The sequence below is a fragment of the Micromonospora sp. NPDC006766 genome (assembly GCF_040636055.1).
Lineage (GTDB): Bacteria > Actinomycetota > Actinomycetes > Mycobacteriales > Micromonosporaceae > Micromonospora.
Window position 1 is genome coordinate 1 of sequence record NZ_JBEYIX010000007.1, and the last position, 110,044, is coordinate 110,044.

The following is a 110,044-nucleotide window of genomic DNA, read 5'->3' on the forward strand; positions in this document are numbered from 1 at the left end:
TAACAAGGGGCCCCCCTCCTTGTTAACGCCGGGCGTTAACAAGGGGCCCCTCCTTGCACTTAACGGCCCTGGTTGGCGACCGCGGCGGCGGCCTCCTTGGCGGCTTCCGGGTCGAGGTACGTCCCGCCGAGGGTCTGCGGCCGCAGGTCGCGATCGAGGTCGTAACGCAGCGGGATGCCGGTCGGGATGTTCAGCTTGGCGATCGCCTCGTCGGAGATCTGGTCGAGGTGCTTGACCAGAGCGCGCAGCGAGTTGCCGTGCGCTGCCACCAGCACCGTCCGGCCGGCCAGGATGTCCGGCACGATCGAGTCGTACCAGTAGGGCAGCATCCGCTCGACGACGTCCTTGAGGCACTCGGTACGCGGCATCAGCTCGGTCGGCAGCAGCGCGTACCGGGGGTCACCGACCTGGGACCACTCGTCGTTGTCGTCGATCGGCGGCGGTGGCGTGTCGTACGACCGGCGCCAGAGCATGAACTGCTCCTCGCCGTACTCCTCCAGGGTCTGCTTCTTGTTCTTGCCCTGGAGCGCGCCGTAGTGCCGCTCGTTGAGCCGCCACGACCGGCGCACCGCGATCCAGTGCCGGTCGGCGGCGTCGAGCGCCAACTCGGCGGTACGGATCGCCCGGCGCAGCACGCTCGTGTGCACCACGTCCGGCAACAGGTTGTGCTCGCGGAGCAGCTCACCACCGCGCCGCGCCTCGCTCTCTCCCTTGGCGGTCAGGTCGACGTCGACCCAGCCGGTGAAGAGGTTCTTGGCGTTCCAGTCGCTCTCGCCGTGCCGCAGCAGGACCAGCGTCCCGACGGTAGGCCCCTCGCTCGCAGTCATGCCGATCATCCTGCCGTACCCGACGGTCGGACACGCGGGGACCGGTGGTGACGACCACCACGTGGAAAACCTGCTGACCGGCGTTCCGGAACGGGACTAGGTTGTAAGGCGCTATAAAGACATTGGTCATTACCGAACGGGGGCGTCGGGATGCGGACGGTACGGGGCTGGCTCCGGGACACCACGGGTGGGCTACCGAAAGCCTTCTGGTACCTCTGGACCGGCACCCTGATCAACCGGCTCGGCTCGTTCGTCCTGGTCTTCCTGGCCATCTATCTCACCCAGGCCCGCGGCTTCTCGGCCTCGCAGGCCGGCCTGGTGATCGGAATGTGGGGCGTCGGCGGCGCGATCGGCACCACGATCGGCGGCACCCTGACCGACCGGTGGGGACGGCGGCCCACCCTGCTCACCGCGCATCTCGGCGCGGCCACCATGATGGTCGCGCTCGGCCTGGCCCGGCCGCTCTGGGCGGTCGCGCTGGGCGCCCTGCTGCTGGGCGGGTTCGCGGAGATGGCCCGACCGGCGTTCGGTGCCATGATCATCGACGTGGTGCCGGAAAAGGACCGGCTGCGCGCCTTCACGCTGAACTACTGGGCGATCAACCTCGGCTTCGCCTGCGCCGCGGTGCTCGCCGGCGCCGCCGCCCAGGCCGGCTACCTGCTGCTCTTCCTGGTCGACGCGGCGACCACCCTGGTCACCGCGCTGGTCATCTTCACTCGCGTCCGGGAGACCCGGTCGACCGGCCCAGCCGTCAAGGGCACCGCTCCCGCCGGCACCCTGCGGATCATCCTGCGCGACCGGGTCTTCCTGGGCTTCGTGGCGCTCAACCTGTTCGGCGCACTGGTCTTCCTGCAGCACATCTCCATGCTGCCGATCGCGATGGGCGACGCCGGCCTGAGCCCCGCCACGTACGGCTCGGTGATCGCGCTCAACGGGGTGCTGATCGTGGTCGGGCAACTCTTCGTACCCCGCCTGATCAAGGGCCGGAGCCGGTCGCACGTGCTGGCCCTCGCCGCGCTGGTGATGGGCGCCGGCTTCGGGCTGACCGCGTTCGCCGGCGCGGCCTGGTTCTACGGGCTGACCGTGCTGATCTGGACGGTCGGCGAGATGCTCAATTCGCCGTCCAACGCCACCCTCATCGCCGAACTCTCTCCCGCCGCGCTCCGTGGCCGCTATCAGGGCGTCTTCTCGCTCTCGTGGCAGTTGGCCGGGGCAGCCGCCCCGATCCTCGGCGGCCTGGTCCGGGAGCACGCCGGCAACACCGCACTCTGGCTCGGCTGCGCCGCGATCGGCGGCGCGATGGCGGTCGCGCACCTGATCTCCGGCCCGGCTCGGGAGCGGCGCGCCGCCCAGCTCCGAGCCCCTGCGACGCCGGTCCGGCCGGTCACCGTGGCCCGCACGCCGGCCCCGCGGGTGGCCGAGCCCGCCGGCACCGCCTCCTAGCGGTACGCCCTGCCCGGGGTTGATCGACTCGGGGTACGGCAACATGTGGCATCGTCCGATGGTTTTGACCCCGACATGCCGCACACCGACCGACGCGGCGGACCTTCAGGAGGACCGGGTGCACGGCCTGCGGCGCTGGTGGGACGACACAGCCGGCGGGCTGCCCGCCACCTTCTGGTACCTCTGGTCCGGGCTGCTGATCAACCGGGCCGGCGCCTTCGCGATGCTGTTCCTCTCGCTCTACCTGACCGCCGCACGCGGTGCCTCCGCCTCCCTCGCCGGCCTGGTGGTCGGGGCGTACGGGGCGGGCGGGGCGGTCGGAACGCTGCTCGGTGGGGTGCTGGCCGACCGGTGGGGCCGGCGGGCGACCCTGCTCGCCGCGCACCTCGGCGCGGCCGGGCTGATGGCGGGGCTGGCGGCCAGCCGGCACCTGGCGGTGATCGCCGCGCTGGCCGCGCTGGTCGGGGTGGTGCACTCGATGCCCAGTCCGGCGTTCGTCGCGGCGATCGTCGACGTGGTGCCCGAGGCGCGCCGCTCGCGCGCCTTCAACCTCCAGTTCTGGGCCTTCAACCTCGGCATGGCGGTGGCGTCGCTGCTGGCCGGCGTGCTGGCCGAGGCCAGCTTCGTCGCGCTCTTCCTGGTCGACGCCGCGGCGACCCTGGCCGCCGCGGCCGTCATCGCGCTGAAGGTTCCGGAGACGCTTCCCCACGCCGCCCGGGCGTCCGCCACCGGCGCCACCCCCATCGGCCCGGGTCGGCCCGGCCGGTTCCGGCGGCCCGGTCTGCACACCGCGCTGACCGACCGCACGTTCCTCGTCTTCGTCGGGCTGACCTTCCTGCTGGCCGTGCTGACCATGCAGACCTCGACGATCATGCCGCTGGCGATGCGGGCGGACGGCCTGCGTCCCTCGGCGTACGGGCTGGTGGTGGCGCTCGGCGGCGCATTGATCGTGGCCGGGCAGCTCTTCGTGCCACGGCTGATCGAGCCGTACCGCAAGTCGCGCGTCCTCGCGGTCTCCACCGGGCTGATGGCGCTCGGCTTCGGCATCCTGACCGTCGCCGACCACCTGCCGCTCTATCTCGGCGCAGCGGTGGTCTGGACGGTCGGCCAGATGCTCGCCGCACCACCGAACGCGCAGATCAACGCGGACCTGGCGCCGCCGGAACTACGGGCCCGCTACCAGTCGGTCTTCTACCTCACCTTCCCGGCGGCGTCCTTCGTGGCACCGGCGTTGGGCGGGCTGAGCCTCCAGCACCTGGGCGACCGGCACTGGCTCGTCGTCGGCGGGCTGGGTGTGGTCGCGGCGGTCGGTCACCTGCTCACAGGGCCGTCTCGGGAACGCCGGGTCGCCGCCCTACGAGCGTCGCGACAGGAAGCGGAACCGGTACGCGGCTGAGCGGATACGCCGAGCGCCCACCCCGACCCCCGTCGTGATGGGCGCTCCGTACACCCGGCGGCGGCGGGCGACACTCACCCCCGTAAGCGTCGCCCGCTCGCGCCGCCGGTTCCTCGGATGGCACCGTCCCCCAACGGTGTGCCCCATCCGATCCCTCGCGCCTCGCTTGCGCGGATCTGATCGATCCGCCGCTCCCCCGAACGATTACAAGCGGGGCGCGGTGCAATAAAGTTAGTTCGCCCGGATTCTGGATTCAACTCGGGCCGCTGTCTTGCCCGTCACAGCCCCGGGCCGGAAATCCGCCGTCCGGCTTCCGGGCATCTCCGGTGGCCAACAGCGTTTTCCCGCCGGCCATTCCCCTAAACCTCAGGCGTCCTCCCGGTCGGGTGACTCCGTTCGGAAGAAGTTGCTCTGCCGGCCGTCCCGGAGCTGCTCCTGGTAGATCAGGTTCAGCCGCCGTGAGTCAAACGTCCGGAACCAGTCCTCCCAGCTGATCTCCCGAATCCGGCTGCTCTCCCGCCACCCCGGGATGTTGAACGTCAACACCCCGGGCCGTCCCTCGCGCTCAGTGCCGGCGATGGTGGCCGGCCTGGCACCCCGGGCCCGTGCCCAGCGCTGAATCACGTCGTGGTTGGCAGTCACCAGGCTCCGACCAGGGCGTTCCGGACGATCCTCAAGCGAGGTGATCTGCTGGGACGACCGCACCGAGCGGGCCGAGGTACGGCCGGTCCGGACCGGCGTCGCCACCGTCCTCCTCGCGGATGCCACCCGCCCACCCACGCCGGCTGCCGCCGCCGTACCGCGCGGCGCCGCCCGCTTCGCGGGGGCCGCCTTCGTCGCGGCGAGCGCCCTCTTGGCCACGGCCTTCGCCGCAGGCGCCTTCTTCGCCGCAGGCGCCTTCTTCGCCACAGGCGCCTTCTTCGCCACAGGCGCCTTCTTCGCCGCAGGCGCCTTCTTCGCCGCAGACACCGTCTTCGCCCGCGCACCGGTGGCCTTCGCGGCGGGTGCCGCCTTGCCCGCGGCCTTCTTCGCCGGGGCCTTCTGGGCGACCGCCTTCTTCGTGGCGGCGCGACCGGCCGGCCCGGTTGCCTTACGTGCCGCGCCGCCGCCACGGCTCTCCGCGCGAAGGGTCTTCGTCAGCGTCTTCACCAGCTCCGGCTTGCGCAGTGCGGAGATACCGGTGACCCCGCGCCGGCGGAGCTGGCTACGGAGGTCGTCGACCCGCATCCGGGAGATCTCGGATTCGGAGACGCCCGGCGTGCCCGGGGTCCGGTTGCCGGTTTGCGGTCTGGTCCTCGTCGCAGTCGTGCCGCGACCTGAGCTGCTGCGCTGAGCCATGGGACACGCTCCTCGACAGTCCGTCCTCGGCCCGCGGTGGGTCCCAACATGCCGCACCGCGCGGTGCGGCATACCCGTCAGGACGGGTCCGAACCGCCGGAGCCCGACGCAGTGCCGGTCGACGGCGCGAATAGGTGGGCAAAGGCGGCCAGGTTGGCCGTCGACTCTCCGCGCTTGACCCGCCACTCCCACTCCCGCCGGATGGCGGTGCCGAAGCCGATCTCCAGCATGCGGTCGAAGGACTCGTCGGCGTAGGTCAGCACGGCGCCGAGGAGGCGATCCAACTCGGCCTCGTCCACTCCGGCCAGGTTGACCCGTCCGGTCAGGTAGACGTCGCCGACGGTGTCGATGGAGAAGGACACGGCGTACATCCGGGCGTTGCGCTGGAGCAGCCAGGCCCAGAGTTCCTCGCGGCGCTCGTCCGGCTGGCGCATCACGAACGCCTCGATCCGCAACGCATGCTCGCCGACGATCAGGTTGCAGATCGTCTTGAGCTTGTGCGTCCCCGGCAGGGTGACCGCGTACGACGCCTCGCCGGTGGACTCCCACGCCAGCTCACGCTCGGCGCAGAACGCCTCGATCAGCGCGGCGACCTCACTCCTGCGGCTCATCGCACCCACTCTACGGCTGCCGGCCCGACCGGCCCCCGGCGCGACAGGTCACCCCGACCCGCCCCGGCGACAGGTCACCAGGAGCAGGACAGGGCGGAATCGGCGGCGAGCCGGTCGCGGTGCTCGGCGATCGCCTCGCCGTAGACGGTGAGCAGCCCGGAGACGGTGCGGTGCCAGGAGAAGTTGCGGGCGTGCTGCTCCGCACCCCGGGCCAGGCTGGCTCGGCGCAGCCGGTCAGGCAGCAACCGGGCCAGCGTACGGGCCCAGTCGACCGGGTCGTGGCCGTCGATGAGCACACCGCTGATCCCGTCGCGTACGGCGGTGACCAGGCCACCCACGGCGGCGGCGACGACGGGCGTGCCGCACGCCTGGGCCTCCAGCGCGACCAGCCCGAACGACTCGTTGTAGGACGGCACCGCGACCAGGTCGGCGGCCCGGTAGAGGGCGGGCAGGTCCTCGCCGGTCTGCGGCGGCAGGAAGCGCACCCGGTCGGCGACGCCGAGCGAGCCGGCCAGCTCGATCAGGGCGGTGGGACGGTCGAGGCCGCTGCCGCTGGGGCCGCCGCAGATCACCACGGTCAGCTCGTCGGCCAGCGCGGGATCCCCCTCGCGCAGCGCGGCCACCGCCCGGATCAGCACGTCCGGGGCCTTGAGCGGCTGGATCCGGCCGACGAAGGCCACCACGTACCCCCGGGTGGGCAGCCCGAGCCGGCGGCGGGCGGCACGCACGGCGGACTCGCGGTCGCCCGGCGCCGGACGGAACCGGTCCAGGTCGACGCCGGGTTCCACCACGGCCACCCGGGCGGGGTCGGCGTCGTACCGGCCGATCAGGTCACGGGCCTCGACGCGAGTGTTGGCGACCAGCCGCTCGGCCTCGGCGACCACCTGCTCCTCGCCGATGACCCGGGCCTTCGGCTCGGGCCGGTCCCCGGCGGCGAGCTGGGCGTTCTTGACCTTCGCGAGAGTGTGCGCGGTGTGCACCAGCGGCACGCCCCAGCGCTCCTTGGCCAGCCAGCCGACCTGACCGGACAGCCAGTAGTGCGAGTGGATCAGGTCGTAGTGGCCCGGCGGGCGGGCCGCCTCGGCGCGCAGCACGCCGGCGGTGAAGGCGCAGAGCTGGCCGGGCAGTTCCTCCTTGGTCAGCCCTTCGAGGGGGCCGGCGGTGACGTGCCGGACGTGCACGCCGGGCGCCATCTCGACCTCCGGCGGCAGGTCGCCGGAGGTGGCCCGGGTGAAGATTTCCACCTCGACGTCGGCTTCGGCCAGCCGCCGGGCGACCTCCAGGATGTAGACGTTCATACCGCCCGCGTCGCCCGTGCCGGGCTGGTGCAGCGGCGAGGTGTGCACCGAGACGGTGGCGATTCGGCGCGGCCGTGGCCACGGCAGGGCACCCCGCTGACGACCGACACCGGTGTGCATTTCCGCCACGTCCGCTCCCTCTGTCACGGTTGCTGCCGTCCCGCACGACCGGCGCTTCTCGGACAACCTCCGCGCCGGATGCCATCTTCCCGATCGGGGTTCGAAAATGCGTACCGGCCGGTCCGGGGCGTGACGGACCTCATCGCGGCGCTGGCGCGGGGGCGGGGGAGAATGACCGGATGACCTCCGTCGCCATCGTCACCGGGGCGTCCAGCGGAATCGGTGCGGCCACCGCCCGCCGGCTGGCCGCCGAGGGTTTCCACGTGCTCGCCGCCGCCCGGCGTACCGACCGGCTGGCCGGCCTGGTGGCCGAGATCGAGGCCGCCGGCGGCACGGCCACCGCGGTGGGATGCGACGTCACCTCCGACGAGTCGGTCGCCGGCCTGGCGACGGCGGTTGCCGCCGCGCCCGGCCCGGTCACCCTGCTGGTCAACAACGCCGGCGGGGCGCGCGGCCTGGACCCGGTCGAGTCCGGTGACGTCGGTGACTGGCAGTGGATGTACGACGTGAACGTGCTCGGCACGCTCCGGGTCACCAAGGCGGTGCTGCCCGCGCTGGAGGCGTCCGGCGCCGGCACCATCGTGATCGTCAGCTCCACCGCCGGCCACGTCGTCTACGAGGGCGGGGGTGGTTACACCGCCGCCAAGCACGCGCAGACCGCGATCGCCGGCACGCTCCGGCTGGAGCTCTGCGGCCGGCCGGTCCGGGTGATCGAGGTCGACCCCGGGATGGTGCAGACCGAGGAGTTCGGCCTGGTCCGTTTCGACGGCGACGCGGAACGGGCCGCGGCGGTCTACGCGGGGGTGGCCGAGCCGCTGGTCGCCGACGACGTCGCCGATTGCATCGCCTGGTGCGCCACCCGCCCGCACCACGTGAACGTCGACCAGCTGGTGGTTCGCCCGCTGGCCCAGGCCGCCCAGCACAAGGTGCACCGGGCGAGCTGAGGTGAAGCCGCAGGGCGTCGTCACCCGGGGGACGACGAATCCCAACCGGCTCCGGCGGGTGGACAACTGGATCGTCGAGACCTGCGGCGACGCGCTGCGCACGGCGGCCGACCCGCTGGTCGTCGACCTGGGCTACGGTGCCACCCCGGTGACCGCCGTAGAGCTGCGGGCCCGCCTCGCGGCCGGGGTCCGCGCGGACGTCCGGGTGGTCGGCCTGGAGATCGATCCGGTACGCGTGGCCGCCGCCCAGCCCGCCGCCGCTCCGCCCGGGTTGACCTTCGCCCGGGGTGGTTTCGAACTGGCCGGGCTCCGACCCGCCCTGGTCCGGGCGTTCAACGTGCTGCGACAGTACGACGAGGGCGAGGTGGCCGGCGCTTGGCGTACGGTCACCGGCCGGCTGGCTCCGGGCGGGCTGTTGGTCGAGGGGACCTGCGACGAGCTGGGCCGGCTCGGTAGCTGGGTGCTGCTCGACGCGGGCGGCCCGCGCACGCTGACCCTGGCCGCGAAGCTGACCACCCTGGAGCGGCCGGCTCAGCTGGCCGAGCGGCTGCCGAAGGCGCTGATCCACCGCAACGTCCCGGGCGAGCGGATCCACGACCTGATCGGTGCCCTGGACGACGCCTGGCAGGCCGCCGCCGGCTACGCACCCTTCGGCCCCCGCCAGCGCTGGCTACACGCGGTCCAAGCCGTCCGCGCAGCAGGCTGGCCCATAGCTGCCAACCCCCGCCACTGGCGCCAGGGCACCCTAACCCTCCCCTACCCCGCAGTAGCCCCCACCTGACCCCACCCGTCCACGCGGGCGAAGGCTCGGGTCAGATGGTGCAGTTGATGAGGACGGGTTCGGGGTGGAGGGTTACGGCGAAGCGGTCCTCGACGGCGTCGCGGATCTGCCGGGCCAGGGCTATCAAAGCCGCCGTGGGGGCGGTGCCGCTGCGGTTGGTGAGGGCGAGGGTGTGCTTGCTGGAGATGGCCACCCCGTCCGGGCCCACATGCCCCTTGCCGAAGCCCGCCTTGTCGATCAGCCAGGCGGCGCTGACCTTGACCACGTCTCCGGCGCCCAGCCAGGAGGGCGGCTCGCCCAGGTCGGCGGCGCGCTCCCGGAGCAACTCGTACGCCTCGCGCTCCAGCACTGGATTGGTGAAGAACGAACCCACCGACCAGGTGTCCGGGTCGGCCGGGTCGAGCACCATGCCCTTGCCGGCGCGCAGCCGCAGCACGGTGGCCCGGGCGTCGACCAGCGGCACCCGGTCGCCCACCTCGACGCCGAGCGCCCGGGCTAGCTCGGCGTAGCGCACCGGGGTCGACAGCGGGGAGCGGGCCAGCCGGAAATCGACCGAGAGCACCACCCAGCGGTCGCTGTACTTGAAGATGCTGCCCCGGTACGCGAACCCGCAGTCAGCCGCAGCGAGCCGCACGATCTCGCCGTGGGTACGGTCGTACGCCTCGACGGCCATGATCGTCTCGGCCACCTCCTGGCCGTACGCGCCGACGTTCTGGATCGGTGTGGCACCGGCCGAGCCGGGCACGCCGGAGAGGCACTCCAGCCCCGACCAGCCCCGCTCGATCGTGGCGGCGACCAGGTCGTCCCAGCGCTCGCCGGCCTCGACCCGCACGGTGACCGTGTCGGGGTCCTCGGCGACCACCCGGAACCCCCGGGAACGGATCAGGACGACCGTGCCGGGAAAGCCCTGGTCGCCGATCACCACGTTGCTACCGCCAGCCAGGATGAGAACCCCTTCATCCCGCGCTTCCGCTTCCTGTACTTTTTGTACGATTTCTTCGGCGTTGGTGGCCGTCTCGAGCCGGGCGGCGGGGCCACCGAGGCGGAGCGTGGTGTAGCGGGCCAGGGTGGCCGGACCGGCCTGGAAGGCTTCGGTCGTCGGTTCGGCGTAGACGTCTGACACGCCTTTCACCCTAGGCTGAGGGGTAGCCGCGGCACTCACTGGTGGCCCGGTCACCCCCGGGAGGATTGCGATGGGCAGACTGCACGTCACGAAGGACTTCTGGATCGGCGCGCTGCGGACCGAGGGCCCCGCCTTCGCCGCCGCAGTGTCGGAGGCACCCCCGGAGACACCCGTGCTCTCCTGTCCCGGCTGGACGGTCTCCAACCTCACCCACCATCTCGCCAGGGCCTACGTCTGGACCCGCACGGTCCTGGCCGCCGGGACGACCAGCCGGCCGGAGCGACACGACCCCGAGCCACCGGCCGGCCTGACCCCGGTCGAGTGGTACCGCCGGGAGTACGACCAACTCGTGGCGGCCTTCGAAGCGGTGGACCCGGAAGCGCCGGCCTGGAACTTCGCCCCACAGCCGAAGAAGGCCGGTTTCTGGCCGCGTCGGATGGCGCTGGAAACCGCGGTGCACCGCTGGGACGCCCAGCTCGCGATCGGTGCCGGCGAGCCGGTCGAGGCCAAGCTCGCGGCCGACGGGGTGAGCGAGGCCCTCGACACCTGGCTGCCGGCCGGGAGGCGGATCCACTCCGGCCAGTGGCACGGCGTGGTGCAGTTGACCGCGACCGATGCCGCCCAGGAGTGGTACCTGCGGCTGCGCGGCGAGGGGGTGGCTCTGCTGGACACCGCGACCATCCTCGACCACGACGACCACCGGGCCCGGGCACAGGTCACCGGGACCGCCAGCGACCTGCTGCTGTCCCTGATGGGCCGGATCAGCTTCGACGCCCTCGGCGTGGCCGGCGACCGCCAACTCCTCGACGGCCTGCGGGTGGGGTAAGGAGGGGCCCCCTGTTAACGCCTCGCGTGGTACAGGGGCCCCTTATTAACACGTCGCCGGACGGGCGGGTCAGCAACTAGGGTCGGCTGATGATCAACACCCTGATCCGCCCCGCCCGTCCCGAGGACGCGCCCGCCGTCGTGGCGCTCCGCGCGGTTGTCCACCCGTACCTGGTACGCGGGGTCGAGTCGACCCGCCGCATGATCGCCGAGCCCCCGCCAGGGGAGGACTGGACCGCCTGGGTGGCCGAACTCGACGGGCAGGTGGTCGGCTGGGCGTCGGCGTACCGGAACAGCCAGACCTCGGAGCCGGGCATGGGGGAGGTCTCCACCCTGCAGGTGCACCCGGCGCACCGGGGCCGGGGGGTCGGCACCGCGCTCCTGGACGCCGCGCTCGGCCACCTGCGCGGCATCGGCGCTCGGCGGGTGCTCACCTGGGCCCAGCCCGGGTCCCTGCCGTTCGCCCGCCAGCACGGGTTCACGCCCAGCCGGGAGATGCGCTATTCCGCGCTCGACCTACGGCCCACCCCGTCGATGCCGGAGCTGCCGCCGGGCGTACGGCTGCTGCCGGCCGCCGAGGTGGACCCGCGCCAGATCCACCGGGTGGACGCCGAGTCGTCGCTGGACGAACCGGGCGACGTCCCGACGGACGCCATGGGCTACGACATCTGGTGTTACGAGGTCTGGCACAACCTGGGGCTGGACCGGAACGCCAGCACGGTGGCCGAGGTGGACGGCACGCCGGTGGCGGTCAGCCTGGTCATCAGGGACGGCGACCGGATGTGGTCGGGATACACCGGCACCGTGCCGGCGCATCGCGGGCGCGGGCTGGCCCGACTGGCGAAGCAGGCCGCGCTGCACCGGGCCGCCGAGTCGGGGGTACGAATCGCGTACACCTCGAACGACGAGGCGAACGCGCCGATGCTGGCGGTCAACGCCCGGCTCGGCTACCGGCCGGTGGCCGCCCAGTGGTCCTGCCTGCGCGAGCTCAACTGAGCCCAGCCGCGACCCGCTCGGCGACCGCGTACGTGTCTGCGCCGAAGAGGACCAGCCGGGCCTCGGTGACGTGCCTCGGGATGGCCGCGTTCAACGCCGTCAGCGCCTGGCGTACCGCGTCCTCGATCGGCCAGCCGTAGACGCCGGCGGAGATCAGCGGGAAGGCGACGCTCGTGGCGGCCAGCACGTCAGCGACCTGGAGGCTCTTGGCGTAGCAGTCGCGCAGCAGCACCGACCGGTCCTCGCGCGCGGAGAAGACCGGGCCGACGGTGTGCACCACCCAGCGGGCCGGCAGGTTGCCGCCGGTGGTGGCCACCGCCTGGCCGGTCGGCAGGCCATCCGGATAGCGGGAGGCGCGCAACGCCCGACACTCCTCGAGGATGGCCGGTCCGCCCTTGCGGTGGATCGCGCCGTCCACTCCCCCGCCGCCGAGCAGCGAAGAGTTGGCGGCGTTGACGATCGCATCGACGCGCTGGGCGGTGATGTCCCCTTCGACCAGCGTGAGCTCCACGTCAGATCTCCTCGACGGGCTGGCCGAGCGACCGGCGGGCCAGCAGGGTTGCCCCGGCGACGGCGGCCGGCATGACCAGCACCGCGCCGAGTGGGATCAGGAAACAGACGAAGACGGCCACCCCGAAGCCGAGGGTGGTCGGCCGGTCGACCCGCAGTAGCGCCCGGCGTTCCGCCAACCCCATGCCGCGCCGGTAGAAGGGCGCACCGACCAGCTCCACGGCGAGGAACCAGCCGCCCACCGCCGCACCGATCACCGGGACGACCGTCTGCCCGACCACCGGGATGAAGCCGGCCGCGAAGAGGGGTACGCCGAGCAGCGCGGAAACGGCCACCAGCCGCAGCGAGTCGGCGAGGCTGCGTCGCAGCGAGGCCCAGAACGGCACCTCCACCGCGCCCGGGGTGCCGCCGAGCCGGTCCTCGACCCGCTCGGAGATCGCCTCGTAGAACGGGTCGCCGATGACCAGGGTGACCGCGGTGAAGGTGAGCACCCCGAGCAGCCCACCCAGCCCCAGGAGCGCCAGCCCGGCGATCGCCCGGACCAGGCCCCGCCAGGTCGCCGGCCAGTCGTCGGCGAACGGGGTGACCAGCGCGGCAAGGTCGTCCACGACGTACGCGAGGGCGACGAAGGCGCCGACGAAGAGGGCGCCGGAGATCAGCGCCGGCACGACGCCGAGCAGCATCAGGCCGGGGCTGCGCACGTAGAGACCGATTCCGCGCAGGAGCAGCCCGGCACCGGAGAAGAACCGACCGACCGCCCCGGTCACCGGACGCGCGATGCTGGTCACGTCCACGACTGAGCAGCCTAGTACGACCGGGGCCTACCCGCCTCCGACGGGCGGTGACCGGGCACGGGGGCAGGATGGACGGGTGCGGGCGTCCAGGCTGATCTCGGTGGTGCTGCTGCTCCAGTCGCGGGGCACGATGACCGCGGCCGAGCTGGCCCGCGAGCTGGAGGTCTCGGAGCGGACCGTCTACCGGGACGTGCTGGCGCTCTCCGCCGCCGGGGTGCCGGTGTACGCCGACCGGGGCCGGGCCGGCGGCTACCGCCTGCTCGGCGGCTACCGGACCCGGCTGACCGGGCTGACCCGGGACGAGGCGGAGGCGCTCTTCCTGGCCGGGCTGCCCGGGCCGGCCGGCGACATGGGGCTCGCCGACGCGGTGGCCGCCGCCGAGCTGAAGGTGCTCGCCGCGCTTCCGCCGAGCCTGCGGGACGCGCCGGCCCGGACCGGGCAGCGGTTCCACCTCGACGTGCCGGGCTGGTTCCGCGACGCCACTCCACCACCGTGGCTGGCCGAGCTGGCCCGGGCGGTCTGGCGGGACCGGGTGGTGGAGCTGCGCTACCGCCGGGGCGAGCGGGAGGTGACCCGCTCCGTCGCGCCGTACGGGCTGGTGCTGAAGAGCGGCGTCTGGTATCTGGTCGGCCGGGTCGGCGACGGGTACCGCACGTACCGGGTGGACCGGGTGGTCGGCGTCGAGGTGGGCGAGGAGACCTTCGACCGGGACGAGGGCTTCGACCTGGGGGCGTACTGGCGCCGGCAGGCCGAGGCGTTCCTGCGGGAGCTGCTGCGGGCCGAGGTCACCGTCCGGCTCAGCGCCGCCGGCCTGCGCGCTCTCCGGCACGTGGCGGAGGCCGCCTTCGCGTACGAGGAGGCGGTGGCCAGGGCGGGCGAGCCCGACGGGCAGGGCTGGGTGGTGACCCGCCTGCCCGTCGAGTCCGTCCCGGTGGCGTACGACGTGCTGCTCCGGCTGGGACCGGAGGTGGAGGTGCTCGACCCGCCGGAGCTACGGGACCGCTTCACCGAGGCGGCCCGCCGCTCGGCCGCGCTCTACGCCGAGGCGTCGGCGGGGGCGGACGGGCCGGCGGGGGGTCAGCGGTAGCCGGTGACGTCGGCCGGCTTGCCGGCGTCCTGCACCTCGACGACGTAGCGCCAGGCATCCGGCCGGCTCCCGTCGAGATCGGTGAAGCCGTACACCTTGGCCAGCTCGCCGCTGGAGACGGACCGTCCGTGCCACCGGGCCCGGTCCGGATCGGCCGCCAGCGCGGCGACCGCGCGCCCGACGAACGCGGGCGATTCCGAGATGGCGAAGTGTGGCTCCTTCGCCAGCGCGTCGCGCCAGTTTTCCTCGGTGACGCCGAAGAGCTCCAGCATCAGCTCCGACCGCAGCCAGCCGGGGGTGAGCGCCACCGCCGTGCAGCCGTGCGGCGCCAGCTCGTGCGCCTGCGTGAAGGCGAGCCGGTTCACCGACACCTTGGCCAGGTCGTAGAAGACCGAGAGCCGGTACGTGGTGTCGTTGTAGTCCTTGGTGCCGTCGCCGATCTCGACGACCAGGCCGCCCGGGTTGCGGATCAGCAGCGGCAACGCGAAGTGGCTGGTGATGATGTGGGTGTCCACAGCCAGCCGGAGCGTGCGGAAGCCGGCGTCGAGCGGCTGCTCCCAGACCGGCTTCTCCCAGGTGATCAGCGGGTCGGCACCCCAGATGTCGTTGACCAGCACGTCGAGGCGGCCCTGCTCGGCGTCGATCCGCCCGACCAGGCGGCGTACCTGGTCGGGGTCGAGGTGGTCGACCGGGACGGCGATGCCGGTGCCACCGGCCGCGGTGACCAGCTCGGCGGTCTCCTCGATGGTCTCCGGCCGGTCCATCTCGGACCGGCGCTCCCGGGTGCTCCGGCCGGTGGTGTAGACGGTGGCCCCGGCGGCGCCGAGCTGGACGGCGATCTGCCGGCCGGCGCCCCGGGTCGCCCCGGCGACGAGCGCGATCTTCCCTGTCAACGGTTGCGTCATGCGGACGACGATGGCACCGATACCTGACAGCCGAAGTCCGGTTTTCCGGCCGATCGGGATCCGCCATCATGGCCGCATGCACCTGCTGCTCTCCGGGATCGTCGGCTCGGTCGCCTACGGGCTGGCCGGCCCCGGTTCGGACGTGGACCGGATCGGGGTCTTCGCGGCGCAGACGATCGCGTTCCACGGCCTGCACCCGCCCCGGGAGTCGGTGGTCACCACCAACCCGGACGTGACCTTTCACGAGGCCGGGAAATACTGCCGCCTCGCGCTGAGCGGCAACCCCACCGCCACCGAGCTGATGTGGCTGCCGGACGACTGCTACGAAACCCGTACCGAGCTCGGCGAACGACTCGTCGCCATCCGTTCGGCGTTCCTCAGCGCGCCCCGGGTCCGGGACGCCTACCTCGGGTACGCCACCCAACAGTTCCGGAAACTGACCACCCGGGACTCCAGCATCGGTGGTCGGCGGCGGTCGGCGAAGCACGCCCGGCATCTGGCTCGGCTGCTGCACCAGGGCCGGGTGCTCTACGCGACCGGGGTGCTGGAGATCCGGCTGGCCGACCCGGAGTGGTTCCTGGCCTTCGGCGAGCGGGTCGCGGGCGGCGCGCTGGACGAGGCAGAGGCGCTCGTCGCCGCGGCCGAGCGCGACTTCGAAGAGATCCACACCCCGCTACCCGACCGCCCGGACGAGGAGACCGTGGAACGCTGGCTGATCGACGTGCGAGCCGCCCACCTGCCGCCGACCTGGTACCGGGACTGAACCCCGACCGGTCAGTCCGCGAGGCGTACGCGGACCCGGCGGTTGGCCCGGCCCTTGCTCTCGACCTTGACCACCTGGACCTTGCCGATCTGGGCGGTGGAGGCGACGTGGGTGCCGCCATCGGCCTGCACGTCCAGCCCGACGATGTCGACGATCCGGACCTCCTGCTCGTCGGGCGGGATCAGGTTGGACTGGGTACGGATGATGTCCGGCAGGGCCAGCGCCTCGGCCCGGGGCAGGACCCGCACGGCAACCGCCCGGTCGGCGGCCACCTCGGCGTTGACCAGCTCCTCGATCCGGCTCTTGAAGTCGGGCGGCACCTCGGGCAGGTTGAAGTCCATCCGGGCCTCGCCGGGCTCCATGTTGCCGCCGGTGACCAGCGCGCCGAAGTCGCGGAACACCACCCCGCAGAGCACGTGCAGGCCGGAGTGGGTCCGCATCAGCATGGTCCGGCGGGCGTCCTCGACCGCGCCGGTGACCGCGGTGCCGACCGGCGGCAGCGGGTCACCCTCGGCCGGGATCAGCCAGAGGTCGTCGCCCTTGCGGGTGCCGACGATCCGGGTCTGCGCGCCCTGCCAGAGCAGCACCCCGTGGTCCGGCGGCTGACCGCCGCCGCCCGGGTAGAAGGCCGACCGGTCCAGCACGATGCCCTGCTCGGGATCGGCCGCCAGCACCGTGCACGCCCACTCCCGCAGGGTGGGGTCGGCGAGGTCGAGACGGTGCGTACGACCATGATGTGTGACACCCATGACAGTGGACGTTACCCGTTGAGGAAGGTGGAGATCCGCTCCCGCAGGTCGGCGCGGTCCGTCCAGAGCACGCCCGGCCGGTCGTACACGTGCAGGGTGGCGTGCGGGAGCACGGCGGCCAACTGCTCGGCGACCGCCACCGGGTGCAGGTCGTCACCGGCGCAGCCGATCACCAGCGCCGGCGCGGTGACCGAGGCCAGGACGGCCGCATCCCGCAGCGGGGCCTGCTCCGGCAGGCTGGCCAGCCCCGGCGCGAGCCCGTCCCGCAGCAGCTGGTCCAGCCGCTGCCGCAGGTACGCCCACCCCGCCGGAGTGTTACGCACGTCCGGCGGCAGCTCCAGCGACACCGCGTCGGCCAGCGCGGCGGCGTCCCCGTCCGCCACGGCGTCGAGCAGATCGGACAGGCGGGCGCGGGCCACCTCGCCCCGTGGGGTGTCCAGCACGGCGGGCAGGAAGAAGACGAGCTTCTCGAAGCGTTCCGGGCTCTCGGCGAGCAGCCGGCACAGCGCACCCGCACCGAGGCTCGCCCCGAAGGCCCGGGTGGCGCCGCCGAGGTCGGCTATGGACCGCAGGTCGCGGGCCAGGTCCAGATAGGTCCACGGCCCGGGCGGCGAGTCGGAGCGGCCGTGCCCCCGGAACTGGAAGAAGATCTTGCGGCCGGTGACCGCGCTGCCGAATGGTCGGGTGGTGGCGATGCCGCTGCCGAGCCCGTGCGCGAACACCGTCGCCGGATCACCGGCGCCGGTGACCAGCCGCTCCAGTCGAACACCATGTGGAGTGGTGACCAGTTCGGTCGCCGGCTCGGGCAGCGCCGGCCGGCCGGTGCGGGGCCCGCCGGGGCCGGGGCCCCAGGTACGCGGGCCGCCGTCCGGCGGCGGGGGCCAGCGGAATCCCCTCACCAGCCTCGGCCGTCCTGCAGGTCGCGCAGCCCGACCCGAACGTCCAACAGGTAGATCAGAGCTGCCGCGATACCGACCAGGCCAAAAATGCTCAGCGGGCCGAAGCCGAACGCTGGCAGCGTCAGGATCAGGCAGATCCCCAGGATCGCGATCCAGCCGCCCTTGGGCAGGGTGCCGATCGCGCCGAACGCGTCGGAGCGCTGGGTGATCGCGTGCACCAGGGAGACGCCCTCGATCACCAGCGCGAAGACGAGCAAAATCAGCTCGATCACGGCGGTGACATGGAACACGAAGATCGGCGCGGCGTAGGCCATGTCGGCAAGCTTATGCCCAGACCCCGGAAACGTCCGAGAGGACGCTGTCCGGGGTCTGGGGCGAGGATCGACCTATTCGGCAGTCGGGCGGGTCCGTTTGGTGGTCTTCGGCAGCTTCGCCGACGGGGTCCCCGACCTGGTGGCCTTGGCGGTGGTGGCCTTGGCGGCCCGGGTCCGCTTCGCCGGGGCAGGCTTGGCCTCGACCGCCTCGACCGCCTCGACGACCTCGACCACCTCGACGACCTCGGCCGGGCTGGGCATCTCGCCCGGCTGGGCGGCCGGTGCGTGGTGGGCCTCGGTCACGTCGATGTCGGCGTTCACCGTGTCGACGGCCTCGAGCAAACCGGCGCCGACGACCCGCTCGCCCCGGGCGACCAGCTCGGCGTACGCAGCCAGGGCGCGCTCCTGGGCGTCGGCGACGGCGCGCTCGGCCCGAGCCTGCGCGGCCTGGGCGCCGGCCCGGGCACGCTCCTGAGCGGACTGCGCGCTGGCCAGCATGGTGGCGGCGTTACGGCCGGCGGACTCACGGAGCTTGTCCAGGTCGAAATCGGCAGCAGCGGCCCGCTCGCGGAATCCGGACGCGGTGAGGTTGGCTGCCTTCAGCGTCTCGGTCGCCTTCTGGCGCAGCTCGACGCCGGTGACGACGACCTTGCCGCCAAGGTCCGTGACGACCCGGGGGGCCAGTTCACCGACCACGGCGGGGAGCTTGCGCAGCTGCCGTAGGGCCAGCTCGCCGGCACCGGCGGCGGCGTAGAGCGGGGCGGGAATGCGGTTGGTCTTCGGCTGGGTCATGACTCCTCCTCGTCGGAGACGACGGTGGTCGGGGCGGGCGTGGCACCCGCCTCGGTAACGGCGACCGACTCGAGGACGGCCTCAGTCGGGCTGCCGCCCGGCGTGGTGGGGCCGGTCGCGGCCGGCGTGACGGTCGCCGGGGCCTGCGGTGCTACGCCCGGCGCGCTGGCCCTCGGGGTCGGCTCGGTGGCGCCCGGGCTCTCGGCCGGCTCGGTGGCCGCCTGCGCCGCGGCGGTCGCCTCGGCGAGCCGGGCGTTCTCCCGGCGGAACGTCTCGTAGATCTGGGTGAGCGACTGCTTCTGGGCCATGGTCAGCTCGGGGTCGACGGCGATCGCCGCGAGCACGCCCTGCCCCTCCTTGGCGTCCAGCAGCCCGGCCCGCAGGTACATCGCCGGGGTGGAGACCCGCAGGGCGCTGGCGAGCTGCTGGAGCACCTCGGCGCTCGGTTTGCGCAGGCCGCGCTCGATCTGGCTGAGGTAGGGGTTGCTGACGCCGGCCTGCTCGGCGAGCTGGCGCAGCGAGATCTTCGCATTGCGGCGGAGGTCGCGAATGAATCCGCCGATGTCGGGAAGGTCTTTGCCGGTGGCCATGCTTCCACGGTAACGACTGCCGCTAGCTCCTGCAAGCGAAATGCTAACCAAAGTTAGCGGCGTTCAACTGGCCGGTTGCGCACCCGGTGTCCGGTCCGTACGGTTCCCTCCGTGGCCAAGATCGAAGTGAACGGCGCGGTGCTCGCGTACGACGAGGCTGGCAGCGGCAGCCCGGTGGTGCTGATGCACGCCGGCATCGCCGACCGACGGATGTGGCGGGCTCAGGTGCCCGCGCTCGCCGCGCGGCATCGGGTGCTCGCCGTCGACCTGCGTGGCTACGGCGACTCCGAGCTGCCGCCCACGCCGTTCGCGTACCACGACGACGTGGTCGGGCTGCTGGATGCCCTCGGCATCGCGCAGGCCGCCCTGGTGGGCTGCTCGTTCGGCGGCAAGGTCGCGGTGGACACCGCGCTGGCGTACCCGGAGCGGGTCTCCGCGCTGGCCCTGTTCGGCGCCCCGGTCTCCGGCAGCGAGTGGTCCGAGGAGACCGAACAGCTCTGGGACGAGCTGGTCGGCGAGGCGGACCCGGAGGACTTCGCGGCGACCGCGGCCGGCGAGGTGCGGTACTGGGTGGTCGGCCCGACCCGCCGCCCCGAGGACGTGGACCCAGAGCTGATCCGGTTCGCCGACGAGATGGACCGGCGGGCGCTCGCCGCCGAGCTGGCGCTCAGCGCCGTCGAGGTGGGCGAACTCGACCCGCCGGCGATCGACCGGCTGGCCGAGCTGCGGATGCCGGTGCTGGTCGGGACCGGCACGCACGATGTCGCGGATCTCCGCCACCTCGCCGACCGGATCGCCGACGAGGCACCGCACGGCGTACGTCTGCCGGACGTTCCGGACGCCGCCCACCTGCTGCCGCTCGAGCGCCCCGAACCGGTCAACGCCGCCCTGCTCGACTTCCTGCCCTGATCTGAGCCCGGCCGAGCCGGCTCGCGTCGCCGCTTGGGCGGGTCGCGCCGTGGAGCCATCACTGCGCCGAACTCACCAGACCGGACGGACCGCGCCGACCGGAAGGCCGCCGCCGAGCAGCGGCACCTCGGCGTACTCGGTCAGCACCGGGGCCTCGACGCCGAGCCGGCGCAGCGCCGACACCAGCACCGGCATTCGCGCCCGCCCGGCGCCGTCGTCGATCTTGAGGGCGACCGCGCCGACCTCCGGGACCGCCGCCGCGATCACGCCCTCCGCGCCGACCTTGGCCAGCAACCCGGGTACGCCCCGCATCAGCCGGGTGTCATCCGCCTGGGTGCCGCCCACCAACTCCGGGTACTCCCGCATAGCGTCGGCCACGGTCCGCTCGACGGTGCCCGGCTCGGCCGAGACCAGCCGCAGAAACGCCCGCGCCAGCCCGGTCAGCGAGACGGCGAGCACGGGCGCGCCGCAGCCGTCCACCCCGACGGCCGCCGCCCGTTCCCCGGTGAACTCCTCGATCGCGGCGGTCAACCGCTGCTGGAGCGGGTGCTCGGGCAGCCAGTAGCCGTTCACCGGCCAGCCGGCGGCGACACAGGTCAACAGCATTCCGGTGTGCTTGCCGGAGCAGTTCATCTGGATCCGCCGCGGACCGCCGCCGGCCCGCAGCACCGCCTCCCGGGCCGCCTCGCCGACCGGCAGGTCCGGCGGGCAGTGCAGCGCCTCTTCGGTCAGCCCGGCGCGGCCCAGCAGGGCGGTGACCCGCTCGACGTGGAACTCCTCGCCGGCGTGGCTGGCCGAGACCAGCGCCACGTCGGCCCGTTCGGTCAGCGGCAGCCCGGCCCGGAGCATCCCGATCGCCTGCATCGGCTTGTTGGACGACCGGGGGAAGATCGGCGAGGTCGGGTCCCCCGCACCGGCCACCGGCGCACCGGCCGCGTCGAGCACCACCACGGATCCGCGGTGGACGCCCTCCACGAACCCGGACCGGACCACCTCGGCGAGCGGCACGCCACCCTCGTACGTCTTTCCCACGAAGTGGACGGTACCGCCGGGTCCGGCGGGCCCCACACCGGGGTGACCAGCGACATCGGCCCGGGGCGTACAGGGTCACCGGCCGGGCCGGGGCTTACACGCCGAGCAGCTGCCGAGCCTCGGCGGTGGTCAGCGGCGGGCGCTGGGCGAGCTGGGCGAAACCGACCGCCCGGGCGACGAGCTGCATGTTCGACTCGACCGGCCGCCCCTTGGCGTAGGTGACGGTGTCCTCCATGCCGACCCGCAGGTGCCCGCCCGCCGACAGCGACGCCAGCATCACCGGGATCGTGCTGCGGCCGATCCCGGTAGCCGAGAAGGTGCTGCCCTCCGGCAGGTCGCGCAGCATCTGCTGAGCGGCGACCAGGGTCGCCGTGGTGCCCGGCATGCCGCCCGGCACGCCCATCACGAAGTCGACGTGCACGTGCCCGCCGTGCGGCAGGCCGTACTTGCCGAGCAGCCGCTGAAGGGCGGTGAGGTGGCCGAGGTCGAAGATCTCGTACTCGGGGACGACACCCTTCTCCTGCATCCGGGTGTGCAGGTCGACGATGAACTCCCAGCGGTTCAGGAAGACGTCGTCGCCGAAGTTGACCGTGCCCATGGTGCAGGAGGCCATGTCGGGCCCGGCGTCCAGCACGGCCAGCCGAGCGGCCTCCGGGTCGGTCACCGCGCCGCCGGAGGAGAGCTGCACGATCAGGTCGGTGCCCTCCCGCAGCGCCGTCACGGTCTCCCGCAGCCGGCCCTGGTCGAGGGTGGGCTTCGCCTCGTCGTCCCGGATGTGGACGTGGATCACGGCGGCGCCGAGCGCCTCGCACTCCTTGGCGGTCAACAGCAGCTCGTCGAGGGTCACCGGCAGCGCCGGCACCTCCGACTTGGCCGACTCCGCGCCGGTGGGGGCAACCGTGATCAACGTCCCTGTCGTCATGTCGGCGATCCTAGACCGCCGGCCCGCCTCCGGTCGACGGCCGGAGGGGCGTCGAGACGGAAGATCGCCCGCATCCGCCCGTGAAGACGGAAAAATTTCCGCCTTGCGGGCGTCAGCCCGGCACCCTTACGCCGGCTCGATGGCGGCGGCGGTCTCGCCGACCAGCAGCCTGGCGTCGTCGGAAACGTTGCGCTTCACCACGGCGAGGGCGATCTGGCCCAGCTCGTGATGCTGCACCGCGGTGCCGACGAACCCGACCGCCCGGCCGTCGAGGGTCACCGGCGTGCCGGCGGCCGGCGGCTGATCGGTGGTCACCCCGTCCAGGTGCAGGAGTACGAGGCGACGCGGCGGCTTGCCGAGGTTGTGCACCCGGGCGACCGTCTCCTGCCCCCGGTAGCAGCCCTTGTCCAGGTGCACGGCCGACGCGATCAGGTTCACCTCGGCGGGAATGGTGCGGTGGTCGGTGTCCACCCCGGCCCGGGCCCGCCGTGCGGCCACCCGGACCGCCTCGTACGCCCACAGCCCGGCCACCGGCACGCCCGCGCCGCGCAACTCGGCCACCACCCCGGCCATGGCCGGGCGAGGCACCAGCAGGTCGACGCCCAGCGCCACCCGCCGGGCCCACCCGCCGATCGGCAGCGGCCGTACGTCGTACCGCACGGTGGGCCGTGGTGGCAGCTCACCGGAGCGGAACTTCGGACCGGGCACCGCGATCTGGTCCGGCGCGGCCAGCCCGGTGACGCCGAGGGTGTCGAGCGCGCCGGCGGCCTCGGGCCCGACCAGCGAGAGCACCGCGTGGTCGGCGGTGGCGTCCCGCGGCTCGACCTTGCTGAAGAATCGCATCCTCTCCAGGTATGACAGGAGCCCGTCGGTCATCCCCGGCTCGGTGTCCAGCCAGGTGGTCTCGCCGTCGTCGGCCACCACGGCGTGCTGCTCGACATGCCCGTGCGGGGAGAGCACGAGCAGCTCGGTGCCCTGCCACGGGCCCAGCGCGGCGAGGTGCTGGCTGGTCAGCGTGTGCAGCCAGCCGATCCGTTCCTCGCCGGGCACCGCCACGACGCCCCGGTGCGACCGGTCGACCAGACCGACGCCGGTGGCGAGGGTCCGCTGCTCGCGCAGCGGGTCGCCGTAGTGGGCGGCCACCGGCCCCACCCCGGCCGCCCGGTGGGCCGGCTCGGGCTGGTCCCGGGTCTCCTCGTCGATCGCCTCGGTGGCCACCGCTCCCGCAATGTCGATCATTTACTCTCCCCGTTCTCGCACCGGCCGCAGACGCCGAAGAGCGCCACGTGCCCAATGTCGACCTGGAATCCCCGCTGCGCGGCCAGCCGGTCGGCGAGCGGGTGAAGCAGCTCGGGCTCGATCTCGTCGATCGCGCCGCACTCCCGGCAGACCAGGTGAAGGTGCTGGTGCTCGCCGGCAGCGTGGTAGGTCGGCGAACCGTGCGACAGATGGGTGTGCGTCACCAGACCGAGCCGCTCCAGCAGCTCCAGCGTCCGGTAGATGGTGGTGATGTTGACTCCGGCGGCGACCTCTCGGACCGCCGTGTGGACCTGTTCCGGCGTGGCGTGCCCCAGGTCCAGCACCGCCTGCAGGATCAACTGCCGCTGTGCCGTCAGCCGCAGCCCACGGGAGCGGAGCAGTTCGGCGAGGGAGGATTCGGACACCATCCGATCATAGTTCGGCGGCCGCGCCGGCCCGGCCGCCGCCGTCGTACCGACTACCCTCGGCGCCCATGGAGGCGTCGCGGGTGGCCGTACTCGGCCGGGGCCTGGTCGCGCCCGTGGAGGCAGTGCTGCGCGGCGACGACCGGGGGGTGCTGCACGGGGACGGTCTCTTCGAGACCATGCACCTGCGCGGCGGCCAGCCCTGGCTACGCGACGCCCACCTGGCGCGGCTACGGTCCGGCGCGGCGGCACTCGAGTTGGCGCTGCCGTCCACCGACGCGCTGGTGCGACTGGTCGACGAGATCCGGGCCGGCTGGCCGCCCGAGGTGGAGGGGGCGCTGCGCCTGGTCTGCACCCGGGGGCCAGAGGGCGGCGGTTCGCCGACGGTCTACGCCACGCTGGGCGAGGTGCCGGCCGAGGCCCGGCGGGCCCGGCGCAATGGGGTGACGGTGGCCACCCTGCCGCTCGGGGTGGCCGCCCGCTCCCGCCCCGAGTTGGGCTGGCTCCCGGTGGGCGTCAAATCCACCTCGTACGCGGTGAGCACCGCCGCCCGCCGCTGGGCGGCCCGCGCCGGGTTCGACGACGTGCTCTGGGTCTCCACCGACGGGTACGCGCTGGAGGGGCCGAGCGCCAACGTGGTGTGGCTGACCGGGACGACGCTGTGCACGGTGCCGGCGGCAGCCACCGGTGTGCTGCCCGGGGTGACCGCGAGATGGCTCCTCGACCACGCCCCCGAGCTGAACCTCACCGCCGACGAACGCCTGATCACCCCCGCCGAGCTGAAGAGCGCGGACGCCGTCTGGCTAACCTCATCCCTCCGCGGCCTAGCGGAGGTCCGTTCCCTGGACAGCACCCCCCTCCCCCGTTCCCCCCACACCCCCGCCCTGCTAGCCCTCCTCGCCTTCCCCCTCCCCGCCGCCGACCAACAGCGTTGATCATGAGGTTGGCGGCAGTATTGGAGACCGCCGCCAACCTCATGATCAACGAGAGTGGCGGGGTGAGGGTGGCGGTTAGCCTGCGGTGCGGGTTAGGCGGGCGGAGAGGTGAGGGCTCAGGGCATGGCCCATGGCGGCCATCTCCTGGGCGTAGAGCAGGGCGCCCTCGACGATGCCGAAGAGCCGGGCGCCGGCGGTGACCTCCTTGGCCGTGGCCGTACGGACCACCGCGTCGGTGGCGAACTCGATCTGGGTGCCCCGGCGCTTACCGATGTGCAGCTCCATCACCCCGGTGGGCGTGGACATCAGGGCTTCCAACTCGTCGGTGACCCGGTCACCGTCCATCACCGGGCGCCACCAGCCGACCTCACGACCGGCCGGGCGGACCGGGCGGCTCTGCTCGTCGAGGATCCAGGCGCGGGACTCGTAGAACAGGAACGGCCGGCCGTCGTGACTGATCCGGATCTCCTGCGCGTAGTCGAAGTCCTCGATGGTCGGGAACCCGCCCCGGCCGCGCCCACGCCACACCCCGATGTACGGCAGCAGCCCGTCCAGGCTCCGGTGCAGCTTCGGGCCGACGCGCAGGTCGTGGCTCTCCTCGTACGGGTACGGGTCGACCGGCGGCGCGTTCAGCCACGGCGGCTGCAGCGGATTCTCACTCACCATTTTCCTCTCGAAATCTTCACAGCCAGATAGACCAGGCCACCGGCGAGCGCGCCCAGGCCGGCGACCAGCAGGCTGACGAACCCGATCTCGGTAACCATCCCGGCCATCCTATGCTGGCGCCATGGCCCGCTCTCTCGTCGTCAAGGCCACCGCCGGCGCGGACGCTCCCGAGCGCTGCGCGCAGGCCTTCACCGTCGCCGCCACCGCGGCGGCCGCCGGAGTCGACGTGTCGCTCTGGCTGACCGGGGAGTCGACCTGGTTCGCGCTGCCCGGGCGCGCGCAGGATTTCGAGCTGCCGCACTCCGCGCCGCTGGCCGAGCTGCTGCACGTGATCCTGGCCACCGGCAAGGTCACCGCCTGCACGCAGTGCGCGGCCCGCCGGGACATCGGCCCGGACGACGTCATCCCCGGCGTACGCATCGCCGGCGCGGCGGTCTTCGTCGAGGAGGCGATGGCCGAGGGCGCACAGGCCCTGGTCTACTGACGCCCAACCCGGCGGTACGTTTCAGCCGGCGCAGCCGGTCGAGGCGGCCAGCCGGAGCTGGTCCCCGCTGGCGTCAACCAGCACGACCACCCGCCCGCTCCGGTAGGCGTACACCTCGGGGCGGTCGACCAGGGCGGAGCCGAGCGGGCGCAGCGGCGCCAGCGACAGCGGTTCGGTGCCGGCCGCGACGCGGACCGTGTTCGCCGTCCCGCCGGCCGGGCAGGGCGTCACCACGACCTCATCGGCACCCGCCGGCACCGGCCGGCCCAGCGCGCGCAGCGCCGCCTCCAGTTCCGCACCGAGGGAGTACGCGGGCAACAGGATGGCGTCGTCGGTGTGGGCGGGGCGGCAGCCGGTCGTCGCGGACAGTCGCACCCGCCCGTCGGCCACCACCCGCCCGTCAACCGTGACGAACTCCCCCGCGTCGGCGCGCAGCCGGGGGCCCTCCGAGTCGGCACGGACCCCGGCCCGCCAGTCGGCCGGCAGTCGCTGCGCCACCCGCTCCAGCAGGGCCCGCTCGCTCCCCCCGGCGACCAGCACGTCCAGGCCACGGGTGAGGGTCGCCCCGTCGGCCAGCGGGGTGAGCCGACAACCCCGCCGCACCTGGACAGGGGTCAGCTCCCACGCCTCGCCGTCGACGACGGCCACCAGGCGCCCCACCGCGCCGGCCACCACCGGGTCCGCTTGGCTCAGGCTGCGCTGCTCCTTCACCGTCGGCGGGTCGTGTCGCACCGACCACCAGGTCAGTCCGGCGAGCAGCACCCCCCACGCCACCGTCGCGGCCACCAGCCAGCGCAGCCCCCCGCGCCGCCCCGACGCGGGCTGCTGAGGACGGGTCGGCGGGGCCCACCCCGCCTGAACAGCACCACTCACCCGCCCATCGTGTCACGCCCGGCCGGCCCCACACGCACCCACGGCGCGCACCGCGACCTTCGCCGCACCCTTCGCCGATCATGGAGTTGCGGCACTGGACGTATGCCATAACCAGGGCATATCGGGTGCCACAAGTCCATGATCGGCGGGAAGGGGTGGGGGGTGGGGGTGGGGTGGGGTGGGTTAGGGGGTGACTGTGAGGGTTAGTTCGTTGATGCCGCGGGTGGCGGTGATGGGGGTTTCGCCGTTGCCGTGGCGGGAGAGCGCGCGGAGGGTCCAGGTGCCCGGCGCAGCGAAGAACCGGAACTGGCCGGCCGGAGAGGTCACCACCTCGGCGGTGAACTCGCCGGTCGCGTCGAGCAGCCGGACGTAGGCGCCCGGCACGACCTCGCCGGACTCGGCCTTGACCAGGCCGGTGATGACGGTTTCCTTCTCCAGGTCCAGGCTGGCTGGCAGCGGGGCGGCCTGGTCCGGAGCGGCGCAACCGGCGGCGGTGGCAGCGGCCGCTGCGGTGGGAGCAGTCATGATCACGCCTCCCCGGGCTCGTCGCCGAGCGCGACCGGCACGCCGACCAGCGAGCCGTACTCGGTCCAGGAGCCGTCGTAGTTCTTCACGTTGCGGTGGCCGAGCAGCTCCTGGAGCACGAACCAGGAGTGCGAGGAGCGCTCGCCGATCCGGCAGTAGGCGATGGTCTCCCGGCTGTCGTCCAGCCCGGCGTCCGCGTAGATCTTGCGCAGCTCGTCGTCGGACTTGAACGTGCCGTCCTCGTTGGCCGCCTTGGACCACGGGACGCTGATCGCGGTGGGGATGTGCCCGGCCCGCTGGGCCTGCTCCTGCGGCAGGTGGGCGGGGGCGAGCAGCCGGCCCGCGTACTCGTCGGGGCTGCGCACGTCGACCAGGTTCTTGACGCCGATCGCGGGGACGATCTCGTCGCGGAAGGCCCGGATCGTGGTGTCCGGCTCCTGTGCGACGTACTGCGTCCGCTCGCGCGTCACCCCGTCGGTGACCAGCGGGCGGCCGTCCAGCTCCCACTTCTTGCGGCCGCCGTCGAGCAGCTTGACGTCGCGGTGGCCGTAGAGCTTGAAGTACCAGTACGCGTACGCGGCGAACCAGTTGTTGTTGCCGCCGTAGAGGATCACGACATCGTCGTTGGCGATGCCACGCTCGGAGAGCAGGGCCTCGAACTGGGCCTGGTTGACGAAGTCCCGGCGCACCGGGTCCTGGAGGTCGGTCCGCCAGTCGAGCTTGACCGCGCCGGCGATGTGGCCGGTGTCGTAGGCGGAGGTGTCCTCGTCGACCTCGACGAAGACGACGCCCGGGGCGCCGATGTTCTTCTCGGCCCACTCGGCCGAGACGAGTGCGGTGTCGCGACTCATCAGATCACTCCCTGGTGAGGATTGGATGGTGAGCCAGCGCGCGGAGATCGATATCGGTGATTGTCGCACCGCGCGCGGGACCCAGAATTGAAAACGGATCACGGGTACGTGCGACGGCGCCGCTGCCGGGCGATCAGGGGGAAACCGGAGGGTGCGCGGACCCTGCGTGCCGGTGGCCGCTAGGCGGCCGAGGACAGCCCCGCCGTCAGATGACGGGGCGACACAGGCAGGTGGCCACGCGGCACAGGTCGACCGCGCGCCGTTTGGTGAGGAGCGTCCCCATGAGCAGGGACACTACCAGCTGCTCCCGCCGATGCCATCGACCCGACCAGCATCCGGGACACGGCCGGGTCACCCGGCGGCGTTGATCGGCACGTTCTTCGCGTCGGCGGTGACCAGCAGCCCGTCCGGCTTCGGCTCCACCTGGCGCACGGTGAGCCCGAACGGCAACTCCGGCAGGGGAACATCGGCCGAGATGCTGTTGGCGTAGTTGGCCAGCAACGTGCGGGCCAGCGGCAGGTTCGGCAGCCCCGCGGCGGTCAGGTCCTTGAATTTCAGCGCCACCTTGCCGTTGGCGACCGTCACGTCCGCGGTGCCGTTGACGGTGAGCTGTTTGCCGAGGATGTCCACCGGCGCGGTGACGCTGAGCTTGCCGTCCCGCTCGCCGAGTGTGAGCCCCGGCCGGTCGAGGAGCTTCGCCAGGCTGTCGTAGGAGATGGTGGCGTGGCCGTCGACGCTCTCGGCGACCACGTCGCCCCGGCGGGAGCGGAGGGTGTCCAGCGACGCCCGTACGTTGTGGGCCGCCACGTCGAGCCGGGGCACGCTGACCGTGTCACCGTGCACGGAGCCCTTCACGTCGGTCAGCACGATCGAGATGTGCTCGTACCGGCCCGCCGCGACCTGGGTGAGGAAAGGGAAACCACCCACGTCGACCCGGGGCGGCGCGGACTGCACGTCCTGCCGGGCGACCTCCTGCCGCACCTGGTCGGCGATGACCCGCTCGGCCACCCCGGCCGCCACCCGGTCGGCGACCACCAGCAGCCCCGCCAGGACCAGCAGCAGCACGACGAAACCGATCAGCACCTTCCGGCCACGCCGCCGAGGCCGGCCCTCGTACGCCGGGTACGCCTGTGCCACGCCGCCTCCTCCTCGCCGGGTAGTCGCCGGGCGGCGCACGATCCTCGCCGTGCGTCGCCGTCTCGCGGCGCAACGGTACTTACCCGAGACGTGAAATCCCCAACCGTTCGCTCAGAGGAAGAGCACGCACATGGCGTACGCGGCGGGCGCGGCGAGCGCGAAGCCGCCCAGCGGCCCCTGCATGTGCCGGGCGATCCACATGGTCGGCGGCTCGCCGGCCATCAGTCGGCCCGCCTCGGCGTACCCGACGGCGAGGTCGACCAGCACGGCGGTGGCCGCGGTGACCAGCCCGACCAGGGCGGCGCTGGTCGGGGTGAAGCCGACCACGTAGATGCCGAGCACCGCGCTGGCCAGGGTGCCGAGCATGGCGCCCACGACCACGCCGGCGGCCCCCCGGGGCACCTGTGGGGCGAGCCGGGGCCAGGGTGCCACCGCGTCGGTCAGCCGAGCCATGAGCAGCGCGACGCCGGCGGCGGTGAGGCAGACGGTGATCGCCTGGGTGCCCTTCGGGACCCGGCCGAGCACGATCAGGCTGGAGAACGCAACCACGCCCACCACGATCAGCAGGGTGCTGCCGAGCGAGTCGGTCACCCTGACCCGGTCCACCCGGCGGACGAGCTGGCCGAGCACGCCGAGCACGAAGCCGGCGGCCGCGGCGTACCCGAGCGGGGCCAGGCCGGCGATCTCGGACTGCACCGCCGTGGCGTCGGCGATGACGGCCACCCCGGCGCTGATCAGCGCGACCACCAGCAGCGCCGGCGGGCGCATGGCCATCGTCCAGGCGAGCACGAAGAGCAGTTGCACGCCGAAGACGATGAACGCGAAGGGCAGCCGATGCCCCGGGCCGGCGGTCTGCGCGCCGAGCACCAGGCCGGCGCCGAGCAGCGCGGCGAAGCCCGCGATGGTCAGCGCCAGCGGCCGGCGCACCGGAACGGGGGGTGCCTCCTCCTCGGGCTCGTCGACGGACTCGTCGTCCGGGCGGCGCCCCGGGCCGCCCTTGCGCAGCCGGCGCGGCCCGGTCCGCTCCGGACGGTCCCCGCCGTCGTCGGCCGGAGCGGTACGCGGGCCCGGCGGGTAGCCACGGGACGGGCCGGCCGGCGCCGGAGGCGCGTCGTCGGCCCACGGGTCACGGCCGGTGTCGGGCGAGGTCGAGGGAAACACGCCCCGATCGTGCCAGACCGGGCCGCGCTGGCGGAGGTCACGGTTTCGGCAACGTTAAAACCTGCGCCGCGATCCGGGGCAGAAAGGGCAAACGGGAAGTGAGGCGGAGGTGAAGGGCGTCCGATCCGTTACGCTCAACCCGCTACCCGCCCCCGCCAGCGACGCCGGGACCACGCAAGTTCTCAGCGCCGCCCCGGATGAGGAGTGCCGCTGGTCATGCGCGGCCGGAGGGCCGCCGGGACGGAGGTGATCGTGTGGAGATCCTGCTGCTGGTGACCGCACGGGCAGGTGAACCCTCCGCAGTGCTGCCAGCGCTCGACCTGCTTTCGCACTCGATCCGTACCGCACCGCGCGACGTCCGCACGCTGGTCTCCGGCCCGACCCCGGACGCCGTGCTGGTGGACGCCCGCTCCGAGTTGGGTGAGGCCCGGGCGACCTGCCGGATGCTGCACGCCACGGGGCTGGGCGTGCCGCTGCTCGCGGTGGTCACGGAGGCCGGCCTGATCGCGCTGAACGTCGACTGGGGCGTGGACGACGTCATCCTGGCGTCGGCGGGGCCGGCCGAGGTGGAGGCCCGGCTACGGCTCGCGGCGGACCGACTGACCAGCGCGACGGCCGGGGCCGGCGGCTCGATCCGGGCCGGCGAGCTGACCATCGACCCGGACACCTACGCGGCCAGACTCAAAGGCCGTCCGCTCGACCTCACCTACAAGGAGTTCGAGCTGCTGAAGTTCCTGGCCCAGCACCCGGGTCGGGTGTTCAGCCGGGACCAGCTGCTCCGTGAGGTCTGGGGGTACGACTACTTCGGCGGCACCCGGACGGTCGATGTGCACGTACGGCGGCTGCGCGCCAAGCTCGGTTCGGAGTACGAGTCGATGATCGGCACGGTGCGCCAGGTCGGCTACAAGTTCGTCGTGCCGCCAGCGCGTTCGCTGCCGGAGTCGGAGCCCGCCCCGCTGCCCGCCTGAGCGCGCCCCCCTTTCGTGAGATTCGCTTTCGTTTAGCCCGTTCGCCCGCCCACTTGGCCCTAATCTGAGGCAAATCGGGCTAAGGGGGCGACAGTGGGCACGGGGACTGCGAGGCAACCGACGAGCCGGCACCAACAGCCGAACGGGCGGTGCCGCTGATGTCGAACAGGACGATGCGCGGGCTCGGGCTCGTGACCCTGGTGCTGGCCACGCTGCTCGGCTCGGCGTACGCGCTCGGCCGTGGCCTGGTGGCGGAGATGGGGGTCAAGCCCAGCGGTTCGCCCGCCAATGCCAACGTCAACGGCACGCGATACGCCGACCAGCCACCCGCCACCTCCCTTGCTCCCACGCCGTCCGCCAGCCCGAGCCCGTCCCCGCAGCCCGTCACCAACGGCGACGGCGACGGGCCGTACGGCAGCCTGATGAGCACGGGGTCGTCGCGGGTCGCGCTGACCTTCGACGACGGGCCCGACCCGGCGTACACCCCGCAGGTGCTCGCCCTGCTCCGGCAGTACGGGGTGAAGGCCACCTTCTGCGTGGTGGGAGAGAACGCGGAGAGCAGCCCGGACCTGATCCAGGCGATCGTGTCCGAGGGGCACACCCTCTGCAACCACTCCTGGAGCCATGACGAGAACATGGGCAAGCGGTCGCCGGACACGATCCGCGCCGACCTGCTCCGCACCAACGAGGCGATCCGGGCGGCGGTGCCGGACGCGGCGATCGCGTACTACCGGCAGCCCGGGGGCAACTGGACGTCCCCGATCGTGTCGATCGCGCAGGACCTCGGCATGACCTCGCTGCACTGGGGGGTGGACCCGTCCGACTGGCAGGCGCCCGGCGTGACGCGGATCATCCAGAGGGTGCTGAGCCAGACGGAGCCCGGCTCGATCGTGCTGATGCACGACGCCGGCGGCGATCGGAGGGGCACGGTCACCGCGCTGGAATACCTGCTGCCCGAGCTGCTGAGCCGGTTCCAGTTGGAGGCCTTGCCCACCGGGACCACCTGACGACCACCACCGGCCGCTACCGTGGCGGGATGAGCGAGCGTCAGCGAGCGAATGACCAGCGCGGTGCGAAGGTGCCTCATGTCGGCACGAAGCGAAGCGGAGTGCCGGCATGAGCAGCACGGAGCCGACCGCCGACCGAATCGTCCGCGCTGACCGGCTGGCCCCGGTCGAGGTGGCCGAGGTGCTGGCACTGGCCCGCGTCGCCGGCGACACGGACGGCGCGGACCCACTTGACGAGCACGTGCTGCTGCGGCTGCGGGACCCGGAGGCAGCGGCGGTGCACCTCACCGCCCGGGCCACCGACAACACCCTCACCGGCTACGCCCACCTCGACACCACCGACCCTGCCAACGGCATCGGGGTGGAGCTGGTGGTGCACCCGACGTACCGGCGACGCGGCACCGGTCGGGCGCTGGCCCGGGGCGTGCTGGCCGCGGCGTCCGGACCGCTGCGCGCCTGGGCGCACGGTGACCACCCGTCCGCCGCCGCCCTCGCCGTGGACCTGGGTTTCGCCCGCGCGCGGGTGCTCTGGCAGCTACGCCGGCCGCTGATCGCGGCGCTTCCCGAACCGCCCCTGCCCGACGGCGTCCAGCTACGCGCGTTCCGCCCAGGTGAGGACGACGCGGCCTGGCTCACGCTCAACAACGCCGCCTTCGCGCAGCACCCGGAGCAGGGCCGGTGGACCTCGGCGGACCTTCGGGTACGCCTGACCGAGCCGTGGTTCGACCCGGCCGGCTTCCTGCTCGCGGTGGATTCGGTCACCGGCCGGCTGCTCGGATTCCACTGGACGAAGGTCCACGAGCGACCCGGCTCGGCCCGGATCGGCGAGGTCTATGTGCTCGGGGTGGATCCGTCGGCGCACCGGGGCGGGCTCGGCAAGGCGCTCACCGCCGCCGGGCTGACCTACCTGCGGGACCGGCGGGGGCTGGACCGGGTGATGCTCTACGTCGACGAGTCCAACACCCGCGCGGTCGGGCTCTACGAGGGCCTCGGCTTCGCCCGCTGGGCCGCTCACGTCAACTACCAGCTCGGCGGATTGACGAGCTGACGACCGGCGCACCCTAGCCGGATATGAATGGATAAAGGGGACACCTCCCCGCCCGTTCATGTAGTGGACAACACACCCTCAGCAGACCGTCGTCCGACGGAGCAAGCCTGTTCACCCCCTGTTCATTTTCCGCGAGCGAGCCGGCTACCTGGCACTTCTACCTTTCGTATCAGCCGGTCAGCGCCGGCACCCGGGCCAACCCGGGCGACCTGACCAAAGATGTGAAGGGAAACCCCTCAGGTGAAGCTCCAGCGGCACGGTGCCATTGCCTGCCTCGCTCTCTCCGCGGTGCTCGGTCTCAGCGCCTGCGGCTCGGACAACAACGAGCCCACCACGGGCGCCTCGGCCTCCGGGGCCGCCGCCACCGCCGACTGCGGCAAGGGCACGCTGAACGCGCAGGGCTCCTCCGCCCAGAAGAACGCCATGGCCGAGTGGATCAAGGCGTACCAGCAGAAGTGCGGCGCCGACGCCAAGATTAACTACGAGCCCACCGGCTCGGGCGCCGGCATCCAGGCCTTCATCGCCGGCACCGCCGACTTCGCCGGTTCCGACTCCGCCCTGAAGGAGGAGGAGCAGCCGCAGGCGGACGCCAAGTGCGTCGGCGGCCAGGCGCTCAACCTGCCGATGGTGATCGGCCCGGTAGCGGTCGTCTACAACGTCAGCGGCGTGGACAACCTCCAGCTCACCCCGGCCACTCTGGCGAAGATCTTCGCCGGCACGGTGACCAAGTGGGACGACGCGGCGATCAAGGCCGACAACCCGGACGCGAAGCTGCCGGCGACCGCGATCCAGGCGGTGCACCGCTCCGACGAGTCGGGCACCACCGACAACTTCACCAACTACCTCTCCAAGACCGCCGAGACCGACTGGACCTTCGGCAAGGCCAAGGCCTGGAAGGCCCCGGGCGGCGTCGGCGCGGCCAAGTCCGACGGTGTGGCCAGCAAGGTCAAGAGCACCGACGGCACCATCAGCTACGTCGAGTGGTCGTACGCCGAGAACGCCGGCCTGAAGAAGGCCAAGATCCAGAACGGCGCCGGCGAGTTCACCGAGCTGACCGCCGAGTCGGCCGGCAAGACGATCGCCGGGGCCAAGTTCGAGGGCCAGGGCAACGACCTCAAGATGTCGATCGACTACAACACCAAGGAGGCCGGGGCCTACCCGATCGTCCTGGCGACCTACGAGATCGTCTGCAGCAAGGGCATCCCGGCCGACAAGCTGCCGCTGGTCAAGGGCCTGCTGGGCCACGCCGCCAGCGCCGAGGGCCAGCAGGACCTGGTCGAGCTGGGCTACGCCCCGCTGCCCGAGACCGTCCGCGCCAAGGTCGAGGCCGCGGTCAAGAGCCTCGCCTGACGCGCTGACCGACACCACCTCCTCATACGAAGCGAGCGAGCAGATGGGTGACACCCCACACGGCTCGGCGCACGCCGGCACCGGCGGGACTCGCGTGGCCACGAGCCACGAGTGGCCCGCCGGTGCCTCGGCGCGTGTGGCCGAGAGTTCCGGTACCCCCCGGATGAGCGACAACGGCCTGGGGGGCGGCGGGGGCCTGCCCCGGGCTCGGGCCTTCGGCGCGGAACGGGCGTTCCGTGGCCTGACCCTGGCCGCCGGCACGGCGGTGCTGGTCATCATCGCGGCGATCGCGATCTTCCTGATCGCCAAGGCGGTCCCGGCGCTGCGGGCCAACACCGAGTCGTTCTGGACCTACGAGGGCTGGTTCCCGAACGACAACCCGCCGAAGTTCGGCATCGGTGCGCTCGCCTTCGGTACCGTGCTCAGTTCCGCGCTGGCGCTGCTCATGGCGGTGCCCGTCGCGCTGGGTATCGCCCTCTACCTCTCGCACTACGCCCCCCGCCGGCTGGGCAACGGCCTCGGCTTCCTGATCGACCTGCTGGCCGCCGTGCCCAGCGTCGTCTTCGGGCTCTGGGGCCGGAACTATTTCGCCGAGCCGGTCACCGACCTGTCGGCCTGGCTGAACAAGTACTTCGGCTGGATCCCGATCTTCGGCGAGGGCCCGTACGGCAGCTCCGTCCTGCTCGGCTCGGTGGTGCTGGCGATCATGGTGCTGCCGATCATCACCTCGCTCTCCCGCGAGGTGTTCCGGCAGACCCCGACCGCCAACGAGGAGGCCGCCCTCGCGCTGGGTGCCACCCGGTGGGAGATGGTCCGCACCGCCGTCCTCCCGTACGGCCGGCCGGGCGTGATCGCCGCGGTGATGCTCGGCCTGGGCCGCGCGCTCGGCGAGACCATCGCCCTGGCGCTGACCCTCGGCTCGACGTACGCCATCTCGTTCAACGTCCTGCAGAGCGGCGGCAACAGCATCGCCGCGAACATCGCGAACCGGTTCGCCGAGGCGAACGACACCGGTCGGGGCGCGCTGATCGCCTCCGGCCTGGTGCTCTTCGCGATCACGCTGATCGTCAACATCACCGCCCGCGCGATCATCCACCGCCGCCGCGAGTTCACGGAGTCGGCCGCATGACATCCACCGTCACCAGCCACCGCCCGCAGCCCTCGGCCCAGCCGGTCACGCTGCGGGCCAATCGGCTTCCGGCGTACGCCGCGCCCGCCATCGCCGTCGTGGCCCTGCTGGTCGCGGCCGGGATCGTCTACGGTGCCGGCATCGGCGGCCCGGTCCTGGTCGTGGTCGTCGGCGCGCTGCTCTACCTGGCCGGCCTCTTCGCCGCCGCGAACGCGGTGGAGGGCCGTCGGTCCGCCCGCAACCGGACCTGGAGCGCGCTGATCCACTCCGCCTTCGTGCTGGCGGTGCTGCCGCTGGCCTCGGTGGTCTGGACCCTGGTCAGCAAGGGTGCCGAACGGCTGGACGCGGACTTCTTCTTCACCTCGATGAACAACATCGGGGCCCGGGACGCGAACGGCGGCGCCTACCACGCCATCATCGGCACGCTGGAGCAGGTCGGCATCGCCACGCTGATCACCGTCCCGCTCGGCGTGCTTTGCGCGATCTACATCGTCGAGTACGGCCGGGGCCGGTTCGCCTTCACCATCCGCTTCTTCGTGGACGTGATGACCGGCATTCCGTCGATCGTCACCGGCCTGTTCGTGCTGGCCTTCTGGGTGCTGGTCGTCTCGCCCTGGTTCAACGGCGGCCGGCCGGGCTTCTCCGGTTTCGCCGCCGCGCTGGCGCTGGGCGTGCTCATGCTGCCGACCGTGGTCCGCTCCACCGAGGAGATGCTCCGGCTCGTCCCGGCCCCGCTGCGCGAGGGCGCGTACGCCCTCGGCGTGCCGAAGTGGAAGACCATCCTGCGGGTGGTGCTGCCCACCGCGCTGCCCGGCATCGTCACCGGCATCATGCTCGCGGTCGCGCGGGCCGCCGGCGAGACCGCCCCGGTGATGCTCGTCGCCGGTGGCACCGCCGCGATCAACTTCAACCCCTTCGCGGACAACCAGTCGTCGCTGGCTCTCTTCGTCTACCAGCAGGCCGGCGAGGCCTCCAAGTACTCGCCGGCGCGGGCGTGGACCGCGGCGCTGACCCTGGTCGCTCTCGTCCTCATCCTGACCGTCGCGGCGAAGTTGCTGGCCCGCCGCAACCGGCTCGGCCGATGAACTCCGGAGGTACCACCACCATGGCCAAGCGCATCGAAGCCACCAACGTCACCGCCTACTACGGCGCGTTCAGGGCGATCGAGAACATCAACCTGACCGTCGAGCCGAAGACGGTCACCGCCCTGATCGGGCCGTCCGGTTGCGGCAAGTCCACCTTCCTGCGCTCCATCAACCGGATGCACGAGGTGCTGCCCGGCGCCCGGGTCGAGGGCAGTCTGACCATCGACGACCAGGACATCTACGACCGGGACGTGGACGTCACCGCGGTCCGCCGGATGATCGGCATGGTCTTCCAGCGGCCCAACCCGTTCCCCACCATGAGCATCTTCGAGAACGTGGTGGCCGGCCTGCGGCTCAACGGCGTACGCAAGAAGTCGATCCTGGAGGAGGCGGCCGAGAAGGCGCTGCGCTCGGCGAACCTCTGGAACGAGGTGAAGGACCGGCTCGGCAAGCCGGGTGCCGGCCTCTCCGGCGGTCAGCAGCAGCGGCTCTGCATCGCCCGGACCATCGCGGTCGAGCCGCAGGTGGTGCTGATGGACGAGCCCTGCTCGGCCCTGGACCCGATCTCCACGCTGGCCATCGAGGACCTGATGTTCCAGCTCAAGGACAAGTTCACCATCATCATCGTCACCCACAACATGCAGCAGGCCGCGCGGGTGTCGGACCGGACCGCGTTCTTCTCCATCGAGAAGACCGGCGACCCGGGCCGGCTCATCGAGTACGACAACACCCAGAAGATCTTCAGCAACCCGAGCGCGAAGAAGACCGAGGACTACATCACCGGCCGCTTCGGCTGAGGTGTAAGGAAGGGCCCCCTATTAACACTCCGGACCCCGTTCAGCGGGGCAGCCGGCGGATGCACGGCCCGTCGTGGTCGGGCCGGGAGCAGGCGGCGGCGACCCCTGTCGAGGTGCCGCGGGTAGAAGGCCGGATGCCGTACCGCTGGTCAGTCACCAGGGTGGTTCGCGCTCCGAGGTAGGTCACGGGTGTGCGGCTGCTCGACTGCCAGCGACGAAGGGCGTCCCTGATCCGGCAGATCTCGCCGCGAGCCCGTTCGGCGGCGGCGTGGGCGGCAGCCAGTTCGGCGGCGACGCGGTCGAGGAAGGCCTGCACGTCATCATGGTCAAGGCCGCGCCGGCCAAGGTGGGTGCGACGGACACGTCGGGGCGGCGGCCTCGGCGTCGCCCTCACCCGGCAGCGGAGCATCGGCCGAGCCACCTGATCGACGCGCGAAATACCAACGCTCAGGGCCGGACGGATTTCGATCCGACCGATAGGTTTGGGGTGCTGCGCCCGTCTATCTGTGGACACCACCTGACTCGAAGGGAAACACCCCGATGGCAAAGGTCATCTCCACGCTGTTCATCTCGGCTGACGGTGTGGCCGAGATCGATCCCGACTGGCACTTCCCATACTTTGACGAGAACATGGGCCGTGCCGTCAGCGAGGACTACGACACCGCTGACGTGCTGCTCATCGGCCGCGAGACCTACGACAGCTTTGCCGGCGCCTGGCCCGACCGCGAGGCCGCAGGTGGGGACGACGCACCGTTCGCCAAGCAACTCGGGGACATGCGCAAGGTGGTCGTGTCGCGCCAGCCGCTGGAGTTCTCCTGGCGCAACTCCGAGCTGATCAAGGGCGATCTCCTCGATGCGGTCACCTCGCTCAAGGCCGATGCCGGCAGCAGAGGCATCCTCGTCCCCGGGTCGATCTCCGTGGTGCAGCAACTGCTCGCCGCGGGCCTGCTCGATGAGCTGCGCCTGCTGGTGCACCCGGTGGCGGCGCGTAAGGGCCGCCGGCTGTTCGACGACGGCGACACGCCGTACCACCTGAGAATGACGGCGATGGAGGCGTTTCCGACGGGCGTGATCCGCGTGACCTACTCGCCGACCGCAGCACCCGTCAAAGCGGGCTACGACGACGTCAAGGAGCACGCGCCCGCAGGAGAATAGCCGCCTTCAGTCCAGCACGAACCGGGGTTCGTCGTTGAGGTCGAGGCGGGGGGTGATCGGGGTGGCGGCGTCGCGGGTCGCCGCCGCCTCCACCACGCCGGTCAGGTCGCCGGCCGCAGCCACCTGGGCCAGGGTGACCATCGTCGGTGGAAGCATGTTCAGCTCCCCGGCCTTCGCCCGGGCCACGGCGTCCGCCGGCCGGATCCACAGCGTGCGGTCGGCCTCACCGGAAACGTCCCGGGTCCGCTGCCCGTCGGGCAGCAGGGCCACGAAGAAGTACGTGTCGAAGCGGCGCGGCTCGAACTCGGGGGTGATCCACCGGCTCCATGGCAGCAGCAGGTCGGAGCGGAGGGTGAGCCGCCGGCCGGCGAGCAGGTCGGCGAAGCCGGTGCGGCGGGCCTCCAGATCCTGCCGGGCATTCTCCCAGTCGTCGCTGCTCACGTCGCCCACCACCGTCGCGGCGTCCGGGCCGGCCAGCAGCACGCCGGCCTCCTCGAACACCTCGCGGGCGGCTGCGCAGACCACCGCCTGGGCGGCGTCCGGGTCGAGGGCGAGGCGCTCGCCCCACGCGGTCGGGTCCGGGCCGGCCCAGTTTAGGTGTGCCTGCGAGTCAGAGCGGTCCACCCCGCCGCCGGGGAAGGCGTACATCCCGCCGAAGGCCATCGCGGCGACCCGGCGGATCACGTACACCTCGAAGTCGGCGCCGGTGGGGCGGAGCAGCAGCACGGTGGCCGCGACCCGAGGCACGGCCGGCACGCCACCCTCGGCGCGGAACCGGCGGGCGTGCTCCACCAGGGCGGAGGGTGCGGCGAAACCGTCGATCGTCATCCCGCGAGCCTAGTTCCCAACCAGTGAATCATTTCCCGGCGATCCCCTCGCCCAAGCGTGCCTCTCAAACGCCCGGGAGATCTTGGACGAAAGTGGCCCCTACCGGGGCCGAAATCCACCAAGATCTTCCGGATGTTCTGAGGTGCCTTCCGGAAAGTGGGATGCGTGGGGTTGTCTCGGACGGCGGGGTGGGAGACGCTGCCGGCGGGCTCACCGTCGAAGGGGTGACATGGTCCGCGACAGCAGGAAAACGCGTTGGGGCATCCTCGCCACTGGGCACATCGCCGGCCGGTTCGCCGAGGACCTGCGGCTGGTGCCCGGGGCGGAGCTGGTCGCGGTCGGCTCACGTACTCGGGAGAGCGCCGAACTGTTCGCGGCCCGGCACGACGTCCCCCGGGCGTACGCCTCCTGGGTGGAGCTGGCCGCGGACCCGGACCTGGACGTGATCTACGTGGCCACCCCGCACGCCGCACACCACGAGGCGACCATGGCCTGCCTGGCCGGCGGCAAGGGCGTGCTGGTCGAGAAGCCGTGCACCCTCGACCTGGCCACCAGCACCGAACTGGTCGAGACGGCCGGCGCCCGGGGCCTCTTCCTGATGGAGGCCATGTGGATGCGGTGTAATCCGATCATCCTGCGGGTGGTTGAGCTGATCGCCGACGGAGCGATCGGCGAGGTGACCCACGTACGGGCCGACTTCGGGCTGGCCGGGCCGTTCCCGCCTGAGCACCGGATGCGGGCCCGGACGCTGGGTGGCGGTGCGCTGCTCGACCTCGGGGTCTATCCGGTGAGCCTGGCTCACCTGCTGCTCGGCGTGCCACCGCACCTGCAGGCCTGGGCGAAGCTGAGCCCGGAGGGCGTGGACGAGAACACCGGCATCGTGCTCGGCTGGGACTCCGGCGCGATGGCGACGCTGAGCTGCGGCATGACCGGGGCCACCGCGGTCACCGCCTCAATCACCGGCACGACCGGCCGGATCGAGCTGCCCGAGCCGTTCTTCCGGCCCGGGTCGGCGGTGCTGCACCGGCTCGGCGCAGAGCCGGAGACCATTCCGGCCGACCTGACCGGCAGCGGCTACCAGCACGAGGCCGCCGAGGTGCAGCGCTGTCTGGCCGCCGGGCTGATCGAGAGCCCGCTCGTGCCGCACTCCGCCACCCTTGAGGTGATGGCACTCCTGGACGGCATCCGCGACCGCATCGGCGTCTCCTACGCATGAAGGAGGGGCCCCTTGTTAACAGACGTGTGTTAACAAGGGGCCCCTCCTTCACCTCAGAAAAGCGGGCGGACCAGGAGGTACGCCAGGCAGGCGATGGCCGCCGCCGCTGGGAAGGTGATGATCCAGGCGATCACGATATTGCCGGCTACGTTCCAGCGGACCGCGGAAAGCCGCTTGGTCGAGCCGACACCCATGATCGCCGAGGTGATCGTGTGGGTGGTGGAGATCGGGGCCTTCAGCACCAGGGCGTTGAAGAAGAGCACCGCGCTGGCCACCGTCTCGGCCGCGAAGCCCTCCGCCGGGCCCAGGTCGATGATCTTCCGGCCCAGGGTCCGGATGATCCGCCAGCCGCCCGCGTAGGTGCCGGCCGCCAACATGGCCGCCGAGGTCCAGTACACCCACTGCGGGATGTGGGTCTTGTCGGACTGGAATCCGCCGGTGTAGAGGGCCAGCACGATGATGCCCATGGTCTTGGCGGCGTCCTGCATGCCGTGGCCGACGGACATGGCCGCGGCGGAGAGGGTCTGCGCCCAGCGGAAGCCCCGGTTGAGCTTGCCCGGCTGCCCCTTGCGGAAGAGCCACAGGATCGCCAGCATCACCAGGAAGCCGAGCAGCAGGCCGACCAACGGCGAGAGCACCATCGGGATGATGATCTTGTTGACGATGTTGCCCCACTGCACCAGGCCGCCGGAGAAGAGGGTCGCCCCGACCAGGCCGCCGAAGAGGGCATGCGAGGAGGACGACGGCAGGCCGAAGTACCAGGTGATCAGGTTCCAGGCGATCGCGCCGAGCACGCCGGCGAAGACGACCCCGAGGCTGGCCACCTCCTGGGGCAGGATGACCAGGCCGCCGCCGACGGTCTCTGCCACCTTCTTGCCGAGGTGCGCGCCGGCGAAGTTGCCGACGGCTGCCAGCGCGAGGGCGACCCGGGGGGTCAGCGCGCGGGTGGAGACGCTGGTGGCGATGGCGTTGGCCGCGTCATGGAAGCCGTTCGTGTAGTCGAACGCCATCGCGACCACGACCACCGCCAGCACGGCGATGAGTTCGGGATCCACGGGCTCAGGACTCCTTGACCGCGATGGTCTCGACCGTGTTGGCCACGTGCTCGAAGGAGTCGCAGGCGGCCTCCAACTCGTCGGCCACCTCCTTCATCTTCAGCACGGTCAGCGCGTCGTACTCGCCGGAGAAGAGGCGGACGAGCAGCATCCGGTACGCCTGGTCACCCTCGTTTTCAAGGCGGTTGCACTCGATCCAGTAGGGCTCGAGGTTCTTCATCGACCGCAGCTGCGGCATCGCCTCGGCGGTCAGCTTGGCCTGCTGGTCCAGCACGCTCACCAGCTCGTGCAGCTCGCGAGGCAGCGCGGGGAGCTTGGTCAGGCCGTACAGGTAGAGCAGGTTGCCGACCGCCTCCAGGTGGTCCATCACGTCGTCGAGCAGCGAGCCCAGCCGGTAGATGTCCTCCCGATCGAACGGGGTGATGAAGGTAGAGTTGATCTTCTTGTACAGCTCGTGGGTGATTTGGTCGCTGTCGTGCTCGACCTCGGTCAGCCGCTCGCTGACCGACTGCACGTCGACCCCGGGCAGTGCCAGCTCGTTGAGGAGTTCAGTGCCCCGCACCAGGTTCTGCGCGGCCCTGGTGAAGAGCTCGTAGAAGGCGCCCTCGGTGGGACGGAAGGAAAACTTCACAGCACGGACCTCGTCGTGTCGGTGGAAGGGTGGCCGCCGCCCCACTGGGCGCCTGCAGAGGGCATGCTAGGGACCCTCCGTGACCAGGTATCCGCCGGCCCACCTCTGGTCAAAGCCGATTTACCGGCCGTTCATCTGCTGTTTACCTTCACCTTCGCGCCGCCCCCGGCCCGCAGCCGCTCACGCTCCCGCTCCGGGTCGAAATCCGCGGCCGGATACCCGAGATCCGACGCGCCGAACGTTTCGGCAGCAGATGCGCCACGGCCCAGTCGCGGAACTCACACCACCAGGGCCAACCACTTCCGGTACGACGTGGCGAACGGCTCGGTGCCGTCGTCGAGCGCGCCGAGAAGCCAACGGGCTGCGGCCTCCGCCTCGACGACCAGGTCGTCCGGATAGCCGAACCGGGACCGGTGCTCGGCGAACTCGTCCTCGTCGCGCAGCTCGACGATGCCGGTCTCCCGGCGGCGCACCACATCGAGGTCCAGGTCGATCAGGTGGACCGTGCTCTCGCCCTCCCACCGGGCCGGGGTGGTGATGTCGCAGTAGACCTCGCTGGTCCGCGGGGGCGGGTTGAACATCCCGGTCCACCAGGCCTGCCGCGGCACCAGCAGGACGAAGGGGATCTGCTCGACCGAAGGCCGGGCGTGATAGACCGACTCGGTGCCCTTCGGCACGCCGAGCCAGACGCCGAGGTCGTCCTCGGCGAGCCGGCGGGCCGGGTAATCGCGGTGGGCGCTGCCGTCGTACTTGCGGTAGATCACGCGGACCACATCGCTCGGCATGATTGGCACCTTAGCCGATTTCGGCCACTCGGCGCTGTCGGCAGGTAACCGGACGCGATCCCACCCGACCGCGCCACGACGCGGATCGGCGCGGCCGCTGTCGGCGGCGGCGGGTACGGTCGCACGGTGACCCTGCCCCGTACCGCCACCGGTCCCGTCCCGAAGAAGAAGCGCCGGGGCAGCCGGCCCAGCGGCGGGGAGCTGCTCGCCGCAGCGGTCGGCGCGGTCCCCGGTGGCGCGACCCGCCCGGGTCAGCAGCAGATGGCCGAGGCGATCGAACAGAGCATCGCCTCCGGCGAGCACCTGCTGGTCCAGGCGGGCACCGGCACCGGCAAGTCACTGGCCTACCTGGCCCCGGCGTTGACCGTGGACGGCCCGGTGGTGGTCTCCACCGCCACCCTGGCGTTGCAGTCCCAGCTGGTCGACCACGACCTGCCTCGGCTGGCCGACGCGGTGGAGCCGCTGCTCGGCCGCCGTCCCACCTTCGCGGTGCTGAAGGGCCGGCACCACTACCTCTGCCTGGCCCGCCTCGACAACTCGGTCGAGGAGGAGCCGGCGGACGCCCTCTTCGACGCGCCCCGGCCCGGCGGCGGCACCGGGTGGCTCGGCGAGGCGGGCCGGTTGGGCAAGCAGGTCCAGCGGCTACGCGACTGGGCGGAGGAGACCGTCACCGGCGACCGGGACGAGCTGGACCCGGGCGTGGACGACCAGGTCTGGCGGACGGTTTCGATGCCGGCCCGGGAGTGCGTCGGCGCCGCCCGCTGCCCGTTCGGCCAGGAGTGCTTCGCCGAGGCCTCGCGGGCCCGGGCCCGCGAGGCCGACCTCGTCGTGACCAACCACAGCCTGCTCGCCGTCGACATGCTCGCCGGCCGGCACATCGTGCCGCCGCACCGGCTGCTCATCGTCGACGAGGCGCACGAGCTGGCCGACCGCGTCTCGTCGGCGGCCCAGGCCGAGCTGGTTCCCGAGCTGATCGACCGCTCCACCCGCCGGGCCCGGCCGTTGCTTCGGCCGGAGCTGGCCGATCGGCTCACCGAGGCCGGCGACGCCCTCGCGGTGGGGTTGGTCGAGACGCCGGCCGGGCGACTCACCACCGGCCTGCCACCGGCGCTGCGCGAGGCCTGCACGCTGTTGGACGGGGCGACCCGGGCCGCGCTGGAGGCGATCGGCGAGGTCAAGGCCGACGACCCGGACCCGGTCCGCAAGCAGCAGGCCAAGGCGGTGCTGGACGAGCTCTCCACCACCGCGCAGCGGCTGCTGGAGGAGGCGGACCACGACGTGGCCTGGGTGGAGAAGCCGGAAAACGGCAACCGCCGCGCTCTGGTGGTCGCGCCGCTCTCCGTCGCCGGCACCCTCGCCGACCACCTGTACGACGAGCGCACGGTGGTCGCCGCCTCGGCCACCCTGGCGCTGGGCGGTCGCTTCGACACGGTGGCCCGTTCGCTGGGGCTGGAGGCGCCGCCGCCCGCCCCGCCGTCCCCGGCCGCCGCCGCGCTGGCCGCCGCGACCACCGCCGGCCGTTCCGAACCCTCAGTCACGGACCGGGCCGCAACCGGCACGGTGCCGGCCGCCGAGGGTCCCGGCTGGCGTTCGCTCGACGTCGGCTCGCCGTTCGACTATGCCCGGCAGGGCATCCTGTATGTCGCCGCGCACCTGCCCCGCCCCAGCGTGTCCGGGCTGCCCGAGGCGGCTGGCGAGGAGCTGCTGGCGCTGGTCGGGGCGCTCGGTGGGCGTACCCTCGGGCTCTTCTCCTCGCGCCGCGCGGCGCAGCAGGCGGCGGAGCTGCTTCGCGCGCGGACCGACCTGCCGGTGCTGCTCCAGGGCGAGGAGGCGCTGCCGTTGCTGGTCCGCCGGTTCCGGAACGAGCGGGAGAGCTGCCTGTTCGGGGTGATGTCGCTCTGGCAGGGGGTGGACGTGCCCGGTGACTCATGCCAGCTCGTGGTGATCGACCGGTTGCCGTTCCCACGCCCGGACGAGCCTCTCGCCGCAGCCCGCGCGGCGGCGGTGGACGCCGGCGGGGGTTCCGGCTTCGCCGCGGTCAGCGTGCCGATCGCGGCGGTCCGGCTGGCCCAGGGCGTGGGCCGGCTGATCCGGGCGACCGGCGACCGGGGGGTGGTGGCGGTGCTCGACTCCCGGCTGGAGACGGCCCGCGGCTACGGCCCGTTCCTGCGGCGCTCTCTCCCGCCGTTCTGGTACACCACCCGCCCAGACGTGGCCCGTGGCGCGCTGGAACGGCTCGCCAAGTCCTGACCCGGCGCGTCAGGGGGTGCGGGAGGCGACTACTACGGCGTCCGGCGGGGTGTCGGGCACGGTGCGGGCGGCGAGCCGGCGGACCGCGGTGTTGAGCACCGCGATCAGCGGCACCGAGACCAGCGCGCCGGCGATGCCGGCGAGGACCACTCCGGCCGCGATCCCGATGATCACGGCGAGCGGGTGAATGGCCACCGCCCGACCCATGATCAACGGCTGGAGCACGTGCCCTTCCACCTGCTGCACGGCGATCACCGCGCCGAGGATTATCAACGCGGTCACCGGGCCGCTGTCGACCAGCGCCACCAGCACGGCCACCACGCCGGAGAACGCCGCGCCGACGATCGGAATGAATGCGCCGAGGAAGACCAGCGCGGCCAGCGGAAACGCGAACGGTACGTGGAAGATGACCAGGAAGATGCCGATGCCGACGGCGTCAATGAAGGCGACCAGCACGGTGGCCCGCACGTACGCGCCCAGCGTCGACCAGGCGGCCCGACCCGCGTCGTCGACCTTCCACCGGGCGGCAACCGGCAGCAGCCGGACCAGAAAACGCCAGATCTGTTTGCCGTCGCGGAGAAAGAAGAAGGTCGCGAAGAGCACCAGGATGATGCCGGTCAGCACCTCGGCCAGCGTCGCCGTGACGGAGAGGGCACTGGTGGTGACCGTCCTGGAGTTACCGCTGATCCAGGTCTGCACCTCGTCGATGTAGTGGTTGAGCTGGCTGTCCGAGACGTGCAGCGGGCCGGTCTTGAGCCAGGTCTGGATCTGCCGGACGCCCTGCGACGACTTGTCGCTCAGCTCCGGCAGGCCCGCGATGAACTCGTTCACCACCAGGGTCAGCGTGCCGACCACCGCGGCCAGGCCGCCGACCAGCACCACACCGGTCGCCAGTGATCGCGGAAAGCGGGCCTTGAGCAGCCAGCCGACCGCCGGGGCGAGCAGCGCCGAGAGCAGCAGCGCGATCGCCAGCGGAATGATCACGATGCGGATGGTGCCAACGATGTTGAGCAGCGCCCAGGCCACGATGCCGATCGCGATCAGCCGCCAGGACCAGGCCGCCGCGATCCGCAGCGCGTGCGGCACGTCCGCGTCGTCCTGGCTGATAATCGACGGGTGCGGGGCGGACGGTGGCGCGGCGACCGGGCTCGGAGCCGCCGCGGCGGCCGAGGGGGCCGGGCCTGGCGCGGGCGGCGAGGCGACGTCGGACTCCCGCGACGGGTTACCTGACTCGGCCCGGCCGCCCCGGGCCGACACGCGGCCGGACTCGTACGCGCGGCGGAGCCGTCCGCGCATCCGCTCGAAGCGGCTCAAGCGCACCTCCCGCAAACCAGGTCCGCCCCCGTGGCAGGGGGGACAGGATACTCGTCCGTCCCACCCTAGGTCGGCTCCGCCACACATTGCTCGTCCCCGTTCCCACCAACCACGCCGACGATCGACCATGGCGTACGCGGTAGCGTCTTCCCGTGACCGCCGACCAGAACCTCGACTCCGGCCTGCCGATCCGTCTACTGCACGACCGCGTGCTGGTGCGGACGGAGAACGGCGAGGGTGAACGCCGGTCCACCGCCGGCATCGTGATTCCGGCCACCGCCGCCGTGGGCAAGCGGCTGGCCTGGGCGACCGCGATGGGGGTGGGCCCGAACGTGCGCTCCATCGTCGCCGGGGACCGGGTGCTCTTCGACCCCGATGACCGCTCCGAGGTCGAGCTGCACGGCCGGGCGTACGTGCTGCTGCGCGAGCGCGACGTCCACGCTGTCGCCGCCGAGCGGGTGGAGAAGGAGCCCACCGGCTCGACCGGCCTCTACCTCTAGGTTCGGCCCGGCCCGCCCCGGCGCTGTTTGCACCACTGCGCGACGGGAAAACCCAGGCACCTCAGCGCCCTGGGGAGGGACGATGCCGATTGTGCTCAAAAAGCTACTGGCCTGGGGACTCGTCGCGTTCCTGATCTACTTCGTGGCCTTCCGTCCGAACGGGGCCGCCCAGTTGGTCCGGACGATCGGGGCGGGCCTGATGGCCATCGCCCAGGGCATCAGCGACTTCCTCAGCAGCCTGATGAGCTGACCGCCCGGCTCAGGTGGGCGGGCCGTAGGCGGGCGGGTGCGGGCCGTAGGCGGCCGGGGGCGGGCCGTAGGTGGGCGGAGGCGGCGGCGGGGTCAGCACCACCGGGATCGGAACGACCGGCTGGTCCGGCGCCTCGACCACCCGCTGCGAGCCGTCCGGGAAGCGCAGGTGGTAGCGCTGCCCGTCCCAGACTCCGACCGGCGCCTGCGGGTCCCGGCCCACGAAGAACGCCCGGTACGCGGCGATCGAGTCCAGCAATTCCCGTTCCTCCCGCGCCGTCCGGTCCCGTTCGGCCGGTTTCCGGTCCAACCCCCGGCGCATCCCGTCGCGCAGCAACGCCAGGCGGGTCGCGGCGAACTGGTAACCCCGCATCGCGCGCGCCCCGCCGTCGCCGGCCACCCGCCGGGCCCAGGTACGCGCGGCGTGCCGCCGGCCGAGACTGCCCAGGGCCGCCACCTCGGGCGGGGTGAGCCAGCCGGCCCGGACGTAATCCGGCAGGGTGCGTTCGGTGAGCCGCCCCTCCCAGGCGCGCAACCAGACCGCCAGCCCCACCATCGCGAAGAAGATCGGCACCATCACGCCGAGGTAGCCGTACAGGGCGATCACCGGCTGCCCGGTGCTGGCGACCAGCGAGGGCAGCAGGTTCCAGGCGCCGTGCAGCATCATCGCCACCAGCAGGCCGGCGATCGGGGCGAGCACGCGGACCCGCCGGTCGGCGGTACGGGCGGCGATGCCCAGTCCTACCCCGGTCATCGAGGTGAACAGCGGGTGGGCGAAGCCGAAGAGCAGGATCCGGACGATGAAGATGGCGATCACCTGCTGGGCGCCGGTGGCCGGGCCGTACTCCTGGACGCCGGCGCGGTAGCCGTACCCGCCGAGGTAGAGGATGTTCTCCACCATGGCGAAGCCGATCGCGGAGAGCCCGCAGTAGACCAGCCCGTCGGTGATCCCGGAGAACTCCCGGCGCCGGAAGATCAGCAGCAGAATCGGGAAGGCCGCCTTGGTCAACTCCTCGATGAACGGGGCGACCAGCACGGCGGTCAGCGCCGCCGGCAGCCCCCATTGCTTGAACAGGCCGACAGAGCTCTCGTTGACCACCAACGCGATCGACGTCGCGACGAACGCACCCCAGGCGAAGCAGAAGATCAAATACGGCAGTGGCTCCGGTTCGTACCGGTCCAGCCAGAGGAAGCAGGCGACGAGCACCGGCACCGGCAGGATCGCCGCGATCGCACCGATCAGCAGGGCCTGCGGGCCGAGACCGGTGCCCAACGTGTAGAGAATGAAGATCGCGCCGCCGGCGATCAACGCCACCAGCCCGCCGATCAGCGCCACCAGCCCGACGATCCGCCACAGGTTCAACCGGTGCGGCGGCGTCCGGGGGGTCGACGACCCCGGCGGCGGCAGCGGGGGCGCGTACGGCGGCGGCAGGGCTCCGCCGGGCGGGGTGTCGGCCATGTTGTCAGCGTAGTCACCCGCGATGCCGGGGTTCGGTCGCATCCGAGCGGTGGGTCAGCCGACGGGGGGCGCGGTAGGTCGGGGGGAACCACCCCGGTCGGACTGGCCGCCCGTGCGCTGCTCCCGCTCACCGAAGGACTGCCGGATCAGCCGGTTCGCCTCCTCCTGATCGATGCCGGAGGCCACCAGAAGGTCACTCGCCGCGGTACGGACCTGCGCGATCACCACGCTGCCGGAAAAGCCAACCCCCTCGGCGTACGCGCGGCTGGCCTCGCTGACCGCGCGCAGCGACCGCTCCCGGGCCTGCTGCGGCTCCTGACCGGCGGCGAACTCGTGCCGGAGCAGGCGCACCGACTCGGCGAGGTGGGCGACCGCGTCGGGCATCGGCTCCGGGACGGGCTCCTCGTCCTCGATCAGGGTGACCGACCGACGGATGAGGGTGCCGCTGTTGCGCATCGCCCGGTCGATCGGCTCGGCCGCGTCGGCGTAGTGGGTCAGCTCGCCGCGCCGGTGCCAGCGGGCCGGCGAGATGGTGGCGGTCTCCTTGGCACCCTCGATCGCCTCGTCGAGCGCGGCCAGCTCCCCCTTGTTCTCCCGAAGCCGGAACAGCGCCCGCTGCGCGGCGTCCCGATCCCGTTTGCGCAGCGCCTCCGCGCAGGCGTCCAGCTGATCGGCGAGCAGGTCCAGCGCCGGCCGGGCGGCCCGGTTGATCACGCGTAGCGGGTTCAACGGCAGCAGGATCGAGGTCACCAGCAGCGCGATGCCGCCGCCGACGGCCGCGTCGATGAAGCGGGGCACCTCCAGGTTCTTCGTGGACGGGCTCAGCGTCACGATCAGCACGGCGGTGGCCGCCGCCTGGATCACCACGGACACGCTCGCGCCGGCGAAGATACTCAGCACGATCGCTGCGGTCACCACCACACCGAGCTGCCAGGCGCCGGTCCCGAGGACGTAGATCAGGCCGTCACCTAGCAGCACCCCGATGGCCACCCCGAGGATCAGCTCCACGGTCCGGCGGGTCCGCTGGCCGACGGAGGCGGCCAGGGTGCCCACCGCGGAGATCGGGGCGAAGACCGGCTGCGGGTTGCCGAGCACCCGGTGGGAGAACAGGTAGGACAGGGCGGCGGCGAGACCCGCCTGGACCGCGAGGCCCGCGACGGTACGCACCCGGTGCAGCCGGTCGTGCCAGGTGGCCTTGCCCCGGGTCCGGAGCTCGTCCATCGCCTCGGCGATCCGAGCCCCGTCGACGTCGACCAGCCCTTCCCGGATCGGGGCACGCCGCAGGAACGACAGTCGTCGGTCCCGGGCCACGGCCATGGCCGGGACTACCCAACCCGCACCCGGTGAATCCTCTGCCCGACCGTCAGGTCGTCGCGGTCCGGTCCGCCGCGAAACCGCGGACGTCCGGGGCGCCCAACCGGGCCGCGTCCGCGGCCACGTCGTCGGGCATCAGCTGCGACCGCCGTTCGGCCTCCACCCGCGCCCGGTAGTGGGCCACCTCGCGGGCCCGGGTCGCCTCGTCCCAGCCGAGCACCGCGCCCATCAGCTCCGCGGCGTGCTCCGCCGACTCGATACCCCGGTGGCTGGTCTCGAAGGAGATCCGGGTACGCCGGGTCAGCACGTCCTCCAGGTGCAGCGCCCCCTCGGCGCGGGCCGCGTACGTCACCTCGGCGGCGAGGTACTCCGGGGCGCCGGCCAGTGGTGAGCCGAGCAGCGGATCGGCGTCGATCAGGGCGAGCAGGTCCCGGGTGAGGGTGCCGTACCGCTCCAGCAGGTGCTCGACCACTCCGACCGGCAGCCCGTGCCGGCGGGCCAGGTCGGCCCGGTCCCGCCACATCGCCGGGTACCCGTCGGCACCCAGCAGCGGCAGGTCGGAGGTGCGCGACCGGCGCGCCCCGCCCAGCCGGTGGCCGGCCCGGTCGACCACGTCCGAGGCCATCACCCGGTACGTCGTGTACTTACCGCCGGCGACCAGGAGCAGGCCAAGCATCGGCTCGACCACGGCGTGCTCCCGGGACAGCTTCGAGGTGGAATCCGCCTCGCCGGCCAGCAGCGGGCGCAGCCCGGCGTACACGCCCTCGATGTCGTCGGTGGTGAGCGGGCGGTCCAACACCGCATTGACCTGCTCCAGCAGGTAGTCGATGTCCCGGGCGGTGGCCGCCGGGTGGGACCGGTCCAACCGCCAGTCGGTGTCGGTGGTGCCGATGATCCAGTGACCGCCCCACGGGATCACGAAGAGCACGCTGGTGGCGGTCCGCAGGATCAGCCCGGTCTCGCCGGTGATCGCCGAGCGGGGCACCACCAGATGCACGCCCTTGGACGCCCGGACCCGCAGCCCGGGGCGCAGGCCGACGTCGTTGAGCATCCGCGACATGTCGTCACTCCACACGCCGGTCGCGGCGATCACCGTGCGGGCGCGTACCTCGAACTCGGCGTCCGGCGAGCCGGCGGGCGCCTCCAGGTCGCGGACCCGGACCCCGGTGACCTCGCGGGCCTGCCGGATCAGGCCGACCGCCTGGGCGCTGGTGACCACGGTCGCCCCGAGGCTGGCCGCCGTCCGGGCCAGCGTCACCACCAGACGCGCGTCGTCGACCTGCCCGTCGTAGTAGCGGATCGCCCCGGCCAGCCGGTCGGTGCGGAGACTCGGGAAGGCCCGGCGGGTGCCCTCGCGGGTCAGGTGCCGGTGCAACGGCATGCCCCGCCCGCCGCCGAACACTCCGGCGAACGCGTCGTAGGCCGCCACGCCGAGGCCGTAGTAGGACCGGCGGAACAGCCGACCCGGCAGGTCGCGCAGCCCGCCCTCGGCGGGCAGCGGAACCAGGAACGGCACCGGGCGTACCAGGTGCGGGGCGAGCCGGGTGGCGAGCAGCCCGCGCTCGGTGAGCGCCTCGTGGACCAGGTGGAACTCCAGCTGCTCGAGGTAGCGCAGGCCGCCGTGGATGAGCTTGCTGGACCGGCTGGAGGTGCCGGCGGCGAAGTCCCGCGCCTCCACCAGCGCCACCGTGAGCCCCCGGGACGCGGCGTCGAGGGCGGCGCCGGCCCCGGTCACCCCGCCACCGATGACCAGCACGTCGAACCGCTCGGCGCGGAGCCGGCGCAGGTCGTCGGCGCGGCGCTCGGCGGAGAGCTGACCGGCCACGGATCGGGACACATTGGGGTCGCGCACCCGTCCACCGTAACCGCCCCGGCGCTCCGGCGACATGTGCCACCGGAGCGCCACCGTGGTCAGGCGCCCGGGAGCCAACTTGCAATTTAGGCACCACTCAAACTGCAAGTTGGGCTGGGGAGGTGGGGAAGTCTCTCCGTTTCGGCGGCAGAACTGCGGGGCGGTGGTTCCGTCGGCCGTCATACGGTTTGCTGGTGCCAGCCACCTCACCTCACGGTCCCGCACCCCACCTCCGCGCGGCCGGGAGCAGCCCCTGGCCGGTGGTCGCGGCGGTGCTCGTCGGCGGATGGGCCGTCCTGGTGACGGTGTCGAGCCAGGTCGTCGGCTGGGCCGTCGACCAGCTGCTGCTGGTCGAAGGCCTGCACCGGGCGCTGTGGGTGTGGCCGGTGACCGCGCTCGCCACCGTCCTGCTGGTGGGCGCGCCCAGCCTCGCGCTCGCGCTGCTGCCCCGCTCTCCCGCGGTCCGGGCAACCGGCCGCGCCTGGCTGGGCGCGACGCTCGCGCTCGGTGCGCTGGCCCTGCTGCGCACGGTGCCGCCAGTGCACAAGGAGGCGTACCTGGCGGCGCTGGCCGCCACCGCCGCCCTGCTCGCGCTGCTCCTCGGTCGACTGTCCGGCCATCGCGCGGCCGCCGAAGTGTCCGCAGTTTCCGGGAAGTTGCTGCCTCACGAAGCCGGGAGGCAGCAACCTCCCCGAAGTTCTGCGGATCTTGGCGGACCACCTCCGATCGCGGTGACCCTGCTGGCGGTCGTCGGCGGGCTGGCGGCGCTGCTGCCCTGGGCCGGGGTGGGCGCGCTCGGCGGGGCGCTGGAGACGCTGCTCGCCGGCCTTGCCGCCGCCGCGCTCGGTGCCCTCGCCGGGGCGCTGCTCGACGCCGCGTTCTGGGCCCGGTTCGCGGTCGGCACGCCGCCCCGACCGGCCCGACTGGTGCTGGTCGGCGGGCTGGTCGCCGGGGTCACCCTGATGCCGCTGGCCGGTGCGGCCGGGCAGTCCGGGGCGCAGTTGCCGGCCCTGGTGCTGCTGCCGCCGCTCGGCCTCGTGCTGGGCGCGCTGGAGGCCGCAGCCCGCCGCTCCGGCCGGTCGGCCGGTCGGGGCCCGGCCCGCTGGCTGGTCGGGCTCGCGCTGGCCGGGCCGCTCGCCTTCACCGACCCGGAGGAGATCACCATCCTGCTCGCGGGCGACCGCGACATCCCGTACTGGGTGGCGGTCGGGACCGGTGCCGCGTTCGCCGTCGCGGTGCTGCTCGCCATCGGGTACGGCGTCCTGCTCGCCCGGCCCCGCGCCCGCGCGCCCCGGCGCGCGCCCGCCGGCGTGACCGTCGTGGCCCTGCTCGCCGCCGTGGCCGTGGTGTACGTCGTGCCCGGCCACCCCGGCCTGTACGGGGAACGGCTGCTGGTGGTGCTGCGCGAGCAGGCCGACCTGAGCGGGCTGCCGGCCGGCGCACCCGGGCGGCCGGGGCGCGACGTCCGCACGGCGGAGGTCTATCGGCGGCTGGTCGCCACCGCCGACCGGACCCAGGGCGACCTGCGCCGCGAGCTGACCCGGCTGCACCTGCACCCGACGCCGTACTACCTGGTCAACGCCATCGAGACGGACGGCGGCCCGGGGGTACGCGCCTGGCTCTCCGCCCGACCGGAGGTGGCCCGGGTGCTGATCAGCCAGCGGTTGCGTCCGCTGCCGGCGGCGGCGCCCCCGGCCCGGGGCGACGAGCCGGCACCCACCGGTCCGGTCTGGAACGTGTCGTTGGTCGGTGCCGACCGGGTCTGGTCGGAGCTGGGCGTGACCGGCTCGGGGATCGTGGTCGGCACTTCGGACTCCGGGGTGGACGGCCGGCACCCGGCGCTGGCCGCCGGCTTCCGGGGCGGCGACGACTCCTGGTACGACCCGTGGGAGCACCGGCGTACGCCCGGCGACCGGGGCGGTCACGGCACCCACACGATCGGCAGCGCGGTGGGCCGGAACGGGATCGGGGTGGCCCCCGGCGCGCAGTGGGTCGGCTGCGTCAACCTGGACCGCAACCTCGGCAGCCCCGCCCACTACCTCGACTGCCTCCAGTTCATGCTGGCCCCGTTCCCGACCGGCGGGAACCCGTTCACCGACGGCCGGCCGGAGCGGGCGCCCGACGTGTTGACCAACTCCTGGGGCTGCCCGCCGATCGAGGGCTGCGACCCGGGCGCGTTGCGACCGGCGACCGCGGCGCTCGCCGCCGCCGGCATCCTGATGGTGGTCGCCGCCGGCAACAGCGGCCCGCGCTGCGGCTCGGTCACCGACCCGCCGGCCCCGTACGCCGACGTGCTCACGGTCGGGGCGGTGGACCGGGCCCGTCAACTCACTCGCTTCTCCAGCCGAGGCCCGGCCGCCGGCGGTCTCGCCAAGCCGGATCTGGTCGCGCCCGGGGCGGGAGTGTTGTCCGCATTCCCCGGGGGCGGCTACGCCACTCTCGACGGCACATCGATGGCGACCCCGCAGGTGGCAGGGGTGGTGGCGCTGATGTGGTCGGCGAACCCGGCGCTCATCGGCGACCTGGCCCGGACCCGGCAGATCCTCCTCGACACCGCCGCCCCCGCCGACGTGCCCGCCGGCGCGGCGGGCTGTGGCGGCCCCGCCGACGAGGTCGGCGCCGGCCTGGTCAACGCCGACGCCGCCGTCCGCGCCGCGATGAAAGCAGGGGCCCCTTCTTAACGCCTCCGGTAGAGCAGGGGCCCCCGGTTAACGCCCCCGACCGGTCAGGCGGTGCCGGACGGGCGAGGGATGGCCTAGGGTCGGCCACCATGGACGTGGAGATCATCGAGCTGGGCCAAGATCGCCTGCCAGCGGTCGTCGATCTCTGCCGGCGGGCCTTGGACCTGCCGGAGGACGCGGCCGAGGCGCCAGCCATCGTGGACGCCCTGGCGGCTCGGGCAACCGCCGACCGACCGGTGCTGGCGCTCGGGGCGGTACACGGCACCGAGCTGGTCGGCGTACTGATCGGCTCGATGTCGCAGCGGGATCCGCACCTCGGCCACGTCGACCTGCTGGCCGTGGCACCCGAGGCCCGCCGTCGGGGCGTCGGACGGGCCCTGTTGGCCGAGGCGGAGCGGCACCTGGCCGGGCTCGGCGCGGCCGAACTGCTGCTCGCCGGGAATCCCCCGTACTACGCCTGGCCGGGCATCGACGTGCGGTACACCCCGGCGGTCTGTGCCGCGCTGCGGCTCGGCTATCGCCAGGACCGTACGGCGTGGAACATGACCGCGGACCTGGCGGCGGGGTCGGCGGCTTTGCGCCCGACGGACGCCGAGCGCCGGCTGGCCGACCAGGGTGTGGCGGTACGCCGGGCCGAGCCGGGGGACCTGCCGGCGTTGGCCGCCTTTGCTCGCACCACCTTCGGCGGGGCCTGGGACGCCGAGTTGGCCGGCTCGTTGGGCCGGCCGGACGCGGGTGCGCACCTGGCCGAGCGGGACGGCGAGATCCTGGGGTTCGCCGCGTACGGCTCGTCCCGGCCGAGTTGGTTCGGGCCGATGGGCACGGCTCCGGCGGCCGAGGGCTCGGGCATCGGCGGGGTGCTGCTGCGGCGCTGTCTGCGTGACCAGGCGGCGACCGGCCTCGGGGCGGCGCAGATCGGCTGGGTGGGCCCGGTGCCGTTCTACGCGAACGCGGCGGGAGCGCGCATCGAGCGGGTGTTCTTCCTGTACCGCAAGGCGCTGAACGGACAGGAATGACTAAAAGAGCGAAAGGTGCATAGACGCCAATAATGCCATTCCGGTCCGCTCATCATTGACCGCCGCCTACGGTCATGCCTAGAGGAGGCGGCCATGACAACGGATGACGAATTGACCGGCGACCCGCCGACGAGCTGGCGCCCGATCGGCGAACTCCCCGGCCAACTGCCGTTCGACCGGCTCGACTACGGCGACGCCGAGCAACTGGCGGAGATGGACCGCGCCGACGAGCCCGCCACCGAGGAGCCGCTGCAACTGGTGGACGAGCCGATCCGGATCGCGCCCCCGTACGACCGAACCCACAAGCGGCGCAACCAACGGCCGCTGCCGACGTGAGTGCACGAAAAGGGGCGGACCGCTGACGCGGCCCGCCCCTTCCGGTGGAGCTGGACTCAGAAGTCCATGTCCCCGCCACCCGGGCCAGCCGGGGCGGCCGGGGTCTTCTCCGGCTTGTCCGCCACGACGGCCTCGGTGGTGAGGAACAGCGCGGCGATCGAGGCGGCGTTCTGCAGCGCGGAACGGGTCACCTTGGCCGGGTCGATGATGCCCGCGGCCAGCAGGTCCACGTACTCGCCGGTCGCGGCGTTGAGGCCGTGACCCGGCTCGAGGTTGCGGACGTGCTCGACGACGACGCCACCCTCCAGGCCGGCGTTCACGGCGATCTGCCGCAGCGGGGCGTCCAGCGCGATCTTGACGATCTGCGCGCCGGTCGCCTCGTCGCCGGCCAGGTCCAGCTTGTCGAAGGCGGTCTTGCCGGCCTGCACCAGCGCGACGCCACCACCCGGGACGATGCCCTCCTCGACGGCGGCCTTCGCGTTGCGGACGGCGTCCTCGATGCGGTGCTTGCGCTCCTTCAGCTCGACCTCGGTGGCCGCGCCGACCTTGATCACCGCAACGCCGCCGGCCAGCTTGGCCAGCCGCTCCTGCAGCTTCTCCCGGTCGTAGTCGGAGTCGCTCTTCTCGATCTCGGCGCGGATCTGGTTGACCCGGCCCTGGATCTGCTCGGCGTCACCGGCACCGTCGACGATGGTGGTCTCGTCCTTGGTCACCACGACCTTGCGGGCGCGGCCCAGCATGTCGAGGCCGACGGCGTCCAGCTTGAGGCCGACCTCCTCGCTGATGACCTGGCCACCGGTGAGGATGGCGATGTCGGCCAGCATGGCCTTGCGGCGGTCACCGAAGCCCGGCGCCTTGACGGCCACCGACTTGAAGGTGCCACGGACCTTGTTGACCACGAGGGTGGCCAGGGCCTCGCCCTCGATGTCCTCGGCGATGATCAGCAGCGGCTTGCCCGACTGCATGACCTTCTCCAGGATCGGGAGCAGGTCCTTCACCGACGAGATCTTGCTGTTGACGATCAGGAGGTATGGGTCGTCGAAGACGGCCTCCATACGCTCCGGGTCGGTCATGAAGTAGGCGGAGATGTAGCCCTTGTCGAAGCGCATACCCTCGGTGAGCTCCAGCTCCAGGCCGAAGGTGTTGCTCTCCTCGACGGTGATGACGCCTTCCTTGCCGACCTTGTCCATCGCCTCGGCGATGATCTCACCGACGCTCGGGTCAGCGGCGGAGATGGAGGCGGTGGAGGCGATCTGCTCCTTGGTCTCCACGTCCTTGGCGAGCTTGAGCAGCTCCTCCGAGACGTTGGCCACGGCGGCCTCGATGCCCCGCTTCAGGGCCATCGGGTTGGCACCGGCGGCCACGTTGCGCAGGCCCTCACGGACCAGGGCCTGAGCCAGGACGGTCGCCGTCGTCGTGCCGTCACCGGCCACGTCGTCGGTCTTCTTCGCGACCTCCTTGACCAGCTCGGCGCCGATCTTCTCGTACGGGTCCTCGAGCTCGATCTCCTTGGCGATGCTCACACCATCGTTGGTGATGGTGGGGGCACCCCACTTCTTCTCGAGCACGACGTTGCGGCCCTTGGGGCCGAGGGTCACCTTCACGGCGTCGGCGAGCTGGTTCATGCCCCGCTCGAGGCCACGGCGCGCCTCTTCGTCGAACGCGATCATCTTGGCCATACGGCGTTGTCCTCCTGGACACTCACGGGCCACCCGAGTCTGTGTCCCGGATGGGCCGCCTGGTGTACGCACCTAGGGACGTCGCCACCTGGCGACGACGACGTCCGTCGGCCGGGCCGGATAGCCCGCGACGACCGGCCTCGTGCCACCCCGGTGCCTTCCGGACACCGGCGTGGCCGTGGCCCTACCGCCCCGACCATTGGCACTCAACGTATGCGAGTGCCAATGACTTGTTTAGCACTCTCCCTAGCCGAGTGCAAGCAGGATGCCGCCGCTCAGCCGAGTTCCGCAGCCAGTCGGGCGGTGTTCACCGGGCCTTCGTGGGCCCGCTGTTCGGCGTACGCGACCAGCAGCCCGACGAGTTGCACCAGGTAGACGGGGGTAACCAGCAGGGTGGAGAACACGGCGACCGCGATGGCCACCGCCGACGTACCGGCAGAGCCCATCGGGTCGGTGCCGTCCGCGAGTTGGCCGAACACCTCCAGCACCGTGCTGACCAGGGTGCCGATGATCACCGCGACGACGACCAACAGAACCCGGCCCAGCACCATCCCGAAGCGCTTGTGGAACATCTGGAAGGAGCGGCCGATCGGGTTCTCCCGCTCGAAGAGGTAGACCGGGCCGGCCAGGGCCAGGGCGAACGCCACGTAGATCCCGGGCAGCACACAGAAGCAGACGCCGACCGTGACCAGCACGGTGGCGACGAGGGTCCAGCCCCAGAGGCCGAGGGCGCGGCGCAGGCCGTACCGGAGGGCGGGGCCGACCCCGACGGTCTCGCCGGCCGCCTGGCGGGTGACCACCCACGAGCCGGCCGCCCAGCCGATGCCCTGCACCCAGGCGAGGAGCAGGCTGGCCCCGAGGAACGCGCCGTAGAAGGTGAGAGCCTCCGTGAGGTATCCCGCCGGCAGGGCCGGGGCACCGTCCGGCCCGGTGGCGAGCTGACTCGACGGGGCAAGGATGAGTGCGAGGACCGAGGTCACCGCCGCCGGCAGCCCCTGGGTGAGCAGCATGATCGGCAGTAGCTGCCGCCAACCACGGCGCACCGCTGCGGTGCAGCGGGCGAACCAGCCGCCGACCCCCGCGCCCGGCGGCGGAACCAGCGGGTCATCCGGTTCGACGCCGGGGTACCAGCCGTAGGGCTGCCCGGGCGTCGGGACACCGGGATACGAACCGAACGGCATCGGACCGCCGGCGGCCGGCCATGCCCAGCCCTGCGCCGGCCCGGCGGGATCCGCCGGGTACGGCCCCCAGGGCTGCCCGCCGTACGCGCCGAACCCCGGCTGCCCCGACCCGACCGGCTGACCCGACGTCGGGTACGGGCCGGGCTGCCCGGGCACGACCGGACCGCCCGCCTGCTCGGGGGTCGACGGCGGCTCGGGGGGCGACGGCGGTTCGGGGGGCGGCGACGCGGACCGGATCGGGTCGGCCGGGGCACCGGATGACGCCGGCCCGCCGGAACCCGACGGCGACTGGTCGGACATGAACCCTCCTCAGCGGCAATGGCTGGAACGGTTCACGATCTTCCCTGGTGCGCGCCCGCACCGCAGCCCCTGATCGGGGGTGAACAGGCCGCCGGACGGGCGGCGACGGATCAGGCGATGACCCGGACCCGCTCGGCCTGCGGCCCCTTCTGCCCCTGGGCGATCTCGAACTCGACCCGCTGGCCGTCGTCCAGCGCCTTGTAGCCGTCCATCTCGATCGCGGAGAAGTGGACGAAGACGTCCTGCCCGCCGTCGACGGCGATGAAGCCGTAGCCCTTTTCGGCGTTGAACCATTTGACGGTGCCCTGTGCCACGGTGCACTTCCTCACTCTGCGCGGCGTTCCACAACCCCGGAGACCGGCGGACCGGCACCGGCGAACCACCGGTTCGGCGATCGTCGGTGGCCGCTGAATCGGTGACCAAAATCGCACGGTACACGAGGCGTGACGAGCGCGCACGACCACAAATCGGGCATATTCGGGCCCGCATTCGACCCGGACAGTCGGGAATCCGCCGCTCTCCGGTATGCATGGCACATGACCAGCGCGCCGACCACAACCGCGACTGTTCGCCGGGTCTGTCAAGAGGACGCCGCCCGGATGCGAGCGCTCCGGCTGGAGATGCTCGCCGACTCGCCGCTGGCGTTCCTGGAGACCGTGGCCGAGGCCGCCGCCCGGCCGCACGCCGCCTACGCGGCCCGGATCGCCTCGGTCGCCGACGGCCCGCAGACGGCCCAGTTCGTGGCGGATCCGGGCGATCGCCTGGTCGGCCACGCCGGCGGCTCGGTCGCCCCGGCCGAGCCGGGGCTGACCGTGATCCACGCCGTCTACGTCACGCCGGCCTGGCGCGGCAGCGGCCTGCTCGGCGCACTGCTGGACGAGGTGGCCGCCTGGTCCCGCGCCTGCGGCCGGCCGGAGCTGATGCTGGAGGTGGTGGTCGGCAACGACCGCGCCTACCGGGCGTATCAGAAGCTGGGCTTCGTGGACACCGGGGTGCGAGTTCCGCACCCCAGGATCCCCACCCTCCGCGAACTCCAGATGCGCCGACCGGCCTGACCACCAGCCTCCAGCAGCAGACCGTCAGACGTGCCGGCGGCTCTGCACGATGCGGAACCGGTTGGCCACGTAAGCGCCGTCGGTGAGCGCCGAATTCGCCGCCGGGTTCGCCCCGGAACCGTGGAAGTCGGAGAACGCCGCCGACTGGTTGACGAAGACCCCGCCGGTGAGGTTGCAGGACAGGTGGACCCCGACCTCGACCGCCGCGGTCTCGGCGGCGTCCAGCACCGCCTCGTCGGTGGAGTAGACCCCCGCGGTCAGCGCACCCTTCTCCCCGACGGTCGCGCGGAGGATCTCCAGGCTGTGTGCGGTGGAGTTGGTCGCGATGGCGAACGAGATCGGCCCGAACCACTCCCGGGAGTAGGTCGCGGTGTCGGTGGCGTCCAGCTTGACGACGGCCGGCGTACGCACCACCGCGTCGGGGAACGACGGGTGCTCGACGGCCCGCGACTCCAGCACCGGCTCGCCGACCTTGGTGACCTCATCGAGGCGCTCCAGCACGCCGTCGTTGACGATCGCACCGGTCAGCTCGACCCCACGGGCCGGGTCGGCGGTGAGCTTGGCGACCGCGCCGGCGATGCCGGCGGCCACCTCGTCGAAGCTCTTGTGCCCCTGGTCGGTCTCGATGCCGCCCCGGGGAATCAGCAGGTTCTGCGACGTGGTGCACATCTGGCCGCTGTAGAGGGTGAGCGTGAAGCCCAGGTTGCGGCACATCCCGACGAAGTCGTCGGTGGAGTCGATGACCACCGTGTTCAGGCCGGCCTTCTCCGTGTAGACGGCGGCCTGCCGGGCGTTCTCCTCCAGCCAGTCGCCGTACTCGGTGGAGCCGGTGAAGTCGACGATCTTGACGGCCGGGTGCAGGGCCAGGGTCGAGGCGAGCTTCTCGCCCGCCGCCTCTGGGGCGAGCTGCACGAGGTTCGGGTCGAAGCCGGCCTCGGCGAGCACCTGACGGGCGTACTTGACGGTGATGGCGAGCGGCAGCACCGCGCGCGGGTGCGGCTTGACGACCACCGGGTTGCCGGTGACCAGCGAGGCGAACAAACCCGGGTACGAGTTCCAGGTCGGGAAGGTGTTGCAGCCGATCACCAGCGCCACGCCGCGCGGCACCACGTGGAACGTCTTGCTCATCCGCAGCGGGTCGCCCTTGCCGGCGGCCTTCTCCCAGCCGGCCGTGCCCGGGTGGCGGGTCATCTCGGCGTACGCGTAGGCGATCGCCTCCAGCGCCCGGTCCAGCGCGTGCGCGCCGCCGGCCTGGAAGGCCATCACGAACGCCTGGCCGCTGGTGAACTGCACCGCGTTGGCCAGTTCGAAGACGTTCTTGTGCAGCCGGTCGAGGATCTCCAGGCAGACGCCCGCCCGGGCCTGCGGGCCGGCGTCGCGCCAGGCCGGCAGGGCGGCGGAGGCGGCGGCCACGAGTTGGTCGGGGGCGGCGTGCGGGTAGCGCACGTTCAGCTCCACGCCGAACGGGCTGACCTCGGTGGCGACGGTTTCGCCGTCGGCCGGCTGGTCGAGGGGGAAGTCCTGGTTCAGGTACGCCTCGAAGGCGGCCCGGCCCTCGGCGGCGGCGTTCTCGCCGTACACCCGTGGGCTGGGCGACTCGGGATAGGCGGACCAGTATCCCCGCTCCGTGATCGCGGTCAGCGCCCGGTTGAGGGTGTCGGCGTGCCTGTCGTACAGGGGGTGCGGCGTCTCCGTCATGCCGCAATCATGCAACAGGAAGCCACCAGATCAGTAGGGGCGTGTCACAACTCAGATGGCCAACTGCCATTCCGTCGAGCCGGCGACCGGGCGGAAGCCGAGCCGCTCGTTGATCGCGATCATGTAGGCGTTCTCGGCCGCGTTGTACGTGTCGATCGTCCGCAGCTCCGGCTCGTGCGCCCGGACGTGGTCCAGGTTCTCGATCTTGGTGAGCAGGCCGAGCCGGTGACCGCGGTGATCCGGGTCGACGATGGTGGTCTGCTGCCAGGCGTGCGAGGTGGTGTTCGCGGCGAGGCTGAGCATGCTCCAGCCGACCAGCCGGCCGGACGCCTCGTGCACCGCGCCGGTGCTGTACCGGCGGACTCCCCGCGCGTCCAGCGCCCGCTCCTGGCCCCGGATCCGCGCCGCGTCCACCTGCTCCTGCTCCCATTGGAGGTCCCCGAGGGGGGCGTCGACCACCATCCGGCCCTCCAGGTAGGCGACGTCGGCGACGTACTCCTGCGGGGTGTTGTCACCCCAGCGGACGGTGCGGTAGCCGACGGCGGCCGCGCTGGCCTCGGCCAGCAGGGTCGCCAGCCGAGGCCGGTCGAGCGCGGTGACGTCGAGCCTGCGGCGGACGTCGACGAGCGCCGGCTGCGCACCGACGGCGGCGGCGAAGGCGGCCCCGGGCATCTCCCGACCCTCCTCCCCCGGCAGCGGCGTGACGGTCGAACCGACCATCCGCTTGCCGCCGTACTCCCGCAGCGAGCGCAGGGCATGCTCGTGCAGCGCACGACCCACCCCGCGCCGCCGGTACGCCGGATGCACCACCAGCTCGACGCCGGCGGTCTCGGTGTTGTCCAGCGTGTGCAGGTACAGGCGGATCCAGCCGGCAGGCACCCCGTCAAGCCACGCCACCGAGCAACGGGTGTCGATGCCCGGCATCGGGTGTCGGAGCGACGCCTCGAACCGCCGCAGGCACAGCGGGGGAAGGTCCGGCTCATCCACGGCCTGAGCCGCGACCGCCGTCTGGTACGCCGCGTCGAGCGTGGCGTGGTCGTCCGGATTGAGCGGGATGACGGAGATGGCCATGGGGTGAGCGTGCGCCACACACAGCGAAGGGGCCAGCGGTTTTCCGCCGGCCCCTTCGGACGTTGGTCGGGAGGGACGTCCGCGCAACGCCTCCGGCGCTGGGTCGAAAGACCTAAAAGTCTTCGGCGAATGCCCTCCCGCACCGAGCATCTTCCGCCGTCCCTTTCCTGCCGTCAAGTCCCTGTCGGCGCTTTTCTTGCACTCACAGCAAATCGCCAGCTACCCCGCAGATCACCGCGATCCGCCCCGGCGTGGTCGTGACAACAAACTTCATGATCAACGAGTGGGTCACTCTCCGAGGAGCGCGGCGTCGCGGGCGGCGCGGAGGGAGGGCTTGATGCGGTGGGTGGGACCGACCTGGGAGGCCACCGCGTCGAGGGTCTTGAGTCCCTCGCCGGTGTTGAAGACGACCGTCTCGGCAGCCGGGTCGAGGCGGCCGGACTCGACCAACTTGCGCAGCACCGCCACGGTGACGCCGCCGGCGGTCTCCGCAAAAACTCCGGTGGTACGGGCCAGCAGCCGGATACCGGCGCGGATCTCCTCGTCGTCGGCGTACTCCATCCAGCCGCCGGTGCGGCGGACCGCTTCGAGGGCGTAGAGGCCGGCGGCCGGGTCGCCGATGTTCAGCGACTTGGCGATGCCGGTCGGCTTCACCGGGACGATGGTGTCGCTGCCGGCGTGCAGCGCGGTGGCGATCGGGTTGCAGCCGGCGGACTGCGCGCCGAACACCGTCCAGCCCTCGGCCGGCGCCTCGACCAGGCCGATCTCGACCAGCTCCGAGAACGCCTTGTCAATCTTGGTGAGCAGCTCGCCGCTGGCCATGGGGATGACCACCTGCGCGGGGATCCGCCAGCCGAGCTGCTCGGCCACCTCGTACCCCAGGGTCTTGGAGCCCTCGGCGTAGTACGGCCGGACGTTGACGTTGACGAAGGCGGTGTCCTCGAACGCGTCGGTCTCCACCAGCTCGCCGCAGAGCCGGTTCACGTCGTCGTAGGAGCCGTCGACGGCGACCAGGTCGCCGCCGTAGACGGCGGTGGTCACCACCTTGCCCTGCTCCAGGTCGCCGGGGATGAAGACCACCGAGGGCGCCCCGGCCCGGGCGGCGTGGGCGGCCACCGAGTTGGCGAGGTTGCCGGTGGAGGCGCAGGCGTAGCGGGTGAAGCCGAGCGCCCGCGCGGCGGAGAGCGCCACCGAGACCACCCGGTCCTTGAACGAGTGGGTGGGGTTGGCGCTGTCGTCCTTGACCCAGAGCGGGGCGGTGATGCCCAGTTCGGCGGCCAGGTGCGGGGCGGCGACCAGCGGGGTCAGCCCGGGGTCGAGGGTGACCCGGGTGGCCGGGTCCTGACCGGCGGGGAGCAGGGCCGCGTACCGCCAGATGTTCTTCGGACCGGCCTCGATCTGCTCCCGAGTGACCGTGGCCAGGGCGGCGGTGTCGTAGTCGACCTCCAGCGGGCCGAAGCAGTCGTAGCAGGCGTGCTGGGCGGCCAGCGGATAGCGCGCGGAACAGGCGCGGCAGACCAGGGCGCGGGCCGGGCTGAGCGTGGTGTCGATGCCGGAGGCGGCGGGAAGCGTCGACGTCATGTCGAGGGTCCTCTCATCTTTCCCCGCATCGCCCAGTGCGGCGGGGACGGAATTGGCACCTGCCCGCATCGCTCGTCGTCGAGCGCGCGGGTGGTTGCCGGGGCGTCATCGGGCCGTATCCCTCAGCCCCTCTGGATGAGGTATGCAGTTGTGCGACCGAGTCTATGCCCGGGCCGCGCCACCGCCGCGCCGGATTCTCACGCTGTGAACTGCCCGCCTGACCGGGGCGGGGGCGGGCTGCCGGGTACGGGCGGCAAGGTTCGCGGCGACCAGGGCGGCGATGGTGAGCACCGCGCCGGCCAGCTCCACCGGGCCGGGACGGTAACCGCGCAGGGTCTGCACCACGAACGTGGTCACCGGGACCACGTTCATGAACAGCGCCGCGTCGGCCGCGCCGAGCCGCCGCACGCCGGTGTTCCAGGCCAGCACCGCGAGGACAGCGGCGACGAGCACGGCGTACGCGAGCTGCGGGGCGACCGCGACGAGGTCGGCGGCGGCGGGCGCGTGCTGGAGTCCGGTGAGGTCGGCGACGGCGCTGGCGACGAGCATGGCGAGCGTGCCGGCGACGGCGGTCAGCGTGGTGTAGCGCAGCGGGGAGTGCTCGGGGAACCGGCTCGCGCCGTGGGTGTAGACCGCCCAGCCGAGCACCGCGCCGATCATGAGCAGCCCGCCGACGCCGAACTGGCCCAGCCCGTCGAGCCGGCCGCGGGTGATCACCAGCCCCACGCCGACCAGCGCGACCAGCGAGAGGCCGAGCAGCGCCGGCCGGGGGCGTACGCCGTCCCGCGCCCAGCGGACGAGCTGGGTGACCAGCGGCGTGGTGGCGACGAAGAGGGCGATCTGCTGTGGCGCGGCGTGCCCGAGGGCGAGATTGGTGAGCACGTTGAATCCGGCGAAGCCGAGCACGCCGAGCAGCGCGAGCTCGACCCCACGCCCGCCGGTACGCAGGGCGGCCCAGCCGTCCCGAGCCAGCAGCAGCGCGAGCAGCACGGCGGTGGCGAGCACGTACCGGGCGGTGGTCAGGTTGAGCGCGTCCACCCGGGTGAGCGCGCTGGCCAGGACGGGGAACATGACGCCCCAGCTCAGCACGGCGAAGAGCGGGAAGGCGGCGTGACGAGAGCGCATCGCAGCTCCAATGTTCGAAGATTGTCGAACCAGCGGACTGACTCTAGGAGCTTGTTCGATGAATGTCGAACATGGGTTACCCTGATCACATGGAGCTGCACGAACCCGAGCTGCGCGAGGTGCCGGTCACCGCCGTGCTGGCGGCCCTGGCCGACGAGGTACGGCTGCAGATCGTGCGCGCCCTCGCCGAGGGCGGCGGCGAGTACGCCTGCGGCACCTTCGAGTTCGGCGTCTCCAAGGCGACCCGCAGCCACCACCTGAAGGTGCTGCGCGAGGCGGGTCTGACCCGTACCCGGGTCGCCGGCACCAGCCGATACGTCCGACTGCGCCGCGAGGAGTTGGACCGCCTCTATCCGGGGCTGCTCGACGCCGTCCTCGGCGCGGCCACCGCCTCCTGACCGCGCACGTTGCGGGCGCCTGGCAAGATCGGCCGGATGAAGATGGCGGCACGATTTGGCGCGCTGACCGGCACCATCCTGCTCGCCGCCTGCACGCCCGCACCGACCCCCACGCCGACGCCGTCCCCCACCATCTCCCTCCCCACCTGCTCGGCGGAGGGGATACGCATCACCGAGCTCGGCGTGGACGCCGCGATGGGCCTGCGGGCAATGGGCCTGGAGCTGGTCAACTGCGGGACCCAGCCGTACGAGTTGGCGGGGCACCCGGTGCCACGGCTCTGGGACGCCGACCGGGACCCACTGGCCGTCGAGGTCGTGCCCGGAGCCCGTTCGATCACCTCGGGGTTCGACTATCCACCCCAACGGATCGTGCTGCGCCCCGGTGAGCGAGCGACCGCCGCACTGCTGTGGCGCAACCTGGTCACCGATGCCACGGTGGCCGCGAGCAACGGCACATACCTGGAGGTCAGCCCGGTGGCCGGGCGACCAGCCCTCCAGGTGGACCTGGACGGCCCCATCGACCTCGGCAACACCGGCCGCCTCGGGGTCAGCGCCTGGAAACCGGACGACCGTCCCGCCCCAACGCCCAGCGCCCCGCCCCGCCCCTGAGCCGACAACGCCGAGATCTTGGTAAAAACATGCCCCTCCAGGGGCCGCGAACTACCAAGATCTCGGCGGGACGGCTCAGGTCAGACTGGGATGTGGTGGGCGGGGCGTGGTGGGGCGGGGAGCGGGCGGCGGCGCGGCAACATCCTGTCCAGCGCCCAACTGCCGGGGCCGAGCACCGCGATGAGCACGAATGCCCAGCAGAAGAGGGCGGCCAGTTCACCGCCGTTGCGCAGCGGCAGCAGCCCATGCGGCTGGTGCACCACGAAGTACGCGTACGCCATCGAGCCGGAGGCGAGCAGCGCCGCGGGCCGGGTCACCAGGCCGACGAGCACCAGGACGCCGCAGACGAGCTGGATCAGCGCGGCCCACCAGCCGGGCCACTGACCAACCGGGATCGCCTTGCCGCTCATCTGGTTACCGCCCAGCACACCAAAGATCGACGCCGTGCCGTGGCAGAGGAAGAGCAGGGCGACGACCATGCGGAACAGGGAGAGCGCGGGACCGTTCAATCGTGCCGGAACCATCAGAAACCTCCACTGAAGGGGATAGATGTGCTCCAGCATGCGCCGCCCATATATCGATGTTAATAAATTCCTTACTGGTGGGACGGCTCGCGACTCTCCTGGTCAAAGATGTGGGAACGCTCCCATGATACCGCCGTTTGTCAATCGCTCCGAACGGGTGGGTGCCAGCCGGCGTCACCCCCGCAGATCGCTGGCCCACCAACAAGACGGAGATACGGACGGCGGCACAAGGACCCGCCAATCCCACCTAGCTGCGTGCTTAATGCAATTGCATGTGGCAAAAAAATATCATGACTTGCATTGATATAAGGTTAATGGTTTCACAAAATGGACAGAAAATGTCGCACAAGAATGTCGACTAGATCGGTTTTTAAGGTGACTTCCGCTCAACTACGTCGTTGGGGTAGGAGCGGGCAGCGAAGCCTGCGTGGGGAAGGGGCGGCACAACGGCTTTGGCTCGCGCGGGGTGCCGCCCCCGACCTGCACACCACCGACTCGAAGGCGCAGGTCTAGTGAAGGTAACGAACGGCCGGCGAAAGAGTGTTTGCCGCAGGTGCAAGTTCCACGGAAAGAGGCGGCGGGCTGTGGTCCGGTGGACCAAGTCGATAGCAGAGATCGCAGGAGCACTTGCAGCAGCATCGGCCTGTCTGGCCGCACTCTCCCTGCTGGTCAGCAAGGTCGTTGAGATCATCGGCGACCTGCCCTGATAACCACACAGAAGGGGCGGCCGGACAGTGCCGCCCCTTCTGTTCGATCAAGCTCCTCACGTCCTTGTCGGGACTGCGCCGACAAGGCCATCTCCGATAGTGTCCGAGCCGACACGCCGAGCGAGATTGTCTCGCGCCGACACGCCGGAGGGCCGCATGGCGAGCATCGAGCAGGTCAAGGCAGCCCTCGCGCAGGCCGCCGAGCAGGGCAACGCCACGACCATGCAAATCCGGGCAGCCATCGAGGCCACCGAGCAGACGTTGGCCCGATTGCAGGCCGTGGCCGCCGGCACCGGCCATCCGGCCATCGTTGAAGCCATCGCCCGAGCCGAGCAGAGCAAGCAACGCCTGATTGAGGCGATGGCGTTGATCCAGGGCAGCTCGGAGGCGGCCCGCAACTACATGAACGTCCTCGGCTGAACCTTCCGGCGCTGGCGGCGTCCTGCCTGTCCGCAGGCTCCAGGCAGCATCAAGAAGCAGGGGCTCAATCTCGCTGAGCGAGTTGGGCCGCCTCTGCCAGCAGTGCATCCAACTCCGCGTCGCTGAGATCACCTTCGGTAAAGATCTTCTGGACGGTTGCCGCCTGGACCCGCCCAATCATGGCCTGACTGATCTCATAGTCGATCGACGGATCGATGATCGACAGGATCAGCTGCTCGGCAGCGTCGGGTTGAATGTCGGGGCCGCCCTCACCGAGCCCTGCACGCAGGTCAGCGACGAACTTGATGACCTCCGGCCGTCCGGCACCCACCCCGAAGCGTCGATCAACCGCCAGGAAGAACATGGCCGCAAGGAATCGCGGAAACCCATCCCAGCCATCGGCATCGGCATCGAGCCGAGCCTCCACGGCGTCGTTCGCGTCATAGTCGCCCCGGATCATGGTCCGGGCGTACTCCAGCAGGTCAGGATTGATCATCATCGTCCCGTCTTCTGGCTCGTCGGGTCCTGCCATGGTTCCACACCACCTTCGCGGCCACCGCCAGCGCACCCGCCGCCATAATGGCCGCTGTCACAGGACTGTCGACCTGTGGGCGATCCTGTGCGGGAGCCTGCTGCGGTGAGGTGCTTCCCGTCGCCGAACCACCCTGATTGGGGTGCTGTTGCTTGAAGAACTTGAACACCTCCTTGGCGCTGGCCTCGGCACTCTTGATGCTGTCCTCGGTGTCGCCGGCCTTCTGGAGCTGCTTACGCCAGGCGATGTCGGCCCTACGGCCCCGGACTTCCGCCTCCGTGACCAAGCGCTCCCCCGAGGGTGCTGCGTCCTCTGCTGCCGGTCCGGATGGCGCGGCCCCGGGAGCGATGACGTTCACATAAGTGCCAATGTGCCGGGCAGCATCCGCCAGCAGGCGTGCATAGCGGCCCGCCTTGTCCCGGGCAACTTCGGCGTCAGCCACAGCCCCCCTCAACAGTTGGTCACTGCTGCCACGCCCAACCTCGGTGAGGTGCGCCAGTGCTTGTTCGGCGTCAGCCTGCGCTCGTAATGCAGTCACGGCAGCTTCGTCCAGCTTTCCCCGTACGGCGAGGAGCTGAGCGACGAGATCGCCGACTGCGGTCATCCGAGTCGGGAGAGGTAGCCGCCCGCCTTCTCGGCGGCACCGTCGAATCGCCGTCGGGTCGGTTTAACCTCAGCCGCAGCAGACCTGAGCGCGTGATGAGTGCGCGTCACCTCTACATGCCGGCTGTCAGACATGACACCGGCTGCTTCCCTGGTGGCTGCTTCGGCTTGGAAAACTGCAAGATCGAAGACCCTGCGCCCCTGACGGGCAGCTTCAACGGCAGCACCGATGGTCGCCTTTACCTCGCCGATGCTCATCGCAAGACTTCGGACCAGGAGACCAGAGCGCTGGCCACCGGCATGCCTGGCGGCCTGCGTGAAGGCTGGTCCAGCTCGCTGAACTTTCGCATGCCGCCCTCCGAGTCGCCGATACTTGGCCGAGGTCACGCTGGCGCGATCGAACGGACACTATCGGATATCGATGCGACTCGCAGCCCCTCGGCGGGGGCTGCGAACTCACCATGCCTTCGATCAGGCGATGCGGGTCGTGTAGCCGGCGTCCACACCCGCTCTGCCCCTCGAAGGCGCGATAGCAGGGAGCCGAGCCAACCCCGCTACTTGGGAGCATCCGGGACGAACACACCCAAGCCCTGATGGCCGTACAACTCTCCGGTCTCGATCAGGATCGTGATGGCCTGCCGGACGGTCGACTGACTGCCCACCTCATACAGGTCCGCCAACTCCTTGGTGGAGGGCAGCTTGTGGCCGGGCGGCCACTCGCCTTCGGCGATGCGCCTCCTGATGTCAGCGATGATCCGGCGGTAGTGCGGTTCGAACTTGCGTGGTGTGGACATGCGAGTACTCCCAGCTAGGCATGACCATCTGATCACGAAGCCAGGAAGGACCTCAAGCGCATCGTTGACTTCACCGACATTACCGGTAAGGTTCATTCCAGGAACGCCCAGCTAGGCACTGGTCGATCCCCCCGGGCCGGGGTAGCGCGTTCAGCACAGCCGGGACCCCCTCCGGCCGGTCGACGCGCTGCCCCGGCAACCCCACGACAAGGAGATGCGACGTGACGGTGTCGGAGACGAGTTCGGAGGTGCCCGCCGCCAGCGCGATCTGGGCGGTCGAGCAGGTGACCGGTGAGCTGCGGGAGACGTACCTCGCGGTGGCCGCCGCCGCCGTGCTGCTGGAACGCACCAGCGCGGGCTGCGCGCACCCGGCGATCAGGCTGGCCCGGCGCAGCGGCGAGGACGCGCTCGACCTGGCCGGCGACGCGGAGCGGCAGCTCACTGACGGGGTACGCCGGCTTCGCACGGAAGCCGGCCACCAGGATCCCGCCACCATCGGCGACCTGATCGAGGTGCTGGACACCGCCCGCGACCAGTTGGACGCGGCAGACGCCCGGATCGGCCAGCTCCCGGCCCGGATCACCACCGCCGGGCAGCAACTCCTCGACGCCGACCCGGCCGACCCGACAAGCGCGACGGCAGCCGGGCAGTGGAACCGCGCGGCCGAACAACTCGACCTGATGGCGGCGAGCCTGTCGTCGGCCGTGGCCGCGCTGTCGTCGTACACCGATGGGTTGTCGGGGGCGGAAACGGCGGCCGGAACCGGAAGTGCGAGCCAGCCGTGACCTACCGAGCCGCGCAGCGTCTACTCCCGCAGCACGTCCGCGCCGCCACCTTCGGCACCCGCCGGTGGCGTGGCCTCGACCCCGACCAGGTGTACGCCTACCTGGACCGGGTCGCCGACGAACTGGAACGGCTCACCCGCGATTTGACCACCGCGACCACCGAGAGCGAGCGGATCCGCCAGGCGTTGCGGCAGTGGCGCTCGCGGCACGCTGACCGCCGCCCGTGCACCCCCACCACGAACAGCCGGTGGTACCGATGAACGACCCGCACTGGATCATTCACCTGCCGACCACGCTGACCCGGGTCGACGAGGCTGCCGCCCTGGCCATGGCGCTGCGCCGCTCGCTGGGCCACGTGCTCGCCGTCGACTTCGGCGAGACGACCCTGTCCGAGGAGGACCGTCAGTTCGTGCGTACCCGGGTCTGGTGTGACGCCCCGCTGGCCGGCACCGACCGTTGCGGGCTGCCCGATGCCCACGACGGCCCGTGCACTCCGCTGGGCCGATGACCGCCGCGACGGCGCTACGAGGTGTTAATAGGGGCCCCCTGCTCTACCGGAGGCGTTAACAGGGGGCCCCTCCTTGCACTTAGCCGGTTAGAGGGCGGCGCACTGTCCGGACTTCGGGCCGGAGACGGTGTTGGGCCGGCCGTCGTTGCTGGGCGCGGGGGAGTTCCCGCTGCACGACAGCGGCCCGCTGATCCGGTTGCCGGCCACGGTCGGCGCGCCGGTCACCTTGTTGTTCTGCAGGCTGACCGGTCCGCTGATCGACGAGCCGTGGATCGCCAGCGTGTCGGTGCTGCCGTTGATCGTCACCGGGCCGCTGATCGTGCTGTCGAGCAGCGCGAAAACGGTGGCTCCGGACGCCGTCACCGGACCGCTGATCCGGGCGCCGGTCACGTAGAGCCCGGCTCCCTTCTTCACCGTCACCGGGCCGGACACCGTGGCGCCTGCCAGGCATGTCACACCGGACGTGACCTGCAGCGGACCGGAGTAGCTCCCGGTGATCGTCCTCGTGCAGGCCGGCACCGGCACGCTCTTGACGTCCAGCGGGATCTGCACCGTCACCTTGGTGCCGGTGGTCACGCCCGTGACGACCAGGTCCCGAGTCGCTGGCGCCCCCTGAGTCGCTGCCGCGGGAACCTGGAAGGTAACCGTGGCCCGACCGGCCTCGTCGGTGTTGTCGGTGCTCGCGTCGGCGGTGCCGTTGACCGCGAACACGCCGACGGCCTGGCCGGCGAACGTGGCGGAGACCTTCTCGTCCTTCGGCTCGTTCGTGGTGAACAGTAGGGAGGAGAGGTTGACGGTCACGGTGTCACCCGACTTGAACCCGGCCTCCGGCGCGTCGAAGTGGACGCCGACCGCCCGCTGCGCCAGGTCCAGCGATACGGGCGAGTTCGCGCCGAGGTAGGCGACCATCGACTGCAGGTCGACCTGGCCGGTGTCCCGCTTGTCCGCCCCCTTGCCGAGGGTGAAGAAGTTGTCTCCACCGGAGGCGAGGAACGAGTTCACCACCACGCGGTAGGCGGCGGTCCGGTCCAGCTTCTTGCCGTTGAGCGTGATCGAGGTGATGTGCTGACCCTTGGGTGCGGTCGGGTCGTAGGTGTAGAAGAGCCCCTTGGACACGCCGAGCTTGAGGAATGGCCGGCTGGCACCGTCGGGCTGCCACTGCTCCTCAAGCACCTGAACGACCTGCTCACCGGTCAGGGTCATCGTGACCAGCGTGTTGGCGAACGGCTGAACCTCCGCCGCCTCCTTGTAGGTCACCGTGCCGTTGGTCTTACCCGCGGCTGCGTACTTCATATCCGTGCGGAGACCGCCGGGGTTCATGAAGGCGATCTCAGTCGACGGGTCGGTGCCCCGGGCACCGGCGAGTTGCGCATCGGCCACGAGGTTGCCCAGGGTCGACTCGCCGCCGCGGTTCTCCGTCGTGCCGTTCGACTGGCGCGCGCGGTTGAAGTCCGCGCTGATCTCACCGAGCTTCTTGCTGCCCTCGACCTTGGCGATGGCCACCGCGTCGTCCACGATCGCCTTGGCCGTCGGGTCCGGGCCGTAGAGCGGCTTCCACGAGCCGTCTGTCTGCAGCTGGGTCAATGGGACGATCTTCGAATCCACCGAGGTGGTCTCGTGCTTGTTCTTGTCGTAGGTGAAGGTGATCTTGTTCAGGTTGTAGCCGTACTGGCCAGCCGACACGACGGGCCGCACGGTCACCGGGCGGTTCGCGTTCTGCCATTCCTTGACCGGGATCTGGTGGTTGTAGGCCAGATGCGTGTGCCCGGAGATGATCGCGTCGAAGTGCCCGTTGACCCCGGTGACAATCTTGCCGAAGTCGCTGTTCGGGTCGGTCGACGACGCCAGCGAGGTGGTTGCGGCACCCTCGTGGACGAGCAGGACGAGGATGTCGGCCTCGCCCTTCCGCTTCATCTCGTCGGCTACCTCGTTGACCGTGCTCGGGATGTCCAGGATGTCGAGCATCGAGATGCCCGCCGGCGTGACCAGCTCATCCAGGTGCTCGGTTACCGCGCCGATGAAGCCGACCTTGACGCCGTCGATCTCCTTGACCCAGGACTCCATGAGCTCCTTGTACCGGTCCTGGAGCGCCTTCTTGACCTTGACGTTGGCACCGATGTACTCCCATGAGGCCCGTGGGATGACGCGGTTCATCAGGTCGTCGTAGCCCTGGTCGAACTCATGGTTGCCGACCGCGCTGACCTCAAGCGATGCCGCGTTGAGGGCGTCGATCGTGGGGTTGTCGTGCTGGATGAAAGAGGTGAACGTCGAGGCTCCGATAAGGTCTCCCGCCGCGGCAAAAACCGTGTTCGGGTTAGCCGCGCGCATCTGCTTGACTGCGGTGGTCAACGCCGCAGCGCCCGCTTCCTGGCCGTTCATCTCCAGCCGGCCGTGGAAGTCGTTGATGCCGAGAATGTCGATCGTGACGGGGTCTTCTGCAGCAGCGGCGGGCGTGCCGAGCAAACCGATGCTCGCTGCGGCCATCATCACGGCTGCGACGAGTGGGACGAGACGCCTCTTCAGGCGCATCTGATGCCTCCGAGGGGATTCTGAGGATAGGAATGGCCAAGGCCGAAGTTCGGCCAACCATAGGCGATGATCCTGACCAGGCAGAACTGGCCAGGTAGCCAAGACGTAACGTTCCTTGGCACAGCAGGAGTCGGTCAGCTGGTGATGTCCTTGCGGGTGAAGCGCCAGAAGGCCAGGCCCCAGAAAGCGGTGGCGTAGGCGATCGCGGAAATGGCACCGCGTACCAGGTCGTCGGTCTGCATCGGGGTGGAGAGCAGGCCCAGCCAGGCGGTGCTGTAGTGGGTGGGCAGGAAGGCGCGAAGCCCACCCAGCGCGGTGATCTGGTCCAGGATGCTGGACAGGATCCAGAGCAGCACCGCCCCGCCGACCGCGCCGAGCGCGGCGTCCGTGGTCACCGAGAGCAGGAACGCCAGGCCGGCGACCACCAGCAGGACGACCGCCAGGTAGCCGAGCACCGCGAGCAGGCGGAGCAGCCCCTCGGTCGGGGCCAGCTCGGCGGAGACCTGGCTGCGCAGCGGGGACCAGCCGTACCGGAGGGTGCCGGCGAGCAGCGCGGTGCCGGCGAGCAGCAGCAGGGCCAGCGCCGAGTACGCGAGCGCGACCAGCAGCTTCACCGTCAGCAACCGGGCCCGGGGCACCGGGATGGCCAGCAGGTAGCGCAGGCTCCCCCAGCTCGCCTCGCTGGCCACCGTGTCCCCGCAGAACAGCGCCACCACCACGACCAGCAGGAACGACGACGAGACGAAGATCGAGAACAGGGCGAAGTTCAACCCGCCGGAGACGGCCAGGTCGACCAGGCTGCCGAACTCGTTGTTCCGGTTCCGGTTCTCGTTGCCGGAGTTGAACTGGAACGCGACCAGGATGATCAGCGGCAGCAGCACCATGAACCCGAGCGCGAGCTGGGTACGCCGCCGCGACGCCTGCCGGCGGAACTCGGCCCGGAACGGCAGGGTCGCCGACGGCCGGTAGCCCGCCGCCGCGCCGGGGCCGATCCGGCCCGCACCAACAGACTCCCCCGTCATCGGTCTCCACTCCCCCGAGAGTTCTCGCCGACCAGGGCGAGGAACGCGTCCTCCAGGCGACGCCGGGGCACCACCCGGTTCACCCCGATGCCGGCCCGGACCAGTTCGGCCACCACCTCGCTGCGGGCCGTCCCGTTGGTGTCCACCACCAGCCCGCCGTCGCCGCTCTCCGGCAGCACCCGTACGCCGGTCAGCCGGTCGAGCACGCCGCGCGCCGCGTCCGGGTCGGTCACGTCGAACAGCACGCTCGACGACTCGCCGACGATGTCCCCGACCGGGCCGGCGGCCACGATCCGCCCCTTGTTGACCACCACCGCGTGGGTGCAGGTCTGCTCCACCTCGGCCAGCAGGTGGCTGGAGACCAGCACCGCGCGGCCGTCGGTGGCGTACCGCTGGAGCACCCGGCGCATCTCGGCGATCTGCGGCGGGTCCAGGCCGTCCGTCGGCTCGTCGAGCACCAGCAGTTCGGGCAGGCCGAGCATGGCCTGCGCGATGGCGAGCCGCTGCCGCATGCCGTGGCTGTAGTTCTTCGTCCGCCGGTGCACCGAGTCACCCAGCCCGGCGATCGCCAGCGCCTCGTCGAAGTGCGCGTCCGCCCAGGGCCGCCCGGTCGCCCGCCAGTACGCCTTGAGGTTCTCCAGGCCGGACAGGTGCGGCAGGAAGCCCGGCCCCTCCACCAGCGCGCCGATCCGGGAGAGCACCGGCGAGCCGGGCACCAGCCGGTGACCGAAGACGTAGATCTCGCCGGCGGTGGGCTGGGTCAGCCCCATCAGCACCCGCAGCGTGGTGGTCTTGCCGGCGCCGTTCGGGCCGAGCAGGCCGACCACCTGACCGGGGTGCACCTCGAAGTCCACACACGAGACGGCGACGAAGCCGTCCGCGTACTCCTTGCGGAGCTGGCGCACGGCGAGCGGGACGCCCGCGTACTCCGGGTGAACCGAGCTGTCCTGGCGGCGGTGCCGGCGGCGGGCGAGTAGGACGACCACGACGAGCCCGACCGCGATCGCGGCGAGCAGGCCGACCAGGGCCCAGCGCCAGACCGTGGCCGTGGTGGGGATCGGCTGGGCGTCGACCGCGGGCAGGGTCAGCGGGCCGCCGCCGAGGGCGACGGTGTGCACGGCCGGCTCGGCCGGGGTGGCGTACGCCTGGTCGGAGGTGGCCACGACGACCCGCAGCCGGTGCCCGGACTCGATCCGGCGGACGATCGCCGGCAGGGTGACGGTGACCGGCTGGGCGGCGTCGATCGTCGCCGGCAGGCCGGTGAGCCGGATCGGGGCGACCAGGCCGTCGGGGAGGGTGGCCGCGCCCTTCGGGTCGACGTCGTAGAGCTTGACGAAGAGCACCGCCTCGCCGGTGGGCGAGGCCGCCCTGATCCGTACGGTCGGCGTGCCGACCACGTCGAGCGGTTCGGTCAGCGGCGCGGATTCGAACCGGGCGTGCTGGCCGGGAATGTCGCTCGCCAGCCCGCTCAGCAGCGAGCCGACCGCCCCGGCGAACGGCACCGAGGAGATCGCCGCCGGGTTGCCGTTGGGCGGGTTGGCGACCGCTTGGGCCGAGCCGGTCAACGTGACCTCGCGGCGGCCCTGCCCGGCCACACCCGGGTAGTCGTCGGTGCGGTAGCCGGTGGCCACCAGGCCCCGGTCGAGCGCGTCGAAACCGGCGATCCGGGAGAACGTGAATGATCCGCCCGGCGGTGGCCCTTCGCCCTTGACGTAGTGGTCGAGCCACTGCGCGGTCAGGAATTTCACCCGGTCGGAGTCGGAGGTGGGGCCGGCGCCGCCGTCGTGGCCGCCGGTGAACCAGGCGACCCGCACGGGCGTGCCGGCGGCGGCGATGCCGCGCGCGTTGGCGTCCGCCTCGGTGAGCGGGAAGAGGGTGTCCGCCTCGCCCTGCACCAGCAGGGTCGGCGCCTTGATCCGGTCGAGCACCCCGACCGGGGAGGAGCGGCGCAGCAGCGCGACCGCCGGGGCGTCGGCCCGTCCGGTGGTGGCGATTCGCAGGTACGCGGCGCAGACGTCGGCGGCGAACCGGCCGCAGGACGGGTTGGCGGCGGGCCCGGGGGCGCGCCCGGAGCTGGTGCCGGGGCCGGCACCCGGCTGCGGGCTGGGCGCGCCGGCCGACGCGGGGGCGCCCTCGGGCTGGCCGGCGGTATTGCCGGAGACGCCGGCCGGGCCGGAGCCGACGTTGCCCCCGCCGCCGAAGAAGAGGCCAGCCCAGCCCTTCTTGAACACGCCCTCGGTCGGTTCCCCGCCGGTGCTCTCCGGCAGGAAGGCCCGGGACAGGTCGTTCCAGGTGATCATCGGGACGATCGCGTCGACCCGCCGGTCCTGCGCGGCCAGCAGCAGGGCCAGGCCGCCGCCGTACGAGCCACCGACCACGCCGACCCGGGGGTCGCCGGCGGCGTCGAGGAGGATGTCCGGACGGGCCGCGAGCCGGTCGAGCAGGCGTTGCGCGTCGCGTACCTCGTAGTCGGGGCTGTCCAGGTGGATCTCGCCGCCGCTGCGGCCGAAGCCCCGCGCGGTCCAGGTGAGCACGGCGTAGCCCCGGTCGGCCAGGTCTTCCGCGTCGCCGCGGACCGACTCCTTGGTGCCGCCGAAGCCGTGCGCCAGCAGCACGGCCGGGACCTGGTGCCGGGCCGAGGCGTCCCGGGGCAGGTAGAGCGTGGTGTCCAGCTCGACGGGCTCGTCGCCGGCCGGTCCGGAGCGGACGGTCACCAGCGCCGACTCGGTCCGGAAGCCGGGCCGCTGCGGCCGGGCCGCCCAGGCCACGGCGGCGGCCACCAGGACGACCACCACCACCGCGGCGACCACCCGGCGACGGCGGGTGGCCAGGGCACGCCGGATCCGCGTGGCGGCGAGCGGTGATCTCATGCGGCACACGGTACGGCCCGAACCCTGAGCGTCAGCTGAGATCCGCCGGACGTGTGAGCGGCGGGCCTGACACCGGCGGCTACTGTTCGGCGGGTGGCGGAACTCGACCTGACCCTGACCGCGAGTCTGCGTCCGGCCGCGCTGGATGCCCGGCGCGGCGTCGTCCGCCTGCATCCGAAGGTGCTGGCCGCGCTGGCGCTGCGCCCCGGCGACCCGGTCCGGCTGACCGGCCGGCGGGTGACCGCCGGCATCGTCGCCCCGACCGAGCAGACCGCGAGCACCGCCCTGCTCTACGCCGACGACCTGATCCTCGGAAACCTGGGCCTGCGGGACGGCGGGCAGGTGCGGGTGAGCCCGCTGCCGGTGGTGCCGGCCCGCACGGTGACCCTGGCCGGCCCGGCCGGGATCGTCGCCGTGGTCTCCCCGGAGATGCTCCGCCTCGCGCTGCTCGGCAAGCCGGTCACCACCGGGGACGACGTCTCGCTGCTACCGCAGGACGTGCTTCCCGACGCCGCGCTCCGCGGCCTGGTCGAGGCCGCGCGGCGCAGCCTCGCCAACACCGTGGGATACGCCTGGACCAGCACCCTGCTCACCGTGGTCGGGGTTGAGCCGGAGGCCGGCGCGCTGGTCACCATGGACACCGTGGTCGGCTGGGAGCACAGCCCGGTCAACCGGCCGGCCGGGGCCGGGACCGAATGGGCCTCGCCCGCGCCGGAACCGGTCGAGCCGGTTGAGCCTGCGGCGGCACCGGACCTCGATGAGCTGCCCGGGCTGCGCACCCAGGCCGAACAGCTGACCGAGCTGCTCGACCTGGGCTTCCACCATCAGGAGGTGCTGGGGCGGCTCGGCACCACCGTCTCGCTGGGCGTCCTGCTCACCGGGCCGGCCGGTTCGGGCAAGGCGACGCTGGTCCGGGCGGTCGCCGCCCGGGTACGCGCCCGGGTGTGCCCGCTGTGGGCGCCGGAACTGGCCGCGCTGAGCAACGACGCGGCGGCCCGCCGGCTGCGCGAGGCGGCCGAAGCGGTACGTGCGGACAGTCCCGCCGTCCTGCTGGTCACCGACGTGGAGGCCCTCGCCCCGGCCGACGAGCCGGGCCCGGTGGCCACGGTGTTCCGGCAGGTCGTCGCCGAGACGGTCCGGGCTGGGGCGGCCGTGGTCTGCACCACCGGCCGTCCGGAGGCGGTGGACCCCGCCCTGCGCGCCCCGGACCTGCTTCCGCTGCGGATCACCGTTCCCCTGCCCGACCAGGCGTTGCGCCGGGAGCAGCTGACCGTGCTCACCCGGCCGGTGCCGCTCGCCGAGGACGTCCGGCTGGACGAGGTGGCCGCCCGTACGCCGGGATTCGTCGCCGCCGACCTGGCCGCGCTGGTCCGCGAGGCCGGTGTGCGTGCGGCCCTGCGGCAGAAGGAAACCACCTCGCCGACGGTGGCGATGGCCGACTTCAGCGCGGCGCTGGAGGTGGTCCGACCCACCACGATGGCCGGGTCCACCCTGGAGCTGGCGTCGGTGTCCCTCGACGATGTCGGGGGCCTGCACGAGGTGAAGGGGACGCTGACCGAGTCGGTGCTCTGGCCGCTGAGCTACCCGGACACCTTCGCCCGGCTGGGCGTGACACCGCCGCGCGGGGTGCTCCTCTACGGGCCGCCGGGCTGCGGCAAGACCTACCTGGTCACCGCGCTGGCCGGCTCCGGGCGGGCGAACGTGCTGTCGGTGAAGGGCGCGGAGCTGCTCTCCAAGTGGGTGGGCGAGAGCGAACGCGCGGTCCGCGAGCTGTTCCGCCGGGCCCGCGAGGCAGCCCCCACGCTGGTCTTCCTGGACGAGGTGGACGCGCTCGCCCCGGTTCGCGGCCAGGCCACCGACGGGGGTACGACCGATCGGGTGGTGGCCGCCCTGCTCACCGAGTTGGACGGGGTGGAGGCGCTGCGCAACGTGGTGGTGGTCGGCGCGACGAACCGGCCGGACCTGGTCGACCCGGCGCTGCTGCGTCCCGGCCGCCTGGAACGCCTGGTGTACGTGCCGCCGCCGGACGGTCCCGCCCGGGCCGAGATCCTCAAGGCGGCGTCCCGGAACGTCCCGCTGGCGCCCGACGTGGACCTGGCCACGCTCGGCGCGGAACTGGACGGCTTCTCCGCCGCCGACTGCGCGGCCCTGGTCCGGGAGGCGGCGCTCGCGGCGATGCGCGAGTCGCTGACCGCCACCACGGTCACCGCCGCCCACGTCGAGACCGCCCGCGCCCACGTCCGGGCCTCCCTGGACCCGGCCCAGGTCGCCCACCTGGCGGCGTACGCCGAGAAGCAGACGGGCTGAGCAGGCGCGTCCTCCCGGCTGCGTCAGCGGGCCGGCAGCACGGAGTCCAGGCACATCTGCGCGTGCAGCTTCCCGCCCTTTTCGCGCAGTTCCGCGCCGCATTTTCTCAGCACGGCGATGGCACCCTGGTTGTCCGGCGTCGTCTCGGCCACGACCGTGTGCATGCCGGCGGCCGCAGCGGCGTTCAGCAACTCGCGCAGGGCCGCCGCGCCGAGCCCACGGCCCCGCGCCGAACGCCCCAGCCACATGCCGGTCTCCACCGTCCCGGGTTCGTCGCGGCGGGTCATCCGGACCATGCCGACCACCTCGCCAGCAGCGACGATCGCGTACATCAGGGTGCGGGTGGGGCCGTCCAGGCCACCGAAGCTGGCCCGGTGGAACTCCCGGAACGCGTCCCGACGGGCCAACGACCAACCGGCCGGGGCATCCACCGGGGGCATGACGTGCTCCGGCTCCGCCTCAGCAGCCGCTACGGAGAGCAACGGCTCCAGGTTCTGCTCGTCCACCGGCTCCAGTCGTACCGCACCCGTCACGAGCCGCAGTCTGCCGGCCGAACCGGCCCAAGTCCACCCCTTTGGCCCCGGACTACCGGTCTGGACGAGCGGACCGGCCGGTCGTACCGCCTCCGTGTTCTACCTCACGCTCCGTTGTCAGCCGACCGGGTTTTCCTGCGTCGACCGACCCTCAACCGACCGGGTCGAACTCACAGAACACCACCGAGGCGTCGTCGGTCCGCTTCTGCCGGCGCAGCCGGTCCGGGTGGTCCCGCTCGGCGACCCGGACGCGGCGGATCAGCCCTTCCGGGCCCTCCGCCGCCGTCACGTCCAGCAGGCCGGCCCAGTCGAAGAGGCCGAACTGCTCGACCGCGCAGGACGCCCCGTCGCTGAGCAGCGCCGCCCGCCGCAGCGCCCCCGGCCCGCGCAGCGGCAGCGTCCCGGTCACCGCGTGGTACGCCGCGTCCGGGTCGGCGGCGGCGGCCCAGTAGCCGTGGGTCCGGTTCATCCGCTCCCGCTGCACGGCCACCGAGCGGCGGAGCCGGGCCGCCGGGTCGACGTCGGACCCGGGCAGCAACCCGGCGGTACGACGCAGCTCCGCCATCGCCGCGTCGAGCCGCTCGTCGGAGACCACACTGACCTGGCCACCGGCGTCCAACACCAGCGGGCTGTCGCAGAGCACCAGGTAGTCCACCTGGTCGCCGCCCTGCCGGAGCAGACAGACGGTGGACGACGGGGTGCCGGGGTGGTCGAGGTCGCACCCGCCGCCGTGGTCGGCGCGGACCGCCAGGATGGCCGCCGCCAGGCTGCTCATCAGCGTCGCCGCCGGCCGGGCGGCAACGGCCAGGCCGATCCGGGCGGCCAGGTGCCGGACGTACCAGGCCGGCCCGTGTACGCAGCCGGTGTCGAAGCCCTCCGGTACGGTGGCGCCGTCGAGGACCCCGACCAGCGGACCGAACCCGAAGACCACGTCCTCGTTCGCCAGCCGACCGGGGGCCGGGTCGGAGGCGGAGCGTACCCGCATCAGCGGTGCCGTTCCGATCGGTCGCGCCGGCCGACTGCCGGTCGGATACCGGCGATCTGGTGCCCCCATCCGTCGACTCCCTCCGTCGCCGCCGCCTACCCGCAACCGGCGGACGCATGCCCGGCACCCAACCGGAGCCCGGTCCCGCAACTCACCAACGCGGACCACGTTCCGCCGGTAGCGTCGAGAGCGGTCGCCCTTCCTCGGTGGCCGTACGACGCGACAGGGGGATCGCATGTTGGCACGTCTGCACGAGTCGGGGGTCAGGGCCGAGCACGCCTACCTGGCCGGTTTTGTGAGCATCGGTCTCGCGTTCGGCAGCTGGTTCCTGTCCCGACAGCTGGAGCGGGCCGGGATCGACCGGGCGGACCGCTGGGGCATCTTCGTCGGCGAGTGGGCACCCACCTTCTTCGCCATCGGCAACGGGCTGCGCACGTACGAGAAGTGAGCGTCAGCGCCGTCGGGTGTGCGCGCGCGTGGAGCGCAACCGGCGCAGCCGCCCGACCAGCACCGGCTCGGCGGCCAGCGCGGCCGGATGATCGAGCAGCGCGTTGAGCAGCTGATAGTAGCGGGTCGCGGAGAAGCCGAAGGTGTCCCGAATCGCCTGCTCCTTCGCGCCGGCGTGCTTCCACCATTGCTGTTCGAAGGCGAGGATCCGCCGGTCCCGTTCGGTCAACCCGCCCGCCCGCCCCTCGGAGGCGAGGACGAGCGGGTCGGGCTCGACGGTCGGCACCGCCTCGACGTCCGGGGCGGGGCGGGGTGGGGGGACGGCGGCACCGGTCTCCCGGCGGCCGACCTCGACGCGCCCGGATGGCTCGGGCCGGTCGGAGGCGGGCCGGTCGGGGGCGTCGGCGGGCATGGCGCTCCTCGGGGCGGTCGGCCGGCAGGACGACGCCGGACCGGGGAACTTAAGCCTAACCAGGGCCCGCCCCGGCCGCATCGGACGCGGCGGGCCGGGGCGGGCCGGTGTCAGGCGATGTCCCGACGGCGCATCGTCCAGAGCGCCGCGCCGAGGATCACCACCACCCCGACCGCCATCAGGATCGACGAGTGCTGCCAGGTGATGTCGAGGGTCGCCGGCTTGCACTCCCCGGTGTAGGTGGCCTGGCAGGCGTTCCAGTTCTCCAGGGTGACCTTCTGCCGCATCCACGCCGCCAGGTAGGTGGGCAGCAGCCAGGCCGCCGCGAACTTCACCCCGGCCATCTGGAGCAGGATGCCGAGGCCGAACTGGCCGACCACGACCGCGGCGATCGACCCGCCCAGGGCCATCGCGGTGTGCCGACCGAGCGAGGCCAGCGCGAACCCGACCGTCGCCATGACCAGTACCAGCACGACGCCGCGCAGCCCGGTCAGGCCGAACGACTGCCAGATGCCGGAGGTCATTCCCTTCGTGCTGCCCCGATAGGTGCCGACCAGCCAGAACCCGCCGAGCCAGAGCAGCGCGGTGGGCACCGCGACCGCGAGCGCGCCGGTCAGCAGCGCCGCCAGTTTGGTCAGCAGGACGGTCAGTCGCTTCGGCCGCCAGAGCAGCAGGTTCATCATCCCGCCGGTGTTCCATTCGGCACCGACGAAGGACGCGCCGACCACGAACCCGACCAACGCCAGGATCGCGGCGAATACCGTCAGGCTCTCGCCGAACTCCTTGTGGAAGTCGAAGGTCGGGGGTAGGTACCACCGCGCCTCGAACGCCTCCCGAGGCGGCGGCGAGATCACCGAACAGTCGTCGGGGTAGCGCCCCTCCTCCGCCGTGCCGCCGGCCTTGGCCTGCTCGCAGGCGATGCGTTCCTGCTCGCTGTAGCGCACCTGCTGCTGGTAGTCCTGCTCGGCCTGCCGCTCGGCGCGAGCCAACGCGGCAGCGTCGAGCTTGTGGTTGCTGAAGAAGATCCCGGCAACCACGGCCACCAGGATCGCCAGCCCCAGCGCGGTCATCCAGCGGGTGAAGCGCCGCTTGGCCAGCCGGCGCAGCTCCGTACGGTAAAGGCTCACGCGCCCCACCCTCCCGTGGTGGCGCCGGCCTGCCCCGCGCCATCGACCTTCGTGGACTGGTCGACCTGCCGGTGCTGGCCGGGTACCGGCGCGGTGGCGGTCAGTTCGAGGAAGACGCTCTCCAGGTCGACGGCGACCGGTGCGAGCTCACTGACGTAGAGCCCCTGTTCGGCGAGGAGCCGGGTGACCGTGGCCGGCTTGTCGACCCCGGCGAGCATCAGGTGGTCGGGCTGCCCGGTCACCCGGATCCCGGCCCGGGTCAGCGCCTCGGCGGCGGCGGGCAGATCGCTGACCGCCTCCAGCCGCACCCGAACGCCGCCGGTGGAGTGCTGCGCGAGCACCTCCGAGACCGGCCCGTACGCCACCCGCCGCCCCAGCGAGATGATGGTGACCGAGTCGCAGATGAGCTGGATCTCGCCGAGGATGTGGCTGGAGAGCACCACGGTCATGCCGGCTTCGGCGAGGTTGCGCACCAGCGTGCGCATCTCCCGGATGCCGCCTGGGTCGAGGCCGTTGGCCGGCTCGTCCAGGATGAGCAGCTTCGGGTCCTTGAGCAGCGCGGACGCGACGGCGAGCCGCTGCTTCATGCCGAGCGAGTACGTCTTGACCCGCTCCCCGGCCCGGTCGCGCAGCCCGACGAGCTCGAGCACCTCGTCGATCCGCTGCCGCGGCACCTCGCCGGCTCCGGCGAGCAGGGACAGCGTGTCCCGGGCGGTGAAGTGCGGGAAGAACTGCGGGCTCTCCACGATGGCGCCGACCTGGCCGGCCACGGCCGACAGCGCCGCCGGCGCCTCCTGGCCGAGGATCGTCATCCGACCACCGTCGGGCCGGATGAGCCCGAGCAGCGTACGCAGGGTGGTGGTTTTGCCCGAACCGTTCGGGCCGAGGAAGCCGTGCACCTGGCCGGCCTCGACCCGCATGTCGAAGCCGTCGAGCGCGTGGCGTGTCCCGCGCTTTCGGCTCCGGTATGTCTTACGGAGACCGTCGATCTCCAGGACAGCCGTCAAGCTGACCTCCCCCGATGTGTAGGCGAACAGCGGACACCATACGCGGTATGCAGGCGCACATGATACCCGGTATGCATCGGGGTTTTCCCTGATTCGTCCTCAGGCGCAGACGACGTGTACGCCGGCGTCACGGAACACCTGCACCACCGCCGGGTCGGCCCCGGAGTCGGTCACCAGCGTCTCGACCCGGTCCACCGGGCAGATCCGGGCGAAGGCGTGACCGCCCAGCTTGGACGAGTCGGCGATCACCACCACCCGCTTGGCCCGGGCCACCATCAGGCTGTTCATCGCGGCCTCACCCTCGTGGTGGGCCGCCGCGCCGAGCTGCGGGTCGATCGCGTCCACGCCGAGCAGCGCGACGTCGAGAGTCACCTCGCGCAGCAGCGCCCCGCCCAACGGGCCGACCAGCTCGAACGACTTGGGCCGGACCACCCCGCCGGCCACCACCACCTTCATCCGCGAGCGCACCAGCAACTCGTTGGCGATGTTCAACGCGTTGGTGACCACGGTGAGCTGGGCACCTTCGGCGTTGGTGTTGAGATCCGGTCGGACGGCGAGCGCCCGGGCGACCTCGGTGCTGGTGGTGCCGCCGTTCAGGCCGACCACGGTGCCCGGGGAGACCAGCGCTGCGGCGGCCGCCCCGATCCGCTGCTTCTCGGCCGAGTGCTTGGCCGTCTTGTAGCGCAGCGGCAGGTCGTACGAGACGCCGTTGGCGACCGCCCCACCCCGGGTACGGGTGATCATCTGTTGCTGGGCGAGCTGGTCGAAGTCCCGCCGGATGGTGGCCTGGGAGACGTCCAGGCGATCGGCCGCCTCCTCGACGCTGACCCGACCGCTGTCGGTCAGCATCTCGAGCAGCGCGTTCCATCGGGCGTACCGGTCCACCGCGGAACCTCCACTGACTCTGCACGAACGATGATTGATTGCGTGCACAGTAGTGCGCGAAACTGCGAGGGCGCAAAACCCTGACCTGCGCGATCTCGGTGCTGGTTGCCACAACCACCCGACTTCACGCACAATAACGCGCGAAAGGCAGCCCTAACGCGCCGAATTGCGCAAGATCTCCCCCGGGAGGAGTTGTCATGGCGTACGTGCACACGGAAATCGCGAGTCAGCCCGACTGCTGGCGGGAGGCGGCCCGACTCGCCCCGACCACCGCCGACCGCCTGCCCCGCCCCGGCGAGCGGGTCGCCGTCGTCGGTTGCGGCACGTCGTGGTTCATGGCAATGGCGTACGCCGGGCTGCGCGAGCGCGCCGGCCAGGGCGAGACCGACGCCTTCCAAGCCAGCGAGTTTCCCACCAACCGCCGCTACGACCGGCTCATCGCCATCACCCGCTCCGGCACCACCACCGAGGTGCTGGACCTGATCGCCGCGGTACGCGGCCAGGTCCCGACCACGGTCCTGGTCGGTGACCCGGCCGCCCCGGCGGTCGAAGTGGCCGACGCCGCGGTGGCCCTGCCCTTCGCCGACGAGCGCTCGGTCGTGCAGACCCGGTTCGCCACCACCGCGCTCGCCCTGCTCCGCGCCCACCTCGGCGACGACCTGGGCCGGCTGGCCGCCGATGCCGAGGTGGCCGTCCGGGCTCCGCTGCCGATCGACCCGGCCGGCATCGAGCAGGTCACCTTCCTCGGGCGCGGCTGGACGGTCGGGCTCGCCCAGGAGGCCGCCCTGAAGTGCCGCGAGACGGCCACCTTCTGGGCCGAGGCCTACCCGGCGATGGACTACCGGCACGGCCCCATCTCGGTCGCCGCTCCGGGCCGGTTGGTCTGGGCGTTCGGCGCGATCCCGGAAGGGCTGCCCGAGGACGTGGCCGCCACCGGCGCCGCCTTCGTGCACAGCCGTACCCATGGTTGGCGCACGGTGCTGACCAGTTGGGCGGCCGGGCGCACCCCGGTCGACCCGATGGCCGACCTGATCCTCGCCCAACGCTTCGCCGTCGCGCTGGCGACCAGCCGCGGCCTCGACCCGGACGCGCCCCGGCACCTGACCCGCTCCGTGGTGCTCGCATGACCTCTGGCGACAGGGTCGTCGTCGCGCTGGACGTGGGCGGCACCGGGATGAAGTGCGCCCTGGTCCGCCCGGACGGTACGACCGCCCACGCCGAACGGCACGCCACCGAGACGGCGCGCGGCCCGGCGGCGGTGGTCGACACGATCCTCGACGTCGCCGAAGGGCTGGCCGGCAAGGCCCTGGTCGCCGGGCTGACCCCGACGGCCTGCGGGATCGTCGTACCGGGGGTGGTCGACGAGGCCCGCGGGGTCGCGGTCTGGTCGGCGAACGTGGGCTTCCGGGACGTACCGCTGCGGGAGCTGGCGCGGGCGCGGCTCGGGCTGCCGGCGGCGCTCGGCCACGACGTGCGGGCGGGTGGCCTGGCGGAGGCCCGGCTCGGCGCCGGCCGCGACGGCGGCCACGTGCTGTTCGTCGCGATCGGCACCGGCATCGCCGCCGCCCACGTGGTGCGCGGGTCGGCCGCCGCCGGCGCGCACGGTGCCGCCGGCGAGATCGGCCACATCCTGGTGCGCCCCGACGGTCCGCGCTGCGGCTGCGGCCGTCCCGGTTGCCTGGAGGCGGTGGCCTCGGCCTCGGCGATCGGCCGCCGGTACGCCGAACTGGCGGGTGTTCCGGTCACCGCCGCCGAGGTGGCGGACCGGGCGGCGGCCGGTGAGCCGCTGGCCGGCCGGGTCTGGCGGGAGGCCGTCGAGGCGCTCGCCGACGGGTTGGCCACCGGTCAGGCGCTCTACGACGTCGAGACGATCGTGGTCGGCGGCGGGCTGGCCCAGGCCGGTCCCCAGCTGTTCGATCCGCTGCGCGCGGCACTGCGCGCACGACTGACTTTCCACCGGGAGCCGCGCCTGGTGGCGGCGGCCCTCGGCGACGAGGCCGGCTGCCTCGGCGCCGCCCTGCTGGCCCTGGACGACACTGGAGATGGAAACTGATGACCGTGCGCGTGACCGGCAAGCTGGTGACCCCGACCGGTGTGATCCGGCAGGGCTGCGTCGAGATCGTGGGCGACCGGATCCGGGCGGTCGCCGAGTACCCGTCGGTGCGCGACGGGCACTGGATCGTGCCCGGCTTCGTGGACATGCACACCCACGGCGGCGGGGGGCACACCTTCACCACGGGCGACGCCGATTCGGCCCGCGAGGCGGCCGCGTTCCATCTGCGGCACGGCACCACCACCTTGCTCGCCAGCCTGGTCAGCTCCCCGTTCGCGGTGATGCGGGAGGCGACGACCGCGTACCGGCCGCTGGTCGAGTCCGGGGTGCTGGCCGGCATCCACTTCGAGGGGCCCTACCTGTCGGCGGACCGGTGTGGCGCGCAGAATCCGGAGTTCCTCCGCGACCCGTCCACGGACGAGCTGGCGGAGCTGATCGAGCTGGGCGGGGGCGCGATCCGGATGGTCACCCTGGCCCCCGAGCGGGACGGCGCGTTGGAAGCGATCAAGCTGCTCGTCTCGCGGGGCGTGGTGGCGGCGGTCGGACACACGGACGCCACCTGGGAGCAGACCCGGGCCGCCCTGACGGCCGGGGCGAGCGTCGGCACCCACCTGTTCAACGGGATGCGCCCGGTGCACCACCGGGAGCCGGGTCCGGTGGTGGCCCTGCTCGACGCCCCGAACGTGGTCTGCGAGCTGGTCGCCGACGGGGTCCACCTGCACGACGGCATGCTGCGTTTCGCCCACTCGGTGGCCGGCCCGGAGCGGGCGGCCCTGATCACCGACGCGATGGCCGCCGCCGGCATGCCCGACGGCGAGTACGAGCTGGGCGGCCAGGCCGTCACCGTGGCCGACGGGGTGGCCCGGCTGAGCCGGGACGGCGCCATCGCCGGCAGCACGCTGACCATGGACGCCGCCCTGCGGCACGCCGTCGCGTCGGGCATCGCGCTGCCCGACGCCTGCCGGATGGTCGCCACCACCCCGGCGCGGGCAATCGGCCTCGGTGACCAGGTCGGCGCGCTGCGGACCGGCCTGCGAGCCGACCTCGTCGTGATGGACGACGACCTCAACGTGCTCCGGGTGATGCGCGCCGGCACCTGGGTGGAGTGAACCGGGCTGCGGCGAGCGGCACGCCAGCGCGTCGGCGTCAGCCGGCGACGGGGACCTCGACGCCGAGCACGGCCTGCTCGTCGGGGCGGTGTACGAGCACGTCCGACAGGTAGGCCTGCACGGCGTGGCGCATGCCCACGTCCCGGCCGGCCCGCTCGGAGAGCAGCCACTTGTGCTCGATGATCTGGGTGAACAGCTCCTGCGGCTCCAGCTTGCTGCGCAGGTGCGCGGGCACCGCCCGGACCACCGGCTCGAACACCTCGGTGAGCCAGCGGTGCGCCGCCTGCTGCTCGTCGGTCAGGTCGCTCTCCGACCGGTACGCGTCCAGGTCGTTGAGGAGCTTGCGGGCCTGATTCTCCTCGGCGTCCAAGCCGGTGAGGCGGAGCAGCCGGCGGGGGTGGTAGCCGACGTCGACCACCTTCGGCCGGACCAGGTAACGCCCATTGTCAGTGGTGGACAGGGCCACCTCGGCGACGTCGAAGCCCAGTTCGTTGAGGCGGCGGATCCGACCCTCGATGTCGTGCCGGGCCTCCCGCTCGACCTGCTGCTCGTAGGTGACCTCGTGCCAGAGCCGCTCGTACCGCTGCACGACCTCCTCGCAGACCAGCTCCGGGTCGATCGACTCGTGCAGCAGCCCGGCCGCCGTTAGGTCCAACGCCTCGCCGAAGATGTTCACCCGGGCGATCTCCAGGTCCTCGCCGCGCTGCCCGTTGGAGAGCGCGCGGTGCAGCGCCCCGGTCTCGGCGTCCACGAGGTAGGCGGCGAACGCGCCGGCGTCCCGCCGGAACAGCGTGTTCGACAGCGAGCAGTCGCCCCAGAAGAAGCCGGTCAGGTGCATCCGGACCAGCAGCACCGCCAGCGCGTCGAGCAGCCGGTTCAAAGTCTCCGGTCGCAGCGTCCGGGAGAAGAGGGCCCGGTAGGGCAGCGAGAACTGGAGATGCCGGGTGACCAACACCGGGTCCAGCGGCTGGCCGTCGTCGGTCTGCCGGTCGGCCACGATCGCGACCGCCTCGACCGACGGGAAGTCGATCCGCTCCAGAGCCCGGAGCAGGTCGTACTCCCGCTCGGCGACCCGCTCGCCGGTCTCCTTCACCGCGTAGACGTAGTCGCCGAGTCGGACGAAGCGCACGATATGCCGCGAGATGCCCTGCGGAAGCGCGACCAGGTGCTGCGCCGGCCACTCCTCCAGCGGAGTCGACCAGGGAAGATCGAGCAGTGCCGGGTCGACGAGGGCCGAGGTGATCCGCACGGAGACAAGTGTGACTGTTGAGCCCCGCGGAGCGCCTCCCAGCGTGGGCCGGCACACACATCCGCCAATGCCCGCGAGCGGTCGGGCACCGTCGGCGGCCGGTAGCGTGGTCGCGTGCGGCAGACCACCGGGGTACGCGAGAAGCTGCGGCTCCGGCCCGTCCGGCCGGCCGGCTGGTGGTTCGACGGGCTGCTGCTCGCCGCCCTGGTGGGCCTGACCGTGGCGCTCGCCACCGGTCACCTCTTCGGCCTCGACCGGGCCGCCGCCGACTGGGCCGCGCAGCACCGACCGACAGCCGCCCGGTGGGCCGCGATGATCCTCAACTACCTGGGTCAGGGCAGCCCGCTGACGCTGCTCGCAGCCGGGCTGGGCGTGCTGGTGGCGATCCGGCTCCGCTCGGTCCGCGCGGTGCTGCCACCGGTCGTCGCGTTCGTGCTGACCTACCTGACCATCGGGCCGCTGAAGGTGTGGACCGCCCGACCGGCGCCCAGCGCCAGCGTCAAGCCACCGTTCCTGCCACCCGACCAGACGTTGCCGCTGTTCCAGCACGACCTGCCGGTGCGCTTCGCCCAGTCGTACCCGTCGGGGCATGTGGCCAATGCGATCCTCTGGTACGCGGTGCTCGCCCTGCTCGTGACGCCGCTGCTGGCCACCTTCGGCCGGACCGTCCCGCCCCGCCTGGTCACCGTGGTCCGGGTGCTGCCGCCGCTGATCGTGCTCTGCACCACCACATACCTCGGCTGGCACTGGCTGACCGACTCGGTCGCCGGTCTGCTGCTCGGCCTGCTGCTGAGCCGGCTGCTGAGCCGGGTGCCCTGGGACGACGTGCCGTTGCCCCCCGCACTGCGCAACTGGGACCGCCCGTTCACTCGATCATGAACGCATGGTGTCCCTGAGTACGGGTAGAGCACCGGCATGCAGACCTTCCTCCCGTACCCGGACTTCCTGGCCAGCGCGCGGACACTGGACCAGAAGCGGCTGGGCAAGCAGCGGGTGGAAACCATCCAGGTGCTGCGCGGGCTGACCTGGCCGACGTACGGCTGGCGCAACCACCCGGCGGTGAAGATGTGGGCCGGGTACGAGGAGGCGCTGACCCGGTACGGGCTGGACGTGTGCGCCGTGTGGTGCGAGCCGGGCCGGGCGGACACCTGCGCGGCCACGATGACCACCGATCTCGCGACCGCCTGCGGCATCGACATCGTGCGCACCCAGGCCGAGCTGGCCGAGGCCGGCGAGCTGCCGCCCTGGCTGGGCCTTGAGGACCTGCACCGCAGCCACCGGTCGTCGCTGCTGCGCAAGGATCCGGGGCACTACGGACCGCAGTTTGGCGACGTCCCGCCCGACCTGGAGTACGTCTGGCCCGCCTCCGACCGGGACCGGCGTTGCCAGTAAGGAAGGGCCCCTTGTTAACGCCTCAGGTAGAGAAGGGTTCCCTTCTCACCCGGGCGGTCGGGCGGCTCATTGGCGTACGGCGGCACCGGGTGGATTCGGGTGGGGGTGGCGCCCGCCGCGTGCCGCAGCCGGTGCGGGCGGTGGTGGTCGGGGGCGGGATCGCCGGCATGTCGGCGGCGGTGGTGCTGGCCGAGCGCGGGGTGGCGGTGACCGTGCTGGAGGCGGCACCGACCCTCGGCGGCCGGCTCGGCGCCTGGCCGGAGGAGCTGCCCGACGGCACGCAACGCAACGAGCACGGCTTCCACGCGTTCTTCCGGCAGTACTACAACTGGCGGTCGATCCTGCGACGGATCGACCCGGCGCTGGGATTCCTCAAGCCGGTCCCCGGCTACCCGATCCTGTCGGCCGAGTGGCCCACGGAGGATTTCGGCCGGCTGCCGCCCGCGCCGCCGGTCAGCCTGCTCGCCCTGCTGCTGCGCAGCCCGAGCCTGCGGCTGGCCGACCTGCGCGCGATGGACCGGGACGCCGCGCTGCCGCTGCTCGCCTACGACCCGGTCCGCACCTACGCGGAGTTCGACCGGCGGACCGCCGACGAGCTGCTCACCGCGCTGCGGCTACCGGACCGGGCCCGGGCGATGATCTTCGAGACCTTCGCCCACGCGTTCTTCAACCACGAGGCGGAGATGTCAGCCGCCGAGATGATCGCCCAGTTCCACTTCTATCTGCTCGGCAACCCGGAAGGGCTGGCCTTCGACGCGCCCGACCAGGACCACGCCACGGCGATCTGGGAGCCGCTGGCCCGGCACGTGCGCCGGCACGGCGGCCGAATCCACACCGGCACGGCCGCGGCCCGGCTGGACCGCACGCCGGACGGCTGGCGGGTGACCACCACCGACGGCGCCGGCCACCCGGCCGGGCACGTGGTGCTGGCCGTCGACCCGCCCGCGCTGGCCGCGCTGGTCGCCGCCTCCCCCGGCCTGGTCGCGGCGGCACCCGAGCTGGTGGCACGGATGCCCGCGTTCGGCCGGCCCGGCCCGCCGTACGCGGTGGCGCGCTACTGGGCGGACGGGGACGTGCGCCCGGAGCGGGCGGTGTTCAGCGGAGTGTCCCGGCAACCCACCCTGGACTCGGTCACCCTCTACCACCGGCTGGAGGACGAGCCGCAGCGCTGGGCGCGACGGACCGGCGGCTCGGTGATCGAGCTGCACGCGTACGCCTGCGAGCCGGACGTGCCGGCGGAGGAGCTGGCCGAGCGGATGCGGGTCGAGCTGGCCGCGCTCTGGCCGGAGGCCGCCGACCTGCGCATCCGCGCCCTGCGCGCCCGGGTCGAGGCGCGGGCACCGGCATTCCCACCGGGTGGCCACGCCGAGCGCCCCGAGGTACGCACCGACGCGGACGGGCTCTACCTGGCCGGTGACGGAATCCGGACGGAGTTCCCCTGCGCGTTGATGGAACGGTCGGCGGCGACCGGGATCCTCGCCGCCAACCACATCCTGCGCGCGGCCGGTGCCGCGACCGAGCCGCTTTACTCGGTCCGCCCGCGTGGCCTGCTGTAGGAGGGGCCCCCTGTTAACGCCTGCGGTAGAGAAGGGTTCCCTTCTCACCGCCCGACAGGGCGTACGGCGGGGCATTGAAATGCGTTGCCCGCCTTCCCTGCGCCGATCTACCGTGAACGCGCAAGGTCAACCACCGCTCCGGGAGCCGTCGATGCCGCTACGACACGCCACCACCGTGACGTCGTGGCTGTTCAGCGACGGTTGCCGAGCCGAAGGTCCCCGCGCCGGGTGGCCCGACTGACGCGTACACCCGTCAGCGCCGCAGCCGCCCCCCGCAAGGACCGGGCGGCTTTTTGCTGCCGTACCACCGATCGTGAAGGGAGAACCCGGTGGACGCCGTCCTCGTCATCAACGCCGACCTCGGCCCGCTGCACCGGGTCACCGTCCAGCACGCGATCCGGATGCTCTGCCGGCGGGTCGCCGAGATCCACGAGGCCGAGCCGGACCGGCTGATCGGGATCTTCCCGGTCCCCCGGGTGGTCCGCCTCGTCCGGTACGTCGTCACCCGCTGGCGGTTCAACGCCGGCCCGGCCTGGTCGCGGGGCGCGGTGCTGCGCCGCGACGACCACCACTGCGCGTACTGCGACCGCCCAGCCAGCACCATCGACCACGTCCTGCCCCGCTCGCGCGGTGGCCGGAACACCTGGAAGAACACCACCGCCGCCTGCTACGAGTGCAACCAGCGCAAGGGCGACCGGACGCCGGCCGAGGCGGGCATGCCGCTGCGGCGCGAGCCGGCGACGCCGAGCTGGGCGGTGCTCGCCGCGCGGTGACGGGCCGGCCGGCGGGCACAGGGGGTCGCGTCGGGGGTATGCCTCCGGCGCGGCGTCCGCCGGCCCCGGGCGGCGGTCAGCGGCCTACGGACGGCGCCCAGCGGCCTACGGACGGCGGTCAGCGGCCTACGGGCGGCGCCCAGCCGAAGCGCGGCGGCCGGCGCTCGTTGGCCGCCGCGGCCCCCTCGCGGGCCTCGCCGCTGGCCCGGACCTGCCCGTGCCACCAGGCGACTCGCGCGTCGTCGGCGCGCCCGTCGATGATCTCCTTGGCTGCCGCGACGGTGAGCCGCGACCGCTCGGCGATGGCGGCGGTGACCGCGTCGACCCGAGCGGCCAGCGCGTCGGCCGGCAGCACCTCGTCCACCAGCCCGATCCGCAGCGCCCGCTCGGCGTCGACCAGCTCGCTGGTGAACAGCAGATGTTTGGCGGCGGACGGACCGACCAGGCCGGCCAGCCGCCGGGTGGTCGGCGCGGGATAGACCAGCCCCAGCCGTGCCGGGGGCACCCCGAACCGGGCGTCCGCCGCGGCGAGCCGCAGGTCGCAGGCGACGGCGAGCTGGCACCCGCCGCCGACGCAGGCCCCCTCGATCGCGGCCAGGGTGGGCTTGGCGAAGGCCGCCAGCCGTTCCTCGGCGGCGACCGCGATGCTGTCGTCACCGGCCTCCAGCAGCTCGTCCAGGTCTCCGAGGTCGGCGCCGGCGCAGAACGTGCCGTCGGCGCCGGTGAGCACCAGCGCACGCACCGCCGGGTCGGCTTCCACAGCGTCGAGCAGCACCGGGAGCCGCCGCCACATGGCCGGGGTCATCGCATTGCGGCGGGCCGGGTTCCGGATCACCACGGTCGCCACCGGGCCGGTCACCGTGACTGTCAGCTTCGCGTCCGACATGTCTCCTCCTCCGTCGGTTCGCCGACGATAACGGCGCGGGCCCGACGGCCACCCGAGTGGGGTGGCCGCCGGGCCCGCCGACGGTACGGCCAGGTCAGGAGACGTCGACCGCGGTGTCGTCAATCACGAAGGACGTCTGGTACAGGACGTCCTCGGCGGCGGTGAACTTCAGGGTGACGGTCTGGCCGGCGTACGCGGCCAGGGAGAAGGACTTCTGGCTGTACCCGGCGGCCTTGTTCAGGTTCGAGTAGGTGGCCAGGGTCGCCAGCACGGTCCCGGAGGAGTTGAGCACCTGCACCTTGAGCGTGTCGTACGCGGTGGTGGTGGTCGTCTCCGAGCTGTCGATGTGCAGCCAGAAGCTGAAGTTGTACGTCGTGCAGCCGGCCGGCAGGCTCACCGACTGGGAGAGCGTGTCGGTGTGCGTGCTGCCGTAGCCGTCCATCCAGGCGTTCCAGGTGCCACCGTGGGTCGGTTGGCCGCTGGAACCGTACTGGCCGATGACGCCGGACGACGCCGTCCAGATGGTCCGGCCGGACTCGAAGCCGGGGTTGCCCAGCTTCTGGCCGGCGCCGGTGCAGCCGCCGCTGCTGCCGTTCACGGTCAGCGTGTACGTCGACGTCTTCGTGCCCGACGTCGCCGTACCGGTGACGTTGACGGTGTAGGTGCCGGCCGGGGTGCTGGTCGAGGTGGTGATGGTGAGGGTGGACGAGCCGCCCGAGGTCACCGAGGACGGGCTGAACGACGCGGAGGCGCCGGTCGGCAGGCCGGACGCGGCGAGCGTCACGGTCTGCGCGGTCCCGCTGGTGGTCGCGGTGGACACGGTGCTGGAGACCGCCCCGCCCGCGGTCACCGAGCCGGCGGTCGGCGAGAGCGAGACGGAGAAGTCGTTGCCGGTCGACCCGCAGGGCGCGTCGTTGCCGGCCACGTTGACCGCGGTCCACGCCGCCTGGACCGTCTTGTACTCCGTGGAGCAGCTGCCGTACAGGTCGGTCGCCGCCTTGAGGGTGTACGCCCGGGCGGTGTTGGCCGGGTTGCTGGTGTTGACGTACGTGGTGTTCGAGGTGAAGTACACGTCGAGCGCCCGGTACCAGATCTTCTCGGCCTTGGCCCGGCCGATGCCGGTCACCGCCGGGGCCGAGCCGCAGACCGGCGAGGTGCCGTACGGGGTGGCGCCGGTGCCCTCGGCCAGGTTGAAGAAGAAGTGGTTGCCCGGCCCGGACGAGTAGTGCACGTCAACGTTCTTGGTCGTGGTGGACCAGCAGGAGTGCGACGAGCCGTCCAGCGACGGGTTGTACATGTAACGCAGCGGCTTGCCGTTGCCGTTGATGTTGATCTTCTCGCCGATGTCGTAGTCGCCCGGGTCGCTCGGCGCGTTGGCATAGAACTCCACCATCGTGCCGAAGATGTCGCTGGTGGACTCGTTGAGGCCGCCGGACTCGCCGGAGTAGACCAGGCCGGCGACCGCCTCGGTGACGCCGTGGCTCATCTCGTGGCCGGCCACGTCCAGCGACACCAGCGGGCGGGCGTTGCCGGAGCCGTCGCCGTAGGTCATCTGGGAGCCGTCCCAGAAGGCGTTGACGTAGTTGCTGCCGTAGTGCACCCGGCTCGGCACGCCGGTGCCGTTGCCGAAGATGCCGTTCCGGCCGTGCACGTTCTTGAAGTAGTCGAACGTCACCGCGGCGCCGAAGTGCGCGTCGACCGCGGCCGACTGCCGGTCGGAGTTGGCGCCGTTGCCCCAGGTGTTGGTCGAGTTGGTGAACGTCGTGCAGGTGCCGCTGGTCTTGTTGTTCATGTCGCAAGTGCGGCCGTTGCCGTGCGACGGGTCGACCATCTGGTAGGTGCTGCCGGAGAGCGTCGTGTCGATGCCGACCGTGCCGGAGTAGACGCTGTTGCCGGTGCCGGCGATCGTCTCGATCTCGTCGTACGAGCCGATCAACGTGCCGGTGGTGGCGTCGGTGATCACGTGCAGCCTGGACGGGGTCTGCTTGTCGGCCTTCCAGCCGGTAGCGACGGTCTCCCAGGCCAACCGCCCCGCGCCGGAGCTGGCGTCGACGAAAAGCTCCGGGGTGCCCACCGAGGTGAGCGTGCCCGAGAAGACCTTGCGCGCGCTGGCCTCGGCGGCGGCCGAGCTGACCTTGGCCGTGGTGCCCAGGGTGAGCGGCGCGGTCAGGCCGACCGAGGTGCCGGACATGGTGCCGTTCGGGGCGGTGTGAATGACGAAGTCACCGCCGTAGACGCGCAGGCCGTGGTAGGTCCGGGTGTACCGGGTGTGGGTGGCGCCGGAGGCGTCGACCTTGGTACGCACAGCCTGGTACGCCTCACTGCCGGCGCCCTGGACGGCACCGGGGTTGGCGCGGAGCAGGCTGTCCGCACGGGCCGCCGCGGACTGCGCGGTCGGGGCGGTGGGTGTTGCCGCGTACGCCGTGGTGGTGACGCAGGTCAGCACGCCGCTGGTGAGCAACGCTGCACTGACGGCGGCGAGGGATCTTCTCACGGGCCCTCCTGAGGGGGAAGATGTGACGGGGGTAGTCACACATGTAGATATAGCGATACCTTCAGGAAAGGGGAAGGGGGCCGGGCGAATCTTGCCGGGGACACTGGCCGTTCGGATGAGTCAGCGCAGGTGGCCGGAACCGAACGGCCCCGCCGTGCGTCCGATCGGCATGAGATCGACCCTCGCCGCAGCGGCCACCGCCGCCGTACTTCTTGTCACGCTGACCGGCTGCGCGCAGACCGCCCCCACCAGCTCCGGCCCCGGGATCGCCCCGGTCGCCACCAGCACCGCCCCCACCCCGGCCGCCACCGATCACCCGCCGACCGCCACCGGGCCCGCACCGGCCGTCCGAGTCGAGCTGGCCACCACCGGCGGCCTGATCGGGCGGCAGGACACCGTGACCGTCGAGCCCGACGGAAACTGGACGAAGGCCGACGATGGCGGCAACTCGCGTACCGGCCGGCTGAGCGCGGCGGACCTCGACCGGCTGCGGCGGTTGGCCGCCGATCCACGGCTGGCCACCGAACCCGTCCGCACCGCGTCAACCACCTGCGCGGACGCCTTCACCTACCGGCTGACCGTCAACGGGACGACCACCGGCTACGTCGACTGCCCGGATGATGCCCTGCCGCCGGCGACCGCCGCCCTGATCGAGCTGCTCACCGAGGCCACCAGCTGAGCCAGCTAACCGACGCTGGTCGAGAGGATCCAATAGAGACCGCCATCACGATAGTGTCCAAGGAGGATGCGGCGCGGCGGTCCTTCATCAGCGGCAGGGCACAAGTCATTCAACGGCGGGGAGTTGCAGATGCACGTCATGCTGGCCTGGTTCGCCGAGGTTCCGCAGGCCGAAGACGTGCGGGCGACCCGCATGGCCCGGTTTGCGGACGTCGTCGCCGAACTGGTGCCGGCGTCCTGGCGGCGACACGACTTCGGGGGCGACGACTGGGGCGTCATGGTCCTGCACCCGGCCGATCCTGGGGCCTACCGGTGGCCGACGGTCGACACCGAGGGTCCGGTCACCGCCGTCTCGATGGGGATACCGGTGGGTCTCGAGGAGGTCGGGGCCGGCCCGACGGCGTTGGCCGGACGGCTCCTCGCCGGCGAGGACGTGCACCACGACCTGGTGCCGCCCTTCGGCCTGTTGGCGCTGGACACCGACCGGTTCGCCCTGCAACAGGACTGGCTCGGAATGGCCCGGATCTTCACCAACGCGGCGGACGGGGTGACGGCATACTGCACGCGCCCCGCTCTGCTGGCCGCGTTCCTGCACGGCGAGGTCCGGCCGGACCTGGACGGCTGGACGTCGTACACCAGCTGCGGGCACTTCGGCGGCGAGCTCTCCCCGATCGCCGGCACCCGGCTGATGCGTCCCGGCGAGCGGGCCACCGGTCACCGCCGTACCGCCGGCGGCTGGCGCCTCGCCAGTGAGCTCCGATACGCCACCGACGACGTGGCGAACAGCGGGTACGCCGACCAGGGACGGCCGGTGCACGAGCAACTGGACCGGGCCGCCGACGCGCTGACCCGGGCCGCTGCCAGCATGCACCGGCTCTACGGCGACGAAATCACCCTCGGTCTGTCCGGCGGGAAGGACTCCCGACTCATCGCCGCCGCGCTGATCGCCGCCGACCTCATGCCCCGGTTCCTCACCAACGAGGACACCCGAGCGGAAGGCGAGGTGGCCCGCCAGCTCGTGCAGCTGCTCCGCGACAAACGGGGCCTCGACCCGGAGCACCAACTCCGGCTCGCCGGAGCGCCGGCGCAGGTGCTCGACACCGGTCTACGGGAACGGGCCCGGCTGCTCCTGGACCACTACGACCATCAGTTCCCGTCCACGTACCTGGTCCGCCCGGCGGCCCCACCGACGCTTTCCGAGCAGGTCCGGCCGGCCACCTTCACCGGCGCGGCCGGCGAGCTGGCGATCGGATACTGGTACCCGGCGGCCGATTCCGACCCGATGCCCACCCCGGAGGAGGCGGGCCTGGCCCGGCTGCTCGCCGGTGCGCCGCACGAGGCGATCACGCCAGCGGTGCTGGCCGCCGAAAAGACCCGGATCAGCCGGGTCCTCGACCACGCCCGAGAGATAGGCCTGACCGGCCTGCACCTGCTCGACTACCTGTACCTGGTGGAACGCATGCGCCGGTGGTCGACCTCCGCCTACACCACCGGGATGGTCACCCCGTTCCTCGCACCGGGCTTCGTCGCCACCACCTTCGCGTTGACCCCGGCTCAGAAGCAGGACCGACTGCTGCACACCGGCCTGATCGCCCGGCTCGTGCCGGAGTGGTCGGAGGTGCCCTTCGTCAGCGTCTCCACCGGGCAGTCCACCGCCACCCGCGTGTGGGAGGGCGACGGCGTGGCGGTGATGGCCGACCTGCTGGACACCGCGCACGGCCCGCTGACCGGGCTGATGCGCCGGCCGGTGGTGGAGCAGGCGCTGCGGAAGGCGGCGCAGGGCGGCCGTCCCGTCGCCACCGTCCTCCAGCAATTCACCGCGCTGGCGGTGGCCTCCGAGCGGCTGGAACCGGGCACCACCCGCCCCACCACCGGCGCGACCTACGCCCGCATCAGCGCGCGACCCGAGCCGCGCAAGCCCGCTGGCGGCCCGCTGCACCGGCTGCGGTGGATCCGGCGTACCCGGATCTGGACCGGCATCCGTCGCCGGATCCGCGGTCGCTGACGCGCCCGGTCCCCGGTCGCCCGCGTCATGACCGCCTCGGTCACGGTCCGCTCCTCAGGAACGCGGGAACATCTGGCCGATGCGGATCTTGTTGCCGAACGGGTCGCGGATGCCGAAGTCGATGCCGTACGGCCGCTCGGTCGGCTCGTCGTAGGCCTCCACGCCCTTCGCCATCAGATCCGCGTACGTCTTGTGGGCGTCGTCGGTGGTCATGAAGAGGTGGCCGCCCAGCGCCCCCTTGGTGAGCAGCTCGCGAACCTGCTCGGCGGTGGCCGGGTCGAGGGCCGGCGGCCCCGGCTTCTCCAACAGGATCTCGCGCTCCGGGTCGCCGGGCAGGTTGACCGTGAGCCAGCGCATGAAGCCGAGGTCCGCGTCCGTGTTGACCTCCATGCCGAGCTTGCCGACGTAGAAGTCGAGGGCCTCGTCCTGGTCGAGGACGTAGATCTGGGAGCGGGAAATCGCGTTCATCGTCATGCCGGAAACGTTAAAGCAGGACGATGACCTGCTGCTTATCCAAAACTGATCAGCTGGCCGCGCTCGGCCGCATCCACGCCTTGATGAAACAGCTCGGTACGCTCGCCGCGACCACCTTCCGCCGCCGATATTCCGACGGCGACTCGCCGACGATGTCCCGGAACGTGCGGCTGAACGTGCCCAGGCTGCCGAAGCCCACCGCGTAGCAGACCTCGGTGACCGACTGATCGGTCTGCACCAGCAGGTACATCGCCCGTTCGACCCGGCGGCGTTGCAGGTAGCGGTGCGGGGTCTCGCCGAAGGTGGCGCGGAACGTGCGGATGAAGTGCGCCTCGGAGACGTGCGCGATCCGGGCCAGCGCCGGCACGTCCAGCGGCTGCGCGTACGCCCGGTCCATGGCGTCCCGGGCGCGCAGCATCGCCCGGTTGGACTCTTCGACCGCCCGGCTCATGTCAGGTCCGGCTGTGCCTTCGACGCCTGCAGGGCGGCGTCGATGACCTCGGTCAGCGCGACGTGCAGCTTCCGCAGGTCGTCGAGGGGCATGCCGAGCCGCTCGACGATGGCCGGTGGAATCCGCTCGGCCTCGGCGCGCAGGGCCCGCCCCTTGGCGGTGAGGGTCACCGCGAGGCTGCGCTCGTCGACCGGGTTCCGCTCGCGCTGGAGATAGCCGATCGCCTCCAAGCGCTTGAGCAGCGGCGACAGGGTGCCCGGGTCGAGCTGCAACAGGCGGCTCAGTTCGCGTACGGACAGCGGCGCGTGCTGCCAGAGGGCGAGCATCACCAGGTACTGCGGGTGGGTCAGGCCCATCGGTTCGAGCAGCGGACGATACACGGCCACGACGCCGCGGGCCGCGACGGACAGGGCGAAGCAGACCTGCTGTTCGAGCGCCAGCGGGTCGCCTGCCCCTTCACCGATTTTCGCCACGCTGCTACGGTACCAACCGTTGGTGCACAAACCATTTGACCACCAACCAATGGTCGCGGGACGGAGAGTGGACGATGGCTGCCGAGGAGAAGAAGGCCGGTGAGGGTGGACGCCTCCTGGGCTGGGTGTTCCGCAACCTCGCCGGCCCGCCGACCGTGGAGGGCGCCGTGCAAGGGGGCTCCCGGCAGGCCCGCGACCTGTGGAAGGAAGACCTCGAGCGGCGTAAGCAGTGGAGCCGCGAGCAGCGCGAGCGCAAGCGCGCCGAACGCGAGGCCCGACGCGGCCACTGACGTACGGCCGGCGGTTGCGGTGAACGCCGTCGTCGTCCGATCGACAGCGACACCTCCGGAATAGAAGCGCCCACAGTTACCGAGCGCGCTCGAAGCGTTGATCTTTGTGACTGCCACGTTTAAGCTGCCTCCGAATGCCGGCGGCGATCGCGGGGGATCATGAGCGGCTTCTTCGTAGACCCGAATGGCCTCAACGGTCTTTACAACCTGCTGCATCGGGCATCCGGCGACGCTGCTGACGTCCTGGAATACACCAAGAGGCACTGCGACCTGATTTTCGGCCAGGAAGGCTTGCTGCTCCATGTCGCCGGTCCGCACCACACGGCGTACCAGCAAATGACGCAAGGCTTGGAGAAACTCAAGACGCTGACCCGCGACGCCGCGACCCAGATCAACCTGGCGCAGCGTGAGTACGCCACGTCGGATGGCACCGCGGCCGCGCGTCTCGACCAGAGCTACCCCGGCGCCCCCGACCCCACGAGCCTGCGGTCGAGCTTCCCCACCGGCCGCCCCGACCTGTGGGCATCGGCACCCCGCGCCGCCTTCACTGACGTCGCGGAGCCAGCCGGCCGCCTCGTCGCCCCGAACTACGCCACCGGCATCGAGATGTTCCAGATCAACCCGCTCAGCGACCTGCTCAGCCCTGCCGCCTGGCTTCGGCAGATCAGCGTTTGGCTGTTCCGGGAAGATCCCTTTGACGGCTGGACCGGTGCTGGCGACGTGCCGGAGGTGTGGCGTGGCAACGCCGCGGAAGCCGAACAGCAATACCAGCACGACCTTGGCGCGGCAACCTGCGCTTTCCACCCCGTGTGCCGGCAATACGCCGACCTCTACACGCAGGCCGCCGAGGCGGCCAAACACCTGTTCTCCGTCGTCACCGTGCTGATCAGCAAGCTCATCGACCTTCTCATCATCGTCAACCTCGCCTCGGCCGCCGGCACCGCCGCCATTGAACCGGCATCGGTGCCGTCGCCGGCTACAGCATCGCCGCCTACTACGCCTGGCAGGCATACGACCTGTACCAGGAGATCTCCACCTGGTACGGCAACGCCGAGGCCACATTCCGCACCATCGCCGGCTCCATCGCAATGGTCGAGGCCGACACGGCAGTCGCCGCCCTGCCGGAGCTGAAGCCCTACCATCATCCCGGCCAGTAGGACGAGCAATGACCGACGACATCACCCGCGAACCCTTGGCCCGAGCGCTCCTCGCCTCGCTCGCCCGAAGCCGCGGTGCCAACGACCCGTTGGGCTCGCTCGCCCGTACAGTGCTCAGCGGGGACAAGAACCTCCGCACCGCTGCGTCCGTCTCCTGGCACGGCATCGCACTGCAGGCCTCGTTCGCCGAGGCGATGGCCCGACGCGACGCCCTCTCCCCTGAGCAACGGGCCGAGTACGAGCGCCAGGCCCAACAGCTCCGTGACGCCAACGATCAGGCGTCGCCCGACGCTGAGGAAAAGTGGCAGGAATGACGGCCTGGATCCGATGGAAAATCGCCACACCGCTCATCGGCCTGAGCGTCCTCGTGCTCATTGCGGCCGTGTTCGGCACCTGGGCCTGGTGGTCATTTAACGGACCCATCTACCGAGCCCTGAGCGTCATCATCTGCCTGGTCGCCGCTGCCACCTTCGCCGCCGCGCTCTCGGTCGGGATCAAGCCCGCCCGGGACGTTCCCTGGCTACGCATCGGCCTCGTCGGCCTCGGGATCCTGACGAACTTCGGCCTCGCCGCCCTTCAGGACTACTTCTGAACCTAGAGCACGACGGGGAGGGGTTCACATCCACCGGGTCGACGTCAAGATCACAGGGCGCAATGCCGATCATCATCGTCTTCGTCTGGTGGCAGGTCGGTCTGCCACCAGATCCGCATCAGGTACTGCTCGATGCCGGAGTGCTGTCGTTGCAGGTCGGCGACCCGTTCATCCGCGCCGTCAGTGCCCATCACCTTCAGAATCCCGTAGTACGCCCCGTCTGCCTGCTCGCGTCCGCGATGAAACAGCGCTACCGCATACCGGCCAGGCCCCTTTGATGGGCCGATGCCAGTAATGGCCGTACCGAAGATGTCGCCAACCTGCAAATCCCCGGTGGGACAGTCCAGGTCGAACATCAGGGGACCCGTCCACCCTTACGCGCTGAAGTCATCCTCGGGGGCTTCGTCCCAGCTCTCCACGTCGGCTCGTACCTCTATGAGGTCCTGACTTACGACGATGTAGACCTCGTATCCAATGCTCGCTGCCACATTCTTGTTGGCCTCGCTGATAGCGGCCGTTGAACCCACGGCGGCGTCGCAATAGATGTCGCGTAGGACGACCATCCGGTAGTCCGGACGTAACGTCAGGCCATGGCGGCTGTGCCGGGTCGGCATGGCTGCTCTCCTACGAACGGTCGACAGCTCGATACCCTGACGCGGAAATACAACAGCACGTTTGGAGCGCCAGGGCCCGGTGGCCACCTGATCACTGCGGTTGCCCGCGGGCCGGGTCGTTTCCCCGCCAAGAGTCCCGGCCCGTCCCGCGCTCTCCCATCCCTCACATCTGAAGGAGGCGTGATGCCTACCGTAGCTCAGCCTGCCCTGGTCGCCGTTGTGCCGCTGCTGGTCGGCACGGTGGCGTTGGCTGTCGTTGTCGCCTGGCCGGCGTGCGGCATGCCGTACGCGAGGCGGAGGCGGCTGTCCGGACGGCGCTGCACCTGCCGCCAGCTTCGGCGCACGTGGGCGCGATCCGCTGCCCGCGCTGCTGCCGGGTGGGAGAAGCCGCGCCGGTTCGACCCGCGCCGCATGTCGTGTTGCTCGTGCATCGCGACCCTGGCCCGTCCGCACGGACAGGGGGGCGGTGACCTGTGCCTCTGACCAACAGGCATCCCGGATCGCTGGCGGCTCAGCTGTGGTCGCCCCGGCGTGTCGGCCTGCTCAGCTGCCAATTCCCTGGATGGAATCATCCGGCCGTTTCGTGGCGGCCGCCGCCACGAAACGCCTGATGGAATTGGAGCCCCCGGCCGGGATCGAACCGGCGACATCTCGCTTACAAGGCGAGTGCTCTGGCCAGCTGAGCTACAGGGGCGCGTGGTGCCGTGGTCAGCATAGGCGACCGACGCCCGGTAATCCCGCTCGGCAGGGCTCCCGAGCATGGAAAACATGCTCGGGACCGACGTATCGCCGCCGATGCGGGGGCGAGCCGTGGGGATTGATGCCTTGCCATGCTCGTGTGACCGTTATGCGGTATGCGATCCATCCCACCCGATGATCCCCATCTTGGCAGGGTCGAGAAACCCGATTACCGTGCAGTGACACGGACGACACCTAGGTCGGCCTCGGCCGCCCCGGGCGACGCCCGTTGACCGGCACCACGGGTGCCGGTCGCTCCTTCCACTCGGATCGTCCGGCACGTTCCTGCCGGTGAAAGGAAGCGCTCCACCATGGCTACGGTCACCTACGCGAAGGCGTCCCGGATCTACCCGGGCACCGAGCGCCCTGCGGTCAACAAGCTCGACCTTGAGATCGGCGACGGCGAGTTCCTCGTCCTGGTCGGCCCGTCGGGTTGCGGCAAGTCCACCAGCCTCCGGATGCTCGCCGGCCTGGAGGACGTCGACGACGGCGCCATCTACATCGACGAGCGGGACGTCACCCACCTCCCTCCGAAGTCCCGCGACATCGCGATGGTCTTCCAGAACTACGCCCTCTACCCGCACATGACGGTGTACGAGAACATGGCGTTCGCGCTGAAGCTGCGCAAGACCTCGAAGTCGGAGATCGACCGTCGGGTCAAGGAGGCGGCGGCGCTGCTCCAGCTCGAGGACTTCCTCGGCCGCAAGCCGAAGGCGCTCTCCGGCGGCCAGCGCCAGCGGGTCGCCATGGGCCGCGCGATCGTCCGCGAGCCGCAGGTCTTCCTCATGGACGAGCCGCTGTCGAACCTCGACGCCAAGCTCCGGGTGCAGACCCGTACGCAGATCGCATCGTTGCAGGCCAAGCTGGGCGTCACCACGGTCTACGTCACCCACGACCAGGTCGAGGCCATGACGATGGGCCACCGGGTCGCGGTCATGCTCGACGGCGTCCTGCAGCAGGTGGACACCCCGCGCGCGCTCTACGACACCCCGGCCAACGTCTTCGTCGCCGGCTTCATGGGTTCCCCCGCCATGAACATCAAGACCGTGCCGCTGACCCAGCAGGGCGCGGCGTTCGCCGAAATGCACGTGCCGCTGACCCGCGAGCAGATCGAGGCGGCCCGGGCCGAGGGCGGCGACGGCAAGGTCACCGTGGGCTTCCGCCCGGAGGACTGCGACCTGGTCAGCCCGAGCGAGGGCGGCATGCCGGTCGTGGTCGAGCTGGTCGAGGACCTGGGCTCCGACGCCAACATCTACGGCCACGCCGCGCTCGGCGGCAACTCCGAGCGCTTCGTCGTGCGGACCGACCGGCGCTCCATGCCGAACATGGGTGACACCGTGTTCGTCAGGCCGCGCCAGGGCCGCAGCCACGTCTTCCACGCCACCACCGGCAACCGGATCTGACGTACGCGAAAGGGGGGCGGTCCGTCACGGCGGACCGCCCCTTTTCGGCTGTGCTCAGAGCTCGACGGCGCGCCGGCGGGCGACCTCGGCGAGGGTGACCGCGGCGGCGACGCTGGCGTTGAGCGACTCGACGTCGGAGACCATCGGAATGCTCACGGTCAGGTCGCACGTCTCGCCGACCAGCCGGGACAGCCCGCGCCCCTCCGAGCCGACCACCACGACCAGCGGGCCGACCGCGGCCTCCAGGTCGTACAGGTCGGTCTCGCCGTCGGCGTCCAGGCCGACCACGACGAAGCCGGCGTCCTTGCACGCCTTCAGCGACCGGGTCAGGTTGGTGACCTGGGCGACCGGCACCCGCGCGGCCGCGCCGGCGCTGGTCCGCCAGGCGGTCGCGGTGATCCCGGCGGCCCGCCGCTCGGGTACGAAGACACCCTGCGCGCCGAACGCGGCGGCGGACCGGATCACCGCGCCGAGGTTGCGCGGGTCGGTGACCCCGTCCAGCGCGACCAGCAGCGGGGCGGCCTGCTCCAGCGAGGCCGCCACCAGGTCCTCGAACGGCTCGTACGCGAACGGCGGCACCTGTAGGCCGACGCCCTGGTGCAGCACGCCGCCGGTCATCCGGTCCAGCTCGGCCCGGCCGACCTCCAGGATCGCGATGCCCCGGTCGGCGGCGGTCCGGACGATCTCCTTGATCCGGTCGTCGACGTCGATGCCCTGCGCGGTGTAGAGGGCGGTCGCCGGCACCTGGGCGCGCAGCGACTCCAGCACCGGGTTGCGCCCGACCAGCAGCTCCGGGCTGTCCTTGGCCGGGTTGGCCTTGCGGCCCGGGGCGACCCGGGGGCCGCTACGGCCGGGGGCCTTGCCCTTACTGCCGCCCTTGAGCGGGACCCCGGCCCGGCTGCCCTTGCCCCAGGTGGTGTCCTTGGTGCCCGGCTGGCCAATCTTGGGGGCGCGCCCCTCCTCGGCCGCCGCGCGGCGCTCCTTGTCCTGCTTCCAGGCGGTGCGCTGGGGCAGCTTCTCGGTGCCCGAGTATGCCTTGTGCCAGGGCCGCTCGTCGGCGGGCAGCGTGCGGCCCCGGCCCGCGAGAGAGTCCTTGTTCTTGCCGCCGGAGCCCTTCGGGGCGCCCGCCTTCGGTGTCAGTCGCCGGCCACGGCGCTGCGAGTTGCCGGCCATCAGTCCTGCTCTCCAATAGTCCAACGGGGGCCCTGCGGGGTGTCCTCGACCACCACGCCGGCCTGCTTGAGCTGGTCGCGGACGGCGTCGGCGGCGGCCCAGTCCTTGCGGCTGCGCGCCTGGGCACGCTGCTCCAGGGCGAGCGCGATCAGGGAGTCCACCACGCCGCGCAGGTCGCTTTCGCGGCCGCCGCCCGTCCAGGCCGGGTCCACGGGGTCGACGCCGAGGATATCCAGCATCGCCCGCGCGGCGGCCAGCGTCGTGCGCACGGTCACATCGTCGCCGACGGTCAGCGCGTTGTTGCCGTCCCGGACCACCTCGTGCAGCACGGCCAGGGCGGCCGAGGTGTTGAGGTCGTCGTCCATCGCCGCGACGAAGCCGGCCGGCAGCTCGCCGAGCTGCCCGGCGCCGACCCGCTCGGCGGCCCGCTGCACGAAACCCTCGATCCGCCGGTACGCGACCGCAGCCTCGCGCAGCGCGTCCTCCGAGTAGTCGATGCGCGACCGGTAGTGCGCGGCGACGTAGTAGTAGCGCAGCTCCACCGGGCGCACCCCGAGGCCGGCCACGTAGTCGAGGTCGAGGGTGTTGCCCAGCGACTTGCCCATCTTGGTGCCGCCGATGCCGAGCAGGCCGTGGTGCACCCAGTAGCGGGCGAACGGCAGGTCGGCCGCCTGCGACTGGGCGATCTCGTTCTCGTGGTGCGGGAAGGTCAGGTCGAGACCGCCACCGTGGATGTCGAACTCGGGCCCGAGGTAGCGCCAGCACATCGCCGAGCACTCGATGTGCCAGCCGGGCCGGCCCCGGCCCCACGGCGACGGCCAGTATGCATCCGCCGGCTCGCCCGGCTTGACGCCCTTCCAGAGCGCGAAGTCCCGCGGGTCGCGCTTGCCCCGCTCCGGGGCGTCCCCGGCGGACTGCATGTCCTCCGGGGACTGCCCGGAGAGCGACCCGTACGCGGGCCAGGAGGTCACGTCGAAGTAGACGTCGCCGGAGCCGTCGGTGGCCGGGTAGGCGTGCCCGGTCTCGATCAGTCGGGCGATCAGCTGGTGCATCTCCGGGATGTGCCCGGTGGCTCGCGGCTCGTACGTCGGCGGCAGCACGTTCAGCGCCCGATAGGACTCGGCCAGGATCTGCTCGTTGGCGTACGCGATCGACCAGAACGGGCGGCCCTGCTCCATCGCCTTGACCAGGATCTTGTCGTCGATGTCGGTCAGGTTGCGGATGAAGGTGACCTCGAAACCGGAGGCCATCAGCCAGCGGCGCAGCACGTCGTAGTTGACGCCGGAGCGAAGGTGACCGATGTGTGGCGGGGCTTGGAGGGTGAGACCACACAGGTAGACGGCCACCTTGCCGGCTTCCCGGGGGACGAAGTCCCGGACCGTTCGGGTGGCGGTGTCATACAGGCGTAGCGTCACCGTACAAGGGTAGCCGCACGCACGATTCCGGGTCGCTCGGTGCCGGGTCGTACGCTGCGTGCTGTGGACACGGCGGCGCGCACGGGAGAGACGGCTCAGACCCTGGACCGGGGCCTACGCCTGCTGCACCTGGTCGCGGACGCGCCCGGCGGGCTGACCGTCACCGAGGCGGCGAACCGGCTGGGCGTCGGCCGGGCGGCGGTCTATCGGCTGGTCGGCGCGCTGACCGACCACGGCATGCTGCGCCGCGACGGTACGGGCCGGCTCCGGCTCGGCGCGGGCGTGCTGCACCTGGCCCGGCGCGCCCAGCCGCTGCTCGCCGAGGGGGCGTTGCCCGCGCTGCGCCGGCTGGCCGAGCAGGCCGGCGCGACGGCGCACCTGACCGTGGTCGAGGGCGGTGAGGGGGTCGCCCTCGCGGTGGTGGAGCCGAGTTGGACGTCGTTCCACGTGGCGTATCGGACCGGTTCGCGGCACCCGCTGGAGCGGGGAGCGGCGGGGCGGGCCATCCTCGCCGGCCGGGCGGGTGCCGCCGGCCCGGTCAGCACCCGGGGGGAGCTGCAGTCCGGGGCGTACGGGGTGGCCGCGCCGGTGCTCGGGGTGCCCGGGCTGGAGGCGAGCGTCGGGGTGGTGTCCCTGGCCCCGCTCGACGTGGCGGTGGTCGGCGCTCAGGTGAGCGCCGCCGCTGCCGCCATCACCACCGCCCTGTCCTGACTGGCCCCCTGGCCAGGCTTGATCGACTCCGTGTGCGGCAACCTGTGGTCTCAGGCGGCCCGGAGACCACATGTTGGGGTCACATCCGATGACGAGACCACGTTTTGCCGCACACTGAGTCGATCAAAGGACCGCAGTCGCGATCCGGGCGAGCGCCTCGGGCAGCTCGGTCAGCGTGGCCACCTCGGCATCCGGGGCCAGCCCGGACGGGCGGGGCAGCCCGAGGCGGTTCAACCAGATTGCTCGCAGTCCGGCCCGCTGCGCCGCCACCACGTCGTGCGCCGGCGAGTCCCTCACGTACACGATCCGCTCGGCCGGGACGCCGGCCGCCGTCACCACGGCGGCGTAGAACTCGGGCGCCGGCTTCTTCGGCAG

The 110,044-nt window shown here is 71.9% G+C and carries 115 protein-coding genes, 1 tRNA gene, 1 pseudogene and 1 riboswitch (1 of these 118 cut by a window edge); of the genes and pseudogenes, 50 read left to right on the forward strand and 67 right to left on the reverse strand.

The features are described from left to right. Positions 1-59: 59 nt before the first annotated feature. Positions 60-827, reverse strand: coding sequence for a phosphoglyceromutase (locus tag ABZ671_RS10180; protein WP_357854371.1), 768 nt, complete (start codon positions 825-827; stop codon positions 60-62). Positions 828-977: 150 nt separating this feature from the next. Between ABZ671_RS10180 and ABZ671_RS10185 the strand changes: the two genes are divergently transcribed. Then, positions 978-2,270, forward strand: a complete 1,293-nt coding sequence (locus ABZ671_RS10185) for an MFS transporter (protein WP_357854373.1) — start codon at positions 978-980, stop codon at positions 2,268-2,270. Positions 2,271-2,388: 118 nt separating this feature from the next. Beyond that, positions 2,389-3,666, forward strand: a complete 1,278-nt coding sequence (locus ABZ671_RS10190; RefSeq protein WP_357854849.1) for an MFS transporter — start codon at positions 2,389-2,391, stop codon at positions 3,664-3,666. A 366-nt stretch (positions 3,667-4,032) separates the two neighbouring features. Here ABZ671_RS10190 and ABZ671_RS10195 read toward each other — a convergent pair whose 3' ends face one another. The 3 genes from ABZ671_RS10195 to mshA all read right to left on the reverse strand — a co-directional run bounded on the left by ABZ671_RS10195 (position 4,033) and on the right by mshA (position 7,042). Continuing rightward, positions 4,033-4,893 carry a hypothetical protein gene (locus ABZ671_RS10195; protein WP_357854376.1) on the reverse strand — a complete coding sequence of 287 codons (861 nt, stop codon included), beginning with the start codon at positions 4,891-4,893 and terminating at the stop codon, positions 4,033-4,035. A 188-nt stretch (positions 4,894-5,081) separates the two neighbouring features. Next, positions 5,082-5,615, reverse strand: a complete 534-nt coding sequence (locus ABZ671_RS10200; protein ID WP_357854379.1) for a YbjN domain-containing protein — start codon at positions 5,613-5,615, stop codon at positions 5,082-5,084. Positions 5,616-5,689: 74 nt separating this feature from the next. Beyond that, positions 5,690-7,042 carry a D-inositol-3-phosphate glycosyltransferase gene (gene mshA, locus ABZ671_RS10205; RefSeq protein ID WP_357854381.1) on the reverse strand — a complete coding sequence of 451 codons (1,353 nt, stop codon included), beginning with the start codon at positions 7,040-7,042 and terminating at the stop codon, positions 5,690-5,692. 170 nt (positions 7,043-7,212) lie between these two features. Here mshA and ABZ671_RS10210 point away from each other — a divergent pair, with 170 nt between their 5' ends. After that, complete coding sequence (locus ABZ671_RS10210) at positions 7,213-7,977, forward strand: SDR family oxidoreductase (RefSeq protein ID WP_357854384.1); 765 nt, start codon at positions 7,213-7,215, stop codon at positions 7,975-7,977. Between the two features lies 1 nt (position 7,978). Next, positions 7,979-8,758 (forward strand): class I SAM-dependent methyltransferase, encoded by a 780-nt coding sequence (locus ABZ671_RS10215; protein ID WP_357854387.1) that lies wholly within the window; start codon positions 7,979-7,981, stop codon positions 8,756-8,758. A 31-nt stretch (positions 8,759-8,789) separates the two neighbouring features. Here the strand turns inward: ABZ671_RS10215 and ABZ671_RS10220 are convergent, their stop codons facing one another. Then, positions 8,790-9,881 carry a UDP-N-acetylmuramate dehydrogenase gene (locus ABZ671_RS10220; protein WP_357854390.1) on the reverse strand — a complete coding sequence of 364 codons (1,092 nt, stop codon included), beginning with the start codon at positions 9,879-9,881 and terminating at the stop codon, positions 8,790-8,792. Positions 9,882-9,951: 70 nt separating this feature from the next. Here ABZ671_RS10220 and ABZ671_RS10225 point away from each other — a divergent pair, with 70 nt between their 5' ends. After that, complete coding sequence (locus ABZ671_RS10225) at positions 9,952-10,707, forward strand: maleylpyruvate isomerase family mycothiol-dependent enzyme (RefSeq protein ID WP_357854393.1); 756 nt, start codon at positions 9,952-9,954, stop codon at positions 10,705-10,707. Positions 10,708-10,796: 89 nt separating this feature from the next. Continuing rightward, on the forward strand, positions 10,797-11,702 hold the full coding sequence (locus ABZ671_RS10230; protein ID WP_357854396.1) for a GNAT family N-acetyltransferase: 906 nt from the start codon (positions 10,797-10,799) through the stop codon (positions 11,700-11,702). Here the strand turns inward: ABZ671_RS10230 and ABZ671_RS10235 are convergent. Together ABZ671_RS10235 and ABZ671_RS10240 are read right to left on the reverse strand one after the other, a co-directional pair. Further along, positions 11,695-12,213, reverse strand: a complete 519-nt coding sequence (locus tag ABZ671_RS10235; protein ID WP_357854399.1) for an O-acetyl-ADP-ribose deacetylase — start codon at positions 12,211-12,213, stop codon at positions 11,695-11,697. The two genes, ABZ671_RS10230 and ABZ671_RS10235, sit on opposite strands and share 8 nt — an antisense overlap. 1 nt (position 12,214) lies before the next feature. Further along, a complete protein-coding gene (locus ABZ671_RS10240; protein ID WP_357854402.1) occupies positions 12,215-13,006 on the reverse strand; it encodes an EI24 domain-containing protein in 792 nt (263 codons plus the stop codon). Positions 13,007-13,082: 76 nt separating this feature from the next. Between ABZ671_RS10240 and ABZ671_RS10245 the strand changes: the two genes are divergently transcribed. Next, positions 13,083-14,093, forward strand: coding sequence for a YafY family protein (locus ABZ671_RS10245; RefSeq protein ID WP_357854405.1), 1,011 nt, complete (start codon positions 13,083-13,085; stop codon positions 14,091-14,093). On the opposite strand, the gene ABZ671_RS10250 is transcribed toward ABZ671_RS10245, so the two are convergent. Next, positions 14,084-14,998 carry an SDR family oxidoreductase gene (locus tag ABZ671_RS10250; RefSeq protein WP_357854408.1) on the reverse strand — a complete coding sequence of 305 codons (915 nt, stop codon included), beginning with the start codon at positions 14,996-14,998 and terminating at the stop codon, positions 14,084-14,086. The genes ABZ671_RS10245 and ABZ671_RS10250 overlap by 10 nt on opposite strands. 76 nt (positions 14,999-15,074) lie before the next feature. On the opposite strand from ABZ671_RS10250, the gene ABZ671_RS10255 reads away from it, so the two are divergent. Next, positions 15,075-15,761, forward strand: a complete 687-nt coding sequence (locus ABZ671_RS10255) for a nucleotidyltransferase domain-containing protein (RefSeq protein ID WP_357854411.1) — start codon at positions 15,075-15,077, stop codon at positions 15,759-15,761. 11 nt (positions 15,762-15,772) lie between these two features. On the opposite strand, the gene ABZ671_RS10260 is transcribed toward ABZ671_RS10255, so the two are convergent. From ABZ671_RS10260 to ABZ671_RS10280, 5 genes are all read right to left on the reverse strand, one after another. Then, on the reverse strand, positions 15,773-16,510 hold the full coding sequence (locus ABZ671_RS10260; RefSeq protein ID WP_357854413.1) for an alanyl-tRNA editing protein: 738 nt from the start codon (positions 16,508-16,510) through the stop codon (positions 15,773-15,775). Between the two features lie 11 nt (positions 16,511-16,521). After that, complete coding sequence (locus ABZ671_RS10265) at positions 16,522-17,409, reverse strand: alpha/beta hydrolase (protein ID WP_357854416.1); 888 nt, start codon at positions 17,407-17,409, stop codon at positions 16,522-16,524. Next, entirely contained in the window at positions 17,406-17,723 is a 318-nt protein-coding gene (locus ABZ671_RS10270) for a DUF2516 family protein (RefSeq protein WP_357854419.1), read from the reverse strand. The genes ABZ671_RS10265 and ABZ671_RS10270 overlap by 4 nt, the downstream gene beginning before the upstream one ends. Before the next feature lie 72 nt (positions 17,724-17,795). After that, positions 17,796-18,515 carry a hypothetical protein gene (locus ABZ671_RS10275; RefSeq protein WP_357854422.1) on the reverse strand — a complete coding sequence of 240 codons (720 nt, stop codon included), beginning with the start codon at positions 18,513-18,515 and terminating at the stop codon, positions 17,796-17,798. Next, on the reverse strand, positions 18,512-19,105 hold the full coding sequence (locus ABZ671_RS10280; protein WP_357854425.1) for a helix-turn-helix domain-containing protein: 594 nt from the start codon (positions 19,103-19,105) through the stop codon (positions 18,512-18,514). Before ABZ671_RS10280 ends, ABZ671_RS10275 begins: the two co-directional genes overlap by 4 nt. A gap of 111 nt (positions 19,106-19,216) precedes the next feature. On the opposite strand from ABZ671_RS10280, the gene ABZ671_RS10285 reads away from it, so the two are divergent. Then, a complete protein-coding gene (locus ABZ671_RS10285; RefSeq protein WP_357854428.1) occupies positions 19,217-20,014 on the forward strand; it encodes an alpha/beta hydrolase in 798 nt (265 codons plus the stop codon). A gap of 72 nt (positions 20,015-20,086) precedes the next feature. Here the strand turns inward: ABZ671_RS10285 and ABZ671_RS10290 are convergent, their stop codons facing one another. From ABZ671_RS10290 to ABZ671_RS10305, 4 genes are all read right to left on the reverse strand, one after another. After that, entirely contained in the window at positions 20,087-21,046 is a 960-nt protein-coding gene (locus tag ABZ671_RS10290) for an asparaginase (protein ID WP_357854430.1), read from the reverse strand. Between the two features lie 94 nt (positions 21,047-21,140). Further along, positions 21,141-21,968 carry a 3-keto-5-aminohexanoate cleavage protein gene (locus ABZ671_RS10295; protein WP_357854433.1) on the reverse strand — a complete coding sequence of 276 codons (828 nt, stop codon included), beginning with the start codon at positions 21,966-21,968 and terminating at the stop codon, positions 21,141-21,143. Positions 21,969-22,094: 126 nt separating this feature from the next. Then, positions 22,095-23,207 carry a folate-binding protein gene (locus ABZ671_RS10300; RefSeq protein WP_357854436.1) on the reverse strand — a complete coding sequence of 371 codons (1,113 nt, stop codon included), beginning with the start codon at positions 23,205-23,207 and terminating at the stop codon, positions 22,095-22,097. Then, on the reverse strand, positions 23,204-23,635 hold the full coding sequence (locus ABZ671_RS10305; protein ID WP_357854438.1) for a Fur family transcriptional regulator: 432 nt from the start codon (positions 23,633-23,635) through the stop codon (positions 23,204-23,206). The genes ABZ671_RS10300 and ABZ671_RS10305 overlap by 4 nt, the downstream gene beginning before the upstream one ends. 65 nt (positions 23,636-23,700) lie before the next feature. Between ABZ671_RS10305 and ABZ671_RS10310 the strand changes: the two genes are divergently transcribed. Further along, positions 23,701-24,567 carry an aminotransferase class IV gene (locus ABZ671_RS10310; RefSeq protein WP_357854441.1) on the forward strand — a complete coding sequence of 289 codons (867 nt, stop codon included), beginning with the start codon at positions 23,701-23,703 and terminating at the stop codon, positions 24,565-24,567. A gap of 75 nt (positions 24,568-24,642) precedes the next feature. Here the strand turns inward: ABZ671_RS10310 and ABZ671_RS10315 are convergent, their stop codons facing one another. Further along, entirely contained in the window at positions 24,643-25,233 is a 591-nt protein-coding gene (locus tag ABZ671_RS10315) for an FABP family protein (protein WP_357854444.1), read from the reverse strand. Further along, the gene (mtfM, locus tag ABZ671_RS10320) at positions 25,227-25,331 is read right to left on the reverse strand and encodes a small membrane protein MtfM (RefSeq protein WP_274534545.1); all 105 of its coding nucleotides are present in this window, start codon (positions 25,329-25,331) and stop codon (positions 25,227-25,229) included. The genes ABZ671_RS10315 and mtfM overlap by 7 nt, the downstream gene beginning before the upstream one ends. A 23-nt stretch (positions 25,332-25,354) precedes the next feature. Here mtfM and ABZ671_RS10325 point away from each other — a divergent pair, with 23 nt between their 5' ends. Next, positions 25,355-25,717, forward strand: a complete 363-nt coding sequence (locus tag ABZ671_RS10325; RefSeq protein ID WP_357854448.1) for a DsrE family protein — start codon at positions 25,355-25,357, stop codon at positions 25,715-25,717. Between the two features lie 21 nt (positions 25,718-25,738). Here ABZ671_RS10325 and ABZ671_RS10330 read toward each other — a convergent pair whose 3' ends face one another. The 6 genes from ABZ671_RS10330 to ABZ671_RS10355 form a co-directional block, all read right to left on the reverse strand. Further along, positions 25,739-26,515 (reverse strand): hypothetical protein, encoded by a 777-nt coding sequence (locus tag ABZ671_RS10330; protein WP_357854852.1) that lies wholly within the window; start codon positions 26,513-26,515, stop codon positions 25,739-25,741. Positions 26,516-26,773: 258 nt separating this feature from the next. Further along, a complete protein-coding gene (locus ABZ671_RS10335) occupies positions 26,774-27,115 on the reverse strand; it encodes a DUF1416 domain-containing protein (RefSeq protein ID WP_357854451.1) in 342 nt (113 codons plus the stop codon). A gap of 2 nt (positions 27,116-27,117) precedes the next feature. Continuing rightward, positions 27,118-27,966 carry a sulfurtransferase gene (locus ABZ671_RS10340; protein ID WP_357854454.1) on the reverse strand — a complete coding sequence of 283 codons (849 nt, stop codon included), beginning with the start codon at positions 27,964-27,966 and terminating at the stop codon, positions 27,118-27,120. 205 nt (positions 27,967-28,171) lie between these two features. Then, the gene (locus ABZ671_RS10345; RefSeq protein WP_311202345.1) at positions 28,172-28,249 is read right to left on the reverse strand and encodes an Ms5788A family Cys-rich leader peptide; all 78 of its coding nucleotides are present in this window, start codon (positions 28,247-28,249) and stop codon (positions 28,172-28,174) included. Between the two features lie 68 nt (positions 28,250-28,317). Continuing rightward, the gene (locus ABZ671_RS10350; RefSeq protein ID WP_357854456.1) at positions 28,318-29,103 is read right to left on the reverse strand and encodes a DUF2993 domain-containing protein; all 786 of its coding nucleotides are present in this window, start codon (positions 29,101-29,103) and stop codon (positions 28,318-28,320) included. Between the two features lie 111 nt (positions 29,104-29,214). Further along, entirely contained in the window at positions 29,215-30,264 is a 1,050-nt protein-coding gene (locus tag ABZ671_RS10355; RefSeq protein ID WP_357854459.1) for a hypothetical protein, read from the reverse strand. Positions 30,265-30,518: 254 nt separating this feature from the next. Between ABZ671_RS10355 and ABZ671_RS10360 the strand changes: the two genes are divergently transcribed. The 7 genes from ABZ671_RS10360 (at position 30,519) to pstB (ending at position 37,648) form a co-directional block, all read left to right on the forward strand. Continuing rightward, positions 30,519-31,232 (forward strand): response regulator transcription factor, encoded by a 714-nt coding sequence (locus tag ABZ671_RS10360; protein WP_357854462.1) that lies wholly within the window; start codon positions 30,519-30,521, stop codon positions 31,230-31,232. Positions 31,233-31,390: 158 nt separating this feature from the next. Further along, a complete protein-coding gene (locus tag ABZ671_RS10365; RefSeq protein WP_357854465.1) occupies positions 31,391-32,239 on the forward strand; it encodes a polysaccharide deacetylase family protein in 849 nt (282 codons plus the stop codon). Between the two features lie 109 nt (positions 32,240-32,348). Beyond that, a complete protein-coding gene (gene mshD / locus ABZ671_RS10370) occupies positions 32,349-33,287 on the forward strand; it encodes a mycothiol synthase (protein WP_357854468.1) in 939 nt (312 codons plus the stop codon). A gap of 240 nt (positions 33,288-33,527) precedes the next feature. After that, complete coding sequence (gene pstS / locus ABZ671_RS10375) at positions 33,528-34,637, forward strand: phosphate ABC transporter substrate-binding protein PstS (protein ID WP_357854471.1); 1,110 nt, start codon at positions 33,528-33,530, stop codon at positions 34,635-34,637. Positions 34,638-34,680: 43 nt separating this feature from the next. Further along, positions 34,681-35,766: a phosphate ABC transporter permease subunit PstC gene (gene pstC, locus ABZ671_RS10380; RefSeq protein ID WP_357854474.1), complete on the forward strand. Its 1,086-nt coding sequence runs from the start codon at positions 34,681-34,683 to the stop codon at positions 35,764-35,766. Next, positions 35,763-36,851 (forward strand): phosphate ABC transporter permease PstA, encoded by a 1,089-nt coding sequence (gene pstA / locus ABZ671_RS10385; protein ID WP_357854477.1) that lies wholly within the window; start codon positions 35,763-35,765, stop codon positions 36,849-36,851. Before pstC ends, pstA begins: the two co-directional genes overlap by 4 nt. A 20-nt stretch (positions 36,852-36,871) precedes the next feature. After that, positions 36,872-37,648, forward strand: a complete 777-nt coding sequence (gene pstB / locus ABZ671_RS10390) for a phosphate ABC transporter ATP-binding protein PstB (RefSeq protein WP_357854855.1) — start codon at positions 36,872-36,874, stop codon at positions 37,646-37,648. Between the two features lie 202 nt (positions 37,649-37,850). Here the strand turns inward: pstB and ABZ671_RS10395 are convergent. Next, positions 37,851-38,015: pseudogene (locus tag ABZ671_RS10395) on the reverse strand (DivIVA domain-containing protein); the annotation flags it as partial. A 173-nt stretch (positions 38,016-38,188) separates the two neighbouring features. On the opposite strand from ABZ671_RS10395, the gene ABZ671_RS10400 reads away from it, so the two are divergent. Next, a complete protein-coding gene (locus tag ABZ671_RS10400) occupies positions 38,189-38,803 on the forward strand; it encodes a dihydrofolate reductase family protein (RefSeq protein ID WP_357854480.1) in 615 nt (204 codons plus the stop codon). Positions 38,804-38,809: 6 nt separating this feature from the next. Here ABZ671_RS10400 and ABZ671_RS10405 read toward each other — a convergent pair whose 3' ends face one another. Further along, on the reverse strand, positions 38,810-39,631 hold the full coding sequence (locus ABZ671_RS10405; RefSeq protein WP_357854482.1) for an NUDIX hydrolase: 822 nt from the start codon (positions 39,629-39,631) through the stop codon (positions 38,810-38,812). Between the two features lie 229 nt (positions 39,632-39,860). On the opposite strand from ABZ671_RS10405, the gene ABZ671_RS10410 reads away from it, so the two are divergent. Beyond that, entirely contained in the window at positions 39,861-40,847 is a 987-nt protein-coding gene (locus ABZ671_RS10410; RefSeq protein ID WP_357854485.1) for a Gfo/Idh/MocA family oxidoreductase, read from the forward strand. A gap of 53 nt (positions 40,848-40,900) precedes the next feature. Here ABZ671_RS10410 and ABZ671_RS10415 read toward each other — a convergent pair whose 3' ends face one another. From ABZ671_RS10415 to ABZ671_RS10425, 3 genes are all read right to left on the reverse strand, one after another. Beyond that, the gene (locus ABZ671_RS10415) at positions 40,901-41,902 is read right to left on the reverse strand and encodes an inorganic phosphate transporter (protein ID WP_357854488.1); all 1,002 of its coding nucleotides are present in this window, start codon (positions 41,900-41,902) and stop codon (positions 40,901-40,903) included. Between the two features lie 4 nt (positions 41,903-41,906). After that, positions 41,907-42,533: a DUF47 family protein gene (locus tag ABZ671_RS10420; protein WP_357542970.1), complete on the reverse strand. Its 627-nt coding sequence runs from the start codon at positions 42,531-42,533 to the stop codon at positions 41,907-41,909. 278 nt (positions 42,534-42,811) lie between these two features. Next, positions 42,812-43,318: a DUF402 domain-containing protein gene (locus ABZ671_RS10425; RefSeq protein ID WP_357854491.1), complete on the reverse strand. Its 507-nt coding sequence runs from the start codon at positions 43,316-43,318 to the stop codon at positions 42,812-42,814. A 126-nt stretch (positions 43,319-43,444) separates the two neighbouring features. On the opposite strand from ABZ671_RS10425, the gene ABZ671_RS10430 reads away from it, so the two are divergent. Next, on the forward strand, positions 43,445-45,568 hold the full coding sequence (locus tag ABZ671_RS10430) for an ATP-dependent DNA helicase (RefSeq protein WP_357854494.1): 2,124 nt from the start codon (positions 43,445-43,447) through the stop codon (positions 45,566-45,568). 9 nt (positions 45,569-45,577) lie between these two features. On the opposite strand, the gene ABZ671_RS10435 is transcribed toward ABZ671_RS10430, so the two are convergent. Then, positions 45,578-46,864, reverse strand: coding sequence for an AI-2E family transporter (locus ABZ671_RS10435; protein ID WP_357854858.1), 1,287 nt, complete (start codon positions 46,862-46,864; stop codon positions 45,578-45,580). A gap of 170 nt (positions 46,865-47,034) precedes the next feature. On the opposite strand from ABZ671_RS10435, the gene ABZ671_RS10440 reads away from it, so the two are divergent. Both ABZ671_RS10440 and ABZ671_RS10445 read left to right on the forward strand, forming a co-directional pair. Beyond that, positions 47,035-47,382, forward strand: a complete 348-nt coding sequence (locus tag ABZ671_RS10440) for a co-chaperone GroES (RefSeq protein ID WP_357854496.1) — start codon at positions 47,035-47,037, stop codon at positions 47,380-47,382. An 82-nt stretch (positions 47,383-47,464) separates the two neighbouring features. Then, the gene (locus tag ABZ671_RS10445) at positions 47,465-47,632 is read left to right on the forward strand and encodes a hypothetical protein (protein ID WP_357854499.1); all 168 of its coding nucleotides are present in this window, start codon (positions 47,465-47,467) and stop codon (positions 47,630-47,632) included. Between the two features lie 9 nt (positions 47,633-47,641). Here the strand turns inward: ABZ671_RS10445 and ABZ671_RS10450 are convergent, their stop codons facing one another. From ABZ671_RS10450 to ABZ671_RS10460, 3 genes are read right to left on the reverse strand one after another with little or no spacing between them, the layout of a single operon-like run. Next, complete coding sequence (locus ABZ671_RS10450) at positions 47,642-49,132, reverse strand: PrsW family intramembrane metalloprotease (protein WP_357854502.1); 1,491 nt, start codon at positions 49,130-49,132, stop codon at positions 47,642-47,644. A gap of 12 nt (positions 49,133-49,144) precedes the next feature. Then, positions 49,145-50,401, reverse strand: a complete 1,257-nt coding sequence (locus tag ABZ671_RS10455; protein WP_357854861.1) for an FUSC family protein — start codon at positions 50,399-50,401, stop codon at positions 49,145-49,147. A 52-nt stretch (positions 50,402-50,453) separates the two neighbouring features. Beyond that, positions 50,454-52,241, reverse strand: a complete 1,788-nt coding sequence (locus ABZ671_RS10460; RefSeq protein ID WP_357854864.1) for a glycerol-3-phosphate dehydrogenase/oxidase — start codon at positions 52,239-52,241, stop codon at positions 50,454-50,456. A gap of 275 nt (positions 52,242-52,516) precedes the next feature. Between ABZ671_RS10460 and ABZ671_RS10465 the strand changes: the two genes are divergently transcribed. The 3 genes from ABZ671_RS10465 to ABZ671_RS10475 all read left to right on the forward strand — a co-directional run bounded on the left by ABZ671_RS10465 (position 52,517) and on the right by ABZ671_RS10475 (position 56,289). After that, positions 52,517-54,937, forward strand: a complete 2,421-nt coding sequence (locus tag ABZ671_RS10465; RefSeq protein WP_357854867.1) for a S8 family serine peptidase — start codon at positions 52,517-52,519, stop codon at positions 54,935-54,937. 89 nt (positions 54,938-55,026) lie between these two features. Next, the gene (locus ABZ671_RS10470) at positions 55,027-55,953 is read left to right on the forward strand and encodes a GNAT family N-acetyltransferase (protein ID WP_357854505.1); all 927 of its coding nucleotides are present in this window, start codon (positions 55,027-55,029) and stop codon (positions 55,951-55,953) included. A 93-nt stretch (positions 55,954-56,046) separates the two neighbouring features. Then, a complete protein-coding gene (locus tag ABZ671_RS10475) occupies positions 56,047-56,289 on the forward strand; it encodes a hypothetical protein (RefSeq protein ID WP_357854508.1) in 243 nt (80 codons plus the stop codon). A gap of 56 nt (positions 56,290-56,345) precedes the next feature. Here ABZ671_RS10475 and groL read toward each other — a convergent pair whose 3' ends face one another. The 3 genes from groL to ABZ671_RS10490 form a co-directional block, all read right to left on the reverse strand. Continuing rightward, positions 56,346-57,968 (reverse strand): chaperonin GroEL, encoded by a 1,623-nt coding sequence (gene groL / locus ABZ671_RS10480; RefSeq protein ID WP_357854511.1) that lies wholly within the window; start codon positions 57,966-57,968, stop codon positions 56,346-56,348. Positions 57,969-58,243: 275 nt separating this feature from the next. After that, positions 58,244-59,449 (reverse strand): hypothetical protein, encoded by a 1,206-nt coding sequence (locus tag ABZ671_RS10485; protein ID WP_357854514.1) that lies wholly within the window; start codon positions 59,447-59,449, stop codon positions 58,244-58,246. A gap of 110 nt (positions 59,450-59,559) precedes the next feature. Further along, complete coding sequence (locus tag ABZ671_RS10490; RefSeq protein WP_013288855.1) at positions 59,560-59,763, reverse strand: cold-shock protein; 204 nt, start codon at positions 59,761-59,763, stop codon at positions 59,560-59,562. 222 nt (positions 59,764-59,985) lie between these two features. Here ABZ671_RS10490 and ABZ671_RS10495 point away from each other — a divergent pair, with 222 nt between their 5' ends. Further along, positions 59,986-60,504, forward strand: coding sequence for a GNAT family N-acetyltransferase (locus ABZ671_RS10495; RefSeq protein WP_357854517.1), 519 nt, complete (start codon positions 59,986-59,988; stop codon positions 60,502-60,504). 24 nt (positions 60,505-60,528) lie between these two features. On the opposite strand, the gene paaN is transcribed toward ABZ671_RS10495, so the two are convergent. From paaN to ABZ671_RS10515, 4 genes are all read right to left on the reverse strand, one after another. After that, positions 60,529-62,202: a phenylacetic acid degradation protein PaaN gene (gene paaN, locus ABZ671_RS10500; protein WP_357854520.1), complete on the reverse strand. Its 1,674-nt coding sequence runs from the start codon at positions 62,200-62,202 to the stop codon at positions 60,529-60,531. Between the two features lie 51 nt (positions 62,203-62,253). Further along, entirely contained in the window at positions 62,254-63,273 is a 1,020-nt protein-coding gene (locus ABZ671_RS10505) for a GNAT family N-acetyltransferase (protein ID WP_357854523.1), read from the reverse strand. A gap of 288 nt (positions 63,274-63,561) precedes the next feature. Next, positions 63,562-64,854 (reverse strand): threonine synthase, encoded by a 1,293-nt coding sequence (thrC, locus tag ABZ671_RS10510; RefSeq protein WP_357854527.1) that lies wholly within the window; start codon positions 64,852-64,854, stop codon positions 63,562-63,564. A gap of 10 nt (positions 64,855-64,864) precedes the next feature. Then, a riboswitch (SAM riboswitch) is annotated at positions 64,865-64,996 on the reverse strand. 20 nt (positions 64,997-65,016) lie between these two features. Further along, complete coding sequence (locus ABZ671_RS10515; RefSeq protein ID WP_357854529.1) at positions 65,017-65,979, reverse strand: DMT family transporter; 963 nt, start codon at positions 65,977-65,979, stop codon at positions 65,017-65,019. An 89-nt stretch (positions 65,980-66,068) separates the two neighbouring features. Between ABZ671_RS10515 and ABZ671_RS10520 the strand changes: the two genes are divergently transcribed. Both ABZ671_RS10520 and ABZ671_RS10525 read left to right on the forward strand, forming a co-directional pair. Then, positions 66,069-66,377 (forward strand): metalloregulator ArsR/SmtB family transcription factor, encoded by a 309-nt coding sequence (locus ABZ671_RS10520; protein ID WP_357854532.1) that lies wholly within the window; start codon positions 66,069-66,071, stop codon positions 66,375-66,377. A gap of 36 nt (positions 66,378-66,413) precedes the next feature. Beyond that, entirely contained in the window at positions 66,414-66,986 is a 573-nt protein-coding gene (locus tag ABZ671_RS10525; protein ID WP_357854535.1) for a DUF4232 domain-containing protein, read from the forward strand. An 80-nt stretch (positions 66,987-67,066) separates the two neighbouring features. On the opposite strand, the gene ABZ671_RS10530 is transcribed toward ABZ671_RS10525, so the two are convergent. Further along, positions 67,067-67,510: a DoxX family protein gene (locus ABZ671_RS10530; protein ID WP_357854538.1), complete on the reverse strand. Its 444-nt coding sequence runs from the start codon at positions 67,508-67,510 to the stop codon at positions 67,067-67,069. Between the two features lie 863 nt (positions 67,511-68,373). On the opposite strand from ABZ671_RS10530, the gene ABZ671_RS10535 reads away from it, so the two are divergent. Beyond that, entirely contained in the window at positions 68,374-68,637 is a 264-nt protein-coding gene (locus tag ABZ671_RS10535; protein WP_357854541.1) for a hypothetical protein, read from the forward strand. Positions 68,638-68,701: 64 nt separating this feature from the next. Here the strand turns inward: ABZ671_RS10535 and ABZ671_RS10540 are convergent, their stop codons facing one another. From ABZ671_RS10540 to ABZ671_RS10555, 4 genes are all read right to left on the reverse strand, one after another. Next, complete coding sequence (locus tag ABZ671_RS10540; protein ID WP_357854544.1) at positions 68,702-69,169, reverse strand: hypothetical protein; 468 nt, start codon at positions 69,167-69,169, stop codon at positions 68,702-68,704. After that, positions 69,120-69,773, reverse strand: coding sequence for a hypothetical protein (locus ABZ671_RS10545; protein WP_357854547.1), 654 nt, complete (start codon positions 69,771-69,773; stop codon positions 69,120-69,122). The genes ABZ671_RS10540 and ABZ671_RS10545 overlap by 50 nt, the downstream gene beginning before the upstream one ends. Further along, a complete protein-coding gene (locus ABZ671_RS10550) occupies positions 69,770-70,030 on the reverse strand; it encodes a hypothetical protein (protein WP_357854550.1) in 261 nt (86 codons plus the stop codon). The genes ABZ671_RS10545 and ABZ671_RS10550 overlap by 4 nt, the downstream gene beginning before the upstream one ends. Positions 70,031-70,326: 296 nt before the next feature. Beyond that, positions 70,327-70,566: a winged helix-turn-helix domain-containing protein gene (locus tag ABZ671_RS10555; RefSeq protein WP_357854553.1), complete on the reverse strand. Its 240-nt coding sequence runs from the start codon at positions 70,564-70,566 to the stop codon at positions 70,327-70,329. Positions 70,567-70,787: 221 nt separating this feature from the next. On the opposite strand from ABZ671_RS10555, the gene ABZ671_RS10560 reads away from it, so the two are divergent. The 3 genes from ABZ671_RS10560 to ABZ671_RS10570 are packed head-to-tail and all read left to right on the forward strand — an operon-like array spanning position 70,788 to position 71,859. Continuing rightward, entirely contained in the window at positions 70,788-71,351 is a 564-nt protein-coding gene (locus ABZ671_RS10560; RefSeq protein ID WP_357854556.1) for a hypothetical protein, read from the forward strand. After that, the gene (locus tag ABZ671_RS10565) at positions 71,348-71,611 is read left to right on the forward strand and encodes a DivIVA domain-containing protein (RefSeq protein ID WP_357854559.1); all 264 of its coding nucleotides are present in this window, start codon (positions 71,348-71,350) and stop codon (positions 71,609-71,611) included. The genes ABZ671_RS10560 and ABZ671_RS10565 overlap by 4 nt, the downstream gene beginning before the upstream one ends. Then, the gene (locus tag ABZ671_RS10570) at positions 71,608-71,859 is read left to right on the forward strand and encodes a hypothetical protein (protein ID WP_357854562.1); all 252 of its coding nucleotides are present in this window, start codon (positions 71,608-71,610) and stop codon (positions 71,857-71,859) included. The genes ABZ671_RS10565 and ABZ671_RS10570 overlap by 4 nt, the downstream gene beginning before the upstream one ends. Before the next feature lie 87 nt (positions 71,860-71,946). Here the strand turns inward: ABZ671_RS10570 and ABZ671_RS10575 are convergent, their stop codons facing one another. From ABZ671_RS10575 to ABZ671_RS10585, 3 genes are all read right to left on the reverse strand, one after another. Further along, positions 71,947-74,388 carry a bifunctional UDP-sugar hydrolase/5'-nucleotidase gene (locus ABZ671_RS10575; RefSeq protein WP_357854565.1) on the reverse strand — a complete coding sequence of 814 codons (2,442 nt, stop codon included), beginning with the start codon at positions 74,386-74,388 and terminating at the stop codon, positions 71,947-71,949. Positions 74,389-74,522: 134 nt separating this feature from the next. Continuing rightward, positions 74,523-75,410, reverse strand: a complete 888-nt coding sequence (locus tag ABZ671_RS10580) for an ABC transporter permease subunit (RefSeq protein WP_357854568.1) — start codon at positions 75,408-75,410, stop codon at positions 74,523-74,525. Next, positions 75,407-78,280, reverse strand: a complete 2,874-nt coding sequence (locus ABZ671_RS10585) for an alpha/beta fold hydrolase (RefSeq protein ID WP_357854571.1) — start codon at positions 78,278-78,280, stop codon at positions 75,407-75,409. Before ABZ671_RS10585 ends, ABZ671_RS10580 begins: the two co-directional genes overlap by 4 nt. 93 nt (positions 78,281-78,373) lie before the next feature. On the opposite strand from ABZ671_RS10585, the gene ABZ671_RS10590 reads away from it, so the two are divergent. Continuing rightward, positions 78,374-80,587 (forward strand): AAA family ATPase, encoded by a 2,214-nt coding sequence (locus ABZ671_RS10590; protein WP_357854574.1) that lies wholly within the window; start codon positions 78,374-78,376, stop codon positions 80,585-80,587. A gap of 23 nt (positions 80,588-80,610) precedes the next feature. On the opposite strand, the gene ABZ671_RS10595 is transcribed toward ABZ671_RS10590, so the two are convergent. After that, positions 80,611-81,120 (reverse strand): GNAT family N-acetyltransferase, encoded by a 510-nt coding sequence (locus tag ABZ671_RS10595; RefSeq protein ID WP_357854577.1) that lies wholly within the window; start codon positions 81,118-81,120, stop codon positions 80,611-80,613. A gap of 151 nt (positions 81,121-81,271) precedes the next feature. Continuing rightward, a complete protein-coding gene (locus tag ABZ671_RS10600) occupies positions 81,272-82,174 on the reverse strand; it encodes a hypothetical protein (RefSeq protein ID WP_357854580.1) in 903 nt (300 codons plus the stop codon). Positions 82,175-82,340: 166 nt separating this feature from the next. On the opposite strand from ABZ671_RS10600, the gene ABZ671_RS10605 reads away from it, so the two are divergent. Next, positions 82,341-82,553, forward strand: a complete 213-nt coding sequence (locus ABZ671_RS10605) for a hypothetical protein (RefSeq protein ID WP_357854583.1) — start codon at positions 82,341-82,343, stop codon at positions 82,551-82,553. Between the two features lie 3 nt (positions 82,554-82,556). Here ABZ671_RS10605 and ABZ671_RS10610 read toward each other — a convergent pair whose 3' ends face one another. The 4 genes from ABZ671_RS10610 to ABZ671_RS10625 all read right to left on the reverse strand — a co-directional run bounded on the left by ABZ671_RS10610 (position 82,557) and on the right by ABZ671_RS10625 (position 85,983). After that, a complete protein-coding gene (locus tag ABZ671_RS10610; RefSeq protein WP_357854586.1) occupies positions 82,557-82,964 on the reverse strand; it encodes a DUF3263 domain-containing protein in 408 nt (135 codons plus the stop codon). Positions 82,965-83,074: 110 nt separating this feature from the next. Further along, the gene (locus ABZ671_RS10615) at positions 83,075-84,091 is read right to left on the reverse strand and encodes an ABC transporter permease subunit (protein ID WP_357854589.1); all 1,017 of its coding nucleotides are present in this window, start codon (positions 84,089-84,091) and stop codon (positions 83,075-83,077) included. Continuing rightward, a complete protein-coding gene (locus ABZ671_RS10620) occupies positions 84,088-85,098 on the reverse strand; it encodes an ATP-binding cassette domain-containing protein (RefSeq protein ID WP_357854592.1) in 1,011 nt (336 codons plus the stop codon). Before ABZ671_RS10620 ends, ABZ671_RS10615 begins: the two co-directional genes overlap by 4 nt. Positions 85,099-85,197: 99 nt before the next feature. Beyond that, positions 85,198-85,983, reverse strand: coding sequence for a DeoR/GlpR family DNA-binding transcription regulator (locus tag ABZ671_RS10625; protein ID WP_357854595.1), 786 nt, complete (start codon positions 85,981-85,983; stop codon positions 85,198-85,200). Between the two features lie 197 nt (positions 85,984-86,180). Here ABZ671_RS10625 and ABZ671_RS10630 point away from each other — a divergent pair, with 197 nt between their 5' ends. Genes ABZ671_RS10630 through nagA form a run of 3 tightly spaced genes read left to right on the forward strand, consistent with a single transcriptional unit; the run spans position 86,181 to position 89,145 of the window. After that, positions 86,181-87,110, forward strand: coding sequence for a sugar isomerase (locus ABZ671_RS10630; RefSeq protein ID WP_357854598.1), 930 nt, complete (start codon positions 86,181-86,183; stop codon positions 87,108-87,110). Continuing rightward, positions 87,107-88,036, forward strand: coding sequence for an ROK family protein (locus tag ABZ671_RS10635; protein WP_357854601.1), 930 nt, complete (start codon positions 87,107-87,109; stop codon positions 88,034-88,036). The genes ABZ671_RS10630 and ABZ671_RS10635 overlap by 4 nt, the downstream gene beginning before the upstream one ends. Continuing rightward, positions 88,036-89,145 (forward strand): N-acetylglucosamine-6-phosphate deacetylase, encoded by a 1,110-nt coding sequence (gene nagA / locus ABZ671_RS10640; protein WP_357854604.1) that lies wholly within the window; start codon positions 88,036-88,038, stop codon positions 89,143-89,145. The genes ABZ671_RS10635 and nagA overlap by 1 nt, the downstream gene beginning before the upstream one ends. Before the next feature lie 37 nt (positions 89,146-89,182). On the opposite strand, the gene ABZ671_RS10645 is transcribed toward nagA, so the two are convergent. Then, entirely contained in the window at positions 89,183-90,394 is a 1,212-nt protein-coding gene (locus ABZ671_RS10645; protein WP_357854607.1) for a DUF4032 domain-containing protein, read from the reverse strand. Between the two features lie 144 nt (positions 90,395-90,538). On the opposite strand from ABZ671_RS10645, the gene ABZ671_RS10650 reads away from it, so the two are divergent. From ABZ671_RS10650 to ABZ671_RS10665, 4 genes are all read left to right on the forward strand, one after another. After that, a complete protein-coding gene (locus ABZ671_RS10650; RefSeq protein ID WP_357854870.1) occupies positions 90,539-91,273 on the forward strand; it encodes a phosphatase PAP2 family protein in 735 nt (244 codons plus the stop codon). A 36-nt stretch (positions 91,274-91,309) separates the two neighbouring features. Further along, positions 91,310-91,786 (forward strand): MSMEG_6728 family protein, encoded by a 477-nt coding sequence (locus ABZ671_RS10655; protein WP_357854610.1) that lies wholly within the window; start codon positions 91,310-91,312, stop codon positions 91,784-91,786. An 11-nt stretch (positions 91,787-91,797) separates the two neighbouring features. Beyond that, on the forward strand, positions 91,798-93,342 hold the full coding sequence (locus ABZ671_RS10660) for an FAD-dependent oxidoreductase (RefSeq protein ID WP_357854613.1): 1,545 nt from the start codon (positions 91,798-91,800) through the stop codon (positions 93,340-93,342). 329 nt (positions 93,343-93,671) lie between these two features. After that, the gene (locus tag ABZ671_RS10665; protein WP_357854616.1) at positions 93,672-94,115 is read left to right on the forward strand and encodes an HNH endonuclease; all 444 of its coding nucleotides are present in this window, start codon (positions 93,672-93,674) and stop codon (positions 94,113-94,115) included. A 118-nt stretch (positions 94,116-94,233) separates the two neighbouring features. Here ABZ671_RS10665 and ABZ671_RS10670 read toward each other — a convergent pair whose 3' ends face one another. Both ABZ671_RS10670 and ABZ671_RS10675 read right to left on the reverse strand, forming a co-directional pair. Beyond that, on the reverse strand, positions 94,234-95,001 hold the full coding sequence (locus ABZ671_RS10670) for an enoyl-CoA hydratase/isomerase family protein (protein ID WP_357854619.1): 768 nt from the start codon (positions 94,999-95,001) through the stop codon (positions 94,234-94,236). A gap of 94 nt (positions 95,002-95,095) precedes the next feature. Further along, positions 95,096-97,495, reverse strand: coding sequence for a M4 family metallopeptidase (locus ABZ671_RS10675; RefSeq protein ID WP_357854622.1), 2,400 nt, complete (start codon positions 97,493-97,495; stop codon positions 95,096-95,098). 115 nt (positions 97,496-97,610) lie between these two features. On the opposite strand from ABZ671_RS10675, the gene ABZ671_RS10680 reads away from it, so the two are divergent. After that, complete coding sequence (locus ABZ671_RS10680) at positions 97,611-98,174, forward strand: protealysin inhibitor emfourin (RefSeq protein WP_357854624.1); 564 nt, start codon at positions 97,611-97,613, stop codon at positions 98,172-98,174. A gap of 129 nt (positions 98,175-98,303) precedes the next feature. Then, positions 98,304-100,178, forward strand: coding sequence for a hypothetical protein (locus ABZ671_RS10685; RefSeq protein ID WP_357854626.1), 1,875 nt, complete (start codon positions 98,304-98,306; stop codon positions 100,176-100,178). Positions 100,179-100,232: 54 nt separating this feature from the next. On the opposite strand, the gene ABZ671_RS10690 is transcribed toward ABZ671_RS10685, so the two are convergent. The 3 genes from ABZ671_RS10690 to ABZ671_RS10700 are packed head-to-tail and all read right to left on the reverse strand — an operon-like array spanning position 100,233 to position 101,576. Then, the gene (locus ABZ671_RS10690) at positions 100,233-100,652 is read right to left on the reverse strand and encodes a VOC family protein (protein WP_357854630.1); all 420 of its coding nucleotides are present in this window, start codon (positions 100,650-100,652) and stop codon (positions 100,233-100,235) included. A 49-nt stretch (positions 100,653-100,701) separates the two neighbouring features. After that, positions 100,702-101,103: an AraC family transcriptional regulator gene (locus ABZ671_RS10695; protein WP_357854633.1), complete on the reverse strand. Its 402-nt coding sequence runs from the start codon at positions 101,101-101,103 to the stop codon at positions 100,702-100,704. Further along, positions 101,100-101,576: a MarR family transcriptional regulator gene (locus tag ABZ671_RS10700; protein ID WP_357854636.1), complete on the reverse strand. Its 477-nt coding sequence runs from the start codon at positions 101,574-101,576 to the stop codon at positions 101,100-101,102. Before ABZ671_RS10700 ends, ABZ671_RS10695 begins: the two co-directional genes overlap by 4 nt. Before the next feature lie 35 nt (positions 101,577-101,611). Between ABZ671_RS10700 and ABZ671_RS10705 the strand changes: the two genes are divergently transcribed. The 4 genes from ABZ671_RS10705 to ABZ671_RS10720 all read left to right on the forward strand — a co-directional run bounded on the left by ABZ671_RS10705 (position 101,612) and on the right by ABZ671_RS10720 (position 103,615). Continuing rightward, positions 101,612-101,866, forward strand: coding sequence for a hypothetical protein (locus ABZ671_RS10705; protein ID WP_357854639.1), 255 nt, complete (start codon positions 101,612-101,614; stop codon positions 101,864-101,866). Between the two features lie 159 nt (positions 101,867-102,025). After that, positions 102,026-102,997: a hypothetical protein gene (locus ABZ671_RS10710; RefSeq protein WP_357854641.1), complete on the forward strand. Its 972-nt coding sequence runs from the start codon at positions 102,026-102,028 to the stop codon at positions 102,995-102,997. Between the two features lie 34 nt (positions 102,998-103,031). Continuing rightward, positions 103,032-103,337, forward strand: coding sequence for a hypothetical protein (locus ABZ671_RS10715; protein ID WP_357854644.1), 306 nt, complete (start codon positions 103,032-103,034; stop codon positions 103,335-103,337). Then, on the forward strand, positions 103,334-103,615 hold the full coding sequence (locus tag ABZ671_RS10720) for a hypothetical protein (RefSeq protein ID WP_357854647.1): 282 nt from the start codon (positions 103,334-103,336) through the stop codon (positions 103,613-103,615). Before ABZ671_RS10715 ends, ABZ671_RS10720 begins: the two co-directional genes overlap by 4 nt. A 50-nt stretch (positions 103,616-103,665) precedes the next feature. On the opposite strand, the gene ABZ671_RS10725 is transcribed toward ABZ671_RS10720, so the two are convergent. The 3 genes from ABZ671_RS10725 to ABZ671_RS10735 all read right to left on the reverse strand — a co-directional run bounded on the left by ABZ671_RS10725 (position 103,666) and on the right by ABZ671_RS10735 (position 104,923). Further along, the gene (locus ABZ671_RS10725) at positions 103,666-103,971 is read right to left on the reverse strand and encodes a hypothetical protein (protein ID WP_357854651.1); all 306 of its coding nucleotides are present in this window, start codon (positions 103,969-103,971) and stop codon (positions 103,666-103,668) included. 18 nt (positions 103,972-103,989) lie between these two features. After that, positions 103,990-104,229 carry a hypothetical protein gene (locus ABZ671_RS10730; RefSeq protein WP_357854654.1) on the reverse strand — a complete coding sequence of 80 codons (240 nt, stop codon included), beginning with the start codon at positions 104,227-104,229 and terminating at the stop codon, positions 103,990-103,992. A gap of 617 nt (positions 104,230-104,846) precedes the next feature. Further along, positions 104,847-104,923, reverse strand: a tRNA-Thr gene (locus tag ABZ671_RS10735). Between the two features lie 355 nt (positions 104,924-105,278). Between ABZ671_RS10735 and ugpC the strand changes: the two genes are divergently transcribed. Continuing rightward, the gene (gene ugpC, locus ABZ671_RS10740; protein ID WP_357854656.1) at positions 105,279-106,370 is read left to right on the forward strand and encodes a sn-glycerol-3-phosphate ABC transporter ATP-binding protein UgpC; all 1,092 of its coding nucleotides are present in this window, start codon (positions 105,279-105,281) and stop codon (positions 106,368-106,370) included. Positions 106,371-106,424: 54 nt separating this feature from the next. Here the strand turns inward: ugpC and rlmB are convergent, their stop codons facing one another. Beyond that, positions 106,425-107,543 carry a 23S rRNA (guanosine(2251)-2'-O)-methyltransferase RlmB gene (gene rlmB, locus ABZ671_RS10745; RefSeq protein ID WP_357854659.1) on the reverse strand — a complete coding sequence of 373 codons (1,119 nt, stop codon included), beginning with the start codon at positions 107,541-107,543 and terminating at the stop codon, positions 106,425-106,427. After that, entirely contained in the window at positions 107,543-108,958 is a 1,416-nt protein-coding gene (gene cysS, locus ABZ671_RS10750) for a cysteine--tRNA ligase (protein WP_357854662.1), read from the reverse strand. The genes rlmB and cysS overlap by 1 nt, the downstream gene beginning before the upstream one ends. Before the next feature lie 63 nt (positions 108,959-109,021). Between cysS and ABZ671_RS10755 the strand changes: the two genes are divergently transcribed. After that, positions 109,022-109,669, forward strand: coding sequence for a helix-turn-helix domain-containing protein (locus tag ABZ671_RS10755; RefSeq protein WP_357854663.1), 648 nt, complete (start codon positions 109,022-109,024; stop codon positions 109,667-109,669). Between the two features lie 123 nt (positions 109,670-109,792). On the opposite strand, the gene ABZ671_RS10760 is transcribed toward ABZ671_RS10755, so the two are convergent. Next, on the reverse strand, positions 109,793-110,044 hold the 3' end of the coding sequence (locus ABZ671_RS10760; RefSeq protein WP_357854666.1) for an HAD family hydrolase. Its footprint extends 444 nt past the window's final position; the window shows 252 of its 696 coding nt (coding positions 445-696); its start codon lies off the right edge, out of view; its stop codon occupies positions 109,793-109,795.

Coding starts and splice junctions, on each gene's coding strand:
- ABZ671_RS10310 (WP_357854441.1), top strand. CDS start 23,701: ATGGAGGCGTCGCGGGTGGCCGTACTCGGCCGGGGCCTGGTCGCGCCC.
- ABZ671_RS10635 (WP_357854601.1), top strand. CDS start 87,107: ATGACCTCTGGCGACAGGGTCGTCGTCGCGCTGGACGTGGGCGGCACC.
- ABZ671_RS10180 (WP_357854371.1), bottom strand. CDS start 827: ATGACTGCGAGCGAGGGGCCTACCGTCGGGACGCTGGTCCTGCTGCGG.
- ABZ671_RS10305 (WP_357854438.1), bottom strand. CDS start 23,635: ATGGTGTCCGAATCCTCCCTCGCCGAACTGCTCCGCTCCCGTGGGCTG.
- ABZ671_RS10425 (WP_357854491.1), bottom strand. CDS start 43,318: ATGCCGAGCGATGTGGTCCGCGTGATCTACCGCAAGTACGACGGCAGC.
- ABZ671_RS10730 (WP_357854654.1), bottom strand. CDS start 104,229: ATGCCGACCCGGCACAGCCGCCATGGCCTGACGTTACGTCCGGACTAC.
- paaN (WP_357854520.1), bottom strand. CDS start 62,202: ATGACGGAGACGCCGCACCCCCTGTACGACAGGCACGCCGACACCCTC.
- ABZ671_RS10470 (WP_357854505.1), top strand. CDS start 55,027: ATGGACGTGGAGATCATCGAGCTGGGCCAAGATCGCCTGCCAGCGGTC.
- ABZ671_RS10725 (WP_357854651.1), bottom strand. CDS start 103,971: ATGTTCGACCTGGACTGTCCCACCGGGGATTTGCAGGTTGGCGACATC.
- ABZ671_RS10225 (WP_357854393.1), top strand. CDS start 9,952: ATGGGCAGACTGCACGTCACGAAGGACTTCTGGATCGGCGCGCTGCGG.
- mtfM (WP_274534545.1), bottom strand. CDS start 25,331: ATGGTTACCGAGATCGGGTTCGTCAGCCTGCTGGTCGCCGGCCTGGGC.
- ABZ671_RS10445 (WP_357854499.1), top strand. CDS start 47,465: ATGCCGATTGTGCTCAAAAAGCTACTGGCCTGGGGACTCGTCGCGTTC.
- ABZ671_RS10630 (WP_357854598.1), top strand. CDS start 86,181: ATGGCGTACGTGCACACGGAAATCGCGAGTCAGCCCGACTGCTGGCGG.
- ABZ671_RS10365 (WP_357854465.1), top strand. CDS start 31,391: ATGTCGAACAGGACGATGCGCGGGCTCGGGCTCGTGACCCTGGTGCTG.
- ABZ671_RS10540 (WP_357854544.1), bottom strand. CDS start 69,169: ATGGCAGGACCCGACGAGCCAGAAGACGGGACGATGATGATCAATCCT.
- ABZ671_RS10605 (WP_357854583.1), top strand. CDS start 82,341: ATGTTGGCACGTCTGCACGAGTCGGGGGTCAGGGCCGAGCACGCCTAC.
- ABZ671_RS10570 (WP_357854562.1), top strand. CDS start 71,608: ATGAACGACCCGCACTGGATCATTCACCTGCCGACCACGCTGACCCGG.
- ABZ671_RS10600 (WP_357854580.1), bottom strand. CDS start 82,174: ATGGGGGCACCAGATCGCCGGTATCCGACCGGCAGTCGGCCGGCGCGA.
- ABZ671_RS10475 (WP_357854508.1), top strand. CDS start 56,047: ATGACAACGGATGACGAATTGACCGGCGACCCGCCGACGAGCTGGCGC.
- ABZ671_RS10710 (WP_357854641.1), top strand. CDS start 102,026: ATGAGCGGCTTCTTCGTAGACCCGAATGGCCTCAACGGTCTTTACAAC.
- ABZ671_RS10545 (WP_357854547.1), bottom strand. CDS start 69,773: ATGACCGCAGTCGGCGATCTCGTCGCTCAGCTCCTCGCCGTACGGGGA.
- ABZ671_RS10515 (WP_357854529.1), bottom strand. CDS start 65,979: ATGCGCTCTCGTCACGCCGCCTTCCCGCTCTTCGCCGTGCTGAGCTGG.
- ABZ671_RS10250 (WP_357854408.1), bottom strand. CDS start 14,998: ATGACGCAACCGTTGACAGGGAAGATCGCGCTCGTCGCCGGGGCGACC.
- ABZ671_RS10405 (WP_357854482.1), bottom strand. CDS start 39,631: ATGACGATCGACGGTTTCGCCGCACCCTCCGCCCTGGTGGAGCACGCC.
- ABZ671_RS10315 (WP_357854444.1), bottom strand. CDS start 25,233: ATGGTGAGTGAGAATCCGCTGCAGCCGCCGTGGCTGAACGCGCCGCCG.
- ABZ671_RS10555 (WP_357854553.1), bottom strand. CDS start 70,566: ATGTCCACACCACGCAAGTTCGAACCGCACTACCGCCGGATCATCGCT.
- ABZ671_RS10550 (WP_357854550.1), bottom strand. CDS start 70,030: ATGAGCATCGGCGAGGTAAAGGCGACCATCGGTGCTGCCGTTGAAGCT.
- thrC (WP_357854527.1), bottom strand. CDS start 64,854: ATGACGTCGACGCTTCCCGCCGCCTCCGGCATCGACACCACGCTCAGC.
- ABZ671_RS10715 (WP_357854644.1), top strand. CDS start 103,032: ATGACCGACGACATCACCCGCGAACCCTTGGCCCGAGCGCTCCTCGCC.
- ABZ671_RS10685 (WP_357854626.1), top strand. CDS start 98,304: ATGCACGTCATGCTGGCCTGGTTCGCCGAGGTTCCGCAGGCCGAAGAC.
- ABZ671_RS10450 (WP_357854502.1), bottom strand. CDS start 49,132: ATGCGACCGAACCCCGGCATCGCGGGTGACTACGCTGACAACATGGCC.
- nagA (WP_357854604.1), top strand. CDS start 88,036: ATGACCGTGCGCGTGACCGGCAAGCTGGTGACCCCGACCGGTGTGATC.
- ABZ671_RS10335 (WP_357854451.1), bottom strand. CDS start 27,115: ATGACTGCTCCCACCGCAGCGGCCGCTGCCACCGCCGCCGGTTGCGCC.
- ABZ671_RS10195 (WP_357854376.1), bottom strand. CDS start 4,893: ATGCGGGTCGACGACCTCCGTAGCCAGCTCCGCCGGCGCGGGGTCACC.
- ABZ671_RS10580 (WP_357854568.1), bottom strand. CDS start 75,410: ATGACGGGGGAGTCTGTTGGTGCGGGCCGGATCGGCCCCGGCGCGGCG.
- ABZ671_RS10495 (WP_357854517.1), top strand. CDS start 59,986: ATGACCAGCGCGCCGACCACAACCGCGACTGTTCGCCGGGTCTGTCAA.
- ABZ671_RS10280 (WP_357854425.1), bottom strand. CDS start 19,105: ATGGCCACCGGCAAAGACCTTCCCGACATCGGCGGATTCATTCGCGAC.
- ABZ671_RS10210 (WP_357854384.1), top strand. CDS start 7,213: ATGACCTCCGTCGCCATCGTCACCGGGGCGTCCAGCGGAATCGGTGCG.
- pstC (WP_357854474.1), top strand. CDS start 34,681: ATGGGTGACACCCCACACGGCTCGGCGCACGCCGGCACCGGCGGGACT.
- ABZ671_RS10400 (WP_357854480.1), top strand. CDS start 38,189: ATGGCAAAGGTCATCTCCACGCTGTTCATCTCGGCTGACGGTGTGGCC.
- ABZ671_RS10585 (WP_357854571.1), bottom strand. CDS start 78,280: ATGAGATCACCGCTCGCCGCCACGCGGATCCGGCGTGCCCTGGCCACC.
- ABZ671_RS10300 (WP_357854436.1), bottom strand. CDS start 23,207: ATGATCGACATTGCGGGAGCGGTGGCCACCGAGGCGATCGACGAGGAG.
- ABZ671_RS10295 (WP_357854433.1), bottom strand. CDS start 21,968: ATGACGACAGGGACGTTGATCACGGTTGCCCCCACCGGCGCGGAGTCG.
- groL (WP_357854511.1), bottom strand. CDS start 57,968: ATGGCCAAGATGATCGCGTTCGACGAAGAGGCGCGCCGTGGCCTCGAG.
- ABZ671_RS10655 (WP_357854610.1), top strand. CDS start 91,310: ATGCAGACCTTCCTCCCGTACCCGGACTTCCTGGCCAGCGCGCGGACA.
- ABZ671_RS10345 (WP_311202345.1), bottom strand. CDS start 28,249: ATGGGGACGCTCCTCACCAAACGGCGCGCGGTCGACCTGTGCCGCGTG.
- ABZ671_RS10520 (WP_357854532.1), top strand. CDS start 66,069: ATGGAGCTGCACGAACCCGAGCTGCGCGAGGTGCCGGTCACCGCCGTG.
- ABZ671_RS10690 (WP_357854630.1), bottom strand. CDS start 100,652: ATGACGATGAACGCGATTTCCCGCTCCCAGATCTACGTCCTCGACCAG.
- ABZ671_RS10575 (WP_357854565.1), bottom strand. CDS start 74,388: ATGCGCCTGAAGAGGCGTCTCGTCCCACTCGTCGCAGCCGTGATGATG.
- mshD (WP_357854468.1), top strand. CDS start 32,349: ATGAGCAGCACGGAGCCGACCGCCGACCGAATCGTCCGCGCTGACCGG.
- ABZ671_RS10230 (WP_357854396.1), top strand. CDS start 10,797: ATGATCAACACCCTGATCCGCCCCGCCCGTCCCGAGGACGCGCCCGCC.
- ABZ671_RS10255 (WP_357854411.1), top strand. CDS start 15,075: ATGCACCTGCTGCTCTCCGGGATCGTCGGCTCGGTCGCCTACGGGCTG.
- ABZ671_RS10680 (WP_357854624.1), top strand. CDS start 97,611: ATGAGTCAGCGCAGGTGGCCGGAACCGAACGGCCCCGCCGTGCGTCCG.
- ABZ671_RS10485 (WP_357854514.1), bottom strand. CDS start 59,449: ATGTCCGACCAGTCGCCGTCGGGTTCCGGCGGGCCGGCGTCATCCGGT.
- ABZ671_RS10525 (WP_357854535.1), top strand. CDS start 66,414: ATGAAGATGGCGGCACGATTTGGCGCGCTGACCGGCACCATCCTGCTC.
- ABZ671_RS10610 (WP_357854586.1), bottom strand. CDS start 82,964: ATGCCCGCCGACGCCCCCGACCGGCCCGCCTCCGACCGGCCCGAGCCA.
- ABZ671_RS10260 (WP_357854413.1), bottom strand. CDS start 16,510: ATGGGTGTCACACATCATGGTCGTACGCACCGTCTCGACCTCGCCGAC.
- rlmB (WP_357854659.1), bottom strand. CDS start 107,543: ATGGCCGGCAACTCGCAGCGCCGTGGCCGGCGACTGACACCGAAGGCG.
- ABZ671_RS10530 (WP_357854538.1), bottom strand. CDS start 67,510: ATGGTTCCGGCACGATTGAACGGTCCCGCGCTCTCCCTGTTCCGCATG.
- ABZ671_RS10670 (WP_357854619.1), bottom strand. CDS start 95,001: ATGTCGGACGCGAAGCTGACAGTCACGGTGACCGGCCCGGTGGCGACC.
- ABZ671_RS10185 (WP_357854373.1), top strand. CDS start 978: ATGCGGACGGTACGGGGCTGGCTCCGGGACACCACGGGTGGGCTACCG.
- ABZ671_RS10435 (WP_357854858.1), bottom strand. CDS start 46,864: ATGCGCGGACGGCTCCGCCGCGCGTACGAGTCCGGCCGCGTGTCGGCC.
- ABZ671_RS10720 (WP_357854647.1), top strand. CDS start 103,334: ATGACGGCCTGGATCCGATGGAAAATCGCCACACCGCTCATCGGCCTG.
- ABZ671_RS10535 (WP_357854541.1), top strand. CDS start 68,374: ATGGCGAGCATCGAGCAGGTCAAGGCAGCCCTCGCGCAGGCCGCCGAG.
- ABZ671_RS10340 (WP_357854454.1), bottom strand. CDS start 27,966: ATGAGTCGCGACACCGCACTCGTCTCGGCCGAGTGGGCCGAGAAGAAC.
- ugpC (WP_357854656.1), top strand. CDS start 105,279: ATGGCTACGGTCACCTACGCGAAGGCGTCCCGGATCTACCCGGGCACC.
- ABZ671_RS10325 (WP_357854448.1), top strand. CDS start 25,355: ATGGCCCGCTCTCTCGTCGTCAAGGCCACCGCCGGCGCGGACGCTCCC.
- ABZ671_RS10695 (WP_357854633.1), bottom strand. CDS start 101,103: ATGAGCCGGGCGGTCGAAGAGTCCAACCGGGCGATGCTGCGCGCCCGG.
- ABZ671_RS10275 (WP_357854422.1), bottom strand. CDS start 18,515: ATGACCCAGCCGAAGACCAACCGCATTCCCGCCCCGCTCTACGCCGCC.
- ABZ671_RS10410 (WP_357854485.1), top strand. CDS start 39,861: ATGGTCCGCGACAGCAGGAAAACGCGTTGGGGCATCCTCGCCACTGGG.
- pstB (WP_357854855.1), top strand. CDS start 36,872: ATGGCCAAGCGCATCGAAGCCACCAACGTCACCGCCTACTACGGCGCG.
- pstA (WP_357854477.1), top strand. CDS start 35,763: ATGACATCCACCGTCACCAGCCACCGCCCGCAGCCCTCGGCCCAGCCG.
- ABZ671_RS10200 (WP_357854379.1), bottom strand. CDS start 5,615: ATGAGCCGCAGGAGTGAGGTCGCCGCGCTGATCGAGGCGTTCTGCGCC.
- ABZ671_RS10270 (WP_357854419.1), bottom strand. CDS start 17,723: ATGGCCTACGCCGCGCCGATCTTCGTGTTCCATGTCACCGCCGTGATC.
- ABZ671_RS10505 (WP_357854523.1), bottom strand. CDS start 63,273: ATGGCCATCTCCGTCATCCCGCTCAATCCGGACGACCACGCCACGCTC.